At 67.4% G+C, this 97,628-nt stretch carries 88 protein-coding genes and 15 pseudogenes; 64 read left to right on the top strand and 39 right to left on the bottom strand.

Annotated features, from left to right (window positions below):
- Positions 1–407, top strand: a 407-nt coding sequence (locus ACFWBD_RS26030) for a hypothetical protein (protein WP_385671286.1), incomplete at its 5' end; no start/stop codon positions are given.
- A 236-nt stretch (positions 408–643) separates the two neighbouring features.
- Here ACFWBD_RS26030 and ACFWBD_RS26025 read toward each other — a convergent pair.
- Together ACFWBD_RS26025 and ACFWBD_RS26020 are read right to left on the bottom strand one after the other, a co-directional pair.
- The gene (locus tag ACFWBD_RS26025) at positions 644–1,258 is read right to left on the bottom strand and encodes a TetR/AcrR family transcriptional regulator (protein WP_385671283.1); all 615 of its coding nucleotides are present in this window, start codon (positions 1,256–1,258) and stop codon (positions 644–646) included.
- A 51-nt stretch (positions 1,259–1,309) separates the two neighbouring features.
- A complete protein-coding gene (locus ACFWBD_RS26020; RefSeq protein WP_385671280.1) occupies positions 1,310–2,821 on the bottom strand; it encodes an FAD-dependent monooxygenase in 1,512 nt (503 codons plus the stop codon).
- 64 nt (positions 2,822–2,885) lie between these two features.
- On the opposite strand from ACFWBD_RS26020, the gene ACFWBD_RS26015 reads away from it, so the two are divergent.
- The 3 genes and pseudogenes from ACFWBD_RS26015 to ACFWBD_RS26005 form a co-directional block, all read left to right on the top strand.
- Entirely contained in the window at positions 2,886–3,296 is a 411-nt protein-coding gene (locus ACFWBD_RS26015) for a recombinase family protein (protein WP_385671301.1), read from the top strand.
- A gap of 89 nt (positions 3,297–3,385) precedes the next feature.
- The gene (locus tag ACFWBD_RS26010; RefSeq protein WP_385671277.1) at positions 3,386–3,904 is read left to right on the top strand and encodes a hypothetical protein; all 519 of its coding nucleotides are present in this window, start codon (positions 3,386–3,388) and stop codon (positions 3,902–3,904) included.
- Between the two features lie 355 nt (positions 3,905–4,259).
- A pseudogene (locus ACFWBD_RS26005) lies at positions 4,260–4,367 on the top strand (IS3 family transposase); the annotation flags it as partial.
- Between the two features lie 136 nt (positions 4,368–4,503).
- Here ACFWBD_RS26005 and ACFWBD_RS26000 read toward each other — a convergent pair.
- Positions 4,504–5,274 carry an alpha/beta fold hydrolase gene (locus tag ACFWBD_RS26000; protein ID WP_385671274.1) on the bottom strand — a complete coding sequence of 257 codons (771 nt, stop codon included), beginning with the start codon at positions 5,272–5,274 and terminating at the stop codon, positions 4,504–4,506.
- 278 nt (positions 5,275–5,552) lie between these two features.
- Positions 5,553–8,075: a LuxR C-terminal-related transcriptional regulator gene (locus ACFWBD_RS25995; protein ID WP_385671271.1), complete on the bottom strand. Its 2,523-nt coding sequence runs from the start codon at positions 8,073–8,075 to the stop codon at positions 5,553–5,555.
- A 580-nt stretch (positions 8,076–8,655) separates the two neighbouring features.
- Here ACFWBD_RS25995 and ACFWBD_RS25990 point away from each other — a divergent pair.
- Both ACFWBD_RS25990 and ACFWBD_RS25985 read left to right on the top strand, forming a co-directional pair.
- On the top strand, positions 8,656–8,952 hold the full coding sequence (locus ACFWBD_RS25990; protein ID WP_385671269.1) for an alcohol dehydrogenase catalytic domain-containing protein: 297 nt from the start codon (positions 8,656–8,658) through the stop codon (positions 8,950–8,952).
- A 38-nt stretch (positions 8,953–8,990) separates the two neighbouring features.
- Entirely contained in the window at positions 8,991–9,572 is a 582-nt protein-coding gene (locus ACFWBD_RS25985; RefSeq protein ID WP_385671266.1) for an NADP-dependent oxidoreductase, read from the top strand.
- Between the two features lie 19 nt (positions 9,573–9,591).
- On the opposite strand, the pseudogene ACFWBD_RS25980 reads toward ACFWBD_RS25985, so the two are convergent.
- The 4 genes and pseudogenes from ACFWBD_RS25980 to ACFWBD_RS25965 form a co-directional block, all read right to left on the bottom strand.
- Positions 9,592–10,246 (bottom strand): annotated as a pseudogene (locus ACFWBD_RS25980) (Tn3 family transposase).
- Positions 10,247–10,292: 46 nt separating this feature from the next.
- On the bottom strand, positions 10,293–10,616 hold the full coding sequence (locus ACFWBD_RS25975) for an integrase core domain-containing protein (RefSeq protein ID WP_385671263.1): 324 nt from the start codon (positions 10,614–10,616) through the stop codon (positions 10,293–10,295).
- Positions 10,617–10,692: 76 nt separating this feature from the next.
- Positions 10,693–11,109: pseudogene (locus ACFWBD_RS25970) on the bottom strand (IS3 family transposase); the annotation flags it as partial.
- A gap of 92 nt (positions 11,110–11,201) precedes the next feature.
- On the bottom strand, positions 11,202–11,531 hold the full coding sequence (locus ACFWBD_RS25965; protein ID WP_385671260.1) for a transposase: 330 nt from the start codon (positions 11,529–11,531) through the stop codon (positions 11,202–11,204).
- Between the two features lie 371 nt (positions 11,532–11,902).
- Here ACFWBD_RS25965 and ACFWBD_RS25960 point away from each other — a divergent pair, with 371 nt between their 5' ends.
- A complete protein-coding gene (locus ACFWBD_RS25960; protein WP_385671257.1) occupies positions 11,903–12,715 on the top strand; it encodes a LuxR C-terminal-related transcriptional regulator in 813 nt (270 codons plus the stop codon).
- A 293-nt stretch (positions 12,716–13,008) separates the two neighbouring features.
- Here ACFWBD_RS25960 and ACFWBD_RS25955 read toward each other — a convergent pair whose 3' ends face one another.
- Positions 13,009–15,174, bottom strand: a complete 2,166-nt coding sequence (locus ACFWBD_RS25955; RefSeq protein ID WP_385671253.1) for an MMPL family transporter — start codon at positions 15,172–15,174, stop codon at positions 13,009–13,011.
- A 1,049-nt stretch (positions 15,175–16,223) separates the two neighbouring features.
- Here ACFWBD_RS25955 and ACFWBD_RS25950 point away from each other — a divergent pair.
- Positions 16,224–16,409, top strand: a complete 186-nt coding sequence (locus ACFWBD_RS25950; RefSeq protein ID WP_385671250.1) for a hypothetical protein — start codon at positions 16,224–16,226, stop codon at positions 16,407–16,409.
- Positions 16,410–16,639: 230 nt separating this feature from the next.
- Here ACFWBD_RS25950 and ACFWBD_RS25945 read toward each other — a convergent pair whose 3' ends face one another.
- Positions 16,640–17,314: a formylglycine-generating enzyme family protein gene (locus ACFWBD_RS25945; protein ID WP_385671247.1), complete on the bottom strand. Its 675-nt coding sequence runs from the start codon at positions 17,312–17,314 to the stop codon at positions 16,640–16,642.
- A 219-nt stretch (positions 17,315–17,533) separates the two neighbouring features.
- On the opposite strand from ACFWBD_RS25945, the gene ACFWBD_RS25940 reads away from it, so the two are divergent.
- From ACFWBD_RS25940 to ACFWBD_RS25925, 4 genes are all read left to right on the top strand, one after another.
- Entirely contained in the window at positions 17,534–17,953 is a 420-nt protein-coding gene (locus ACFWBD_RS25940) for a hypothetical protein (RefSeq protein WP_385671244.1), read from the top strand.
- Between the two features lie 323 nt (positions 17,954–18,276).
- Positions 18,277–19,551 (top strand): MFS transporter, encoded by a 1,275-nt coding sequence (locus tag ACFWBD_RS25935; protein ID WP_385671241.1) that lies wholly within the window; start codon positions 18,277–18,279, stop codon positions 19,549–19,551.
- A gap of 442 nt (positions 19,552–19,993) precedes the next feature.
- Positions 19,994–20,410, top strand: a complete 417-nt coding sequence (locus ACFWBD_RS25930; protein ID WP_385671298.1) for a GNAT family N-acetyltransferase — start codon at positions 19,994–19,996, stop codon at positions 20,408–20,410.
- Positions 20,411–20,948: 538 nt separating this feature from the next.
- Entirely contained in the window at positions 20,949–21,335 is a 387-nt protein-coding gene (locus tag ACFWBD_RS25925; protein WP_385671238.1) for a DUF4158 domain-containing protein, read from the top strand.
- Between the two features lie 961 nt (positions 21,336–22,296).
- Here ACFWBD_RS25925 and ACFWBD_RS25920 read toward each other — a convergent pair.
- Entirely contained in the window at positions 22,297–22,851 is a 555-nt protein-coding gene (locus ACFWBD_RS25920; protein ID WP_385671235.1) for a GNAT family N-acetyltransferase, read from the bottom strand.
- A 268-nt stretch (positions 22,852–23,119) separates the two neighbouring features.
- Positions 23,120–23,560: a hypothetical protein gene (locus ACFWBD_RS25915; protein ID WP_385671232.1), complete on the bottom strand. Its 441-nt coding sequence runs from the start codon at positions 23,558–23,560 to the stop codon at positions 23,120–23,122.
- A gap of 847 nt (positions 23,561–24,407) precedes the next feature.
- Here ACFWBD_RS25915 and ACFWBD_RS25910 point away from each other — a divergent pair.
- The 8 genes from ACFWBD_RS25910 (at position 24,408) to ACFWBD_RS25875 (ending at position 34,404) form a co-directional block, all read left to right on the top strand.
- Positions 24,408–25,544 carry a M15 family metallopeptidase gene (locus ACFWBD_RS25910; protein ID WP_385671229.1) on the top strand — a complete coding sequence of 379 codons (1,137 nt, stop codon included), beginning with the start codon at positions 24,408–24,410 and terminating at the stop codon, positions 25,542–25,544.
- 492 nt (positions 25,545–26,036) lie between these two features.
- Positions 26,037–27,968 (top strand): murein biosynthesis integral membrane protein MurJ, encoded by a 1,932-nt coding sequence (gene murJ / locus ACFWBD_RS25905; RefSeq protein ID WP_385671226.1) that lies wholly within the window; start codon positions 26,037–26,039, stop codon positions 27,966–27,968.
- Positions 27,969–28,030: 62 nt separating this feature from the next.
- Positions 28,031–29,251: an Ig-like domain-containing protein gene (locus ACFWBD_RS25900; protein WP_385671223.1), complete on the top strand. Its 1,221-nt coding sequence runs from the start codon at positions 28,031–28,033 to the stop codon at positions 29,249–29,251.
- Positions 29,252–29,319: 68 nt separating this feature from the next.
- Positions 29,320–30,087 carry a transposase family protein gene (locus tag ACFWBD_RS25895; RefSeq protein ID WP_385671221.1) on the top strand — a complete coding sequence of 256 codons (768 nt, stop codon included), beginning with the start codon at positions 29,320–29,322 and terminating at the stop codon, positions 30,085–30,087.
- Between the two features lie 522 nt (positions 30,088–30,609).
- On the top strand, positions 30,610–31,185 hold the full coding sequence (locus ACFWBD_RS25890) for a hypothetical protein (protein ID WP_385671218.1): 576 nt from the start codon (positions 30,610–30,612) through the stop codon (positions 31,183–31,185).
- Positions 31,186–31,263: 78 nt separating this feature from the next.
- The gene (locus ACFWBD_RS25885) at positions 31,264–31,806 is read left to right on the top strand and encodes a SigE family RNA polymerase sigma factor (RefSeq protein WP_385671215.1); all 543 of its coding nucleotides are present in this window, start codon (positions 31,264–31,266) and stop codon (positions 31,804–31,806) included.
- A complete protein-coding gene (locus ACFWBD_RS25880; protein ID WP_385671212.1) occupies positions 31,803–32,480 on the top strand; it encodes a hypothetical protein in 678 nt (225 codons plus the stop codon). Before ACFWBD_RS25885 ends, ACFWBD_RS25880 begins: the two co-directional genes overlap by 4 nt.
- 247 nt (positions 32,481–32,727) lie before the next feature.
- Positions 32,728–34,404 (top strand): transglycosylase domain-containing protein, encoded by a 1,677-nt coding sequence (locus tag ACFWBD_RS25875; protein WP_385671209.1) that lies wholly within the window; start codon positions 32,728–32,730, stop codon positions 34,402–34,404.
- 41 nt (positions 34,405–34,445) lie between these two features.
- Here ACFWBD_RS25875 and ACFWBD_RS25870 read toward each other — a convergent pair.
- Positions 34,446–34,598 (bottom strand): annotated as a pseudogene (locus tag ACFWBD_RS25870) (transposase); the annotation flags it as partial.
- A gap of 53 nt (positions 34,599–34,651) precedes the next feature.
- On the opposite strand from ACFWBD_RS25870, the gene ACFWBD_RS25865 reads away from it, so the two are divergent.
- The 5 genes and pseudogenes from ACFWBD_RS25865 (at position 34,652) to ACFWBD_RS25845 (ending at position 39,038) form a co-directional block, all read left to right on the top strand.
- Positions 34,652–34,774: a hypothetical protein gene (locus tag ACFWBD_RS25865; RefSeq protein ID WP_385671206.1), complete on the top strand. Its 123-nt coding sequence runs from the start codon at positions 34,652–34,654 to the stop codon at positions 34,772–34,774.
- A gap of 278 nt (positions 34,775–35,052) precedes the next feature.
- Positions 35,053–35,479, top strand: a pseudogene (locus tag ACFWBD_RS25860) (VOC family protein).
- A gap of 263 nt (positions 35,480–35,742) precedes the next feature.
- Positions 35,743–36,279 (top strand): annotated as a pseudogene (locus tag ACFWBD_RS25855) (transposase); the annotation flags it as partial.
- A gap of 237 nt (positions 36,280–36,516) precedes the next feature.
- A complete protein-coding gene (locus ACFWBD_RS25850) occupies positions 36,517–37,890 on the top strand; it encodes an IS1380 family transposase (RefSeq protein ID WP_385671203.1) in 1,374 nt (457 codons plus the stop codon).
- Between the two features lie 233 nt (positions 37,891–38,123).
- On the top strand, positions 38,124–39,038 hold the full coding sequence (locus tag ACFWBD_RS25845; protein ID WP_385671201.1) for an IS982 family transposase: 915 nt from the start codon (positions 38,124–38,126) through the stop codon (positions 39,036–39,038).
- A gap of 479 nt (positions 39,039–39,517) precedes the next feature.
- On the opposite strand, the gene ACFWBD_RS25840 is transcribed toward ACFWBD_RS25845, so the two are convergent.
- Positions 39,518–39,766: a DUF6225 family protein gene (locus tag ACFWBD_RS25840; RefSeq protein WP_385671198.1), complete on the bottom strand. Its 249-nt coding sequence runs from the start codon at positions 39,764–39,766 to the stop codon at positions 39,518–39,520.
- Positions 39,767–39,906: 140 nt separating this feature from the next.
- Positions 39,907–40,788, bottom strand: coding sequence for a hypothetical protein (locus tag ACFWBD_RS25835; protein ID WP_385671195.1), 882 nt, complete (start codon positions 40,786–40,788; stop codon positions 39,907–39,909).
- Between the two features lie 469 nt (positions 40,789–41,257).
- Between ACFWBD_RS25835 and ACFWBD_RS25830 the strand changes: the two genes are divergently transcribed.
- Positions 41,258–41,560 carry a hypothetical protein gene (locus tag ACFWBD_RS25830; RefSeq protein ID WP_385671192.1) on the top strand — a complete coding sequence of 101 codons (303 nt, stop codon included), beginning with the start codon at positions 41,258–41,260 and terminating at the stop codon, positions 41,558–41,560.
- A 76-nt stretch (positions 41,561–41,636) separates the two neighbouring features.
- On the opposite strand, the gene ACFWBD_RS25825 is transcribed toward ACFWBD_RS25830, so the two are convergent.
- From ACFWBD_RS25825 to ACFWBD_RS25815, 3 genes are all read right to left on the bottom strand, one after another.
- Positions 41,637–42,686, bottom strand: a complete 1,050-nt coding sequence (locus ACFWBD_RS25825) for a tetratricopeptide repeat protein (protein ID WP_385671189.1) — start codon at positions 42,684–42,686, stop codon at positions 41,637–41,639.
- Positions 42,683–44,035, bottom strand: coding sequence for an MFS transporter (locus ACFWBD_RS25820; protein WP_385671186.1), 1,353 nt, complete (start codon positions 44,033–44,035; stop codon positions 42,683–42,685). Before ACFWBD_RS25820 ends, ACFWBD_RS25825 begins: the two co-directional genes overlap by 4 nt.
- A 631-nt stretch (positions 44,036–44,666) precedes the next feature.
- On the bottom strand, positions 44,667–45,887 hold the full coding sequence (locus tag ACFWBD_RS25815; protein WP_385671183.1) for an RNA-guided endonuclease InsQ/TnpB family protein: 1,221 nt from the start codon (positions 45,885–45,887) through the stop codon (positions 44,667–44,669).
- Positions 45,888–45,904: 17 nt separating this feature from the next.
- On the opposite strand from ACFWBD_RS25815, the gene ACFWBD_RS25810 reads away from it, so the two are divergent.
- The 4 genes from ACFWBD_RS25810 (at position 45,905) to ACFWBD_RS25795 (ending at position 48,381) form a co-directional block, all read left to right on the top strand.
- Complete coding sequence (locus ACFWBD_RS25810) at positions 45,905–46,111, top strand: Arc family DNA-binding protein (protein WP_385671180.1); 207 nt, start codon at positions 45,905–45,907, stop codon at positions 46,109–46,111.
- Positions 46,112–46,499: 388 nt separating this feature from the next.
- Positions 46,500–46,757: a hypothetical protein gene (locus ACFWBD_RS25805; RefSeq protein WP_385671177.1), complete on the top strand. Its 258-nt coding sequence runs from the start codon at positions 46,500–46,502 to the stop codon at positions 46,755–46,757.
- 146 nt (positions 46,758–46,903) lie between these two features.
- Positions 46,904–47,356: a hypothetical protein gene (locus tag ACFWBD_RS25800; RefSeq protein WP_385671174.1), complete on the top strand. Its 453-nt coding sequence runs from the start codon at positions 46,904–46,906 to the stop codon at positions 47,354–47,356.
- Between the two features lie 122 nt (positions 47,357–47,478).
- On the top strand, positions 47,479–48,381 hold the full coding sequence (locus ACFWBD_RS25795; RefSeq protein WP_385671171.1) for a tetratricopeptide repeat protein: 903 nt from the start codon (positions 47,479–47,481) through the stop codon (positions 48,379–48,381).
- Positions 48,382–48,809: 428 nt separating this feature from the next.
- Here ACFWBD_RS25795 and ACFWBD_RS25790 read toward each other — a convergent pair whose 3' ends face one another.
- On the bottom strand, positions 48,810–49,121 hold the full coding sequence (locus ACFWBD_RS25790; RefSeq protein WP_385671168.1) for a helix-turn-helix transcriptional regulator: 312 nt from the start codon (positions 49,119–49,121) through the stop codon (positions 48,810–48,812).
- Here ACFWBD_RS25790 and ACFWBD_RS25785 point away from each other — a divergent pair.
- Positions 49,113–49,265: pseudogene (locus ACFWBD_RS25785) on the top strand (IS5/IS1182 family transposase); the annotation flags it as partial. The gene ACFWBD_RS25790 and the pseudogene ACFWBD_RS25785 overlap by 9 nt on opposite strands.
- A gap of 278 nt (positions 49,266–49,543) precedes the next feature.
- Positions 49,544–50,999 (top strand): annotated as a pseudogene (locus ACFWBD_RS25780) (alpha/beta hydrolase family protein).
- 32 nt (positions 51,000–51,031) lie between these two features.
- Here ACFWBD_RS25780 and ACFWBD_RS25775 read toward each other — a convergent pair.
- The 3 genes from ACFWBD_RS25775 to ACFWBD_RS25765 form a co-directional block, all read right to left on the bottom strand.
- A complete protein-coding gene (locus ACFWBD_RS25775; RefSeq protein WP_385671165.1) occupies positions 51,032–51,235 on the bottom strand; it encodes a hypothetical protein in 204 nt (67 codons plus the stop codon).
- Between the two features lie 151 nt (positions 51,236–51,386).
- Positions 51,387–51,638: a hypothetical protein gene (locus tag ACFWBD_RS25770; protein WP_385671162.1), complete on the bottom strand. Its 252-nt coding sequence runs from the start codon at positions 51,636–51,638 to the stop codon at positions 51,387–51,389.
- Positions 51,639–51,898: 260 nt separating this feature from the next.
- A complete protein-coding gene (locus ACFWBD_RS25765) occupies positions 51,899–52,567 on the bottom strand; it encodes a GntR family transcriptional regulator (RefSeq protein ID WP_385671159.1) in 669 nt (222 codons plus the stop codon).
- A 150-nt stretch (positions 52,568–52,717) separates the two neighbouring features.
- On the opposite strand from ACFWBD_RS25765, the gene ACFWBD_RS25760 reads away from it, so the two are divergent.
- From ACFWBD_RS25760 to ACFWBD_RS25730, 7 genes and pseudogenes are all read left to right on the top strand, one after another.
- On the top strand, positions 52,718–54,376 hold the full coding sequence (locus tag ACFWBD_RS25760; protein WP_385671156.1) for an L-lactate permease: 1,659 nt from the start codon (positions 52,718–52,720) through the stop codon (positions 54,374–54,376).
- Positions 54,376–55,758, top strand: a complete 1,383-nt coding sequence (locus ACFWBD_RS25755; RefSeq protein WP_385671153.1) for an FAD-binding oxidoreductase — start codon at positions 54,376–54,378, stop codon at positions 55,756–55,758. Before ACFWBD_RS25760 ends, ACFWBD_RS25755 begins: the two co-directional genes overlap by 1 nt.
- On the top strand, positions 55,755–56,990 hold the full coding sequence (locus ACFWBD_RS25750; RefSeq protein ID WP_385671150.1) for a (Fe-S)-binding protein: 1,236 nt from the start codon (positions 55,755–55,757) through the stop codon (positions 56,988–56,990). The genes ACFWBD_RS25755 and ACFWBD_RS25750 overlap by 4 nt, the downstream gene beginning before the upstream one ends.
- Positions 56,991–56,998: 8 nt before the next feature.
- Positions 56,999–57,175 (top strand): annotated as a pseudogene (locus tag ACFWBD_RS25745) (transposase); the annotation flags it as partial.
- A gap of 669 nt (positions 57,176–57,844) precedes the next feature.
- Positions 57,845–58,165 carry a reverse transcriptase N-terminal domain-containing protein gene (locus ACFWBD_RS25740; protein WP_385671147.1) on the top strand — a complete coding sequence of 107 codons (321 nt, stop codon included), beginning with the start codon at positions 57,845–57,847 and terminating at the stop codon, positions 58,163–58,165.
- Positions 58,155–58,631 (top strand): reverse transcriptase/maturase family protein, encoded by a 477-nt coding sequence (locus ACFWBD_RS25735; protein ID WP_385671144.1) that lies wholly within the window; start codon positions 58,155–58,157, stop codon positions 58,629–58,631. Before ACFWBD_RS25740 ends, ACFWBD_RS25735 begins: the two co-directional genes overlap by 11 nt.
- Positions 58,534–59,619, top strand: a complete 1,086-nt coding sequence (locus ACFWBD_RS25730) for a group II intron reverse transcriptase (protein ID WP_385671141.1) — start codon at positions 58,534–58,536, stop codon at positions 59,617–59,619. The genes ACFWBD_RS25735 and ACFWBD_RS25730 overlap by 98 nt, the downstream gene beginning before the upstream one ends.
- Here the strand turns inward: ACFWBD_RS25730 and ACFWBD_RS25725 are convergent.
- From ACFWBD_RS25725 to ACFWBD_RS25710, 4 genes and pseudogenes are all read right to left on the bottom strand, one after another.
- Positions 59,511–60,116, bottom strand: coding sequence for a GrpB family protein (locus tag ACFWBD_RS25725; RefSeq protein ID WP_385671138.1), 606 nt, complete (start codon positions 60,114–60,116; stop codon positions 59,511–59,513). The genes ACFWBD_RS25730 and ACFWBD_RS25725 overlap by 109 nt on opposite strands.
- A gap of 102 nt (positions 60,117–60,218) precedes the next feature.
- Entirely contained in the window at positions 60,219–60,434 is a 216-nt protein-coding gene (locus tag ACFWBD_RS25720; RefSeq protein ID WP_385671135.1) for a hypothetical protein, read from the bottom strand.
- 164 nt (positions 60,435–60,598) lie between these two features.
- Positions 60,599–60,823: pseudogene (locus ACFWBD_RS25715) on the bottom strand (RNA polymerase sigma factor); the annotation flags it as partial.
- 825 nt (positions 60,824–61,648) lie between these two features.
- Positions 61,649–62,419, bottom strand: coding sequence for a transposase (locus ACFWBD_RS25710; protein ID WP_385671132.1), 771 nt, complete (start codon positions 62,417–62,419; stop codon positions 61,649–61,651).
- A 60-nt stretch (positions 62,420–62,479) separates the two neighbouring features.
- On the opposite strand from ACFWBD_RS25710, the gene ACFWBD_RS25705 reads away from it, so the two are divergent.
- Both ACFWBD_RS25705 and ACFWBD_RS25700 read left to right on the top strand, forming a co-directional pair.
- A complete protein-coding gene (locus tag ACFWBD_RS25705; RefSeq protein ID WP_174855793.1) occupies positions 62,480–62,995 on the top strand; it encodes a hypothetical protein in 516 nt (171 codons plus the stop codon).
- A gap of 75 nt (positions 62,996–63,070) precedes the next feature.
- The gene (locus tag ACFWBD_RS25700; RefSeq protein ID WP_385671127.1) at positions 63,071–63,382 is read left to right on the top strand and encodes a hypothetical protein; all 312 of its coding nucleotides are present in this window, start codon (positions 63,071–63,073) and stop codon (positions 63,380–63,382) included.
- A 55-nt stretch (positions 63,383–63,437) separates the two neighbouring features.
- Here the strand turns inward: ACFWBD_RS25700 and ACFWBD_RS25695 are convergent, their stop codons facing one another.
- From ACFWBD_RS25695 to ACFWBD_RS25680, 4 genes and pseudogenes are all read right to left on the bottom strand, one after another.
- Positions 63,438–63,989, bottom strand: a complete 552-nt coding sequence (locus ACFWBD_RS25695) for a hypothetical protein (RefSeq protein ID WP_385671125.1) — start codon at positions 63,987–63,989, stop codon at positions 63,438–63,440.
- A 63-nt stretch (positions 63,990–64,052) separates the two neighbouring features.
- Entirely contained in the window at positions 64,053–65,990 is a 1,938-nt protein-coding gene (locus ACFWBD_RS25690; RefSeq protein WP_385671123.1) for a trypsin-like serine peptidase, read from the bottom strand.
- 726 nt (positions 65,991–66,716) lie between these two features.
- Positions 66,717–66,974: pseudogene (locus ACFWBD_RS25685) on the bottom strand (hypothetical protein); the annotation flags it as partial.
- A gap of 121 nt (positions 66,975–67,095) precedes the next feature.
- On the bottom strand, positions 67,096–67,479 hold the full coding sequence (locus ACFWBD_RS25680; RefSeq protein WP_385671121.1) for a hypothetical protein: 384 nt from the start codon (positions 67,477–67,479) through the stop codon (positions 67,096–67,098).
- Between the two features lie 72 nt (positions 67,480–67,551).
- On the opposite strand from ACFWBD_RS25680, the gene ACFWBD_RS25675 reads away from it, so the two are divergent.
- Both ACFWBD_RS25675 and ACFWBD_RS25670 read left to right on the top strand, forming a co-directional pair.
- Positions 67,552–68,322 (top strand): transposase, encoded by a 771-nt coding sequence (locus tag ACFWBD_RS25675; RefSeq protein ID WP_385671119.1) that lies wholly within the window; start codon positions 67,552–67,554, stop codon positions 68,320–68,322.
- Positions 68,323–68,433: 111 nt separating this feature from the next.
- Positions 68,434–69,365, top strand: a protein-coding gene (locus tag ACFWBD_RS25670; RefSeq protein WP_385671117.1) for an IS5 family transposase whose coding sequence is annotated in 2 segments (ribosomal slippage) — positions 68,434–68,781 and positions 68,784–69,365 — 930 coding nt in all. Because the reading frame shifts where the segments join, the coding sequence is not laid out codon by codon here.
- Here the strand turns inward: ACFWBD_RS25670 and ACFWBD_RS25665 are convergent.
- The gene (locus tag ACFWBD_RS25665) at positions 69,314–70,180 is read right to left on the bottom strand and encodes a DUF4158 domain-containing protein (RefSeq protein WP_385671114.1); all 867 of its coding nucleotides are present in this window, start codon (positions 70,178–70,180) and stop codon (positions 69,314–69,316) included. The genes ACFWBD_RS25670 and ACFWBD_RS25665 overlap by 52 nt on opposite strands.
- A gap of 141 nt (positions 70,181–70,321) precedes the next feature.
- Between ACFWBD_RS25665 and ACFWBD_RS25660 the strand changes: the two are divergent.
- Positions 70,322–70,552 (top strand): annotated as a pseudogene (locus ACFWBD_RS25660) (transposase); the annotation flags it as partial.
- 268 nt (positions 70,553–70,820) lie between these two features.
- On the opposite strand, the gene ACFWBD_RS25655 reads toward ACFWBD_RS25660, so the two are convergent.
- Both ACFWBD_RS25655 and ACFWBD_RS25650 read right to left on the bottom strand, forming a co-directional pair.
- Positions 70,821–71,825, bottom strand: a complete 1,005-nt coding sequence (locus ACFWBD_RS25655; protein WP_385671111.1) for a MerR family transcriptional regulator — start codon at positions 71,823–71,825, stop codon at positions 70,821–70,823.
- Positions 71,826–71,828: 3 nt separating this feature from the next.
- Positions 71,829–72,500, bottom strand: a complete 672-nt coding sequence (locus ACFWBD_RS25650) for a HEAT repeat domain-containing protein (protein WP_385671295.1) — start codon at positions 72,498–72,500, stop codon at positions 71,829–71,831.
- A gap of 648 nt (positions 72,501–73,148) precedes the next feature.
- Here ACFWBD_RS25650 and ACFWBD_RS25645 point away from each other — a divergent pair.
- Entirely contained in the window at positions 73,149–75,845 is a 2,697-nt protein-coding gene (locus tag ACFWBD_RS25645) for a LuxR C-terminal-related transcriptional regulator (RefSeq protein ID WP_385671108.1), read from the top strand.
- A 268-nt stretch (positions 75,846–76,113) separates the two neighbouring features.
- Here ACFWBD_RS25645 and ACFWBD_RS25640 read toward each other — a convergent pair whose 3' ends face one another.
- Positions 76,114–77,421 (bottom strand): RHS repeat-associated core domain-containing protein, encoded by a 1,308-nt coding sequence (locus tag ACFWBD_RS25640; protein ID WP_385671292.1) that lies wholly within the window; start codon positions 77,419–77,421, stop codon positions 76,114–76,116.
- Complete coding sequence (locus tag ACFWBD_RS25635) at positions 77,412–79,388, bottom strand: hypothetical protein (RefSeq protein WP_385671105.1); 1,977 nt, start codon at positions 79,386–79,388, stop codon at positions 77,412–77,414. Before ACFWBD_RS25635 ends, ACFWBD_RS25640 begins: the two co-directional genes overlap by 10 nt.
- A 243-nt stretch (positions 79,389–79,631) precedes the next feature.
- Here ACFWBD_RS25635 and ACFWBD_RS25630 point away from each other — a divergent pair.
- The 9 genes and pseudogenes from ACFWBD_RS25630 to ACFWBD_RS25590 all read left to right on the top strand — a co-directional run.
- Positions 79,632–80,812, top strand: a pseudogene (locus ACFWBD_RS25630) (IS3 family transposase); the annotation flags it as partial.
- 58 nt (positions 80,813–80,870) lie between these two features.
- A pseudogene (locus ACFWBD_RS25625) lies at positions 80,871–81,985 on the top strand (IS701 family transposase); the annotation flags it as partial.
- Positions 81,986–83,069: 1,084 nt separating this feature from the next.
- The gene (locus tag ACFWBD_RS25620) at positions 83,070–83,534 is read left to right on the top strand and encodes an ATP-binding protein (protein WP_385671102.1); all 465 of its coding nucleotides are present in this window, start codon (positions 83,070–83,072) and stop codon (positions 83,532–83,534) included.
- 291 nt (positions 83,535–83,825) lie between these two features.
- Positions 83,826–83,969: a hypothetical protein gene (locus tag ACFWBD_RS25615; RefSeq protein ID WP_385671099.1), complete on the top strand. Its 144-nt coding sequence runs from the start codon at positions 83,826–83,828 to the stop codon at positions 83,967–83,969.
- Between the two features lie 59 nt (positions 83,970–84,028).
- The gene (locus ACFWBD_RS25610) at positions 84,029–84,676 is read left to right on the top strand and encodes a LysE family translocator (protein WP_385671096.1); all 648 of its coding nucleotides are present in this window, start codon (positions 84,029–84,031) and stop codon (positions 84,674–84,676) included.
- 651 nt (positions 84,677–85,327) lie between these two features.
- Positions 85,328–85,873, top strand: a complete 546-nt coding sequence (locus ACFWBD_RS25605; RefSeq protein ID WP_385671093.1) for an RNA polymerase sigma factor — start codon at positions 85,328–85,330, stop codon at positions 85,871–85,873.
- Complete coding sequence (locus ACFWBD_RS25600; RefSeq protein ID WP_385671090.1) at positions 85,870–86,811, top strand: hypothetical protein; 942 nt, start codon at positions 85,870–85,872, stop codon at positions 86,809–86,811. The genes ACFWBD_RS25605 and ACFWBD_RS25600 overlap by 4 nt, the downstream gene beginning before the upstream one ends.
- Positions 86,812–87,444: 633 nt before the next feature.
- A complete protein-coding gene (locus tag ACFWBD_RS25595) occupies positions 87,445–87,708 on the top strand; it encodes a transposase family protein (RefSeq protein WP_385671289.1) in 264 nt (87 codons plus the stop codon).
- Between the two features lie 58 nt (positions 87,709–87,766).
- Positions 87,767–87,946: pseudogene (locus ACFWBD_RS25590) on the top strand (MarR family transcriptional regulator); the annotation flags it as partial.
- Between the two features lie 169 nt (positions 87,947–88,115).
- On the opposite strand, the gene ACFWBD_RS25585 reads toward ACFWBD_RS25590, so the two are convergent.
- A complete protein-coding gene (locus ACFWBD_RS25585) occupies positions 88,116–88,766 on the bottom strand; it encodes a hypothetical protein (RefSeq protein WP_385671087.1) in 651 nt (216 codons plus the stop codon).
- Positions 88,767–88,853: 87 nt separating this feature from the next.
- Positions 88,854–89,276, bottom strand: coding sequence for a hypothetical protein (locus ACFWBD_RS25580; RefSeq protein ID WP_385671084.1), 423 nt, complete (start codon positions 89,274–89,276; stop codon positions 88,854–88,856).
- A gap of 457 nt (positions 89,277–89,733) precedes the next feature.
- Here ACFWBD_RS25580 and ACFWBD_RS25575 point away from each other — a divergent pair, with 457 nt between their 5' ends.
- The 4 genes from ACFWBD_RS25575 to ACFWBD_RS25560 all read left to right on the top strand — a co-directional run bounded on the left by ACFWBD_RS25575 (position 89,734) and on the right by ACFWBD_RS25560 (position 91,732).
- Positions 89,734–90,744, top strand: coding sequence for an aldo/keto reductase (locus tag ACFWBD_RS25575; protein WP_385671081.1), 1,011 nt, complete (start codon positions 89,734–89,736; stop codon positions 90,742–90,744).
- A 49-nt stretch (positions 90,745–90,793) separates the two neighbouring features.
- Positions 90,794–91,213: an SRPBCC family protein gene (locus ACFWBD_RS25570; RefSeq protein WP_385671078.1), complete on the top strand. Its 420-nt coding sequence runs from the start codon at positions 90,794–90,796 to the stop codon at positions 91,211–91,213.
- A gap of 82 nt (positions 91,214–91,295) precedes the next feature.
- Positions 91,296–91,442 carry a hypothetical protein gene (locus ACFWBD_RS25565; RefSeq protein ID WP_385671075.1) on the top strand — a complete coding sequence of 49 codons (147 nt, stop codon included), beginning with the start codon at positions 91,296–91,298 and terminating at the stop codon, positions 91,440–91,442.
- An 83-nt stretch (positions 91,443–91,525) separates the two neighbouring features.
- Positions 91,526–91,732: a DUF6183 family protein gene (locus ACFWBD_RS25560; protein ID WP_385671071.1), complete on the top strand. Its 207-nt coding sequence runs from the start codon at positions 91,526–91,528 to the stop codon at positions 91,730–91,732.
- 4 nt (positions 91,733–91,736) lie between these two features.
- On the opposite strand, the gene ACFWBD_RS25555 is transcribed toward ACFWBD_RS25560, so the two are convergent.
- Positions 91,737–92,150, bottom strand: a complete 414-nt coding sequence (locus ACFWBD_RS25555; RefSeq protein WP_385671068.1) for a hypothetical protein — start codon at positions 92,148–92,150, stop codon at positions 91,737–91,739.
- Between the two features lie 216 nt (positions 92,151–92,366).
- Between ACFWBD_RS25555 and ACFWBD_RS25550 the strand changes: the two genes are divergently transcribed.
- On the top strand, positions 92,367–92,855 hold the full coding sequence (locus ACFWBD_RS25550) for a VOC family protein (protein WP_385671065.1): 489 nt from the start codon (positions 92,367–92,369) through the stop codon (positions 92,853–92,855).
- A gap of 49 nt (positions 92,856–92,904) precedes the next feature.
- On the opposite strand, the gene ACFWBD_RS25545 is transcribed toward ACFWBD_RS25550, so the two are convergent.
- Positions 92,905–93,378: a MarR family winged helix-turn-helix transcriptional regulator gene (locus ACFWBD_RS25545; protein WP_385671062.1), complete on the bottom strand. Its 474-nt coding sequence runs from the start codon at positions 93,376–93,378 to the stop codon at positions 92,905–92,907.
- A gap of 145 nt (positions 93,379–93,523) precedes the next feature.
- Here ACFWBD_RS25545 and ACFWBD_RS25540 point away from each other — a divergent pair, with 145 nt between their 5' ends.
- From ACFWBD_RS25540 to ACFWBD_RS25520, 5 genes are all read left to right on the top strand, one after another.
- A complete protein-coding gene (locus ACFWBD_RS25540) occupies positions 93,524–94,729 on the top strand; it encodes an MFS transporter (RefSeq protein WP_385671059.1) in 1,206 nt (401 codons plus the stop codon).
- A gap of 74 nt (positions 94,730–94,803) precedes the next feature.
- Positions 94,804–95,247, top strand: a complete 444-nt coding sequence (locus tag ACFWBD_RS25535) for a heme-binding protein (RefSeq protein ID WP_385671056.1) — start codon at positions 94,804–94,806, stop codon at positions 95,245–95,247.
- Positions 95,244–95,618 (top strand): nuclear transport factor 2 family protein, encoded by a 375-nt coding sequence (locus tag ACFWBD_RS25530; protein WP_385671053.1) that lies wholly within the window; start codon positions 95,244–95,246, stop codon positions 95,616–95,618. The genes ACFWBD_RS25535 and ACFWBD_RS25530 overlap by 4 nt, the downstream gene beginning before the upstream one ends.
- A 15-nt stretch (positions 95,619–95,633) precedes the next feature.
- The gene (locus tag ACFWBD_RS25525; RefSeq protein ID WP_385671050.1) at positions 95,634–96,467 is read left to right on the top strand and encodes an aldo/keto reductase; all 834 of its coding nucleotides are present in this window, start codon (positions 95,634–95,636) and stop codon (positions 96,465–96,467) included.
- Positions 96,468–96,985: 518 nt separating this feature from the next.
- A complete protein-coding gene (locus ACFWBD_RS25520; protein WP_385671047.1) occupies positions 96,986–97,537 on the top strand; it encodes a hypothetical protein in 552 nt (183 codons plus the stop codon).
- Positions 97,538–97,628 lie beyond the last annotated feature (91 nt).

The raw sequence follows: 97,628 nt of genomic DNA, 5'->3' as shown, positions 1-97,628 counted from the left end.
GCACAACCTCAACCTCGCCGGATAGTCGGCAGGCTCCGACGGCAGCCAGCCTCATCCCGAACACGTCAAAGATCATTTACGGGACAAGTCTTAGCATCTCCACCGGCCTGGGTCACAGCGCGGAACTTCTTCCCGACCGCATCTCGTACTCCACGATGAACGGCGCCGAGCGACGCCGATACGTACAGTTCGTCTACGAGAAGCGCAGCGACCCGTCGTTCTCGTGGGCCGCCGGCATACGGCTGGATCAGACAAAGATTCTCAGCAAGCTGGAGATGTACGGCCCCAATCCCTCTGCCACCGACAAGCTCTGGTCCTATGACTTCGGCTACGGAAGTGGCGCCACTGGCCGCGTGCGTCTGGAGCGTTCAGCTCCGGCGTCAACGAAGGCCGCATCACTGATCTGAAGCTCCAGAAGCGGATCATGGCCGGACGTGCGGGGGTCCCGCTGCTCCGTCACCGCATCATCCTCATGGCCCTGCTCCGACGCCGCTATGTGTGACGGAGCGTCACCGGCGCACGGTGGCACACTCCAGCTTCACGGAAATCTTGCCAGAGCCACCCAAAGAAGTACGCCGACAATGCGCACGCTGCGGACGGCAGCAGGAGCAGGGAAACGGCAATATGCGCGGGCTCCTCAGCCTCAGCCCGCCGCCCCCGCTGGTGGGTTGTGGTCGCGCAGGGCGAGGAACGCCTGGTCCACCAGAGAAGGCAGGTCTTCGGTTCCTTCGCTGTCCACCCAGATGGTGAGGGCGGTGGTCAGTGCGGCCAGCGCGGCGGCGGCGACCACCCGGGTAGCCAGTTCACTCCGGGCTGGTCGGCGGGTGCTGAGGGCCTGGGCGAGCAATTGCTCGGAGGCGTACTGGTTTACCCAGGCCCGGGCGCGCAGGGCCGGGGTTTTCAGGACGAGCCGGGTGCGCACCAGGAGGGCTTCTTTGTCCGTGGCGTAGACGGCTTTCAACCCTTGGCCCAGTGCCTGGTGCAGGGTGGTGAGCGCATCCTCTTCGGGCGGGCGCTGCGCGATGAGCTGGATGATCATCGGGTCGTAGTCGTCGGTCTCGACGACGGTCTCTTTGGTGGGAAAGTGCCGGAAGAAGGTCATGTGGGACACGCCTGCGGCAGCGGCGATTTCCTCAACCGTCGTGTTTTCGTAGCCCTGGCTGAGGAACAGCCGCAGGGCGTGCTCCTGGATGGCGCTGCGGGTCTGGGCTTTCTTGCGGGCGCGCAGACCCGTCGGCTGGGGCGGGGGTGCGGTCATGGCTGTCTTTCTTCCGGGAGTCGGTGTCCGAGCAGGGTGGTGTTGCCGGGGCTACCGGATTCCGCCGTGGTCAAGCACGCGGGTCAGCCACCGGTCCAGCTCATTTGGGGAGGTCCCGCGCCAGGCCAGATGAGCGTCGGGCCGCACCAGCATGACCTGCCCCCGATCGGCAGAGGTCAGAACGGCCGTCTTCGTGTCTCCCAGGTGCCGGAGGGCGATGGCCGCACAGCCCTCGCCCGTGGTGGTCGGCGCGACAAGGGCCCACCGGGATCCGAGCTCCGCGTGCAGCCGGGTTCGGCTGCCGTCCTCCCGGGTGCACGGTAGATCGGGGACCCGGTCACCGGCATGCAGACCAGGGCCGGGCAAGGCTGCCAGCGACCGGCCGGCCAGCGGGCCGCGGCGGTAGTTGACCTTCAGCTGAGAGGATTTCTCCCAGATCAGCCGCTGGATGAGCGGCCGGTTCATCAGCGGGACGAAGATGCGGTCGCGCACCGCCCGGCCCAGCAAGGTCTGGCCCACGATCATGCGGGTCATGCCGCTGGTGGACTCCAACACCTCCTGGGCGATCGGCCGACGCTCGGCCTGGTAGGTGTCCAGGAGCGTGTCTTGGGCGCGGTTGGTGGCGACGAGAGCAAGCTTCCAGGCCAGGTTTTCGGCGTCTCCCAGGCCGGTGTTCATGCCCTGTCCGCCGAATGGGCTGTGAATGTGCGCGGCGTCCCCGGCCAACAGGATCCGCCCGCGTCGGTAGGTGGAAGCCAGGCGGCGGTGGATGCGGAAGGTTGTGGTCCACAGCGCCTCTCGCACCGCCGCTGCGGGCAGCCCCGCTTCGTCGCACAGCACCTTGGTGAGTACGGCCAGCACGTCGTCGGCGTCGAGGTCTTCTCTGGTTCCAGCAGGGGACGGGGCCATGAGCCGCCACAGGTCTGTGCCGGGCAGGGGGAAAGCCCCGACCATCTGGTCTCCGCGCAGCCACACCGACACCGCATCATGGGGCAGCGGCAGCTCGGCCCGCACGTCCGCGAGCAGGAAGCGCTCGATAACGGCCACTCCGGGGAACTCGATGCCCGCCGCCTTGCGCACCCGGCTGTGCGCGCCGTCGCATCCCACCAGCCAGTCTGCGTGTATCTGCTCGCCGGCGAGTCGGATGGCCACGCCGTCAGGGTCCTGGTCGGCGGTGAGCAGTTCCTGTCCCCACTCCACCTCGACTCCCAGGTCCGCGAGTCGCTGCCGCAGTCGTGCCTCTACCTCGGCCTGGGACATGAGCAGGCCGGGCCGGGTCACCAGCTTGGTGCGCTGGCCGACCTTCAGCCGGGCCATGAGTTTGCCATCAACGTGGGTGAGCACCTGTCTGATGGGCACTGAACGCTGCGGCAGATCCCCCAGCGCCCCGAGACGGTCCAGGACTTCCGAGCCTCGGGGCTGCAATCCCAGGGCTCGAGAAGTCACTGAAGGCCCCGATGCCCTGTCCACTACCCGGACCGCCACCCCGTTGGCGCGAAGTCCGCACGCCAGGGCGAGCCCGGTGGGGCCTGCTCCAGCAACTACGACGACGGGAACATGCATGCCAATCTCCTAGCGTTATTGACTAACATTCGTTAGACGCTAACCCGAGTTCCAGGCAAGGTCAATACCTCTCCCATGCCAGTCCGAGTGTCGGGAAACCCTCGGCGCCGAGCTGCGCGAGCGCAGCTTCGGGCTGCACGTCATCGAGCAGGGCATCGATACGTCCACAATGGAGAGGACGGCGATGTTCGGGATGCTGTCCGTACTCGCCGAGCTCCAGCGCGAGCTGATCGTGGCGAACACCAACGATGGGCTCGCCTCCGCACGGGCCCGCGGGCGGGTCGGCGGGCGTCGGCCGCGCCTCACCGAGGACCAGGCCGCGCTCGCCCAACGTCTCTACGACGAGCGGGAGAAGACCCTCCAGCAGATCGCCGACATGTTCGGCGTCCCTCTCTCCACGGTGTACGGACACCTCGACAAGACCAAGACCGTCCCACGCCGACCGAAGAAGAGCACAGTCACGAAGCCGAGATAGCTACCGGTGGGTTACTTGCCCCCTGGTGTCCGGGCTGGGACTCCGGGGCCGAGCAGATCCGCACCTGGTTCGGCCGGCCGCCGTGGGACATGGGGCCGGCCGCCGCCGACGCGTACTTCGGGAAGGTGCTGCGGCACTCGCCGAGCGGCACCCGACTGGCCCGGTCGCAGGCTCTCACCACGTACTTCTTGTTCCTGGAGCTGCGGCACAAGGTCGAGCTCCACCGGATGACCGGCCGGGTGGTCGAGTGCCCGGTCGACGAGATGAACCGGCCGCGCGGGGCCAAGGACGCCCAGCTGCGGATTCCTCCGACCGAGCCGGAGGTCGAGATCCTGTTCACCGGCTGGGGTGGTGAGCTGGCGATCTGCCGCAAGTTCGCCCCGACCGCCCGGAACTACACCGCGGCGAAACTGGTGTCCCAGGTCGGCCGGCGGGTCAGCGAGGCATGCAAGCTCGGCCTGGCCGACATCAAGTGGAACCTGAGCCGCCTTGGCAAACTCCACGTCCTCCGTGGCATGGGCACCCGCGGCTCCGACCCGCGCGAGCGGATGGTGCCCCTGATCAACGGCGCCGACCGCACGCTGCGGTGGTTCATCGAGGACGTGTAGGGCCGGTTCGACGACGACCACACCCGCCCGGGATCCCGATTGTTCCCTTCCGAGCGCAAGAACGCCGACGGCTCCTCGCGCCGGGTCGGCGACGACAGCTGCAGGTCGACGGGCTGGCGGTTTTCGATGTCCATCAGAATCGTGCCGTAGTTGTGGCCCCTGTGCAGCCCGAAGTCGTCCACCTCGAGCACCCGCAGCGTCGAAGTCTCGGGCTCCGGAAGGCGACGGATCAGTCGCAACAGCGTGGACTTGCTCACCCCGGCCGGCGGCAACGCTGAAAGACCTCGCTGTTGGGCGGCTGTCTAACGAAGAACTTCTTCCCGGCAGGGGGTGACGACGGTGGCGACGGTTCCACCTCGCATCCCGGCACAACTACGGCGTCCCACGCGTCACCGCCGCATTGCGCCGACAGGGCCAGCTGGTCAACCGCAGGCGGGTGAAGCGGGTCATGCGGCAACACGGCCCGGGAACAGCCGGCGCACCGGACGCAACGGCCTCGCGCGCCGAGGAGGACCCGTTTGCGGGGCAGGTCGAAGTCAGCTCGGCTGAACATTTGACTCTTCAGCATCTTGATCTTGGTGTTGTGGCCTTCGGCCGCGCTAAAGCTGTGGCGGGGCGTCGGGGGCGGGCCGACCCGTAGCCCCCACCAAGGCGGACAGGTATTCGGGGTGCTCTTCAACCACGAGGTGTCCGGCTCCTGCGAGCACATGCAGTTCGGCGCCGAGTACGGACCGAACGGCTGGGCCGATCCGCCCAGGAGGGAGGAAAACGTCGTGCTCCCCGGTGACGATTAGGCGGGGGATTTGCCGCGCGGGCAAGGTGGCAGTGCCAGGCGCCCCGCTGGAGCGGGAATGTCGGGCGACCAGTGTCATCCAATTCACCAGTTCCTCGCGGGGTGGGTGGCCAGGCGCGAGCATGGTGCGCAAGAGGCGGGCGCTGTGTGTCGGTGCGGGCCGAAGGAACCAGCCGGCCGAGGCTGCCAACACTGCGGGGGTCAACCTCAGCCGGGTGAGTCCGGCAGGGGACACGAGGACGAGCCGGTCGATTCGGGGAGAGGCGCTGGACAGGGCAATGGCGGCACCGAAGGAGTGGCCTATCACCACTACAGGATCGAGCGAGATCTTCTCGACCACCTCGCCCAGCCACCCCCCGTACCAGGACAACCGGCCGCCGGAGAGACCGCGTTCGCCAGAGCTGAGACCGGGCTGGCCCGGGACGTCCACCAGCACGACCCGGTAGCCGGCGGCGACCAGGGCCGTGGCCAGCGGCAGGGACGCGGCGGCGTTGAAGTTGGTGCCCGGGACGAACACGACCGTCGTGGCGCCGGAGCCGGCAAGGACCACGTGGGTCTGTGCGTGCTTGGCCGTCACTGTCTTCCGTTCGTGCGGCACCGGCCACGCGGCGAGCTGGTCGAGGCACCAGCGTCGGATGAGCTCTCTGCCCGTCGTACTGCGGTATAGCGAGTCCACGTTGCCAGCGCGCCTCACCTCGGCATCCTCCTGGTTGGGACCGCATTCACGTGGGCGGCGGCCGGTGAGCGTCGAATCCCGAAACGCCCGGTACTCAGCGACCTGACCGCCCCCATCGCGTACCTCATGAAGATGGCATACCGGAGGGATCACAAATCGATCCTCGAGTTCCTCTGCGGTCAGCCCTTCGGCGTGGTTGCCGCTTCTGCCTTCGGTGTGATCTGGTACGCCAGTTCCCGGCGGGAAGTGATTCCGAGCTTGGTGTAGATCCGCTGCAGGTGGTTATCGATGGTTCGCGTCGAGACGTGTAGTTGTTCGGCGATCTTTCGGCTCGGGGCACCGGATGCTGCGAGGGTGGCCACTTCACGTTCTCTGTTGCTCAGAGGCTCACGCAGCTTGAGGCCGAGCAGTCCGGGCGTAACGGCTCCCTGACAGTACTTGGCAAGGTCGGCTGAAATGTTGGCCGCCGCAGTCGCGCGTCGTGTCTTTCCCTCTCGCTGATACAAGTTCGCTGACGCTGCCGCAGCTTCTGCGGCTATGAGCAGCGCCCCGATCTGTTCGAGGTCACCCGCCGCCGCCAGCAGCGCATCGCTGTCCTGCCTGGCTGTCGCCTGTGCGAAGCGAAGTTGCGGTCCGCTGTATGCGCCGTCGCAGTCGTTCGCCAGTTCAGCGAGTCTCCCTGCAGCTCTCGCGGCTGCCCCCAGACGCGCAGCTTCGGTGAGCAGCATCATCTCCGATGTGACTGCCCCGGCTGCGCGAGCTCGTCCGGCTGCCTCGAACAACACCTGGCATGCAGCGGTTGTCATGCCGCGCGAGGCGAGAAGCCACGCCTTCCCAAGGGAGTCCTCCCCGGGTAGGAAGAACACATCGGGGTACGTCTCGAGGTCGGCCAGTACATCTTCAGCTTCTTGCGTCCGGCCCAGCACGGCTGCTGACGCAGTCAGTCCCGCTGCAGCCGGCCTCAGTACGATCGGTATCCCTTCGCCCAGCCCAAGTGCGAGGGTTTCGGTGAACCAGCGGTGAGCATCTGCGATTCTGCCCTGCAGCCAGGCTGCACGCCCCATGTCGTAGGACAGCCATGCTGCTGGCTGAGTAGCGTTGTCGGCAACGGCTTCACGGTGACCACGCTCAGCTGCTCTCTGGGATCCGGCAAGGTCGCCTCTGGCTGCGCAGGCAAAGGACAGTACGGAGAGTGCAGCTGACGGATGCTGAATAGCGACGCGCTTGCTGGCGTCGAGGTGCTGCCTGCGGGTGCGTGTGGCGAGTTCAACGGCTTCCTCGGTTCGCCCGAGGGCGCTGAGACCGAGCGCTCTCATACCGGCGGCATAGAGTCGCAGCCGTTCCTCAGGTATCTCATCGACGGATTCGAGCAGGCGCGTGCCTTGACGTGTCTGTCCGGCGAAGACACGCATCGCTCCCTCGTTGATGCGCAAGGCCGCCTGCGCTGCGGGATCGGTCGTTGCCGCAAGTGCATGGGTGTTGATCTGCAATGCTTCGTCAGCGCGCGCTGCCCAGAACAGGTTCTGGGTGCGTTCGATCGTCACCCGGAGTCGCTCAGCCATGTCGGGGGCCGTCTCGTACGACTCCTTCAGGATGCGCTCGGAGTCGTCGAATCGATGGAGCAGGTAGTACGCCTCTCCCAACAGAAGCCGTGTGGCGTGCGTGGCTCTGTCCGCTGGGAGGCGCTCCAGCAAGTTGAGAACGTGGTCGTAATCGTGGCTGTAGCGGGCAAGTTCTGCCGCCTGCACTATGAGGTCAGGATCAGCCGTCCCCGTCGCTTCCAGCTGCCACGTCGCGACCCGCAGTACGTCATCAAGGCGCTGAGCGCCGTGAGAGAGAATTCGTTGTGCGCAGTCCGTCAGGATTTCGACGCGCTGGCTTGTCGCCATGCCCCCGCGCAGCACCTCACCGTACAAGGGATGTGCAAGCGTTGCTGACAGCCGGCGCTGAGAGGTATGGACGTGAATCAGGTCGGCTTTCTCCAGGGTGGTAATCACTTGTGGTGATGTGAAGCGGGTCAACTCGCGCAGGCCGAGCGGCTCGGCCACAGCCAAGGTCTCCAGGACCTTCATCGCTTCGGGCTCCATCCGGCTCAGGCGCGTGTGCACAAGCTGACGCAACCGTGGTGTCCCGCCCGCGTCTGCCACTGTCTCCACCAGTCGCCACAGTCCTCCGCTGCGCGTCAGGACACTGGCATGCACCAGTCCGAGCACCAGTTCTCGCAGAAAGAGAAGATTGCCCTTGGAGTAGCGGTGGAGTTCGTACGAGGTTCGCCGTTCCACGACTCCCCCGAGTACCGAACTCAGAACCTTTTCGACGCCGTCCTGACTGAGTTCGTTGAGCGCTACGTGCGCGATGCTTTCTGTGCGGTCGAACGCGAGAGCAGCTTCAGAGAGAGCTACGTCTGATCGCAACGTGCCGATCACAAATATTCTTCCCGAGTCAATCAGCTGACCGACGAGAGTGGCGGATGTTGAATCGAGCAGATGAATATCATCTATGAGAAGAATATATTCGCGTCCTTGGCCCTCGAATGCCTCTCCTGCGGCAAGAAAGGCGGCTGGGGGGTCCGAGAGATTGAGCCCCCGCGGCAGGAGATGAGCGATCGCACCCAGGGGGATCCTCGCGGCAGCCGACGTGGCAGTCGCCCGTCCGCCGCGGTAGCCGGTGTCGAGGGCCCGTTGCCACACGTGTGCAGCCACACGTGTCTTGCCGACGCCTGGGCGTCCTCGCAGCAGCACGCCGTGGCACGAGGGATCAGCCAGCGCGCGAGCGCACGCCGCAATTGCGGTATGCCGGCACACAAGGGGCCACAGCCGCTCGACCTTTTGCTCGCTATGTGAGAGAGACATGAACAGGGACCTCACAGCGGGACATGGCTCATCGAAGACGCTGCCGGAGGCACGCGCCCGAGATCGGGTTGAGTGCAGAGTTGTGTTGACGTAGTGCTAGGAGGGCCAGCCTGGGACGAGCTGGCCAGGCTCTCCGTGATGCTGTCCCATCCAGTTCAGGGCGCGCATGAGTAGTTGTTGCTCACTCCGCATCCGTTGAGCCCTGGCGAACCCGAGGATGGACGGCGATGCTGGATCGCGAAGAGGACGTGGTGACTTACCGGCCTGGACTCATGCTGGTCACGGCCCTGCCCACCCTGGACCCTGTGGGTGTGAAGCTGCCGCCGTCGGCGATCACGCAGAGTGAAGCGTGCCGACGGTTTGAGGGAGTGACGGCGCGTGGTTTAAGGCACAGGAGGGTCCGCTGCTGGAAATCTGATATTGATCGCATATGCGCAAAGTGATTCAGCGGGGTTTGGGCGGTCCTGAGGCCCTTGAGGTCGTCGAGGTCGATGTCCCCGAGCCTGGGATGACCGAGGTTCTCGTCGAAATCGAGGCGGCGGGGGTCAATCCCGTCGACTGGAAGGTCCGCCAGGGAGGTCTGGGGTATCTTCCCTTTTCGGTCGGTTGGGACGTGTCCGGGGTCGTGAGAGGGATCGGCCCGGGGGTGACCAGGTTCCAGGTCGGGGACGAGGTTTTCGGCATGCCCCGGTTCCCGCTCGAGGCGGGGCCTATGCAGAGTTCGTGACCGGGCCGTCACGCCAGTTCGCTCTCAAGCCTTCCGGGATGAGCCATGTGCAGGCGGCGGGTCCTTCCCTGGCAGGTCTTACCGCGTGGCAGGCCCTGGTGAGCACGGCCGGGCTGGAGGCCGGGCAGCGCGTCCTGATTCCGGCGGGGGCCGGCGGTGTCGGCCATCTGGCGGTCCAGATCGCGAAGAGCCGCGGGGCGTATGTCATCGCGACGGCGAGCACAACGAAGCATGACCTCGTCCGTGGCCTGGGAGCTGACGAGGTGATCGACTACAGGAGCGTGGACGTCGGCTCCCATGTAGCTGATGTCGATGTCCTCCTGGCCACCGTCGCTGGCCAGCTCCAGGAACTGGAGGGGACGCTGACGCCTGGCGGCTGGGTCATTGCCCTGAACGGCGCGGACGCCGAAGTGGTGAACCTGTTGTCGAACCGGGGGTTGCACGCCGTCTTCATGCTGGTTGAGCCCGACCGCGCCGACTTGGAGGCCCTCGCCGCCCTGGTCCGATCAGGCGCACTCACCGTGCACGTCGACCAAATCTTCCCGCTGGAGCATGTCGCCGAGGCACATCGGTTCGGCGAGCAGGGACAGTCCACCGGAAAGATCATCCTGACCCCGTAGAGCCAGCCGCACCCACAGGTCAGTCGTGAGGCTCGGGCAGGGCGAGTCGGGGATCGAATGGTTCGGGCGGGACGTGGAGGCCGTCGGTGGTGTACTCGCCGAAGCGTCGGATGTTCTCGCGCCGGTGCGGGCTGAGGACGGCCAGGTCGGCGGGAGTGATCTTCCAGCCCTCGGCGGCCATCGTCCGCAGTACGGCGGTCATGTCGACGACGGTGGAGAAGATCACGGAGCCGGCGACGAGGTCGAGGAATTTGATGCTCTTCTCCTGCCGCTCGGGGTCCCGGCTGCTGAGAGCCCTGGTTGCCGAAGGCCAGCCACTTGGTGAAACCGTTGTACGACTCCGCCTTGTTGGTCGCGCGGGCGATCTGCTCGCGCAGTGTGAGGTCGGAGAGGTAGCGCAGAAGCACGATGGTGCGCTGGGCCCGGCCGAGTTCGCGGTAGGCACGGTAGATGCTGTTCTTGCGCGAGTGGTTGCCCAGGCGCCGCAGGAGGGTGACGGAGGAGACCGTGCCCTCCTTGACGGAGAGCGCGACCTGCATCAGGTCGGGCCAGTGGCGTTCGATCAGGGCCCAGCGCACCGTCTGGCGCGGGTCAGCGGCGAACAGAGTGTCGATGTGGGTGTAGGTGACGCCCGGGTCGGGGCGGTAGAAGGTGAGGTCGTGCCAGTTGCGGATCCTGGGGAGCAGGTCGATGTCAATCCCCTTGCGCCGTGGAGATCTTTCAAGCGGCTAACTCCATTGTGGGGTCGGCCTGATGGTCTCGTTCGTAGTCGATCGGGCTCCGGTATCCGCACACGCTGTGTAGCCGACGGGTGTTGTAGAAGCCTGTGGTCCAGGTGGCGATCTTCAGCCGCGCATCTGTGCGGGTGGTGAAGGTGCGCCGGTGGACGTACTCGACCTTGAGCACGCTGTTGAACGCCTCGCAGACGGCATTGTCGAAACACGAGCCGACACGGCCCATGGACTGGGTCACGCCGAGCCGGCGGCAGGCCCGCCTGAAGCGCCGGGACTGGTATTCGCTGCCGCGGTCCGAGTGGAAGATCACGCCCCCTGACGTCGCCGCCGCGGGTGGCCGCGGCCATATGCAGGGAGGCGACGACCAGCTCCGCGTCGTGGCGCTCGCCCATCGCGTAGCCGAGCATGCGGCGCGAGAACAGATCGATCACGGTGGCCAGGTACAGCTTGCCCTCGCTGGTGACGATCTCCGTCATATCCCCGGCCCACACCTGGTCGGCAGCGGTGGCGCTGAAGTCGCGGCGAACGAAGTCCGGGAACGCGGGCCGCTTGCCCGGCCTGGTCAGCCCCCGGCGCCTTCGGATCTTGCGTCCGGCCAGGCCGAGTTCGGCCATGAGCTTGGCGACGGTGTTCACCGATACCCTCCAGCCCTGGCGCACGAGCGTGATCCAGACCTTCGGGGAACCATACGTGCCGCCCGACTCATCGAAGATCTGCCGGATCGCGTCGGCCAGCTTCCCGCGCCGCACCTCGCGAGCGGTGACGGGCTGGCTGCGCCACTTGTAGAACCAGGACTCGCTCACACCCAGCGCACGGCACGTCAGGGTGTGCGGAATGTCCTGCTCGGCCTTGCAGTCGCTGATCACCCCGGCCACCTGGGCCGGGTCCGCCGCAGCTACTTCACCCACAAGGCTATGCAGCGTTTGAAGACATCACGTTCCATCTCCAGCTCGCGTATCCGCTTGTTCTTCTCGCTCATCTCCCGCCGCAGCTGCTCCAGCTCGGCGCGCTCGGTTTCCCGCAGCCGGCCACCGGAGGCAGCAGGCGCGGGCCGGTCGGAGGAAGCAGAGCCGTTGCGCCGCCACCGCGACACCCAGCTGTGCAGCGTGCCGGAGTGCACGCCGAGCTCCTCGGCGACCTCCGGGATCGGCCTGCCCGTCTCGATCACAATGCGTACAGCACCCTCACGGAACTCAGGTGTGTACGTCCGTTGCTTGGACCCCATGAACCTCAACTTCCCCTGCATTCACGGACTCCACGCTACGAGGGGAGGGTCACTGCTGCACTCCCCTGAACGATCCCAGAGCCAATCCAGGGAGCACCCTAACCAGCGAAGACAACGACTCGAGCAGGCGGGTGCATCGCTACACAACGTCACCCGAGGTCTGATCACACTCCGTCTACGAGTGGCGGGTTTCGGGCGTATCTCCTCCAACCTCCCACTACTGGCGCCCCGGCACCAAAGTCACCGTCACAGCTGCGCTGAGCGGTGTCGACACGGGCAACGGCCGATACCTGTCCCGGGACATCTCCACCACGTTCCTCATAGGCAAGGCCCGCATCACGCGGATCGACCTCGCCGCACACCACCTGACGGTGACCGAGAACGGCCGCACACTGCGCACCCTGCCGATATCGGGCGGCGGCCCGGCCACCCCGCGACTCGCCCTGTGCGGTCTCGCAGCGGCCGCCGCGCAGGTGAACGACACGGTCAGTGCGCGGAAGGCCATTGATGAAGCAGCGCAGTACCCCCATGTCGGCCTGTTTGTCGGAGAAGACGACCTCGCCACAGCCTGGCTCCACGTCGCCGACGGGAAGCTCGCCGCCGCGCGCGAGGTACTGGAGGCTGCCGCGGCTTCGGCACGTGCATCCGGAGTTCTGAGTTCTGAAGCCGCGCTCCTGACCGATGTCGCCCGACTGGGCGGCGCACGGCAGGCAGTGAAAAGACTCACCGAGCTCGCAGATGTTTGCGACTCGGCATTCACCCGCGCTCGGGCAGGTTTTGCCGGAGCGCTGGCGGCAAACGATCCGCCTGCCTTGGAAGGTGCGTCTGCCTCGTTTGAGAAGATGGGAGCAGACCTGCTCGCAGCGGAGGCATCCGCAGCGTGGAAGCGCGTGGGCGAGTCCCGCAAGTCCACCGCCGGCGTCAACCGGACTGCTCAGCTTGCTGTCCGGTGTGAAGGTGCCCGCACTCCCGGCTTGACCACGGCGCTTGAGCCGGCTGCGGCGCTGTCGGCCCGTGAGCGAGAAATTGCTGTCCTGACCAGCTCAGGCGCCTCGGCGCAACCTGTGGCAGAGACTCTCTCGATTTCCCGGCGGACCGTAGAAAACCACCTCTACAGCATTTACGGCAAACTTGGCGTTTCTACTCGTGCAGAGCTCAAGAAGGCGCTGGAGGCAACGAGCTGAGGCACTCGGCTCGTGCGGTGTGCGCGGCCCGGTCGACCAACGCCCCCGCAGGGGCGCCTGACATAGTGTCGGCCGAACCGCCGGCAGCGAAGTCGACATCTTGCCCGCACTTCGAGAGCCAGAGAGTGATGGCCGTGCTGTCTGCAGCGACAGCACGGCCATCCTTTCAAGCGGCGGCCTCGTCCCCACGGGCCGCCGCTTTCCGGGGCGCGCCTCGAGCAGATGGTGCTCGGGCGTGTGCGGCGTCGCCGACCGCACCGCACAAAGCCCCGAGTCTTCGGATCGTCCCGGATTCAGACGGGGATCAGTCCGCGGTCCTCCTCCGAACCACCCGGGCTCCGGGACAGTTCCTTGTCGAGCTGCTCGCCCTCCACGTCGACGTTGGGCAGAGTCCGCTCCAGCCGGCGCGGCAGCCACCAGGCCCGCCGGCCGAGCAGAGCCAGCACGGCCGGAACGATCGCCATGCGGACCACGAAGGCGTCGAAGAACACCGCGATCGCGAGACCGAAACCGATCATCTTGATCATCTGCTCACTCGAACCGATGAAGCCCGCGAAGACCGCGATCATGATGACTGCCGCCGCGATCACCACGCGGGCACTGTGACGGAAGCCGGTGACGATGGCGTCCCCGGGCCGCTGGCCGTGGACGAACGCTTCTCGCATCCGCGTGACCAGGAAGACCTCGTAGTCCATGGCGAGACCGAAGACCACACCGATCATGAAGATCGGCATCATCGACATGACCGGACCGGTCTGCTCGACGCCGAACAGCGAGCCGAGCCAGCCCCACTGGAAGACGGCTACGACGGCGCCGAGCGCGGCGACGACCGAGAGCAGGAAACCGAGCGCCGCCTTGAGCGGCACGAGCACCGAGCGGAACACCACCATCAGCAGGAGGAAGGCGAGGCCGACGACCAGCGCGAGGTAGGGCAGCAGGGCGTCGCTCATCTTCTGCGAGAAGTCGGTGTTCAACGCGGTCGCACCGGTGACGTAGACGTCGTCGCTGCTCTTGTCCCGGATCTCGTGGACCAGGTTCTCGGTGGCGAGCGAGGACGGCCGGTCCTTCGAGATGACCGTGATCATCGCTGTGTCGCCGGCCTTGTTGAAGGCCGGTGTGGTGACGGCGGCCGCACCGTCGAGATTCCGGATAAGCTTGACCGCCCGGTCGGCCTCGGCTTTGTCGCCGTCGACGACGACCGTCAGCGGGCCGTTGAAGCCGGGTCCGAAGCCGTCGGAGAGCAGGTCGTACGCCTTGCGCTGGGTGGTGCTGACAGGCTGCGAGCCGTCGTCGGGCAGGCCCACCTCCAGCGAGGCGGCCGGCACGGCGATCGCGCCGAGGCCGACGACACCGACGAGCAGGACGGCGACCGGGTGGCGGAGCACCAGACGCGCCCAGCGGGCTCCCATGTTCGGCTTGTCGGAGACGGCCCTGCCCTTGCGGACCTTGCGTCCGAGGACCCGGTCCCCGGCGAAGCCCAGCAGGGCCGGAATCAGGGTGAGAGCGATGAGCACCGCGATGACGACTGTACCGGCCGCGGCGAAGCCCATCTTGGTGAGTATGGGGATGTTGACGACGGCCAGGCCCACGAGGGCGATGACCACGGTCAAGCCGGCGAAGACCACGGCCGAGCCCGCCGTGCCGGCGGCCCGTCCGGCGGCCTCCTCCTTCTCGCGCCCCTCGGTGAGTTCCGCGCGGTAACGGGAGACGATGAACAGCGCGTAGTCGATGCCGACCGCGAGGCCGATCATCATGGCGAGCGTCGAGGTGGTCGTGCCCAGGTCGAGGGCGGCGGCCAGCGCCGTGATCGTGGAGATGCCGATGCCCACGCCGACGAGCGCGGTGAGCAGCGGCAGACCCGCGGCGATCAGTGACCCGAAGGTGACGACCAGGACCACCCCGGCGATCACCACACCGATGATCTCCCCGGCCCCCGTCTCCGGCGCGGCCTGCAGCGCGTCGCCGCCGATCTCGACAGTGAGCCCGTCGTCCCGGGCCTGCGCACCGGTCTTCTTCAGGGCGTGGAGGGTGTCGTCGGTCAGCTCCATGGAGCCGGCCTTGTAGGTGACGGACACGTACGCCGTCGAGCCGTCCTTCGACACAGCCTGCGCCGTGTACGGGTCGGTGACGGAGGCGACCTGCCCGGAGCCGGACTTCAGCGCGGCGACCGCGCCGGCGACCTCGGCCCTGGGACCGGCGTCAGTCATCTTCTCGCCGTCGGGCGCCTTGAAGACGACGCGGGCGGTGGCGCCGTCGGCACTGCCACCGGGGAAACGTTCCTCCAGCAGGTCGAAGGCCTTCTGGGCCTCCGTGCCGGGAACGGAGAAGGACGAGGAGGTGGCAGCCGGCGCGGACGCCGCGCCGAAACCGGCGAGCGCCAACAGGGCCACCCATATGAGGGCAACGAGTCGGCGGCGCCGGAACGCCAGCCGTCCGAGCCTGTAGAGAAACGAGGCCACGAGGGCTCCCTGTTCATCGAGGGGGACGAGAGGAACAGGGTCGGCCTGCCTTCTTGACCACTCAGGTCAGAGAACTGCGCCGCACATCAGGTGCGGGTCCTCTCAGGTCCTCATCGTCCTTCCGGCTCTGAGCCCCTCACATGAGTAAACGATGCTTAGAAATCCCGGTAGGGCAGGTTCGCCGGGGGATGTGACGGCGGATCGTGATGCCCTGATTCTTCTGGCCGGTGTGGTCGGTGCAGCCGAGGGCAGGACGGTGAGTGGGCCTCCGGTGATCACCACCGGCTCCACCGGCGATCCTCAGCCGCGGCCACATTCCGGGCGATGCCGGATCGGGTACGGTCGCCACGACGCCGACGCCGACGTCGCGGCCCAGCAGTATGCCCAGAACTGCTCAGTCACCGTCACTCTCGCGCGCTGAACAGCACTCTGGCTTGTCGCCAAGGGATGGCGACAGGCCAGGAGCAGCTCCACGGTGCTGTCGGCGGCAAGGAGACCGCCGGCAAAGGCGGTCGACGTGGCTGGCTGAACAATCAGGGTCGAGAAGTGCCTTCGGCTGGGTGGTCGGGGATCGCCGTGCTGGGATCTCCCCCGGTCTGCGGCGGCTGTGTCAACTCCCCCCCGGTTGGCGCCGGTTTCGGGCTCCGGTTGCCGCGCCGCTGGGGCCTGCCTCCTGCCGTGCTGCGGGATCGGGGCCGGGCGCCGGAGGAGGTGCCGTGGCGTCTTCGGCTGAGGCGCCGCCGTGCTCCGCCTGGCCACACCTGCACTGCGCGCCTTGTGAGCCTGCCGGAAAAGCACGAACCGGTCGTGTCCCGCTTCGTGGTGTAAGCGACCTTGCTCGACGGGTTCCGGTAAGCCGCGCGTCGGCCACCCCATGGGACACAGCTCCCGGGTCGCGCAGCGGCTGACCTGCCGTCAGCGCCATGCGCGGTTCCGATCCGCGCCGATGCGGCGATGACCTGCGGATTCCGACGCCTTGATCCGCTACACCACCTGGCGGGACGCCACCGCGGCTGGACGTCCCCCTGCGGGAGAAGACGTCCTGGAAGATGCTGTACGAGTCCGTCGCCCAGGCAGATGAAGTGCTGTGCCTGAACGTCGTCGAGGACCTGTACCCGGCGGACAAGCGCGGGAAGATCACTGCCGGAGGCGGAGCGATCGAGTGGATTCGCTGCCAGTCCGGCACCGCCCAGTTGCTGCCCGCCTCATCAACCGGCGCACCCGCAGCCCGCTGATCCTCACCAGCCGCAGAGCCCCCAGCCGGGACTCCGACGCTGGACGGGTGCCCGGCGACCGGCCGTGCCCGGCTCTCCTACCGCCGAGCCGAAGAGATCTTCGAGGAGAACAGGCGACAGTGATGAGCTTCTGGACGATGCCGTCTGCAATAGGGGGCCGCAGGGGGCAGAAGTCGTCCCTCAGCCGACTGGGCGGATCGCCACCCAGGCGACACCGCACTCGATTTAGATCAACTCATGACGGAGCGGGCGACGCGAAATCCAACGTCGTCGACTTGGAAGGTCGGATGGCTGCGGCGTCGCTCGGATGCCCGGCAGCTCCAGTGTTCGTCGAACCAGCCGCCGCCCCGCAGTACCCGGTAGCTGCCGTAGACCTCTGCGTCGTACACGTCCCAGCACCAGTCCCAGACGTTGCCGAGCATGTCGTAAAAGCCCCACGGGTTGGGCACTTTGCCGCCCACGTCGTGGATTCGCTCGTCGGAGTTGCCGCGGTACCAGGCGATCTCGTCGAGCGGCCCGTAACGCGGGCCGGTCGTGCCGGCACGGCAGGCGTACTCCCACTCGGCTTCGGTCGGCAGCCGGTACCCATCGGCTGACGCGTCCCAATCGACGCCTTCGGCCTCAGCATGGAGACGGTAAGCGGGAGCGAGTCCCTCAAGCTGGGACAGGCTATTGCAGAACCTGACCGCGTCCCACCACGAAACTCCCTCGACGGGCAACGCGTCCCCTTGCACGGCACTTGGCCACTGGCCCGTGACGTCGGCGAACACCGCCTGGGTGATGGGAAAGACACCGAGCTTGTAGGGCGCGAGATCGACCCGCCAGTTGCGTTGCGTCCGCCGGTCCGACAGCGCTACTTGCCCGGCCTGGACCGCGATCAATGGGTTTCGTGCGCTCATGTCCATGGGCCTGCGACCTTACCGCGCGCCTCCACGGGCCTCGCCGTCCGCACCGCAGGCCACCACCTGAGGCCTGCTACCCCTGGTTCTCGGGCATCTGCCAGCCGGACACGGCCGCGGAACCTGCTGCTCTTGTAAGTAACGATTACTCAGTTCCAAGCAACCGTGCATCATCTACGTTGGTATTCCATCGACCGCCCCCGATCTTCCAAGGAAACAAGTAGAGTGAGTCGCATTCTGGCGCTACCGCTACTTTTTCGCATGACAGCTTTTCTCGAGCTGGGATATATGCTCCTGGGCCTCCTTCCGCCTTTCATCCTTGAAGGCATCACCGGCTGGGACCTGACCGCTGACGGCCACTGGGTGACAAAGCTCCTCGCTGTCTCGCTTGGCGCACAAGCCTGGATTGCGTGGCAGCTGAGAGACAAACCAACTCTCAGCGTAGCTCGAGGTCTGGCCTTCTATCAGGTGGCAAGTGCCACCGTGGACTGGCTCATGTGGATCGCACTGTCTGACCATGGGATATTTTCCAACCCGACCAGCAAGGTGATCGTCTCCGCGGCCATCCTTACTCACTACGCTCTGGGACTCCTCCTGATCGTAACAATCCGCCGGGCCGGCCGAGAGAATCCTGTCGCACCGTAGCTCAGCCAAGTGAAGGAGATGCCATAAGCGACACGGGCACTGTCACCCAGTAGATCTTCGCGGAACTCTGTCTCCCGCAGTCAGGGGGTCGGACCATATATTGGTCCCGGAAATCCACTGAGATATTCGGGGCTGACTCTTATGCTCCCTGGCGCATGGCACACACTTCCGGAGGGGACGCATCGAAACGCCCTCCCGATTCACGGCAGCCGTTTCGGATTTCGGGGCCAACAGCTTGGTGTGAAACTCGGGCGACTGGCAGGCATGGCCCTTCTATCATCGGGTGCTGAACATTTGACTCTCCTGCTCTGATCGGCCTCGGTGTGAAATCCCTGATTCCCGGCGTGCTGCGTGATGAGCCGCAGTTTGCCTGTCTGTTCGTCGGGCAGTCCCTGTCCGTGCTGGGCGACCGTATGTCGTTCGTGGCAGTGCCCTTCGCGGTGCTCTCGGTCGGCGGATCCGCCTCTGACGTCGGACTGGTGGCGGCTGCAGGGCTGCTGCCCATGCTGCTGTTCACTCTGGTGGGCGGGGTATGGGCAGACCGCTTCCAGCGGCGCCGCATCATGCTGGTTTCCGATGTGGTCCGGTTCGCGACTCAAGGCATGACCGCCGTGCTGCTGCTGACCGGCATGGCCGAGGTTTCGCATCTCGTCCTGCTGATGGTCGTGTTCGGCACAGCGGACGCATTTTTCATGCCTGCCTCCACCGGGCTGATGCCGCAGGTCGTCTCGCCCGAACGGCTCCGGGAGGCGAATGCCCTCCGCGGATTCGTCCAGTCGTCCGGACTGATCCTCGGACCGGCCCTGGCGGGCGGCCTGCTCGCGCTGGCCGGCCCAGGCAGCGCCCTGGCCCTGGACGCCCTGACCTTCGCAGTCAGTGCCGCGTTCCTGGCCCGGCTGCAACCGCGCGAGACACCGCCCGAGCCCGGACCGGTGACCACCCGGGGCAAGTTCTTCAGGGAACTGCACGAAGGCTGGGTGCAGGTGCGTACCCGGACGTGGATTTGGTCCGGCATGGCAGCCATGGCGGTCTACCACGTCATCGTGCTGCCGTCGGTGTTCGTGCTGGGTCCTGTGCTTGCCGAACAAGAGTGGGGCGGTGCAGCCAACTGGTCAGTCGTGGTCATGGCCTTCGGTGTCGGCTCGATCGTCGGCGATGTAGGCGCCTACCGGCTCAAGATTGCGCGCCCCATGGCCGTCGCGGCCGCTGCGCTTGCGGTGGCCTCCTGCCAGGCGGTGATCATCGGATCCGGCGGCTCGCTCCTCCTGATCGCGGTGCTCGAAGCGGTTACCGGTGTGGCCGTCTCGCTCTTCTTCGTTCTGTGGGAGACCGCGCTGCAGACACACGTGCCCGAAAGCGCGTTGTCCCGTGTGAGTTCGTACGACCACCTGCTGTCGGCGGGACTCATGCCGCTCGGCCTGGCCCTTGCCGGTCCGGTGTCCGACTCCCTGGGCATGCGGCCCACCCTGTACGCGATGACGATCATCGCGGTACCCGCCGCCCTTGCTCTGCTGTGCGTGCCTGCCGTGCGACACCTTCCAGCGCATGCATCGGGCACTGGCGGCGCCCGGACTGTCGCAGAGCCAAGCCTGCCGTAACTGACCCGCTGGGGGCTCGCTGCACCCCATGGCCAGTCACCGCGTTCCTGTGGCCTGTGAACCGCTCCGGGCCTGAGCTTGACTCTGTCGGGGATCTTGGCGTTTCGCGGTGCGGCAGCATGGTCAACGGGCATGCTCGGGTAGTTCCGATGACCGATGCAGTTGTCGAGGTGCCCGTTGTCCCTCTGAGGTTCCCGACTTGTATTGGTCGTAGCGGAGCGCGGTCGGGTTGGCCGCTCGTAGCGTTTCCGTAGGACGCTGGGTCGGATGGCTCGACTTGAGCGCTATCCGCCTCCACGCTCCAGCTGACCTGCCGATTGCCGATGCTGCAGAATGCATGGCAAGCGAAATCATGCGGCGATGGCTTCAGCTTCACGATTCTTGATCGCATCGGCAATGCCTGGTGAGCCGCCGCCATAGGAGGAGTAACCCGTTGGACTACATGATCGACGACAGCCCCGGCCGGATTAATGTGGAACTGGTACACGGATTCCTAACGACCCATGCGCCATGGGCCAGGAACATACCGCGCGAGACTTTCCTTCACTCCTTGCAGACCTCCCTGTGCTTGGGCGCCTACGCTCCTGATGGCAGCCAGGTCGGCTTCCTGCGAGTGGTCACCGACCAGGCCACCTTCGCGTGGATCTGTGACGTCTTCGTGTTGCCTGAACACAGAGCTCACGGCATTGGCGACGCGCTGGTCAAGGCTGCCCTGGAACACCCGCAGACAGCTGGCGTCCGCCGAATACTCCTGGCTACAGAAACGGCACACGGGCTCTATGCGCGCTCTGGATTCGTCGCCGTCCCCGACAACCAGTACATGGAGATCGCATACAGCCCGCAACAGCTCTGGCCATGAGGCCGATACCGCGCTGCACAGTTCCTGAGACCGTGGATCTCGTCCTGCCTCGCGCCGCAACAGAGACGTGAGCAACACCTACTGATCTCTTCGGATTGTTGTCGGGGGTGGTGACATGTGGTGATCCCTGCGGTAGGCCGGTGGTATGCGGTACGCGCAGGGCGGTGGCCTGACCGCGGAGCGGCGTCGGTCTCGCGAACGGACTCGGTACGAGGCCGGCGAGCGGTTTGCCCGTTGCGAGAGAACCGCGGCGGTCGGTGGAACGCTGGCGTCGCGCCTGGCGTGAGGGCGGGATGGCCGCGCTCGCCGGCCTCGCCTATGCGGCTTGCTGGTCGGCTGCAGGCGGTGACACCGAGTACGGCGGCAGCATATCCGGAGCTTGAGGCCGTACCTGAGGCCACTTGGTGTCCGGAGGAGATACCTGCGAAACGGGCCATTTGATCACGCTGTGTAACTCCTAGCTGCGGGGCGTGTCCGCCGCAGGATGACGATCCGTGATGATCGTAGGCACGGGACGAAGTAGTGTGCTGCCGACCATGTGATTGGCGGTGTGGTTGTGGCGTCTGTGGAGCGGACGGCGTATCCGCGGTTCAAGCGGATCATCTCCGATCGCGAGCTGGCGCATTTCTTCACCCCTGATGAGGCTGAGATTGCGTGGGCGGCGAAGCGGACCCATGACCGTCCCGAGTCGTTCCTCACGCTGCTGGTGTTGCTGAAGTCCTGTGCCAGGCTGGGCTACTTCCGGCCGATCTGGCGGTGCTCAGCCCCTACCGGCGCGAGAACGTACTCCGCTTCGGCAACTACACCACCGACCAACTCCACATACCCCCGCCCTCCACAGCATCAACGGGGAGTCGTGAGTTCCCAGATCGACCAGGGAGCCAGCCCCGGCGCGGTGTCGGTTGTCGAAGGCTGGCAGGCGTAGTACCGCCCGGAAGGTGATGGCCGGGCGGACGCGATCTGTGGCAGCAAGGGGGTCAGCGGCTCGGCGGTGGCAAGGCACCACAGGCGCACCCCATGGTTGTACTCGACCACGGCCGTGGTCCTGTCGGTGCTGATCGTGATGCTGTTGACGAGCTCATCGTCGTGGCCCGCTATGTGCAAGATTCGGAGCGAGTCCAGACTGATGTGCCCCAGGTCTGATGGAGTCGGGTTGCTTGGTTCCAGGCTCCTGGCGGGGCTCGGAGTTCGTACTCAACCGGGCCGGGTATACCCAGCGCGGAGTGCCAGCGCTATTGAGCAGTTCGACCTGGACGCGTGCCCAAAGGAACTCCATCATCGCGTTGTCCACGGAGCCCCGACGGAGCCCATCGAGGGCGGCCGGCCGGAGGCCCTCACGCGCTGGAGGGGGAACGCCCAGGACCCGAACTGCACTCCGCGATCGTCGGATGCCGCGAGCGGCTGCACGTGCGCGTGGCCCGTCCGGCAGGGCGAGGGCCCGGGCCTGGCTTCCGCGGTGAGGCCGAGACCGCGCACCGAGTGCAGGCGCGCCGCCTGTGGAGCCTTGTCGTCGAGGAGCATCTGCAGCATCGCAGTCCTCAGCCGGGGCGTGCAGCGCCCGGCCCCCGGTGCGGTCCAGGACCAGCCGGGCCGCCCTCGCGGCGTGTTCCAGCACAGAGTGCGTCGACAACTCTGCGCGGCCCGGCGCGTTCCAACCACAGGGCCGTCGGCACGGCCCGGCGCCCGCGGTGCCGACGGCCGCTCCGGGCGCACCGGCCCGGGCGTGTCCCGCCGCTCGCCGTCCGCCTCGACTCTGACCATTAGGTTCGGTCGTCGTCGACGAGCCGGACAGCACCGCCGTGACCTGGCTCTCCACCCTGCCGTGCTCATGGGCCCCGCACGGGCTGGGTCGCAGTGGACCGCAGTGAACCCGTCCTGTCTGTTGATCAGGAAGCGCGCCCGCCCACGTCCGCTTGGATCCACCGGTCGGCGAGCAGGCCGAAGAGCAGGTCGTCGGTCCATTCGCCCTTGATCCAGGTGTATGCGGGACGCCGCCCCTCGATCTGGAAGCCGACTCGTTCAAGGAGCTGCGCGCTTGGCACGTTGCGGGCGTCACACTCCGCTGACACGCGGTTCAGGCCTCGCGTGAAGAGGTCGTCCAGCACGGCTCGCACCGCTTCGGTGGCGTAGCCGTGCCCTTGGCGGTCTCGGGCAAGGGTGAAGCCAAGTTCAGCCTGCATCCGGTTTTCGTGCAGGTGTACGCCGATATCGCCGATGAGACAGCCATCGGCTTTGAGTTCGATCGCGTACTGGAACCATCCAGGCCGTCTGGGGTCGCTGTCGGCGAACTCCTGCACGAGCGAGGTGGCGGACTCAAGTGATACCGGGGCGGTCCAGCCTTGATAGCGGGCGATCATCGAGTCCGAGCGGTAAGCCGACAACGCTGGTGCATCGTCGGGCCGAAATGTGCGCAGGTGGAGTCGGGGAGTTTCTAGGAGCATTTCGTCAGCTTTTCACAATGAAGTGCATTGGCATAGCCCTTTGCCTCGCGGCGGGCCACCCTGATGCTCTTCCGGGCTGGCCGCTTGCCAGTCACCGGCGAAGCGTTATCCCCAGCCATCGGCGAAGCGTTATCCCCTGTCATCGGAGAGCGCCGGAAGGCGGGATCGGCTACCTGATCGGACCTGCCGGATATCGCGCTCCGGGAAGCCACGGAGGTGATGACGCATGTGGGCCATGGGTCAGACGAATACGCTTGGCGGTCCGCGGTCAAGCACTTTTTGCCTCGGCGATTGACGTGCGGAGTTGGTCCAGGAAGGCTCGCCCGTCAGAATTCTCGCCGAGTCCGACATATCGCGACCCTGCGTGTCCATCCGACCACACCCCGGTGGCACTCACTCCGGAGTCAATCTCTGCCGCCAGCCGGTACGATTCGATGCTGATCGCGTCGAGTCGTGCGGAACTCACATGCACCCCACGGTTCTCTCCGGCGACGGCCACAATGAGGTACCGAGGCGTGACAAGAACAACCGTCCGGTGTTCAGTGTCGGAGTCCGCCGACCCTGTAAGCCGTGACATCAGCCCGGGCTTCTTGAGGCGCACGCTGCTGGTGTCGCAACAGTGCAGCGCTGCGCTCGTGGTCACGCCGAGTTGATTCTCCTCGGCATGCGCGTCCATTTCGGCGCGGAGTGATGCGTCGATCTCTGACACGTCACAGAGTCTGCTGGTGCGCTCGTACAGACGATTCACGCTTTCCCTTCATGTGAGTCGCACTCAGATATTGATCCGGCACTCAGTCCTTGCGCACGATCAGCCGCACCCGCGTCCTTGAGCAGGTCACCGTCCAGGTGGGCCACCCGCGCGCAGTCGCGGATCCCGTCGCCCGGTTCGGCGGCCATCGTCCACGCTGGAGGCGGAAACCCCCGAACTCGGTTGGAGCCGGCGGGCCTCGACAGCGACCGAGCCACGTCCAGTCGCTGCCACCCTGCCTCACGAAGTCCGCAGGCCGGAGAGTAATCGGTACTCAGAACAGCAACTGAAGCGACTGAAGCCTCCTATATGTAACGCACACACGCACACATGAATGTCTTCATATACCCGGAGCTTGGGTCTCTTGGGCCACTGCCGGATCTCTCCCATTTCGTTGACCTGCAGCTTTGTCTTGCTTGTGGCAGCGATCGAACGGTCGCTGAGTGGCTGCGCCGTGGGTCGCCGACTCGGTGCGTCCCGCTGCGGCCCAAGCGACTGAAGCAACTGGGCGTCCGGCCGCGAGCCGGCGGCCGCTTCGCTGTATGGCCGGCTCCGGCCGCGAGTCGCTTCGGTCGCTCCTCGGCTCCGGGTGCGGCCGAGATATACCCACATGCTCTGCCGGCGTCGTGTCCCTGGCCGTGATCGAGGCCTCAAAGAATCTTCCGGCCTGTGTCATCCGGATCCGCAACGGATGGGGTTTTAGAGGGTGGAATGACGTGCCCGCCTCTCTGCGGAACTTCTCTCATTTCCCCCCTACTTGACCGTTGCGTTCCCGCGACGGCACTGTCTGCCCGGAATGCGAGGACCGATGTCACGGAAGCCCAATCAGTTCAAGGCGATACGGAACCTGCCGCTGGTATCGGTGCTGAGCACAGCCGCCCTGGGTGCGGTGGCCATCGCGGGTGGTTCCGTGCTGCAGAGCTATCTTTCCGCCGCCATGCCGCGGACGGCGACGGGTGTATCGGTGACCGTCAGCGGGCCCCGCGCGGTGACGGTCACGAGCGAGCACCCCGAGACGCTGCAGGTTGCCGTGACCGCTCCGGCCGCAAAGATTGCCGGGACTCGGGTCAACTGGCAGAGCCGCGCGGCTGGAACCTCTTCGTGGCGCAGCATCGGCACCCTGCGTCTTGACGCGACGGGCCGAGTCTCGGTGCAAGTGTCGCCGTGGAAGCCGACCGACTACCGGGCGGCATTGGCCGGCACCACGGTCAGTGCCCCGTTCCGGGTCGCGACCCGCCCCGCAGAGGAGCCCGTTGCCCACTCGCGGGGGGCCGTGGAGCCCCACTTCAGCGTTGTCGCCGACCCCGCCCAGCGGCCACGCGCCGTCGGGACGGGGGCCAACGCTGTCGTCTCACCGATTCCCGGCCAGGTGTGGGAGCGCATGGCAGGCGTCTCCTTCACCGAGGACTGCCCGGTGGGCCAGGAAGAGCTCCGCTACGTCCAGGTCAACTACTGGGGTTTCGACGGTTACCGCTACCGCGGAGAGATCGTCGTCCATGTCTCCATCGCCGAGCAGACCGCGGCGATCTTCACAGACCTCTACCGCCTGCGTTATCCGATCCGGCAAATGCGGCTGGTCGACGACTTCGGCAAGGACCCGCTCAAGGGTGCTGATGACTACGCGTCGATGAACGCCGACAACACCAGCGGCTTCAATTGCCGCTACGTCGACGGCAAGGAAGCGCAGCGCGTGCTCTCCCCGCACGCCTGGGGCATGGCGATCGACATCAACACCTGGGAGAACCCTTTCGAGGCCCGGACGGGAGTGTTCCCGCACTCCTACTACCTGGACCGCAGCCGCCCGCACCGGGCTGTGCTGGACGGCCCTGAGAGCCCGGCCGTCCAGGCCTTCGAAGGCCGGGGACTGCGATGGGGCGGGCGCTGGAGCGAAAGGGACTACCACCACTTCCAGACGGCTGTTCCGTCCCGGCCCAGGGGGAAGTGACGTCATGGCTCCGTCCCCTCCACCACCTCGTCGGCAGTCCTGGAGCCCGCTGGCGCGTCTGCGGACTCTCTTGCCTCTGGCACCGCGGACCGAGTCGGTCCCCGATTCCTCGTCGATGGCAACCAAGGCCAGCGCAGCAGTCACACGGTCACAGGTGGCCCCGTTCGAGCCGGGCAGGAGTGCCGGCTTTGAGCTGGGCGGCACATGCCTCCGCGGGGAGCCCGTCATCGAATCCAACCCATGTGGAGCCAACTGGAGTGCCACCATGCACAACACCATCAGACATCAGACCAACGGGTCGGCGTCGATGCCCGCGCGCATTGCGGCCACGAGAACGGCGGGTGCCGGCTGCCTGGGCCTGATCCGCAGCACCTTCTCCGACGTCGCCGTTCGGCTGGCGGTATGGGCCGGTGATCCGAGGAATCACGAGGATGCTCTGTCGCTGCGGAGTACGTCCTCCGCGGTGCCTCCGGTGCATCGGCCGGTGAGCAGATGATGCCCGCCCGGCCCGCCGACAACCGGCGGAGCGGTGGCTACGGCCCGGACTGGCCTGGTCCTGTGGTGCCCGGTCAGTACTCCGACGATCGCACCGCTCGAGAACGGAGTCCCGGCACCGGCGGGAGGGACGCGATGCTCGTCACAGCGCCACCAGCGGGGCGAGATGCTGCCGACTCCCCGGCGGCCGGTGCTGCCCGGGGCAGCGGTGTGATGGTGCTGGGGTCGCTGGCATCCCGGGTCACAGGGTTTGTGCGTAGTGCAGCTGTGGTCGCGGCGCTGGGCACGGGGCTGAGCGGTGACGCCTACGCAGTCGCGAACACCCTGCCGAACATCGTGTTCATGCTGCTGATCGGCGGCGCGCTGAATTCGGTGTTCGTGCCCGAGTTGGTCCGGGCCGCCCGGCAGCCGGACGGCGGGGCGGCGTTCATCGACCGGCTCGTCACTGCGTGCCTGGTCGCCTTGGTGATCCTCTCTGGTGCCGCAGTCGTGGCGGCGCCGCGCCTGGTGGACCTGTATGCGCCGGCGTTCACCGACGGCCAGCGGGACACGGCGGTCGTACTGGCCCGGTATTGCCTGCCGCAGATCCTTTTCTACGGCGTGTTTGCCGTGCTCGGCCAGGTGCTCAATGCGCGGGAGCGGTTCGGCGCGATGATGTGGGCGCCAGTGGTCAACAACCTGATGGTTGCCGGTGTCTTCGGCCTGTACCTGGGCATCGCCGGCCACGGCGGGGCGGCGGAGATGACGTCCGGGCAGGTGGCGTGGCTCGGAGCGGGCAGCACCCTGGGCATTGCGACGCAGGCGCTCGTGCTGCTGCCGTCGCTGCGCCGGTCCGGCTACCGGTGGCGTCCCCGGTTCGACTGGCGTGGTGCCGGTCTGGCCGGGCCGCTGCGAGCGGCAGGCTGGGCGCTGCTGCTCATCGCGGTGTCGCAGGGCGCATTCTGGGTGATCACGGTGCTGGCCACCGGGGTGGGCGAGCGTGCGGCCTCCGAGAGTGTGACGGTAGGGGTCGGGCTGACCGCGTACAACAGCGCCTACCAGCTGTGGGTCGTGCCGCAGGGCATCCTCACCGTCTCACTGGTTACCGCCGCCCTCCCTTCTCTGACCCGATCGGCCCAGGCATGTGATTACCGGGCGCTGGCGAGTGGGCTGGGGCGCACCGTCCGTGCTTCCGCGGGAGTGATCACGCTCGCCGCCATGGGATTCCTCGTGCTGGGCGAACCGCTGGCGGGCCTGGTGTACGGGTACGGCACCGTCACGCCCGGCGATGTGGAGGTCCTCGGTCAGATCCTGGCCGCCTTCGCACTCGGGCTGCCTGCCTTCTGCGTGCAGTACACGCTCACCCGCGGTTTCTACGCCTTGGACGATGCCCGCACCCCGGTCCTGCTCATGATCCTGACCTCCGGCACGAACGCGGCCCTGTCCGCCGCCGCGGTCCACGTGCTTCCCGTGCGCTGGGCGGTCATGGGAATGGCCGGAGCTCACACCCTGGCCTGCCTGACCGGTGCCGCAGCCACCGTCACCATGCTGCGCCGCCGCCTCCGCCGCGCGGCAGCGAACAAGACCTTCAACGACCAGTCTTCTCACGGCGGCGGCCCAAGCGAAGCTTTCGGTGGCCTCACGCAACTGGCTGTCCACGTGCGGGCCGTCGCAGCATGCCTGCCCGGTGCCGCGGCCGCGTTTCTCGTCACCGACTGGGCCCGTCTCCACCTCGGTGAGGGCGCCGCCAGCGCCCTCACCGCTGCAACCACGGGCGGCCTGGCCCTCGTACTGTCGCTGCTCCTGCTCGCCCGCCCACTGCGCATCAGCGAGGCAACCGCGCCACTGCAGCCGGTCCTGCGTCGCCTGCCCAAGGGGCGAACCCAGGCCATGGCAGGACCTCACTCAGCTCCTCGGTGCCGCGGCGCACACCGCCGCCGCCACTACTAGCCAGGCGCTCTGCCACGACGATCAGAACACACACCCGCTTCCTCGAAGGAACCCGCAACCCTGTGGACCCCATAAAGCCCCTCGTCCTGCCTGTCCTGTGTGCCGTGCTGCTGACCGGCTGCTCCGCCTCCGCCACAGCCCCCGATCAGCGTCCAGGTACCGCCAGCGGCGGCTCGAGTCCGACCGCCGCCGCGCCGGCGCCTCAGATCACCGTGTCGGTGCCGGACGGCGTGACCGGAGTGGCGCCGGACACGGCGCTGCAGGTGACCGCCACGGGCGGCACCCTGACTTCTGTACGAGTCGCTCCGGCCGATGGCGGTGACGGCAAGGCCCACGTCGCGGTCTCAGGAACGCTTGACGCCGCCCGCCAAAAGTGGATCGTGGGCCGCACGCTGAGCCCGGCGACCACCTACACCGTCCAGGTCACCGCAGCGGGCCCTGACGGGCAGCGCATCACCGCCCGCACCCACTTCACCACCATCAGCCCCGACCGCACCAACCGGGCCCTGCTGGGCCCCTTGGATCACCAGGTGGTCGGGATAGGCATGCCGGTCACGCTGCGCTTCAACCACCCCGTTACGAACAAGGCTGCAGTGGAAAGGCGCCTCACGGTCACCACCACCCCGCAGGTGGAGGGCTCCTGGGGCTGGGTCCGTGACCCGCTCACCGGGCAGGAACGCATCGACTGGCGCCCTGCCCACTACTGGCGCCCCGGCACCAAAGTCACCGTCACGGCTGCGCTGAGCGGTGTCGACACGGGCGACGGCGCTTACCTGTCCCGGGACATCTCCACCACGTTCCTCATAGGCAAGGCCCGCATCACGCGGATCGACCTCGCCGCACACCGCCTGACGGTGACCGAGAACGGCCGCACGCTGCGCACTCTGCCGATATCGGGCGGCGGCCCGGCCACCCCCACCCACAACGGCGCCATGGTCGTCATGGACAAGGTCACCGACATTCAGATGAACTCCGAGACCGTCGGCCTCGGTGACGCCTACGACATGGCGGTCAAGTGGGCCGTGCACCTCACCACCTCCGGCACCTACCTGCACGCCGCACCCTGGAACGCCGCCCGTATCGGCAACACCAACGCCAGCCATGGATGCATCGGCCTGACCACCAGCGACGCCCGCTGGCTCTACGACCAGGTACGGCCCGGAGACCCGGTGATCACGGCCGGCTCCACCGGCCGGACCGTCGACGCCGGCAACGGTCTCGGCGACTGGAACGTTCCCTACCCCCAGTGGAAGGAACGCAGCGCCGTTGATGGTGCTCTCTGAATGTGGTTCTGTCAGCGATCTCGTGAAGGTCGGGGTCAAGCCGCTGTTGAACCGGGAATCCCCTGGTCATGGGGGCTGCGCGCTTATCGCCCCCCGCCCGCCCCCGACCCGAGAGGGCGTTCCTTCTCGGGTCGACGGGGGTGCGGGTTGAGCGTGTGGAGGTGCTTGCGGAGGGGACCTCGGTCCTGGTGTCCAGCGCCGCATGCTCGTGGAGATCATGCCCGGACTGCGGCTTCCCGTCCCGTCGGGTGCACAGCCGCTACGGTCGGCAGTTGGACGACCGGCCCATTGCCGGCAGGCCGGTGCTGGTCCGGCTGATCGTGCGCCTGTTCTTCTGCGACAGCCCAACCTGCATGAGGCAGACGTTCGTTGAACAGATCGACGGCGTGACCGAACCCTGCCAGCGCGCCGGCTCCGGCCTGCGCAGCTGGCGGCGCGCCGTCGCGGCCGAGCTGGGCGGGCGGCCCGGAGCACGGCTGTGCCGGAAACTCGCCGTCCCCGCTGGGCGGATGAGGCTGCTGCGGCACCTGCATGCCCCGTCGGTCCCGGACCGGGCGCCGCGGGTGCTCGGCGTCGACGAGTTCGCCGTCCGCCGTGGCCGCCGCTACGGCACCATCGTGGTCGACGTCGAGACGCACAGGTTGTCGGCGCCCTGTCGGGCCGTGCCTCCGAGACACCGGCCGCGTGGCTGCGCGAGCGCGTCGGCGCCCAGATCGTGTGCCGGAGCCGGCGAAGTTGAGCGGCTCTTACTCAAGTCACAGGTGAAGCCTGTGACTCACGCTGGTAGATCGCCAGGCGAGCAACGGTCCGATCGATCCAGCAGGAGAACCGCGTGACAACCGCAACCAATCTCAGCACGTGGTGGCTCACACTCACCCTGATCAACGCTGGTCTCGCGCAGGCCAAGGGCCCGCAGCGGCTGGAACTGGTGGCTTCTGTCCCTGGTCCTCGGCCCGATCGCGACCTTCCTCATCGTTGTGTGGTCGCCTGTCACCCGAGCTCGCACTGCCGTGGACGAGTCCACGTCTCCTCGACAGGTCCGCAACGCCACTCGCTGATTCAGCGCAGCCCCATGACGACCCAGCGGCGTTCCTCCTCGCGCTCCGCGATCCCCGTCATCCCCACCTGCTCAGCCCCTCAACAAAGTGGCGAACCCAAGTAGCACTGGGGGAATCACAGATGCTCGTGACACGGGCGGCGGCCCGGTCACACAGCCCGGGGTCCCATGAGGCGCGAGTCGGAAACGCCGAAAGATTTCTTCGATCTTGTGTCATCCAAGACCGTCACAGACGGGGTTGTAGAGGGCGGAGAGGCGCCCTCCACCCTGTTCACTCGAATCCACGAGGAGATTTGTGTCCATGACACGAATGAAGAAGTACGTGCTGGCCGCGTCGGTTGCGGCCGCGCTGGTGGGGGCACCGACAATGGCGCACGCCATCGTGTCCGCGAAGGCTCCCGCCTCCGCCGCGGCCGACGTCCAGGTGGCTGCCGCCAAGGCGTCCTCGGTTCGGGTGGTGGCGCCGGGTGAGCGGGTTCAGGCCGCGCCGAAGGTGCAGTTGTGGCTGACCAAGGACGGCAAGCACTGGTCCTCCCCCCAGGAGGCCGACCAGTTCCGCAGCGTCACCGACGGCAACCTCGACATGAGCCGGCCCGGAGTCAGCCTGCAGAGCGAACCGATCGGCAAGGACTACTTCCTGTCCGGCGTCTACCACGGCAAGGGTGACCCAGCCACCATCAAGATCAAAACCGCCAAGGGCACCGTGACCGGCACGATCGTGCGGCTCGCCGGCAAGCCCGGCTGGGGCGCCTGGTACGCCACCACCCCCCTGCCGGACACGACCGTGCCGAAGGCCAAGCAGAAGCACCACTTCGTCCGCAGCATCACCGTCTACGACACCACCGGCCACACCATCTCCACCCTGACCCTGCCGTAACTCTCATGCGGCTGTGGTGGGGACCCCGACCAGGCTTGGCGGGTCCCCACCACTCCTCACCCACGACACTCCAATCTGATGAAGGAACCGCCTGCTGTGACGCACGAGAGCCACGGCGACTTCGCCGAGTTCGCGGCTGCGGCCTGGCCCCGCCTGGTCCGCACCGCTCACATGCTCACCGGCGACTTCCATGAGGCCGAGGATCTGGTGCAGACCACCCTGGCCAAGGTCTACGCACGGTGGCGGCGCATTCCCCGCGACGACGTCAACGTGTACGTACACAGGGCGCTGATCAACAACAACCTCAGCCGGATCCGCAAGAAGCGCGTGGCCCACCTGCTGATGCCGTTCCTGCCCGAGACCGAGCACCGCACCCACAGCGGACATGCAGAGGCCTTCGAACACCGCACGACCCTTACCCAGGCGCTCGCCACCCTGCCCGCCCGGCAGCGGACCGTGATGGTCCTGCGTTACTTCGACGACCTGAGCGACACCGACATCGCCACGGTCCTGGACTGCTCGCTCGGCACGGTCAAGACCCACGCCCGCCGGGGCCTTGCGGCCCTGCGGGCCCATCCCGCCTTCGCCACCGACCCTTCCACCTCCGGAGCCCCCCGATGACGTCCCGGTCCGACACCGGCCGGCTGCGTGAAGTGTTCACCAGCGCCGCCTACGACATCACGCCTTCCCCCTTCCCGCTGGCCGCGATCGAAGCGGCAGGCCGTGCACACCGGCGGCGTCGCACCGCGGTACTGGCCACCGCCTGCGGCCTGCTGCTGGTTCCGCTGGCCATGACCGCCGTCCCATCCGGCCCGTTCTCTTCCGACCCGGCCGTATCACCGACCGCCCTGGCCACGGTCCACACCGCCCGGGTGGTGGCGCCGGGTGAGCGGGTTCAGGCCGCGCCGAAGGTGCAGTTGTGGCTGACCAAGGACGGCAAGCACTGGTCCTCCCCCCAGGAGGCCGACCAGTTCCGCAGCGTCACCGACGGCAACCTCGACATGAGCCGGCCCGGAGTCAGCCTGCAGAGCGAACCGATCGGCAAGGACTACTTCCTGTCCGGCGTCTACCACGGCAAGGGTGACCCAGCCACCATCAAGATCAAAACCGCCAAGGGCACCGTGACCGGCACGATCGTGCGGCTCGCCGGCAAGCCCGGCTGGGGCGCCTGGTACGCCACCACCCCCCTGCCGGACACGACCGTGCCGAAGGCCAAGCAGAAGCACCACTTCGTCCGCAGCATCACCGTCTACGACACCACCGGCCACACCATCTCCACCCTGACCCTGTCCTAGCTTCAGCTGACAAGGCTTGCAACTCACCATTCCAGAGCACCAGGACAGGAACCGTAGCCCTGCGGCGGAGCTCTGCACTGAACCGCAGCACCTTTCGGCATCTCCGCATGCCCGCGCCACAAAGAGGGTGCCGACGCGACCGTGCCGTGCCTCCGATGTGTCGGCGTACAAGGCTGCCTGTCATCGCCGAAGGCCCATACACCGGAATCCCCCTCTCTTGACACATGACTCCGGCGGCCAGTCTGCAATGCCGCCTCACCCCCTGTCCTCCCGTCCCTTCCACCGCCTCGCTCTGAGGAGGCCGAGGCAGCGGCGCGGCGACCACCGGTCCCAGCGCCCTCGCCGCCCGAGGCGGTGGCTGCGCAGGCTCACCACCTCGGCCGTGGTCCTGGTTCTCGCCCTGTGCGGCGTGGCGGTAGGGGCGTACACGATGGTGGACATCCCTCCCCCGCACCCCGAAGCAGTGGTACAGAGCACCGTGTTCGTTGATGCCCGCGGCGACTACCTCGGACGCCGCGGCCCGGTAGATCGGCAAGACGTACCCCTGTCCCGGGTGCCGCGGCATGTGCAGGAGGCGGTGATCGCGGCGGAGAACCGGTCCTTCCGCACCGACTCGGGGATCGCGCCGACCGCCATCGCCCGCGCTGTGCTGGCCGCACTCACCGGGGGCAGCCGACAGGGCGGCTCCACCATCACCCAGCAGTACGTCAAGAACGCCCTGCTCTCCCCGGAACAGTCGCTGTCCCGCAAGGCCAAAGAGGCACTGATCTCGATCAAGCTGGACCGCACTCGCTCCAAGGACGAGATCCTGGCCGGCTACCTGAACACCGTGTACTTCGGCCGCGGCGCGGCCGGCATCCAGGCCGCCGCCCGCAACTACTTCGGCATCAACGCCCAAGATCTCACCATCGCCCAGGGAGCCGCGCTGGCGGCCATCATCAACCTTCCCTCCTACTACGAGAAGGCCGGATCCGACCCGAAAGTCACCGCCGTCCTGCAGCGCCGCTGGACCTGGGTACTGAACGGCATGAAAGCCGGCGGCTCCATCACCGCGCAGCAGCAAGCCCAGGCCGCCTTCCCCGCGTTCCGGTTCTTCCCGCCCGGGAAGACCGAGGGCCAGCGCCAGTACCTGATCGACGCCGCCGCTGCTGAAGCCGCCGACAAGCTCGGCATCAGCCAGGACGAGCTCGCCCACGGCGGCTACACCGTGCACACCACCTTCGACCTCGCCCTCCAGGACGCGGCCCAGGAAACCGTGCGGACACAAGCCGACGCCGCCCGCACCCGAAGGGCCGCCCCCGGAGCCCGACTGCACACCGCAATCGCCGCGGTGGTCCCCGGCGACGGCGCGATCCGACTGCTGTACGGCGGCGCCGACTACGCCCGCCAGCCCTTCAACGACGCCCTCAACGGTGCCATCGAGGCCGGCACCGCCCTGACACCCTTCACAGACATCCAACTGGCCCCACCAGTGGACCAGCTCCGGCACACCGCCGCCCCCACCACCATCCAGATGGCCGCCGCCTACGCCACCCTGGCCGCCAACGGCCGCCACGCCACCCCCTACACCATCACCAAGATCACGCGCGGCGGGCACACTGTCTACACCGCCCGCCCCGTCACCCACCCGGCCATGACCGCGGCGGCCGCCGAAGCTGTCAACCGCCTGCTACAGACCACTACCACCGGCGGCCCACCAGCCGGCCACACCGGCACAGCCGCCCACCGCACCGCCTGGTCTACGAGCTACGGCCCCCGCCTCGCCCTGACCGTCGCCCTGTTCGCCGAACACCCCGCTACCGGCAAGAAGCCCGCCAGGCCAGCTCCGCTCACTGGACTCACTGGCCCCCAGCCCGCAGCAGAATCGGCCGCACAGACCGCAGCCGACATCTGGCCCAGCGAAGCACCTTCGAACCGCCAGTGATGAACCCCACCTGCGAACTCCCGCCCCACGAAGTCGCTCACCGCGACCTGCGCGTGCGCGCGGGCCACCCTCAAGCGGGCCTTCTCCCGGTTCTTCGACCGCTTCTGCTTGCGGGACAACTCCCGCTGCGCCTTCTTCAGCTTCTACTCCGCCCGGCGCAGAAACCGCGGGCTGTCGATCTTCGTCCCGGGTGGGGCGGCAGCCGGTGAGCCGCTTCGGCAAATACCGGTACATAGATCGTAATACGGTGGAACGGGCCATCGGAAGGCTGAAACAGTTCAGAGCCGCGGCGACCCGCTACGACAAGCGCGGATACGTCTACCTCGGCACCGTCACTGCCGCCGCACTCCTCATCTGGCTCCGTTCATGACCGAAGCGACGGAGTCCGACGGTGGCTCACTTGCGGCCGGCCCTCGGAGGAGTCGCCGGGGCACAGCCGAGGAACGGCGTTGCCCCGGCCCATGATTGGCCACTAGGGTCGGTTGGGTGACTGCCGGGTCGGCCATGGGCCATTCACGAGTGAGGTTCCCGGCCTCGGCGTGAGCGCGAGGCGGGCAAGAGGCCCGCCCCCTTCTCCGCGTCTTTGCTCCGGCGCCCGCGTGCGGCGCCCCACCCCAGCGGATCCAAAGCCCCGGAGACATACCACTGATGTCATACGACCAGCAGTACCCGCACGAGTCCGAGCTGTCGCCGACCGCCGTCCAGCTGAACCACACCGCCATCTACACCAGGGACCGTCATCTGTCGGCCGAGTTCATCGCCGCGATCCTGGGCTGAAGGTCGGTGCTCCGTTCGGGCCATTCCTGCCCGTCGACCTCGGCAACGGCGTGACGCTCGACTACTACGAGAAGCGGGACGAGCCGATCCAGTCGCAGCACTACGCATTCCTCGTGCCCGACGCGCAGTTCGACGCCATGATTGCTCGTCTGGAGGCGGTTGGGGTGACTACTACGCCGACCCCAGCCACACCGAACCCGGCCAGATCAACCGTCTTTTCGGCGGTCACGGCGCGTACTTCGAGGACCCGGACGGCCACAACATGGAGATCATGACCCGGCCCTACATCCGCCCCTAGCAGACCGCCTGGCGGCGGTCCGCCGGGCCCTCCTCGCCGAGTTGCTCTCCAACTCCGCCGTCCCGGGCCAACGCCCTGGCCGGCGGAGCGAGCCGCTTGGCGAGGAGGAGTTGAACGCATGACCGGGGCGACGAGTTACCTGATCGAGGAGACACGTCCTAGTAGTGCCTGGTCAGGTCGGCTGGGGTGGTGCGTATCCTTGGGGCCCCGTGTGGCGTTGAGGGTGTGTGACTCCGGACGAGATTGCTGTGGTGCGTGGTGTGCCGGTGGCCGAGCCGTACTCCGGGATGGGACGCCCGCCGGTGGCGAAGTATCCCGACAAGCCGCAGTCGGTGAAGGAGCTGGTCATCGCGGCGGGCCGGAAGGCGGCCAGGCCGGTGCAGTGGCGGGAGGGCTCCCGGCCCGGCACCGGCCGCTCGGGCCGCAAACGGATGTACTCACGCTTCGTGGCCCTGCGCATCCGGCCCGCCGGACGCGAGGTCCGCCAGACCGCCGACGGCCCGGAACTGCCCGTGTGCTGGCTGCTGGTCGAATGGCCCGCCGGCGAGAGCGAGCCGGTGCAGTACTGGCTGTCCGACCTGCCCTCCGGCATGCCCCTGACCACACTGGTCCGCCCCGCCAAACTCCGCTGGCGCATCGAGCACGACTACCGGGAGATGAAACAGGCCCTGGGACTTGCCCACTTCGAGGGCCGGACCTGGAACGGATGGCACCACCACGTCACCCTCGTCTCCGTCGCGCACGCCTTCTGCACCCTGCAACGACTGGCACGAGACCCAAAAGACGCGGCGCAGGTCTGAGCCTCTACCAGGTCGTCCGCGAGCTCCAGACACTCCTCGCCCTCTGGACCGGCGCCTGCCCCACCTGCCACCGCGACATACCCACCCCACTACGGACCTGACCAAGCCCTACTAGCCTCGCGCTTTCACGAAGCGGGCCGTCCGGCTGGTGATCATGGAAGCAGAAAGTGCCTTTGACCAGCGAGAATGAGGATTGCTGAGGTCCTTGTTCCCGCCACCGTCGGAGGCACTTTCCAGGTGAAGAAGCGTATCGGGTCCTATCCGCGTGTCCGCGTCGAGGGCGGCGGTCGCGGAGTGGTTTCGCAGGCCGGTGCGGTGCTGTTGGTCGAGACGGTCCGCAAGTCCGGTCTGGATGCGGCGATATCAGCGGCGCTCGAGCCATGGCGGAAGGCCCGGGCGGTGCACGATCCGGGCAAGATCCTGCTGGATGTCGCGCTCGCCGTCGCGCTGGGCGGGGACTGCCTGGCCGATGTGGCCCTGCTGCGGGCCGAGCCGGCCGCGTTCGGGCCGGTGGCATCCGACCCCACGGTCTCCCGCCTGATCGGCGAACTGGCGTCGGGCGGCAAGCAGGTCTTGGCCGCGCTCCGCACCGCCCGGGCCGAAGTGCGCGAACAAGTCTGGCGGTTGGCAGGGGACGCGGCGCCGGACGCGGACGGGCAGGTGATCGTGGACATCGACGGCGTCCTCGTCCTGGCGCACTCCGAGAAGGAGCACGCCGCCGCGAGGAAGAAGACCTTCGGGCACCACCCACTGATGGGATTCGTCGACCACGGCCGCGGCGGGTCCAGCGAGCCGGTCGTGGGCATGCTGCGGCCCGGCAACGCGGGCTCCTACACCGCCGCCGACCACATCGAGGCCACACAACTGGCCCTGGCCCAGTTGCCGAAACGGCTCCGGCGGGGGCGTCAGACGCTGATCCGCACCGACTCCGGCGGCGGCACCCACGAGTTCGTCGCCTGGCTCGCGAAGCGCGGACGGTGGCTGTCGTACTCGGTCGGCATGACCATCACCGACGCCATCCACCAGGCCGTCTTGAAGGTCCCGGCCTCGGCCTGGACGCCGGCCGTCGAACCCGACGGCGAGATCCGCGACGGCGCCTGGGTCGCCGAACTCGCCGGCGACTGCCTGACGGGCTGGCCGAAGGGGCTGCGGCTGGTCGTGCGCAAGGAACGGCCGTACCCCGGCGCCCAGTTGCGTTTCACCGACGCCGACGGCATGCGGCTGACGTGCTTCGCCACCAACACCACAGGCGAGGCGATCGCCGCCCTCGAACTGCGCCACCGGCAGCGGGCCCGGGCCGAGGACCGCATCCGCGCCGCCCGCGCCACCGGCCTGCGCAATCTCCCTCTCCACAACACCGCGCAGAACCAGATCTGGCTGGAGATCGTGCAGATCGCCCTCGACCTGCTCGCCTGGATGCCCCTGCTCGCCCTGACCGGAGCCGCCCGGCTCTGGGAGCCCCGCCGCCTGCGGCTTCGGCTGTTCTCCACCGCCGCCCAGCTCGTCACCACCGGCCGCCGCCGCATCCTCCGCCTCGCCGGGCACTGGCCCTGGACTGACGTGATCACCGATGCCCTGGACCGGCTCCAGGCCCTACCGAACCCCGGCTGACCAGCACCTTCCTGCCCCTGCGAGCAGCACCAGCCCACCGGAGCCGTGGAACCCGGCGCACACCCGACGTGACAGCCGGGCACTCCACCTGCCCAGACTCCGAAAATCCCCACCAACACTCGCCACAAAGGGTCCCTCAGCAAGCTGACGGACCCTCATGCAAGATCGAGGCTAGATGAATGAGTCCAAGGGATGGCCTGCGGACATGAGACGAGGGCGTCCAACGTCAGTGTGTGAAGACAGACCTAGACACCCTCGCAACGGCACTCTATGCCCGGATCGATGACGCGTTGAAGGCTTCGCCGTGGCTGGCCCCGTACCGGCCCGCCGTTGGGATCGCACCCACGCTCAGTGACGCCGAACTGGTCCCCCTCGCGGTCACGTCGGCGCTGCTCGGTTACACCTCCGAGCGGCGCTGGCTGCGCCGTATCGGGCGGGACTTCGGCCACCTCTTCCCCTACGTGCCCCAGCCGTCCGGCTACAACAAGCGGCTGCGCGCCGCGTCCTCGCTGCTCACCAGCATGATCCGGATCCTGGCCCGGGACACCTCGCTGTGGAGCGACGATGTGTGGCTGGTCGACTCCACCCCGGTCGGCTGCGGCTGCTCCCGCGAAACGGCCAAACGCTCGGACCTGGCGGGCTGGGCCCAGTACGGCTACTGCGCGTCGCACTCACGGTACTTCTGGGGGCTGCGGCTGCACCTGGTATGCACACTCGGCGGACTTCCGGTCCTGTTCGCCCTCACCGGCGCGAAGGCCGACGAGCGCGAGACGCTGCGCGACATGCTCGACACCGCACCCGATGCCACAGCCGCCCGCCCCGGGCAGACGATCATCGGGGATAAGAACTACTACGGCCGCGAGTTCGAGCACGACCTTGCCGAGCGTCACCTTCAGTTGCTGCGGCCGGCCCGCAAGGGGGAGGCAGAGCGGGGCGGGGCACACCTGTTCAAGCCGCTGCGGCAGGTCATCGAATCGATCAACCAGACCCTCAAAGGACAGCTCGACCTGGAACGACACGGCGGCAAGAGCCCGGCAGGGGTGGCTGCCCGCGTCCTCTGTCGGATCCTCGCGCTCACAGCGGCGATCTGGCACAGCGACAAAACCGGACAGCCGATCAAGCGATCACTGACCGCCTTCGATCACTGACCGCAACAACACCCCTTGGACTCATTCATCTGGTCGTGCCCTAGTCGCCGGTGTGAACAGCGGCCTTGCCGGCTCACGAGGTACGAAAGGCGGGATGAGCTTCGTGGGCTGCCTGCACTTTGACGATGAGCGGCACCGGCAGCGGACACTCGTCAGATGCGGATGCGCGGATGAGTGTTGCTTGTGGCCGGAGAAGGAGGCCTTCAGTTGGACCGGCTCCGGGCCCCGAAGGTCGGCGATCACCGGTGCGTCGTCCAGCCCGGAAGTGCGCAGAACGGCCGGATCGGCCAGGTCGTGAGCCGCTTCATGATGTGGGCCGAGGACGCGGAGGAAGTGGGTGCCGAGGAGGCGGCCTGGGTGACGCTGTCGATCCCTGACGAGGATCTCCGGGGTGAGAACAGGCGGCGCAAAAAAGCGCCGCGTCGGCTGGAGTGGTTCGGTCCGGTCGGCTCGACCGCGCACACGCCGGCTGAGCTCCGTCAGTCTGCCGCTTCGTCGTCTCGCAAGCGGCAGAGCAGGGTGAACTCATCGCCATACGGTGCGATCTGCGGGGCGACGGCCTCGCTCAGAAGCTTTCCCTCCACGACGACGTACTCTTCGGCTTCTCCGGGCTCGTACTCGGCCAGGAGAACCAGCGGGGTCTCGTCGGGAATGCCGGTCAGTGCCCGCCGGAGCCGGCCGACGTTCCATGCCTCTCCTTCGAAGGAGAGGACTCCGCCTGAGTGCATATCTCCTCCAAGGACCCAGGTGGCTGGCCATACGGTAATTCCCGGCCAGCACATACGTAGAGTGACGAGGACCGTCTACCGGTGGAGGTTTTGGCCGGAGTCAAGCAAAGAGCCGAAAACAGTTCTGTGGACCCGTCAGCTCAATCGCACACCAAGTCGCAATCACCTAAAGGTGTTAGATCGCGGGCATCGAACAGTAGACCCCGGGATCCCGTCCCGCCTTGGCGTACGTCTACAAGGACACGCTCCCCGTCGAGATATTCTGCCCCGGCGAACCATTCGCCTGCCCTAAGGTGATCGGCACCCATTTGTCGGGCGATCGTCTCGTGGTCAGGAAATCCATGGAGGGCCAGCGTTCCGCCCTTATGGCAGCCTGCGGCCGGATTAGTGATAGTCAAATAGGAAGTTCCGGACGGGCTGATATTCATCAGCATTCCAGCGCAAGGAACAATGGCCACGTGCATTGTGTCATTGACATACCTGCCCCAGAGGGTATTACTAGGCCCGTCATGGACGGCGGTTCCCAGACCCACATGTATCCCGTCGGGATGGCTAAGTGAAACTGTGGCGTCCGGGCAGGTGCCGAGTGAGCTGGTTGCAAGGACGCGTCCGGTGGCAACCTCCATGACCCACCACTCGTCGCCGTGATCCTCCGGAGCGCCCGGAGCGCCCGGAGCGCCCGGAGCGCCCGGATTGGCATGCCGATCATGGTGGATCCAGGAATACTCACAATCAGGGTCGCCACACTCGTCCTCCTCGCTCTCACTCTCATCCTCGCCGACCTCCCACGGATAGTCAGGGCCAGGCATCGCTATCCAGACCAGACTCCCGTTAGCGGAGAACCCGAAGGACGACCCGTCCCATTGCGGGTGCTCAATGGTCCACACCACCCCACCACGTTCATCCAGGAGACTCAGCCGGTTTTCCCACGCCACCATCTCCCGACCGGAACCCACATCAACGTGCCTTCGGGACACCGGCAACGACTCCTGCTCGTGGTTGTCAGCCTGGTTGCGCGCCATCAGAACCCTCCAAAAGTGACTGAATTTATCTTGATCCGAAAGGGAATAAGGTGCTCCCCAGTAGTCAAATCGGCGGAAACGTTGCAGCGCCTGAAAAGATGCCGGTATTGTTATTGGCAATTTAACTCCATAGTGTCCGGGGTTTCAGGGCGGTGCCACCGCTTGCGGGCTCCTTTGATTACTGCCGCCCTGTTGCCTGGTTGTGCCGTGTTGAGTGGCGGAGTCGAGAATGGGATTGTAGGCAGGTGGGGGTACGTGGAGGTTGTCGGTGGTGTAGTCGCCGAACGAAGCACGTTCTCGCGCCGGTAAGGGCTGGGGACCGCCTCGCGGACCATCCCGGCCAGCACCGTGGTCATGTCGACGGTGGTGGAGAAGACCATGCGGGACGCGAGGAGGTCGAGGAACTTGACCGCCTTGTCCTGCAGCTCGGGGTCGCGGCTGGCCAGCCAGCCGGCGTTGTGTGGCCGCCGTGCTCGTCCTTCTCTACGCGCAGCCGCTCACCCGGATCGCCCGACTCGCCATCGACGATGTCCTCCGAGAAGAGGGTGAGGTCCTGGTCCGGCTCGGCGACCCACCCTCGCCCGTCCCGGCCCCTTTCGCCGGAATGCTGCTGAGCTACCTGGGCCAACGACCGAACACCATGATCGCGTCCAACCCGGACGCCCGATGGCTCTTCCCCGGCCGACGAGCCGGGCACCCCATGACCCCGGCCACGTTCGAACTCCGACTTCGCCACCTGGACTTGCCATGGGCCTGCGACCACTCGCAGTGACCGCAGGCCCTCACGCGCTGAGGAATACGCGACTCATGATTACGCGAGCTCACCAGTATCAGGCCCCGGCTGGGGTTCAGCGTCTGGTCAGGGTGGTGAGGGTGGGGTGGTCGGGCCGGACTGTGGCGGTGAGGATGGCCCGGGCATGGGCGTCGAGGGTGTGGGCGTGGTCGGGGTTGCCGAGGGTGCGATGGAGTTCGGCGAGGTTGGCCAGGATGGGGGCGAGGTCGGGATGGTCCGGGCCGAGGGCCTGTTCCAGGGCGTGTAGGGCCCGCTGGTAGAGGGTTTCGGCGGTTTGGTGGCGGCCGAGCTGGTGGGTGACGGCGGCGAGGTTGCCCAGTGCGATCGCGTAGTCGGGGTGGACGGTGCCGTGGGTGCGTTCGAAGACGGCCAGGGCGTCGTGGAGAAGGTGTCCGGCTTCCTCGAGGCGGCCGAGTCCGAGGAGGATGGGGGCGAGTGCGGCGCGATCGGCGGCGACCGCCGGATGGTTGGGTCCCAGGGCGTGTTCGCGGAGGGTGACCGCTCGGCGGGCAGGTTCCTCGGCGGCCGCGTAGTCGCCACGGGCGTGGGCGAGGCCGCCGATGTTGTGATAGATGGTCGCCAGCCCGGGGTCGCCTTCGGGCAGGATGCCCTCCAGGAGGGTCAGGGCGGTGCGGTAGCAGGCGGTGGCCTGGTCGAAGCTGCCGTTGTACTTGGAGACCATGCCGAGCTCGTTGTGGAGCATGGCGAGATCCATGGGGTCAGGCTCGGAGGCCCCAGAGGTGGCCAGGGCGTCGTGCAGGATCTGCTCGGCCTGGCGGTAGCGGCCCCGGGAGCGGTGCAGGGCCGCGAGTTCGAGTCTGGCGTGCAGGAACAGCTGGATGCCGTCGGGCTCGGTCAGGTGCCTTCCGGCCAGGTCGGCGGCTTCGGTGTACCGGCCTGCGGCCGTTTCGGTGTCACCGACGGCCTGCTCGACCATGCCGGTCAGCAGGACGGCGTTGGCCCGCGCCAGTGTCCCGAGGGTGGCTGCCAGCGTTCCCGCGCGGTCGGCCAGGTGCCGCGCGGCCTGGTGGTCGCCGTCGTCCAGCGCCTGCAGGCAGGCCGTGAGCGCCTGCCGCAGCAGTGTTGCGTCGTCGTGCGGGGTCATGCCGGTGCCTCCTGCTGGTGGGTTGCCGCCGGAGTGGCGGGCTCGGTCGCGCCGTCCGGTGCGGGCGGGTCGATGATGTCAACGCCGGGCGGGAGCCGGCGTCTGAGTGTGACGGCCAGGGCTGCCGCCGCGGTGCAGGCCAGTGTCAGGCCGAGCAGCAGCACGGTGTCGAGACCGTGCTGGAGCAGCAGGCCTGCAGCGGCCGGGCCGAGGGCGAACCCGGTGGTGTAAGCGAACGCGGAGGCACCGTTGTACCGGCCGCGCAGGGCCTGGGGTGCGATGTCGTTCACCAGGGCCGGGAGGGCAGGTGCGAACAGGGTCTCCCCGAAGCCGAAGACCACCGCGGCCGAGACGAACAGCATCGCGCCCACACCCATGCCCAGGTGGCGGCCGGCAAGGACCAGCATCCAGGAGCACGCCCACAACGCGCACAACACGACAATGGCGCTGGTGCGCCGCCGGCCCCGCGCCGCGCGCAGCACCAGTAGTTGGCAGGCTGTCACTGTGACCATGTTCGCGGCGAATGCCCAGCCCACCACCGCGGCGCTCATCTGGGCGGAGACAGCCAGGAGCGGGAACGCGGTGTTGAACTGCGCGATGCCGACCGTGACCAGCACCGCGATCAGCAGCCACAACCGGACGAACAGCCCGTCCCGGGCTACCACCCGATAGCCGTCGGCCGGGGCTGCGGCCGCGTCCTCGCCGTCCACCGCCACCGGTGCCGAGCCCGCGGGACGGTTGCGGGCGGCCCACAGGAGGGGGATCGCCAGCAGGAAGCTGGCGGCGTCCAGGGTGTACAGCAGCACGAACGACGACGGGCGCCCGACCTGCGCGATCACCGATGCCAGCAGGCTGCCCGCGGCCAGGCCCGCGTTCATCGTCGCGTGCCGCAGCGCGAACACCGACGAGCGCCGCCGCTCCGGCACCACAGCGGCTAGGAACGTGTCCAGCGCCGGCCAGGCCAGCGCCGCACCGAGCCCCGCCACCGCGGCTCCGGCGAACGCCTGCCACACATTCGACACCGTCGCCAGCATGACCGCCCCCATGCTGGCGGTCGCCCATCCCAGTGCCAGCACCGGGCGCGGGCCGAACCGGTCCGCCCACACCCCGCCCAGCGGATTGCCCACCAGGCCCGCCAGCGCCAACGTCGTACATACTGCCCCCGCGGTGCCCAGGCTCAGCCCGCGCACCGTGTGCAGGTAGACCAGCAGGAACGGAAGCGTCAGCCCGGAACCCACCGCCGACAACGCGTCGGCCCCCAGCACCGCCCACACCTGGACCGGCAACACCGGCCCCTCCGTCGTCCACCGCCGCAACATCCTGACCACCAGCCCAGACCACCCGTCCATCCCGCCCACACCACCCACGCGCGAGCGGGACTGTCATGCCCTTCACATGGCACGGGCCGGGCCGGCACTTAGCGCCGACCCGGCCCGCCAAATCCGCCGCAGCAGGAGACGCACGCGGCGCCTCCTGCTGCCGACTCATCCGATCAGCGGGCAACCACTGCCTGGTTGTGGTTCGGGTAGATCCCGCGGCGCACCACGGCCTGGTTGTTCTGGGTCATGAGCTTCCTCCTGTTGCCGATTGGCTGGTCGCCTTAGTCTCGGTGGTGGACGGCCGTCCGGGATGGGTAACCGCTACTCAAGAGGGGAGCGCGCGGAGGATGGATCGGCCAGGATGGTGTGAGCGCGGCAGTCGGCCCAGGACCGGACGCGGCTCGGCAGGCATTGAAGGGCGGGGCCGGCGCTGTTAGCGGGCTCCGAGCGTGCCGATGTCCAGGCGGGTGCCCAGGTCGAGCCGGGCCTCTCCGTATGGGCGGACACGCTGCCAGAACAGCGGGGTCCGTCCACGCCGGTCGGCCGGCCCGAGCAGATTCGATCAGTCCGGGTCGGCCAAGGCCTCCTCGGGAATTATTGACTGCTCCCCTCCCTGAAGGGAGGGGATTCCTTCCTTCAGGGCTGAGCGGGGATTCCTGGCTCAGGCTGCCTCTGGGAGCAGCGCTCCCGGTGGTCTTACGCCCTCGGCGCCAGCCGGGTTCAGACCTGCCCGGACGAGCATCACGCGGGCGGAGTTCTTGTCTCTGGGGGAGACGACTTGGCACGCGGTGCAGGTGTAGGTGCGCTCGGACAGCGGCAGTGCGTGCTTGGTTCTCGCTTCGCACGATGCGCAGTCCATGGTGGTGTGTGCAGGGTGCACGAGACGGATGTCGCGTCCGTGTTTGCGGCCCATCTCGATCAGGGCCTTCTTCGTGGCGCCGATCGCGGCGTCCGCCGCCTTGCGCGCCATCGAGGACTTGGCGAGGAACTTCGGCCTGAAGTCCTCGACGGCGATGGCGTCGTGGTCGGTCACGGCCTTCTTCGCCCACTTGCGGCCGGTGTCCTGCCGCTGCCGGGCGATCTTCGCGTAGGTTTTTGCCCGCCACTTCTTCGCCTCGCGGTAGCCCTTCGAGGCGGCCTGCCCCTTCTTCGGTTTGCGGCGGGCCATCATCCGGTCGTAACGGGTCAGCTTGGCCTGCGCCTTGCGGCCGTGCTGGGCGTGCGGCAGGTCGTGGGCGTTGGAGGTGGTGGTCGCGGTCTCCTTCACGCCCCAGTCCACACCGAGCACCCGGCCGCTCTCCGGCAGCGGCCGCACCTCAGCCGGGACCACAAACGAGCAGTACCAGTGCCCGACACTGTCCCGGTACACACGCACCGAGGAGGGTCCGGCCGGCAGGCTGCGCGACCACACCACCGTCAGCACGATCCCACCCGCCAGGTGCAGCCGATCGCCCTTCAGCCGGAACCCGCGCCGGGTGTAGTTCAGCGTCGGCAACGCCTCGCGCTTCTTCTTCCACCCCGGCATACCAGCCCGCTGCCGCTGAGGCAGGCGTTCCCGAATGTCCTTGTGCGCCTTCGCGCGGGACTTGCCGAAGTCCCGGATCAGCTGCTGCTGAGGAACCGAACTGCCCTCGCGCAGCCACGGCATACACTCCCGCGCCCCCGTCAGCATCCTGTCGAGCTGCGCCGGGCCACAAGTCCACTTCTCCCCCGTGGCCTTGCTGTGCAGGTGGACCGCCTTGGACCTGGCGCCGCACTCGTTCCAGATCCACCGGCACCGGTCCCACTCCGCCTCCAGCGCGGTACGGGCGCTCCACGACACGCGAAGCCGGTAGGTGTACCGGGCGCGCCCGGCCCCGTCGGCTCCCATTGGCGTCGTCATGATGCCACCGGAGCGTCATGATTCGTTTCTCACTCCGGATCCCGGAAGACCTGCACGAACGGGTGACCGCCCGCGCCACCACAGACCGACGGTCCCTCAACTCCGAGATCCTCCACCCCCTGGAGGCCGCCCTCGCCGCCCCCCGGGCGGACGCCGGATCGACCAGCGGCGATCCGGCTTCTCCTGCCCCGCCACACGGGAAACCGGATTCCTCCCCGGCCTGAAGGCCAGGGCATCCTCCGGGAATCCCGGTGACGGTGCCTGACACCATCGCCCGCGGCTTGGGGCCTCGCGAGCGGATGGTGCCGCTGATCAATGCTGTCGACCGCGCGCTCCGATGGTTCAAAGGACGTGTGGGGGGCAGTTCGACGACGATCACGCCCGGCCCGGCTCACGCCCAAGCGGCGGTAGCCTGACCGGCTTCGACCACCAGCAATCGATGACGGTCTGTCTCCCCTCCTCGAGCCATTGAGGTAACGATTACTCAGTCAACGACGTTGCGCGCCTACGTATGTTTCAGGCATCCGGACGACGCGTGCCGGTGCCTCGCGTGTGTCGCTCCTCACGGGTACGCACACGCGGGAACCCGCTGGACAAGGAACAGGAGAAGCCATGAAGGTCGTTGCCGAGGTCGGAATCCTCTGGGCCAGCAGAACGGGCAGCTACAACCACAACGAGATCGTCGTGCCTGTCGACCTCGACGCCGAGGTGGACGAGAGCGTCGAGTCGGACTTCGTCGTAGGTATCCTGTCGAGCAACCACAACGAGATCGCGGCGCCCGTGGACCTCACCGAGACGGGCGCCGCAGAAGCCGGCCTCTACCCTCGCTTTGGCTGGTCGAACCACAACGAGATCGTGATTGCCGGCTGATCCCTCAGCGCGCATGAGGGGCGTCTCCGGTCAGTGTTTCGCAGTGCCGGATCGGGCCGGGGCACCCCGCATGTGTTCTGACGGCGGATCGGTGGGTGAGGGCGGTATGGGTGGTGTCGTCAAGCTGGTGACGGCCGGGGCGCAGCGTGCGGTTCCTCACGGAGGAGACGTGGGCCAGGGTGGCGCCGTTGTTGCCGGCCATGGGAATCACGCGGGTGGCGGAGCTGCCCGGTCTGGACCGATGGTGCACCGCGGCCGAACGCAAACTGCCGGACCGGGTGCGCACCGCCAAAGCCGCCGCCCGGGCTCTGTTCCCTCACCACGCGCTGCTCTGGCATGACCCGTTCCTGGACGAGTTGAAGACCACCGGAGCCCACCTGATGGTGCGTGAGCGGCTGGTGAGCTGCCTGAGGTTCCACCGGACGCTGCGACGGCAGCACCCCACGCTCCAGCTGGCACAGCTGCGGACCGAGAACATCCTGGCGCACTTCGCCCAGCGGTGGGACCGCGACGACCTGGAGGACGCGGTGCTGGAACGCGGCTTCGCCACTCTCGAGGATTTCGTCGCGAGCGCCCGTTCCTTCTACCTGTACGACTAGGCCCACCCCGGCGCCGGTCCGCTGGTTCTCCAGGCCGCGGCAGCCGACGACGGCCCGTGGACCGGTAGCCGGCCACTGCAGCACCTCCTGCCGAAGGATCCTGTGCCGAAGGACTCAGCACCATGACCCCGTCCCTGGAATCCGAGCCGACCGAAGCCGCCCTGAAGGCCGCCGTAGCCCGCCACCGCAACGACCCCACCGGGCGCCTGGGCGCCCAGCTCGCGCTGGGCCACCTCTGGCGTGAGCAAGGCGACTACCGGCGGGCCGGAATCCTGCTGGCCCTGACTCTGGGGGCTGCCGAACACGCCTACGGCCCTGACTCCCCGGAAGCCGCCGCGGTGTGCAATGAATGGGGCGTATTGGGCAAGTACACCGGTCACTTCGACCGGTCCCAGGCCCTCTACCTGCGGGCTCTGGCCATCTGCGAGAACACCTATGGCAGCGATCACGACACCGTCGCCACCCTCTGCCACAACCTCGGTGGCCTGGCCCACACCCGTGGTGCCCACCACGAGGGCGAACCCTGGGCCGCCCGCTCGGTAAGGATCCGCACTCGCCTGCACGGTCCCGACCACTCGCTGGTCGCGGCCGACCGGGCCGCCTGGGCCGCTCTCCTGGACGGCTGCGGCCGCCCCGGCGATGCGGAAACTCAACTCCGCGCAGCCCTCACCGTCTTCCAGCGTGTCCACGGCGCCGAGCACTACGAGATCGCCGTCACCACACATAACCTCGCCGCCCTCCAGCACCGCCGAGGCCACCACGCCGCCGCCATCGAGGGCTACACCCGCGCCCTCGCTCTCAAAGGACGCCTCCTTGGCGACTCCCATCCCGACTTGGCGACCACCTTGGTCAACCTTGCCACCGCCCACCGCCAACGCGGCGACCTCGACCAGGCTGCCGTGCACTACGCCCGGGCCGTAGCCATCCTCACTCCGCGCGTAGCCTCCGATCACCCCACTCTGTCAGCCGCCCGGGAAGGGCTCTCTTTGTCCCGTACGGAAGGTACGCATGGACCGCTTGTATGAACGAACCACCAAGCGTTGTACGTCGTCGCAGCTCGATGCAGCGCTGCGGGCCGAGGTCGCCGCGCATACCGAGGCTCACCAACTCGGCGACGTTCTTGGCGCAGCGGTGAACTGCTACGAGACCTGGAGCGTGCGACTGCGGAAGCCGGGACTGCTGTCACGGCTCACTGGCTCGGGAGACCCGGACACCGAGCACCGCATGGTCGTTGTTGTCGCGCCCCGGTACGTCGTCGTGGCCGTGGAGGGGAAGAGACGCGGCGTCCATGTCCTCTCTGCGCGGCTGGACAGTGTAAGTCTCAGCGAGTCGTCCGAGCTTCGCCGGTTGGCCCGCGAGGCTGCCGCCTCGGCTGGGCGGTTCGGCAGGTTGCCCCCCCGACGACTTCGGGATGAGCGTCACCGCGCTGTGGTCGGGTGCACGAGAGGTGTCGTCATGCTACATCGGAGTCAGTGACGACTCGGAAGGCCGGGCATTCCTCGACGAGTTCTACGCGGCGGTCGCCCGGGCGAAAAGTACCTAACCGCCCCGGCCGGGGCCCCGGCCGGGGCGGGGGAGCGATCACGTTGGCCAGGTCCTGTCGCGAGGTGATGCCGAGCTTTGTGTATACACGTTGGAGGTGATTGTCGACGGTCCGCGTGGACAGAAGCAGTTGTCCGCCGATCTCGCGGCTGGGAACATCGGCTACGGCGAGAGCTGCCACCTCGCGTTCCCTGGCGCTCAAGGATGCTTGCGGATGATGCACGCACGCCGCCACGCGAGGGACCCGACGCGGCTTGTCCAGCACTCCGAGACACTGATCACCTGGGCCGCAAGCACCCTCATGACCAGGGGTCTGGCCCGCAAAGGTGCCGTCCGCAGCTGGACACGGAAGCCCGCTCCGGCCGCTTGAGCCGCCTCTACTGGTCAGCACCGGGGCGATCTTCGAGTGTCAACGGACGTGAATGTTCCCGACCCCTTGCACAACGAGTTGTTCCTGGGCGGCCCGCGACGCCTCGGTGACCAGCTATCTGTTCAGCGCCCGGACTGCACCGCCACAGTGGTCCGAGCAGTTCAAGGAGTACGTACACGGGCGGCCAACGGACAGGCCTGGGATGCGCCTCAGGTCGCATTCGATCGAGACTTGAGATCGATGTGGCACCGCGTACCCGCGCCGATCATGGTCGTGTGACCGAGACAATCACGGGGCTGCAAATATCCCCCCTAGAAATCCTCATGGTGCTGGGCGCCGTCGCACTGGTGCTGGCGCGGTGGTTTCCCGCCGGCGCCCGCCGAACAGTCACGATTGCCGCAGGAGTAGTTCTCGTACTTTCCGGGGCCGTGCTGAGCGTGGTTGGGATGCGCTGGCAGATGATGCCTGTGTTGGCGGGCGCGGCTATTGCATTCCCGTTCGCCATCTCATCTCTGCTGCAGCGACGTGCCGGCCGCCCTGCGCGGCGGGCCCGCTGGTGGCTGGCGTTGCCAGGATCGGTGACTTGCATCGGCTTGATCGCCGTGGGCCCGGCGGCGGCCTGGGCCCTTCCTGTACCGGTGTTCCCCGAGCCGTCAGGCCACTTCACGGTCGGCACCAACGTGATGCAGTGGACCGACCCAGACCGTTTCCGAGGCCTATACTTCTGAACCCGGCGACCGGCGCACTGTCGTGGTCCAGCTCTGGTACCCCGCGTCGAAGAGTCCCGCAGGCGCGCAGCAGGCCCGTTACGCCGGACGCACAGAGCGCGAAGCGCACACCGTCTCCGACGCCCTTGGCAGCTATATCGGCGTGCCCGGTTTCCTTCTCGATGGCATGCCTCGCGCTCACACGCATTCGGTTTTCAACGCCGCGGTGGCCGGCGGTGGCGGTCGATTTCCCGTCGTGCTGTTTTCTCCCGGGCTGGGCGGAGTGCGCACCCAGAACACTGCCTGGGCGGAGGAACTGGCCAGCCGCGGCTATGTCGTCGTAGCCCTTGACCACCCGTACGACTCTGCCGTCGTCGTCCTCGCTGACGGCCGAACCGTCCATACGAAGGTCGCCGCCGCCGGTGACCCGGACAAGGACGAGGAGCTCTCGGCCGGCTGGACGAGGGTTCGAGCTGCTGACCTCAGCTTCGTTCTCACTCAGCTGGGCCGTCTTGACCGAGGTGAGGTCGCGGACCCTCTGACCGGACGTCTGGACACCGGTCGGGTGGCGGTGACCGGTCACTCTCTCGGAGGCGGTGCCGCCTTGCAGGCAGCCCGCCAGGACCGCCGGTTCGATGCCGTCATCAACCTGGACGGCTTTCCCGGCGACCCCGCCCCACGCTCCTTCCACCAGCCGGTTCTCGCGCTCACCCAAGCCATCGGCCCGGAAACCGACCCGAAATACATTCCCCGCCTTACCCAGGTCCTCAAGCTCAGCACCGCGACGAGCTACCGGCTCACCATCCCCGGTGCGGCGCATCTCACCTTCACTGACGCTCCCCTCTACCTGCCGCCTGTGCCCTCGCTGGTCAGGTCGATGGGGCGTACCGAGGGCCCGCGTGTCACCGCCGCAGCCTGTATCGCCTTCCTGGACACCACACTGCGGCACAGGCCCGACAACCTGGCCGCCGTCCTGCCGACCTACGGCGACCTCAGCGTCTATCACCCAGACAACGACCGCTGATCAGCTAATGGCTCGACAGCCAGGCTCCGACGTCATCGGTTCGCAAACACGCTCGAAGTCCGCGTCGGGCAGTTCTGGCATTGACTCGAAATCGTTGCGGCGGGGAAGACCACCTGGCGGACCTCCTCGTCCGGCCGGGCCAGGGACGCCTCGGCGATCTGGAAGAGGGTGTTCTCCTTGCCGGTGACCTTCTTGAACGCGTTGTTGGTCGGTGACCTTCTTCTCCGCTCGCGCACCGATCCGGTGCACCATGGCGATCAACAGGTCCACCAGCGTGTCGGTCACCTCCCGCTCCCGCCTCACCAACAGCGCGCACAACAGTGTCAACCGCGCCTCCGGTGCCCGGCGGCGTAGGTGGGACGGCGACTCCACCACCGCCTGCTGCCGTCAGCGACCGAGCGCCCTCGGCGCAGTGTCCGCGAACAACCCGTTCGGCAGGCCGATCGCCCGGATCGCGTTCACCTTGCGGATCTCCCGCAACATCGACTCCAGGCTCACGTTGCCCGGAATCGACTTGACCAGCGACAGTACCGACTCGTCGTCGCTGGTCTCCTCGTCCTTCGGCGCGGCAGCCAGCTCAGACCCCTTCGGGCTCTCCCCAGCCAAGGCCAGCACCCGGCTCCGGACTGCGCTGGGCACGCGACCCTACACGGTGCGAAACCAGTTCTCCTCCGTGTTGTGCAGCACGGAATGCACCATCCGCATCGCCCGGTCCGGGGTCGAGGGCTCGATGAACTCTTCTTGCAGCCGCCACGCTCACGGCTGCGCTGAGCGGTGGCGGTGCACAACGGGAGCGTCTCGTACGCGGACGGGGAACGGGCCGGCCGCGGGCCCGGAGCCGTGTCGTACATACCGCTTCGTGTGTGCTGGGCTGTGGTCACCACCCCCGAGGCGGGCGGTCAGTCACCCTGCTCCTCGAAGAGCCGCTGGAGTGAGCGGCAGGCGCCGTCCAGGTGCTCGCGCATCCGCCGCACCGCCTCCTCCGCGTCCCCGGCTCGCAGCGCTTCCAGTACCCCACTGTGCTCTACGACGATGCGCTCCCGTCCCAGGGCGTGCCGGGTCTGCACCATGCACAAGTGCACCTCGCCCTGGATGCCGCGATAGAGCCGGCTGAGCCGCGGGCTGCCGACGGCGTCCACGAGTGATTGGTGGAAGCGCAGGTCGGACTCCACGAACGCGCTGTGCGACGCTTCGGGCCCGAGCCGGTCCAGATCCGTTATGGCCCGCTCCGCCGTGGTCACGGGCACGGTGCCGCTCTCGACCAGCACTCTGACCACCTGCGTCTCCAGCGGGATCCGCACGAGGAACAGATCGTCGACGTCGGCGCGCGTCAGGTGCGGCACATAGGCCGGCTTGTTCGCATCCCGCTGAAGCAGCCCTTCGTGGACCAGCGCGGTCACCGCGCTGCGGGCGGTGGGCCGGGAGACACCGTACTCGGCCGCGATCTCCGTCTCCGCGAACGTGGCGCCGGGCACCAGTTGGCCGTCGAGCACCCGGCTGCGCAGGGATGCGGCGAGCGCGTCGACGACGGAGACGGTGGACAGCCGGATCGCGGCGTCCTGAGCCATGAACACCTCCATAAAGGACGGTCAACATTCTCTCACGCTGCCTTACGTGATCCGTTGACAGGCATGAGCGATTGTCTGACAATCGACCAACCCGGGAGTCAGGGGTGACGGGGGTCACAGAATGGCAACGGACGAGGCAAGGACGCTTTCATGGCCGGATACCAACAGATCTTCGACCCCGTAGGGGACTCTCTCGGGTGGAGTGCCCTGTGCGCGGCGCTTCCCCTGGTCACGCTTTTCGTATTGCTCGGCGGGCTGCGCTGGAAGGCGTGGAAGGCCGCGCTCGTCTCGCTGGGCGTCGCCCTGGCGGTGGCGGTCCTGGCCTACTCGATGCCCGTCGGGCAGGCCGCGCTCGCGGCGAGCGAGGGCGCGGCGTTCGGCCTCTTCCCGATCGTCTTCATCGTGCTGAACGCACTGTGGATCTACAAGATGACCGAGATCACCGGCTGGGACGCGGTCCTGCGCCGTGCCTTCGGATCGCTCTCCGGCGACCAGCGCATCCAGGCCGTGATCATCGCCTTCTGCTTCGGCGCCCTGCTCGAGGCACTGGCCGGCTTCGGCACACCGGTCGCGGTCTCCTCGGTGATGCTGATGGCCGTGGGACTGCGCCCGATAAAGGCCGCCGCCGTCTCCCTGGTCGCCAACACCGCTCCCGTGGCCTTCGGCGCCATCGCCATCCCGATCACCACCCTGGGCAAGATCACCGGTTTGGAAGCCGCCGACCTCGGCGCGATGGTGGGGCGTCAGACCCCGCTGATCGCGCTGTTCGTGCCGCTGATCCTGGTGTTCATGGTGGACGGACGGCGGGGCGTGCGGCAGACCTGGCCGGTCGCCCTGGTGGGTGGTCTCGCCTTCGCCGGCGCCCAGTTCGTCACCGCGAACTACCTGTCGTACGAGATCGCCGACATCGTGGCGGCCTTCGCGGGCGCGCTGGCGGTGCTGGCGACGCTGCGCGTGTGGCAGCCCTCGGAGGTGCTGGCCGCCCAGCGGACGACTCCGGTCATCGCTGGCGAGTCCATCGAGACCGGCGCCTCGGAGGCGGTGTTGCGACGCCGGCAGACCGGTGAGGGCTCCGCGCTGAAGGCCTTCGCGCCGTACCTGATCGTGGTCGCCCTCTTCGCCGTGGCCACCTCGGGTCCCGTCAAGACCTGGCTGGAGGCACATTCGGGCTGGAAGTTCGCCTGGCCGGGCCTGGATGTGGTCAATGCCAAGGGCGAGCCGCTGTCCACGCTGACCTTCAACTTCAACATCTTCAACGCGGGCGGAACGATCCTTCTGCTGGCCGGCCTGCTCACCGCCGTGCTCTACGGCATCGGCGTCCGCCGCGCGGCCGGGTCCTACGCGAACACCGTGCGGCAGTTCCGCTGGACCGTCGTCACCGTCATGGCGGTGCTCGCCCTGGCCTACGTGATGAACCTGTCGGGCCAGACCGTCACCCTCGGCCTGTTCCTGGCGCAGGCGGGCGGCGCGTTCGCCCTGCTCTCCCCCGTCGTCGGCTGGCTCGGCGTGGCCGTGACCGGCTCCGACACCTCCGCCAACTCCCTGTTCGGCATGCTCCAGGTCACCGCGGCCGACAAGACCGGCATGTCCCCCTACCTGCTCAGCGCCGCCAACACCACCGGTGGTGTCCTCGGCAAGATGATCTCCCCGCAGAACCTGGCCATCGCCGCCGCGGTCGTCGGCCTGGAGGGCCGCGAGGGCGAGTTGTTCCGCAAGGTGGTCGGCTGGGGCCTGGGCCTGCTCGTCGCGGTCTGCGTCCTCGTCTACCTGCAGTCCACCCCGGTCCTCGGCTGGATGGTGGTGGGCTGATGCCGACCGCAACCGATCTGGCCAGGGACCTCGCGGCCATCGTCGGGGAGCGCCACGTCCGGGTCGACGACGGCGCGCTCGCCGCCTACGCCCGCGACGCCACCCCGCTGTTCACCGCGCGCCCGCAGGCCGTGGTGCTGCCCGGCAGCACCGAGGAGGTGGCCGCCGTGCTGCGGTACGCCACCGCCCGCGGCATCCCCGTGGTGCCGCGGGGTGCCGGCTCCAACCTGTGCGCCGGCACCGTCCCGCTGGAAGGAGGCATCGTGCTGGTGCTGACCCGGCTGGACGAGCTGCTGGAGATCAGCTCCGATGAGCTGCTGGCCCGCGCGCAGACCGGTGTCACCACCGCAACGCTCGCGGACGCCGCGGCCGCCCAGGGGCTGCTCTACGCCCCCGACCCGGGCAGCCGCACCGTCTCCACGATCGGCGGCAACGTGGCCACCTGCGCCGGCGGCCTGCGCGGCCTGAAGTACGGCGTCACCCGCAACTACGTGCTCGGTCTGGAGGCGGTGCTGCCCACCGGTGAGATCCTCCGCACCGGCGGCAGACTGTGGAAAGACGTCGCGGGTTACGACCTGACCCGTCTGCTCACCGGCTCCGAGGGCACCCTCGCGGTGATCACCGAGGTCACCGTGGCCCTGCTCCCCGCACCCGCGGACACCGGCACGGGAGTGGCGTACTTCGACTCGCTCGCCGACGCCTCCCGCGCCGTCGCGGCCGTCATCGCCGCCGGGATCGTCCCGGCCACGCTGGAGTTCCTCGACCGCAAGTGCATCGCGGCGGTCGAGGAGTTCGCCGGGCTGGGCCTGCGCGGCGACGCGGGCGCTCTGCTGATCTTCGGCGACGAGGGCTCACCGGCCACCGTGTCCGGCAACCTCGCCCGCATCCAGGACGTGTGCGCCGAGACGGGCGCCCTGGAGGTCACCCTCGCGGAGAGCGTGGCCCGCGCCGACGCGCTGCTCGCGGCGCGGCGCTGCTCGCTGCCCGCCCTGTCCCGCCTCGGCTCACTGACGATCCTCGAGGACGCCACCGTACCGCGGCACCGCATGGCCGAGATGGTGGACCACATCGACGAGATCGCCGACCGCTACGGCCTGCGGATCGCCACCTTCGGCCACGCCGGGGACGGCAACCTGCACCCGACCTGCGTGCTGGACCCGGACGACGAAGACGGCACCGAGCGCGCCCACAAGGCGTTCGCGGAGATCTTCGCGAACGCCATCGCGCTGGACGGCACCATCACCGGCGAGCACGGCGTGGGCGCCGCCAAACTGCCCTACCTCACCGATCGGCTGGGAGAAGACCAGATGGCTCTGCTGCGCCGCATCAAGCGGGCCTTCGACCCGGCAGGCATCCTCAACCCCGGAAAGCTCGGATCATGACCGAAAACCCCATCGTGAACCCGACCGGCCACGCCCCCGCACCCGCGCCTGGGCCGAGGCCGGGCCTCGGGATCTTCGACAAGGAGCTGCTGGACCGCTGCATCTCCTGCGGGTTCTGCCTGCCCGCCTGCCCCACGTACGCCCTGACCGGCGAAGAGACCTCCTCCCCGCGCGGCCGTATCACCCTGATGCGGGCGCTGGAGGCCGGCGACCTCGCCCCCGACGACCCCACGCTGGCCGAGGAGTCGTCGTTCTGCCTGGGCTGCCGGGCCTGCGAGACGGTGTGCCCGGCGGGCGTGGAGTACGGACAACTACTGGAGCAGTGGCGTGACCACCAGTGGAGCGGTCCGAACCGGCCGTGGATCGCCCGCGCCCTGATGGCGCTGGTGTCCCGGCCAAGTCTGCTGCGGCTCCAGGGGCTGGTACGACGGCACGCCCGTGGTACGGCGAAGTCAGCGCCGGCGACGGCCGGTCCCGACCCGGCGGAGGCGTCCGCGGACGACTCCTCTGCGCAGCAGGCGGTCGGACCGCAGGTGGCGCTGATGCTCGGCTGCATCGAACGCGGCCTGTACCCCGGGGTGTCCCGGGCCGCACAGCAGCTCTGCCCGGAGATCACCGTGCCCGCCCGGCAGGGCTGCTGCGGTGCGCTCCACGCGCACAACGGGGACTCCGAGACCGGCGCCGAACTGGCCCGCACGCTCGGCGAACAGCTGCCCGGCACCATCCTCACCACGGCGGGCGGCTGCGCGGCACACCTCGCGCACCACCTGGGCCGGGACCGGGTGCGGGAGTTGAGCGAGTACCTCGATGCCAAGGGGCACCAGCCCGTCGGCCAGGTGACGGTGAACGGCCGCCGGGCGCGCGCGGCGCTCCAGGACTCCTGTCATCTGCGCAACGGTATGGGAGTAACCCGCCCGCCCCGGGAGCTGATCGCCGCCGTCGCCGACTACGTGGAACTGCCCAGCGCCGGCAAGTGCTGCGGCGCGGCAGGCACGTACGCGATGCTCAGGCCGGAGGACAGCAAGAAGGTGCTCCAACCGAAGCTGGACGAGGCCGAGCAGGCCGACGTCGACTACGTGGTGACCGTCAACCCCGGCTGCCTGCGGCAGGTGCAGCAGGGCCTGCGCCGCCGCCGCTCCCGGGCGAAGGCGATCCACCTGGCCGAATTCCTCGCCCTCGCGGCGCGGTCCGCACCGGACGTGCCGCCCTCCGGCAACCCGGCGCAGCGGTGAAACAGGTACTGAAGAAGGCCCAGCGGGACCTGTCCCGTAAGCAGAAGGGATCGAAGAACCGGGAGAAGGCCCGCCTGAAGGTCGCCCGCGCGAAGGTGACCGACGCGCGCCGCGAGTTCCACCACCAGCTCTCCACGCAGCTGATCCGCGAGAACCAAGCGAGTGCGACACGAGGTCGCTCCATTCAAGTGGCCGTATTTCGAATAGGAAAGATATCGGAGATACGGCTCGGGCCAGTGTCCAGGCCCGTTCCCGCGCCCACATGCGTTGCCGGTAACGGCAGGGTGTGAAGTTGGGTGTTCACGCTCCAGAGCTGCCCGGCCATCGGGCGGCAACAAGTAAGGGAAAGACTGGACGGGCGAACGCAAGTGAACTCCCGATAATGCCTCGTGACTATCAGACTGCGCGATGGTGATGCAGACGGCAGTCATAGGACCCGACGCTGAGAGGCGGACGGTGACCCCTGCGGATCGCTTGGCAGGGGCCGGACACCACTGGTCCCGGGGTGAAGGGAGCGCCCTACTCCAGTCGCATCTTGATGGTGCGGAACGTGGAAACCCCGTCGAGGTCCAGCCGGAGACGGCTGGTAAGCCGACCGCAAGGAGGGCCCAACCCCTCAGCGGTAACAGGATGACCCAAGAAGCGAAGGCCGGTAGGTCGAAAGTCCAGGGAAAAGACGGATCACGGCAGTACTCCTGTTCTGTCGCCGCAATAACCCGCCGGATACGGGCCCTTGTGGTCCGGCTCAAAAGAGCGCTGACGTGGGTCGGGTGAGTCTTTGAAGACTCACGCGTAATGAGACCGGAACCGAAGGACAAGTTAGACACCAGGGGGAATAGGTGGGGCACCAGGCCGTGGCCGCGAACTCCGCTGCCTTGGTGAACGGACCGGAGGGCAGCGTCGTCGACTGGCACAGCATCGACTGGGCCGGGTGCGAGGACGAAGTACGGCGACTGAGACGCAGGATCTTCAAGGCATCGCAGGAAGGGGACCTGAAGAAGGTCCGCAATCTGCAAAAGCTCATGCTGCGCTCTCTCAGCAACACGCTGGTGAGCGTGAAGCGAGTGACGCAGCAGAGCTCAGGGCGCAAGACCGCAGGAATTGACGGAAAGATCGCTCTCACGCCCAAGGCGCGGGGCGAGCTGGCGGCCCAGCGGTATTCCGGTGATTCGTGACCGGGCCCTCCAGGCCCGCGTGAAGAACGCGCTGGAGCCCGAGTGGGAGGCCCGGTTCGAGACGAGGTCGTACGGCTTCCGCCCCGGCCGGGGCTGCCACGACGCGATCGAGGCCATCTTCGGCGCCACCGCCCGCAAGGACGCGAAGCGCATGTGGGTCCTCGATGCGGACCTGGCAGCGGCATTCGACCGCATCAGCCGTGACCACCTGCTGGATGCCATCGGGCAGTTCCCCGAAAAGGAACGGGAATGGCTGAAGGCCGGGGTGCTGGAGAGCGGACGGTATGCACCGACTGAGGAAGGAACCCCGCAAGGCCCCGCAAGGTGGGGTGATCAGTCCTCTGCTGCTGAACGTTGCACTGCACGGGATGGAAGAGGCCGCCGGGTGCCGTTATCAAAGCGCCGGTCGGAAGAAAGACCCGATCGCCGCCAAGGGCACCCCGATCCTTGTCAGATATGCAGATGACTTCGTCGCGCTGTGCCACGGCGAGGAACAGGCAAAACAAGTCAAGGATCTGCTTGGTAGGTGGCTGGCCCCACGAGGTCTTCGCTTCAACGAGGAGAAGACGAGGATCGTCCACCTCTCCGAGGGGTTCGATTTTCTGGGGTTCAACGTCAGACGATACAAGAGCAAGACCATCGTCAAACCGAGCAAGGAGGCCATCAAGAGGGTCCGGGCGAAACTGAAGGCCGAAATGACGGCCCTGAACGGGGCCAACGAGGAAGCCGTCATTCGCAGGCTGACCCCCATCGTCAGAGGATGGTCGGCCTACTACCGGACGGTGGTGTCCAGCAAGGCATTTGCCGCACTGGACCACTACGTTTTCAAGCTCACCTATCGGTGGGCCAAGCGTAACCACCCGAAGAAGCCGAAGAACTGGATCGTCAAGCGGTACTTCGGCAAGTTCAGCAGGTCCAGAAACGACCAGTGGGTGTTCGGTGACCGCGTCACCGGTATGCACCTGACCAAATTCGCCTGGACCAAACTATTCCGCCACGTCCTGATCAAATACCGGGCATCCCCGGATGACCCGGCGCTGATCAGGTACTGGGACACCCGCCGCCGGAAGAAGACGCCGCCGCCCATGGACAAGGTCAGCCTGTCCCTGGCGTTCCGGCAGAAAGGGCTCTGCCCGCTCTGCCACCAGGCGCTCATCCCCGGCGCGGAGTACGAGCCGGAAAGTCCCCGCGAGTGGATCGAATGGTTCGCCGCCTCCAAGAAGGCGCTGAACAAACACCACTTCGTGTACCGGCGCGACGGTGGATCGGACGAGAAGAAGAACCTTCGCCTCGTACACGCCTACTGCCACCGACAGCTACAGGCAAAGGACTGCTGTCGTGGGGATCACGCTCTGGGGCCCGTTCTGGTGTGTGGCATCCAGTTGGCCGCGGCGGCCCAGGACTCGGCGACCGCGATGACGAGGTCGACGACGGGGTCCTTCACATCGGCGTAAGTGCCTGTGTCGCTGACGGTGTCCGCGAGGACGTATTTGAAACGGGCATAGGCGGGGACTGCCTCGGGATGGACTCGAAACCAATCGCGGAACAGCAGAGCGAGTCGCTCGTTGGGAGAGCCGAGGAGGCGAACGTGCAGGTTGATGTCCCCACCTGAGTGCCCGCGTCGTGACCACAGTCTCTTCGTCCAGCGTTCCGGGTCGTCGTCGCGGCCAGCGGGGACGTGGTCGTGCTGATAGGCGGATCGCTGAAATCCTTGGTCGCCCAGTGTCTGATCGAATGCGCGCTCGACTTGCTGCAGGTCCTTGACGCTGACTTGCAGGTCAAAGACCGGCTTGGCTGCCATGCCGGGAATGGCTGTGCTGCCGATGTGGTCGACGCGCAGTGCCAGTGGCGCGAGTGCGGAGTGCAGTTCATCGGCGAGGACGATTCCTCGAGCCTGCCAGGCGGGATCGTGGTTGACGACGATGGGGGCGAGCATGGAGTCCTTGGGCATCCGAGAAAGTGTAGAGAATGAGGCCGAGGTCGACTGCAGGACCCGATTGTGCTGGTTCGGCCTGTTGAGAGATGGGTGATGCGGGTGGCTGCGGTGACTGTCTCACGGAGCCGGACAAATCTCCTCGTGCTGTGCGGCGAGCCTGGCCGGGGCCTGGGTGCGGAACTCCGAGAGCTCGTCGTTCCTCTGTTCTGACTGGTCCAGCCGTTCCTCGAGTCTGTTGTTCTCTGCCTTGAGCCGGACGATCTGCTCCTCGCGACGGTCGGGGATCTCGCCAGTGTCCTGAAGTACCTGGAGTCGGCGCTCGAACTCGACCACCCGGCGAGCAGCAGTACTTCGCGGTCGGCCTCGGACAGGAGCATCAACACCCGGAACACGTGCTCGCGGTCTCCGACACTGTCCTCGAACGCCACCGACGGAAGGCGGTCCATCGTCGCTTGTATTCGTTCCGAGAGCGCCTGCCGCCGCAGGTCCGAGCGCACCCGGTTGGCCAGCAGGCGGCGCGCCGCCGCAAGGAGCCACGGCAGCGCATCGTGCGGTACCGACCTCTGCTTGCGCCAGGCCAGCAGGAACGTCTCCGACACAACCTCCTGCGCAGTCTCACGATCTGTGCGGTGCAACAGATAACCCATCACCCGGTCGGCATGAGCCTCATACAAGGCCTCGAGCCACCCGCGCCACTCCTGCGGACCTTCCCGACCCGCCATACGCGCCCCTTCTGGAACAGCCGTCACCAGGAAATGTCCGGCACAGCGCCAACCATTACACCGGAAGCCTCGGGGGGAGGAATTGAGTATTTACGCCCGACCCTGACTGAGAGGGATGCGTGTGAGCCCGGACCAGCTGGTCCAGGCTTCAACCGTGCCCGGGTGGTCCACACACTGTCCCAAGGGCAGCGTCTGCGCGATCACTCGTGGCGTCACCTCGGCGCTATCCGAGCCGGCCGGACGGCTGCTGGTCGCTCGACAGCTCACCCGGTCTCGGCAGCGTCCCGGTCACGCAGGGGCCGCAAGCGCCCCGGCAGACCCACCCCGTGCTCGACCAGGAACTCCATCCCATCCACGCCTTGACCACCCGTGATTAGTTCTCCCACGAGCTCGGCGCCGGCGCCCCGCTGGCCGGGAGCTCACGCAACCACCGGTTCACCACCGCCGTCGGACGCGGCGCAGCCGGGCCATCCTCCAAGCACAGACCGTTGTCAATGAGCACGGGCATCCCCTCAGGGATCAACGGCCGATGCTCGACGTCCCAGGACTCCCAGCCCCAAGGCGAGAAGAAGTTCAGGATCACGAACGCCAACAGTAGAAACACCACACGTCTCAGCGCAAAGCCCAAACCCCAGGCCACGAGCTCAGTTGAAGCCAATCGCCACACGGAAGCTAAGCAGGGACAAGAAACCGGAGGAGATGCAGAGACGGACGGCAGTGCCGATCTTGGTAACCCTGACGCCCCCACACCCATACCTAAGGGCTGTCCCGCAAATGATCTACGAGTCGTCTCGGGCATGGTTGGCCGCAATGTGACCCGCTTACCTATCCGGCGAGGGCGAGGTTGTGCATCCGTGCGATGCCGAGCATGGCGTGGTGGACGCCGTCCCCCTTCAAACGGCAGTCGCGGAGGATCTTCCAGGTCTTCATACGGGCGAAGACGTGCTCAACGCGGGCCCGGACCTGCTTGTGAGACTTGTTGTGTTCCTCCTTCCAGTCCGGGAGTTCACTCTGGCCGCGCTTGCGGCGGTGCGGGATGACCAGGCCGGTGCCCGGGTAGCCGCCGTCGGCGATCGTGGTCGTTCCGCTGACGGCGGCCTTGGCGCCGGACTCCTCCCACGCTTTGCAGTCGTTGCGGTTCCCGGCGAGTGGCTGGCCGACCACGACGACGAGGCGGGTGTCGGCGTCGATGACGACCTGGTGGTTGGTGGAGTACCGGTAGTTCTTCGACCGCTCGGCGACGGTGTGATCCCGGGTGGGGACCAGGGTGCCGTCCACGATGAGCACGGTGTCCTTCGCGAACCGCTTGCGGGGCTGGAGCGCGAGCATCGGTCCAAGGTTGTCGATGATCCGATCCGCCGCCGACTTCGAGATCCCGAACAGCGGGGCGAGCTGCCGCATGGTCAGGTTGGTTCGCCAGTAGGCCGTGACCAGGAGGGTCCGGTCTTCCAGCGGAAGGCTCCACGGCCGCCCCTTGCGGGCCGTGTCCGCACCTGAACGACGCAGCACTGTCACCAGCTTCCCGAAGGCGCGCGGGCTCAGCCCGGAGAACGGGGCTATCCAGGACGGCTCCGACGCCGTGATCACACCAGCCACATCGAGATCATCTCGCCCATGCGGCCACTTCCGCTCAGGCCCGTGGTCGAGAATCCTGCCATGAGTGAAGGTGACCGCCACGAGGCATCCACACGTACATTCCTTGCATGCGCAGCCGAAGTGGCTCGCCTGCTGGAACTTGAGGCTGCGGCCGACGTGCCTGAAGACCGACGTGCGCGGCACCTGGCCGGAGCCGCACGAAGGCCACTGCTGGAACGCGCCACTCTGTCTGAGGAGTTCTTCGATCCGCTGATGGCTGCTGCTGTCTACGACCCGGACCCAAGCTTCTGCCGCTGGTTCGTCGAACCGGCGCTCTATGCATTCGGGCGCCGCAGGGTCATGACAGCATTGCTCGGCTATCTCCGCACGGGCACGACCGCAGAGATAGCCGGTGCCCGGCGGGCCTGGTACTGCGCACATCTGCCACTACGCGCTGACCGGTCACCGGCCTACGCGTCCAGCGGAAGTCGCGATCCGGCCCTGGATGAAGTGGACGACGTGGTGGACCAGTGGCGGGAGTCGTCCAGCACCCAGCAGCGTGATTGCAATGCCTCAGGGAGCCACGGCCAAGCCTGAGACCCTCGTGGCCAAAGGGCCGTGGCGCAACTCCTGGGGGTTACGGGACAACCCTTAGTCTCCGTTTTCCACGACATGGCGCAACTCACCGCCACATACAACGAGTACCGCGCGCGCAGCATCATGACCAATCACTCCGCGCTCATGGTGCTGCCAGGCAACCGAGACCCCCTGACCATGGATTTGGTGGGTCGCATCCTGGCGGAGGAGGACGGCATCCGAATGCGTCGGCGTTCGGTTCGCCGTCTGCGCCCAGGGACCGCGCTCTGTGTATACGAGCATCTCCCGGTCCAGGAGATCACCTTGCGTTCCTCCAGCCATGACCCATCGCTGCGAGCGCTGAGCCCTCCTGAGGATGCCGACGGGCTGATCGTCGAGCGGCGGTGACGTCGGGCGGCCCGTGAGCGTAACCGGACGCCCTATGACGGTGAGCTACCGTCGCTCAGCTCTCGCATCCTGTGATGTCGTCTGTGCAGTCCTGTACGTCCTCGGCTCCGATGGTGTTGAGCCGCCAGCTGATGATCCCCTCAGCTTGTCCGCCCGCGGGAGTGGTCCGAGCGGTGAAGGGGGTGCCGGCCGGGATGTTGAACTGGTCCGCTTCGCGGTCGCCGCACTCCACGTCCCACTCGTTCGCCGCGTCGCCCCGCATCAGGGTCAGCGTGAGAGTGTGCGCTGAGGGAGTCTGGCAGGAGATGTCGAAGGTATAGGGCTTCTGGCTCTGCGTCTTGAAGGTCCTGCTCAGTCCCTTGGCCAAGGTTGTCGTGCCCGAGTCCTCCCGGAAAGCGCTCTCGGATTCGACTGTGTTCAGAGCACGTGCCGCGCGCTGCATCGCCTCTTCCACATCTTCCTTGCCGTCCCATGTGAGAGGTGGAGATGTGGACTTGCTTTTTCCGTTTCCGGGCTGGTCCGGTTCCCGCCCCTGCTCCGCGCAGGCTCCTGTCAGTGCTGCAACGGAGAGGAGGAGGATGAAGATGAGGGGACGGCGTGCGCGCATGAGGCTCCAGTCGAGTAGGGCGGGGGTGGTGCCGCCCGAGGCGGCACCACCCGTAGAGGGACGCTAGCGGGTACTGCGTCGGTACAGTTCGGGACCGCAGACCCGGGCGCAGGGGTCGTCCGAGCGGGTCCTCGGGGCGGCGAAGCCAGCCGGCGGCGGGACAAGCTGGTACTCGCGGCCAAGTGCGTCGGCCTGCGTATTGCCGTACATGGACACTTCGCCGTCGGACCAGCGCACGAAGAGGTCGTCCTCCCAGTCGTTGGCACCGAACTCGCCGGCTGCGACCACGCGGGCATGGGTCCAGGTGCTGTTCGCTGCGAGTACCGTGGACCCGCTGTTCAGTCCTTGAGTGCCGACGTCCTGGTAGACCGTCAGTTTACCATCGGCCCACTTCACGAAGAGATCATAGTTCGGGTTGGCGTCACTGGTATCCCCATCGAAGTCGCCTCCGGTGATGAGATCGGCGCTGTCCGCCCACAGACTGTTCTTCGGCATGAGCTGCGTCTCTGCGTGGAATCCGCTGCCGTCGACGTTGGTGTACTTGGTTACCTCACCGTCAATCCAGCGCACGACCAGATCGTCGGACCACTTGTTGCCCCCGTACTTTCCCGTGGCGATACCCTTCGCATTCTTCCAGATTGATTTGGCTGGGGCCACCTTGATCTCATTTGCCGGATGCTGGTCCAGCGATGTGGGCAGTTTCGTCTTTTGATCGATGTCCTTATAGATGGTCACCTCCCCGTCCACCCATTTAACCATCAGATCGTAGGCATTTGATCCGGTATAGTCGCCGGCGGTGATAATATCGGCGTATTCGCTCCATAGATCATTGGGCTCAGCCAGTTGCACCTCGCAGGGCTGTCCGGCTTTGCAACCGGTGTAGAAACCCTGGTTCTGGTCACCCGGGTAGAGGGTCATCTCACCGTCGCTCCACCTGACGATCAAGTCAGAGTCACCGAACTTCTGCGACTCCGTGTGGAACGTGCCGGAGGTAGCGGCCATCGCGTGCCGCCACAGCTTCGAATCCCCCAGGCCGTCGGAACCCTTTGGCGTATCCGGCTGGTAATCGTTGACCGCCTGGTTGTAGAGGCGGACCACGTCTGAGTCGAACTGCGAGGAGTATGAGATGTCGTCCCGGGTCCCGCCTGTCTTGTAGCCGCCGATGACACCGATAATGTCGCCGCGCTTGCCGTCGAAGTTGCGCAGGAAAGGACCGCCGGAAACACCCGGGGCGAAGCTGTCGCAGGCTATCTCGAGGAATCGGCCGTCGAAGCCTTTGGTTGTGGTGGAAGGGCAGACAAGCGGAGCTTTTGAGCCCCCGGGAAATCCGATGAGGGTGACATTTCGCTGGCTGAGCTGCGCGGAATGAAGGGTGACGAGTTCGTTCCCCATACCCGTGGCGTTCTCCAGGAACTCTCCCTTGGAGTTCGGCCCCGACCTCAGAAAGGCGAAATCAAGGTCGTCGGCCTTGGCCGGCCCCTGGGACAGGTATCGGCCGTCGATCCAAATCTTTCCCTTTTTGATGGGGAATATTCCGAACGGGGCGACGCCGTGACCGGGGTGTGCCGGGTCCGGCTTCCAGCCGGGTGCGAACGCCAGGTTTTTGAAACGGTCGTTGTCGTTGAGGCAGTGAGCTGCGGTGATGATGAGGGACTTCGTCGGGGAGGCGACAGACGAGGCGGAACAGAATTGGTCCCGGTTTCCGGGATCCGATTGAGGGTCGTCGTCATCACTGATGAGGAATACGCCAGCGGTAGCCACGCCTTTCTTGTCGAAGGCGGAAGGTGCCCGCAGCGTCTTGCCAGGCGAAGCATCGCCACCCGCGACTGCGCTGCCATCTCCCGCTCCGTCCGCCGCCTTGCCTGACTCCACCGGGACGGCCTCGGCGATGCGCTCGGGCGTCCAGTAGGATTCCGCAGCCCTGGCCTCGGCGATCTCCTCAGGCGTCGCCTTCAATTCGTCGCCCGACGGTGGCAGTGGAGGATTCGTTGGCTTGGTCACCGAGGCCGGACCTGAAGGCGACGGGGTATCGCGAGTGGGCGTTGCAGGTTCCGTATCTTCGAAACCAGGCGGCAGCGGAGAAGGCAGAGGTGTGCTGGTGCCGGTCGACACAGGCGACTGAGTCACAGAGGGCGTGGGCGATGCTGCCGCCGCAGGCGCGGCTATCAGGATCGCAGCGGCTGCCAGAGCCGGTGCACCTACTCTCCACCGCGGGCGTAATGCGAACTTACTCAAGTTTCCTGCCAATCAGGTCGGGCCGTCAAGGGATGGCGCAGCGTCAAGGCACACTGCCGTCGCTACGTGGGTAGATCATCTGCACACTATGAGAAAACTGTGAATCGATCGATCACTAATCTCTACGATCCGGCATAAACGGCCAGAACCCGCCACCCCCGGAATTTACGATTCCGCCCTCGCTGCTTCCCTCGCGGGCCCGCCCACCGGCACGCAGGTCAATTCCATCACCTGGGTACCGCCCTTTAATCGCAGGAAGTGACACCCCCGGAAATCGGACTCTTCGGATATTCCCGACCCCTGCTGGCGGCGCGCGAACGCCGCTCTGGTCACGTTCTCGAGCCCAGGAACCTTCACCGAATCTTGGCGACTATTAGCCCTCAGTAAAGGGCCGTGAACTGGCTCGTCCGTGCAGCAGATGAGACGAGCGATTGGTGTCCCCACCCGACCGATGTGGACCCAAGCCGGAGGGCGGCCCAGCCGTCAGGTGTTCCCGGTGGACTGGTTGCTGACCTCGCTCACGGTCCACCGGCCTGCCTCGCGCATGAAGCTGATCTCGCCGGCACTCAGAACCATGTCTCCGCCGGCACAGGCCACGTGCTCACTTCGCCGCGGGGCCAGCCGAAGCACACCGTCCATATCGATCACGAAGGTGAACGGTTCGGTCAGTTCCGCCGCCGATTGCTCCACGATCCAGCCACCGAAGTCAGCCGCCGAGCCGATCCGACGGCCGCCGTCACCGGGCCGCACCGCAGCCTTCAGCTCAACCGGTCCGACATATCGGTAACTCCGCCCCCGCGCGTTCACGTCAGCCAACCTAAGAGTTGTACCGTAACTGCTGGTCACAGTGAGCCGTTGGCGTCGGCTGACGTCAGCCGAAGAGGAGGTCGACGTCCTTCTCGATGCAGAGGTGCAGGACGGCCACGAACTGGCGGGCGTCGTCGAGGTGCCGCTGGAGGAGCGGGTCCATGTTTCCCTCTTGAGGTTGGTCGGCGATCTCCTGCAGGCGGGGCAGGATCGCCGCGCACTGGGCCGGCGTGAGGTCCGGGCCGTCGTCGTCGGGATGATTGAGGAGTGGTGCCAGGGTGGTGGAGACGTCTTTCCAGGAGCGCTGTCCACCGAAGCCGTCCATCTCGTTCAGTTCGAACCCCTCGGCCTGCGCCAGCCACCGCCGGAACACTCCAAAGCCGGTGTAGGACCAGGACACGTCTGGGCTGCTGGTGTCGTCGTCTCCTGGGAACAGAACGAGCCCCACGTGTCCTCCTCGTTGACCGAGCCCACAGGATCGGCCTGAGGGAAGGGCGACGGCAACTGAAATGATCTCGCTGTGGCTGGTGTGATCACGGCGTCGGAGCCGTCCTGGATAGCCCCGTTTACCGGGCTGAGCCCGCGTCAGTTCGGAAAGCTGATCACCGCGCTGCGGCGCGAGGGTGCGGACCCGGTGCGCAAGGGCCGGCCGTGGAGCCTGCCGCTGGAGGACCGTGTGCTGCTGGTCGCCGCCTACTGGCGGACCAACCTGACGCTGCGCCAACTGGCCCCGCTGTTTGGGGTGTCGAAGTCGGCCGCCGACCGCATCATCGACCACCTCGGACCGGCGCTCGCCCTCCAGCAACGCAGGCGGTTCCGCAAGGACGCCGTGCTGATCGTGGACGGCACCCTGGTCCCCACCCGCGATCACCGGGTCGCCGAGCAGTCGAAGAACTACCGCTACTCGACCAACCACCAGGTCGTCATCGACGCCAACACCCGGCTCGTCGTCGCCGTCGGCCGCCCGTTGCCCGGCAACCGCAACGACTGCAAGGCGTGGGAACTGTCCGGCGCGAAGGACGCCGTCGGCAAGACAACGGTCATCGCGGACGGCGGCTACCGCGGCACCGGTCTGGTCATCCCGCACCGCCGCGAACCCGGCCAGGCCGAACTCCCCGAGTGGAAAGAGGAACACAACACCTCGCACCGCAAAGTCCGCGCCCGCGTCGAGCACGCCTTCGCCCGCATGAAGACCTGGAAGATCCTCCGCGACTGCCGCCTCAAGGGCGACGGCGTCCACCACGCCATGCTCGGCATCGCCCGCCTGCACAACCTCACCCTCGCCGGGTGACGGAGAAAAGCCAGGCCATCCAGCACGTTAGAGATCATTTACGGGACAGCGCTTAGGCGCTGTTTCTCGGATCTCCTGACGTGAGTGGGGTGTTGGGATCAGGCTGGTTGTATGGGTCGTGGGGATCTGACGAATGCGGAGTGGGATCGGCTGGAGTCGTTCTTGCCTCGTGGTGGTGCGCGTGGGGGTCGGTGGAGTGATCACCGTCGGGTGATCAACGGGGTTCTCTATCGGGTGCGGACGGGTGTGCAGTGGCGTGACCTGCCGGAGAGGTTCGGGCCGTGGGAGACGGTCTATAAACGGCATCGCCGCTGGTCGGCGGATGGCACGTGGAAGATGCTCCTGTCTCGCATCCAGGCCGCCGAGGACGCTGCCGGTGGGGTCGACCGGGACGTGTCGGTGGACTCGACAGCGGTGCGGGCCCACCATCACGCCGCCGGGGCAAGGCACGCGCCGCCCGCCGCGATCCCTCAAAGGGGGCCCGGTCGGGGGACGAACCGGGTCGATCCGGTGTTGCGGAAACTGGCCGTCCGGCTGGAGGAGGTGGTCAGATCGGCGAGTGTCTGGGACGTTCCCGAGGAGGATTCACCACCAAGATCCACCTCGTCGCCGACGGACGATGCCGGCCACTCGCCTTCGTCCTGACACCTGGACACTACGGTGACGGCCCTCAGCTCGAGCGTGTGCTGGCGCAGATTTGCGTGCCCCGGGCCGGAGTCGGACGGCCTCGCACCCGGCCCGACCATGTCCTGGCGGACAAGGCCTACACATCCCGCAGCAACCGCCGTTACCTGCGACGACGCGGCATCCGGCACACCATCCCGGAACGTCTCGACCAGCAGACACACCGACGGAATCGAGGTTCCCGAGGCGGCCGGCCCACCGGCTTCGACAGCGAGCGCTACAGGAAACGCAACACAGTCGAACGTGCCATCAACCGGCTGAAGAACTTCCGCGCGGTCGCCACCCGCTACGAGAAACGCGCCTGCATCTACCTCGGCACCGTCACCCTCGCAGCCCTCCTGATTTGGCTCCGCACATGATCCGAGAAACAGCGCCTAATCCGCTCCAGGTTCGCCGGGTACTCCTTCGACGCCCGCGCCCGCCACGCATCCACCAGCTTCTCCGACACGTCCGCGAACAGGTCCGCGGGAAGCTCCAGCCTCCGCACTCGCTGTAGCTTGTTCACCTCCGCCAGCACGCTCTCCAGGCCCGGCGCCCCCGGGTCCGCCTTCAACTCGGCGAAGTGCGACCGCCCGCCGCCCACAGCGGCGCCGCCCCCTCCTTTGTCCTTCTCCTCCTCGCCGTCGGTGACCAGGCCCTCCAGGCGTAAGCGCGTCGCGTTCGAGATCCGCTCCACCCTGCTGCGGCAAAAACGGGCCTCGAAGTCCGTGACCGCCCGGCCCACCAGCCGCTGAACCTTCGCCGGGTCCGGGGGCTCGATGTGGTCGTTGCGGCACCGGGCCACCACGGCCGCCATCAGGCGCTCGCGCGAGAGCTCGACCGGGCACAGCTCTGCGGCCGGCCAATCCGCCAGCCTGTCCTGGTCCTCCTCGGTACTCGCCCGGAACCCGAACGCCCTACGGATCTCCGTGCGGTGCCGGGTGATAGCCCGTCCCTGCCAGTCGTACGCGGCCCACTCCTCGGCCGGTACCTTCACTTGCTGGGCCACGTACGCCACCGCCGGTGCCGGGACCTCTCCCGCACTCTCGGGAAACCGCGCCTCGACCTCGAAGAACTTCAACAACATGGCGAAGCCCAGCCGGTTCGCCCCGGTCTTGTTCCGTAGCCGTACAACCTCGTCCTCAAGAAGCGTCCAGACCTCGATCAGGTCTTCTGGCTCCCACTCCCGCCGCACTGAGGTTCCCCCGAGATGCGGAGTGTGTTGACAGAGGATCAGATGGTTCTCATGAGAGGAACATCGACCATGGCCGCCCCCGGAAAGTACTCGCTGGAGTTGCGTGAGCCTGCGGTGCGGATGTAGCGGACCTTCGACCCGAAGCCCCAGATCAAGAAGCTTGCTGTCGATCTCGGCGTGCGTCCGGAGGCGCTGCGCGGCTGGATCCGCCAGGCCGAGGCCGAGGCCGACGCCGGCGAGCGGGCTGGCCGGCTCACCACCGATGAACGCGCCGAACTCGCCGCGCTGCGCAAGGAGAACGTCCAGCTCAAGCGGGCGAACGAGGTCCTGCGGACGGCTTCGGCGTTTTCGCGGCGCAGCTCGACCCGACCCGGCCCAGGTGACGGCGCTCCTTGACGAGCACCCGCATTTGGGGGTCGAGTGCGTACTCCGGGAACTCTCCATCGCCTCCCCCACCTATTACCGTTGGCGCCGTGCCGAGCGCGAGCCATGCGAACGCGTGCGCCGGGACGCCGAACTCACCGAGCAGATCAAGGCCGGGTCGCGCAGCGCGCGCCACCCATCCCCCCTCGGTGGACGGTGATAGGTCCGGGACCTTCCGCCCCGCGGGCCGCATACGCGGCACCCCAGGAGAGATCCGTCACCGTGCGTCGCGTAGCTGAAGAAGGTACGCCGCGGTCAGCGCAACGGCACGGTCCTCGTCATGCGACAGCTCCACGAGGGCACGTGACGCTGTGGTCCCCGGGATGTCCGCCAGCGCCTGGGTCAGCCGTCCGCGTGCAGGCGCTTCAGTGGTGTCGTGGGCGAGGCGGTCGACGAGTCTGGTCGCGATCTGATCGGCCGTTGCGGTGTCGCTCGCCAGCACGCTCAGTGCATCGGCTGCATCGGTGTCGTTCCTTCCCTCCACGATCATGTCGATGAGCGTCGGGACCGCATCGGCCACTCCACGTGTCCCGAGCGCCAGAGCCGCATACCCGCGGACCACGACGTCGGGGTTCGCGAGAGCGTCCCGCAGCCGCGCGGTAGCCTCACCACCGGGCATCTCGGCGAGGGACTGAACAGCACGTTCCCGCACCGCGGCCACCGGTGAGCCGAGGCCCTCCGCCAGCAGTGCCGGGCCGCCGTCGCCCGATCGCGCCAGCGCCCAGCGAAGGGCTCCGGCGACGTTCGGCTCCGTCTCGCTCAGCGCCGCCTCGACCAGGGCCTCCACCGGCACCGGAACCTCGTCGACCGAGGAAAGGGCCGCGCGCTGGCGCGCATCGGCGCTCTTCGACCCCAGTGCCTGGAGGAGCGCGACGACCTGGAGGACGTCCTCCCAGCCGGCGGGTTCCGCGGCGTCGATCCGGTGGAGCCGCGTGAGCAGCTCGGTCTCGGCCGCGATGCGTTCGCGCGTCTGACGGATGAGGTCGCCGACGAGCGCCGTGGGCGTGAAGCCGGGATCGTCGAGCGCGCGCCCGATCTCACGCAGTGACAGTCCCAGCGACCGCAGGCTCTCGATATGGAAGATCCGCTGGATGTCCTCGCTGGAGTACTCCCGATAGCCGGAGCCCGTACGACCCGAAGGCCGCACCAGGCCGAGCGACTCGTAATGCCGGAGCATGCGGGCGCTGACCCCGGACCGTCGCGCCACCTCACCGATCAACACTTCCTATCGTCCCTCTTGGCCGGAGCCGCCGAGGGCCACGACGCGCTTGGCCTCCTCGATCGCGAACTCGAATCCGGCGTCCGGCTCGCGCAGCAGTTGTTGTGTGGCGAGCGCGTGCGCGCGCACGCGCGGGTCAGGGGCAGTCGTCGCTGGACGCAGGGCCGGCAGAATGACGTCACCCAGCGCGACCAGCGCCCGGCTGAGACTCTGCTGCGTCTCCCGCTCACCGCGCCCGAGCTGCGTCGCCAGCACCGCGGCCAGGGCGGGCTCCTCGCCTTGCGGCACGAGCACGACCGCGGCCCGCCAGGCGCTCCGCGCCACCTCTTCGTCGGTGTCGGACAACAGCGCCCGTGTGATCGCCGGCCACGCCTGCCGGTTCCCGATCTTGGACAGTGTGTGCAGTGCCTGGCTCCGTGCCTGCGCACGCTCCGAGCGGACTTCGCGCAACAGCGCGGGGAGCGTCATGGACATCGGGTGGCGGGTGAGTGCCCAGGTCAGCATGTCGCGGACGAGGAACTCTGGCTCGATCGCGCATCGCTCGATGAGCTGGTCGACCAAGCGGGGGTCAGGCGTCGTGCCGACCGCCAGAGCCGCCCGCAGTCGCACGGACGAATGGTCGTCCTCCAGCCCCTGGAGCGCTCGCATCGCATCCGTGTCCTGTCTCATGGTCGTCATCGAGACCACCTCCTTGGCAAGCAGTGAAGGCCTTATCACCGTGTCAAGGTCAAACAAACAGGGCCGCTTCGCGATCACCAGCCACCTGCTGCGTCCCGAGCGTGCCCTTTGAGCGCTGTGCATCGTGAAGCTGCTGATCATGGGACTGGAGGGCGCGGGGGTGGGGGTACTCGTGCCGGCCGCGGGTAGATGAGTTCGGTGAGGATCATCGGTCACTGGGCGACTTCGCGGTTCGTCAAGACCACCAGGGCCCTGATCAGGGCGGTCGGCCGCTTCCGGCCAGTGCGGGCCTTGCCGAGAAGCCGCCGGTTCTCCGGGTAGACGAACGCGTGCTCGACCGGAGCCCGGACGGCCGCCAACACCCCGGAAACCCCGGGTCAGCGACGCCTTCTCCGCCCTGCAGGTCGACCATGATGCTCCGCCGGGCCAACTGCAGCGCTAAAAGGCCAACCGAGACGCAAAGTCTCAGCCGGGCCCCGGCTGCACGCCCTGGCTGAGGACTGTACTGCTGGAGATACTCTTCGACGACAAGGCTCCGCAGGCGGCGCGCGTGCACTCGGCGCGCGGTCTCGGTGGAGTTCTTTTGGGCACGTGTCCAGACCGAACTGCTACCCCCAGGCGCTCGAGCCCTGTGACCACACAGGTAGCATGAGTGATCTGTCAGGCTTTGAGGGGTATGGCATGCAAGGCTGGGAAGGCAGATGGCCACTGGTTGGGCGGCAACCGCACCTGGACTCCTTCCGGCAGGATCTTTCCGCCGGCCACATTCACGGCTGGCTGGTCAGCGGGCCGGCTGGGGTGGGGAAGACCCGCCTGGCGGAAGAGTTCCTGGACCTGGCCACTGCCGGCAAACGACGTACCGCCAGAGCGGTGGCCAGCCGAGCCGCCGCCCAAGTACCCCTCGGAGCTATCGCCCACATCCTCCCTCCAGGCGTCGACATGACCGACCCCGGTGGTGGCTTTCGCGCCGTCGCCCAGACCTTGGCGGGACACCATAAGCCCACCGTCATACTCGTCGACGACCTGCACCTGCTCGACAACTCGTCCGCTGTCCTGCTCGGCCAACTCCTCGACTCCGGAGCCATCGCCCTGATCGGCACCGCCCGAACCGGTGAACAGACCAGTGACGCCATCCATGCGCTGCTGCAGCGTGGCGATCGCATCCGTCACACCGACCTTGGCCACATGGCTCGCAACCAGGTCGAAGAACTCCTCCAACGCGTCCTCAAGGGCCCCGTCAGCCGACGGACTCTCCATGCGCTGCTCAGCGCCAGCGAGGGAAACCCCCTGTTCCTGAGGGAGCTCGTTCTCGGAGCCATGGATCAGGGGGCCCTCAGCCTCAACGGCGGAAGCTGGGAGATCTCAGAGAAACGCCTCCCGGTCACGCCGCACCTCAGGGATCTGATCGCCACCAGGATCGCTCTCTCACCGCCGACGGCGCGGCCTCTGCTCGAGTCTCTCGCCTTCTGCGGTGCCCTCTCCCTCTCCGACGCCGAAACTTTCGCCGACCACACCGTCCTGGACCACCTCGAGCGATCGGGCATCATCCGATTCTCCGCACGCCAACGCAGGACGACCGTCACCCTCGCCCATCCCCTGTACGGGGAAGTCATCGCCGTCGGCACCTCCGCCCTCCAGCGTTACGACCTCGCACTGCGCCAGGCCGAACGACTTGAATCCCACGGCCTCAGACGCCGCGACGACGCCCTCCGCGTCGCCTCCTGGCGTCTGGCTGCCACCGGCACCGCCGACCCCGCCCTTCTCCAGCGGGCCGCCACAGTCGCGATGAACTCCAACGACAACGAACAAGTCATCGAACTGCTCACCGCGATCAAACCCGACCAGCACACAACGGAAAGCCGTGTCCTGCTCGGCCGAGCCTTTATGCACACCGGCCAACTCGAACGCGCCGAAGCCATCCTCACCGAAGCCGACGCCCACGCCCGCAATGATCACGAGAAGATCATTGTGGCCACGACCCGCTGTACCAACCTCTACTGGTCCACGCCCGACCCAGGACCTGCACTCGCTGTCCTCGCCGCAGCGCGCTCCGCACTCTCCGACCCAACCGCCGCCCAGCAGTTCCGCCTCATGGAGGGGGGCATGCTCTCCGTGGGAGGCGCGCCGGTCTCGGGGCTCCGGATTCTCGACGATCTGCCCGACGCTCCGCCTCAGGAGGGTCTGGACGTTTGGTTGATCACGCTCAGTGCAAAAGCCTTTGGCCTGGCCTTCGTCGGCAGCGTCGGACAGGCCCGGTCTCTGGCCGAGCACGCCAAGTCCGTCCATGAAACGATCGGGGAAGGCAAGCTGCTTCCCCATCCGGCTATGCAACTCGCGGCGCTCGCGTTGTCGCTCATGGAGATGGGGATGATCGACCAGGCTCGCGACCTCTCCCTCAGAGCCTCGGACGTCCTGCAGGCCGCGCACTCTCCTGTAGCCCGCCAATTCATCGCTTACTACAACGCGCGTGCGGAGTGGCTGGCAGGTCGCCCCGTCAGCGCCCGCCGCTGGTACGCCGAGGCCGCCGCCACAGCCCGCACACATCGGCTGGACAGAGTAGCCCGGATGCATCTGTCGGGCTTGTTGGCCTGCGCCGCGCTCGTCGGTGACGTGGACACAGCCACCTCACTCATCCCGGACTTCGAAGCCAGCGGGCCGAGCGGCGCCCTGGTCGGCGAAGAGGCGGTCGGCATGGCCTGGCTGCACGTCGCTCGCGGCGAACTCGGCCGCGCCCGTGACCTGCTGGACACTGCCGCCGACGAAGCCCGGCGCACCGGCCACCTCATCTCCGAAGTGCTTCTGCTCACCGAGATCGCACGCCTCGGCGACCCAAAAAAAGTCCAGGACCGCCTGTCCGAACTCGCCTCCCACAGCGACGGCGCGCTCACACACGCACGCGCACGCCTCGTGACCGCCCTGGCGGACGACGATCCGCAGCGTCTCATGGCATGTTCCGAAGAACTCGAGCACATGGGGACACCTGTCCTGGCCGCCGAGTCGGCAGCCGCGGCCGCCAGTGCCTGGAAACGCAGAGGAGACTCCCGCAAAGCGACGGCCGCCACCACTCGCGCCGCGCGCCTCGCCGACCAATGCGAAGGTGCCCGCACCCCCCTCCTGGCCACCATCGCCAGCACTTCCGAACCCCTCACCAAACGCGAACAGGAGATCGCTCTGCTGGCCGCCGCCGGGAAAACCAGCAAAGCCATATCGCAGCACCTGACGCTCTCCGTCCGCACAGTCGACAACCACCTGCAGCGCATCTACCTCAAAATCGGGGTCCATAGCCGCGCCGAGCTCCTCCAAGCCCTGACATACGAAACCACACCCAAGCACCCGCACAACTAAGGTTCTCTTCCACGAAGATGCTGAGTGGCCCGCCGATGGTTCGACGGGCCACTCGGTGTTCAGTCTCTATCGTTTTGAAGCGGCGGATTAACCCGGGAGTTTGCCCTTGAAGCAGGAGCTGAAGCACCAGCCGTGCATTTGGCTGCCGGCAGGCCGCGTGTTCCACGCGTTCTGATCCATCTCCCACATGTTGACCTTTGTGCCGCCCCAGTTCCAATCCTGGTTGACGCAGAATGGACTTCCCAGGGTACCCAGCGTGGTGCCGTGGTTACCCGAGTAGACCGTGTCGGGTCCAACAGTGCCCGACGAACGCGTTGGCGTTGGCGTTTGTTGTGCCGTCGAAGGCGATGATCCCGGCGTCGGTGGTGCGCACGGCCGCGGTTCCGGGACCACCGTTGTATTCGATACCCGCGCCGTTGTAAAAGATTCTGCTGCCGCCCGCTTTCTCTATTTCACCGGCAAGGGCTGCACCATCGTAGGCGGGCTTACCCCAGTGCTTCGAGCTGAGTGTCCCATTGCCATTGTAAGTGACGTCGGACGTGCTTTGAGGAGTCCCCTGCCGCACGTATGGGCCAGCCTCGACTGCAGCCACGGCGGCTGCTGCCGTGACGGGTCCGCTGGTCAGTAGTTCGAATGCATACACGCCGAGTTTACCGATTCTGGCGTTTGATCGCGCCTCATTCCAGAGGGGGGTGTCCGGGTATTCTTCACCTTCGAGCAATCCGTAGACCGGCATTTCTTCGCGCCGACGGCTCAGGTCAATTTCGAGACCGCCTTGCCGGATTTCTCCGTAGACTTCTTCCATCGGCTGCATTTCATCCGCGTCAACTGTGGCGGCTGCTTGTTCGTAGAGGGCGCCAGTGGAGATCGCGGCGTCACCGTAGAGGGTGACGGTCGTGCTGCCGGTGATGTCGGCGAAGCCGTGGTCGGCGTTGTAGGTGGGGGCCATGGGGACGGTGTAGGAGGTGGAGATGCCGTCGACGCCGCCGCCGTTTGCACTGATGTCGTAGCCGGTGGGGTCGGTGGCGTTGACGGGGTTGTTGTTGACGTAGCTGTAGGGGTTCCAGTTCTGGGGGTTGTTGGGGTTGGTGATGTGGGGGTCGGGGGCGAGGAAGCGCTTGGTCTTGGGGTCGTAGAGGCGGCCCTTCATGTTGATGAGGCCGAAGTCGTCGTCCATTTCGTGGCCGGTGTAGCCCTGGGTGATGCCGGTGGGGCCGTTGTTGACTGGCAGGCCGTTGGCATCGGTGCGCTTGCCGAAGGGGTCGAAGTACTGGCGCTGGGGGCTGGTGCCGCTGCTGTTGGTGACGGTGGCGGTGCTGCCCTGGGGGTCGGTGAGGGTGTATTCGGTGGTGGCGGCGCTGGTGCCGCTGTAGGTGACCTGGGCGATGCTTCCGGGCGGGCCGGCGACGTGGAAGACGTGCGTGGTGCCGGAGGATGTCTGTCGCTTCTCGTAGAGGTCGCCGATGTAGGTGGTGACGGTGTTGCCGGCGGCCTTCTTGAACCGCTGGCCGTCGGCGGTGTAGGTGAGGTTCCAGGTGGTGGAGCCCTGCGCGACGGTCTTCGGAGTCAGGGCCATGCTGTCGTAGGTGAGGGTCCGCCCGGCCCCGGTCCGCTGCCGGCCCATGCTGTCGTAGCCGTAGGTGTCGGTGGTGCCGTCGGCGGTGCGGGCGGATACGGCGTTGGGGTGTGCGGTGTCCTTGTACTGGTTGGTCTCGGTGACCAAGCCGTTGAACTTGACCTGGTTGAGGTTGCCGCCGGCGCTGTAGCTGTAGGTGGTGGGCCGGACAGGGTGGAGGGGGTGGTGAGACTCCAGCCGTCGAGGCGGTTGAGCTTGTCGTAGGTGTAGGTCTCGTCCCGGTGGTTGACCACGGTGTCGTTGCGGCGCTTGACCGTTCCGTTGTCGTAATACTCGTAGCCGGTCTCGGTGAGCTTGGTGCTCGCGCTGTTGGTATCGGTGGTCTTCTTCAGCCTGCCGGTGTCGGGGTAGTAGTCCCGGACGGTGGTGATGGCATTGTTGCCGTAGGAGCCCTGAGTGAGACTGCCGTCGGCCTCGAGGCCGTTGGTCTTCCACAGCTTGCGGTAGGCCCGGCCCGGACTGTTGTCACCGACCTCGGACAGCTGCCCGAAGCTGGTGTACTGGTACTTGACGGTGAACCGGTCGGTGCGCCCGGCAACCTGCGGGTAGGCGACCGTGTCCGGACGGTCCACAGTGGTGTATGTCAGGTCGGTGCTGTAGACGGTGCTGCCGTCGGTGTAGTCCGTTCCGGCGGGGCGGCCGTTGACGTCGTAGCGGTAGGCGGTCTTGATGCCGTCGCGGCTGGTGGTGTAGTCGACCTTCCCGATGCCGTGCGCGCTGGTGTCCCACACCGTTGTGCTCTGGCCCGTCATGGCCAGCCCGGTGTACTCCTCGACGGTGGTGGTGCGGCCCAGGTCGTCGAAGGAGAGGACCTGCCGGTTGCTGGTCTCCGAGTGCCCGTTCTCACGGATGTCACCGAAGCCGTTGTACTTGTGCGTGGTCGTCCCCGCGTTGGCGTCCACCGACTTGGTGAGGCGGCCCAGCGTGTCGTACGTCGACGTGGTCGTGTTCTTCGTATCCGTCGTCTCCAGGACACCACTGGGGCCCTGCTTGAACGTGACCTTCACATCCCCGCTGTCCGACACCGTGCCGGACGTCACGGTGCGCCCATTGAGGTCCGCGACCGTGAAGGACTCGTTGTTGTTCTCGTCGAAGTGCCGGGTCTCGAACGGCGAAGGGTAGGTCACCCTGGTGAACGTGTTGTCGGCGTTGGTGGTGCGGGTGGGGCGGTCCAGGGTGTCGAAGTCGGTGGTGGTCCAGGCGCTCGCGTGCGCGGATCCGCTCGCGAAGTACGGGCGGCTCACCGCGACAGCGTGGCCCAGCACGTCGTACCGGCTGTCCGTCGCCGACCATGTGCCGTCCAGGCCCCGCGACGTCGACCTGATGGTGCGGCCCATCCGGTCGCTGAAGGTCTGGCTCTCCTCCTGGTTCGTGCCCGTGAGGCCGCAGCTGGTGGTCACCACCATGCCGTTCACGCCGCCGTAGGTGTCCGTGCGGTTCGCGTAGGACGTAGTGATCGCGGACTCGCCCGGCGGGGTTGTCTCCACCACCCGGCCCAGGTCGTCGTACTTCGTCGTGGTGATGACGCCGTTGATGTCCTCGGTCGCCACCGCGAGCCCGTATCCGGGATGCGTCAGCGTCCACACACTCGGCCGCTTCGTCGTGTCACTGTGCGGGGACCACACCTGCGTCGGGTAGATCTTCTCGTTCGGCCAGCCCGACACCAGCGGCGTGTACTCGTAGCGCGTCTCCCGCGAAGCGGTACCCGGCGCCTCCTTCAGAACCGACGTCACCTCACCGCTCGACCCGTACTCCGTCGTCACGGTCTGCTTCAGATCGCCGCTCGTGGACGCCTTCTCCGTCCACTCCTTGTGCGGCCGCCCCTTGTCGTCGTACTCGAAGTCGACCGTCCGCACACTCGTGCGCTCATCCGCCGGAGCCGTGTCGTCCTCCGACTTCGTCGTCACCGTCCTCTTCGGAACCGACAGCTACCACGCCGCGATACGCGCCGACGACTGGTCGTACGACGTCACCACCCGCGAGACGCCGCCGTCCTCACTCGCGTCCTTGCCCTCCACCAGCGTGTCGGCCTGTACTACAGCCGTGACTCGTGTCCGTGTCTGGTAGTTGTGTGACGCGTTGTCGGGCCTTGACCCCTGATTTTGGACACACGAGACACTGGATCCTGAGGATCTGAGAACGGACATCTCGTGGTCATGAAGAACTATCCGCCGGAGTTCAAGGCGGACGCGGTCGCGCTGTACCGGTCGCGGCCCGTGGCGACGATCCGGCAGGTTGCCGCAGATCTGGGGATCAATCCCGAGACCCTGCGCAACTGGGTCCGGGCAGCTGGCGCGAGCCGGCCGCGGGGCCGCCGGGCAGAGGCACCCACCGAGCCGCCCACGCCGCTGGAGGCGGAGAACGCCGCTCTGTGCAAGAAGGTCCGTGAGCTGGAGGAAGAACGCGAGATCCTGCGCAAGGCAGCCAAGTATTTCGCCGGGGAGACACGCTGGTGAACCGCTTCCAGTTCGTCGCCGACCACCAGCGCCGCCACGGCGTGAAGCGGCTGTGCAGCATCCTGGGCATCGCCCGCTCCAGCTTCTACTACTGGCGCCGGACCGCCGAAGATCGGACTGCCCGCCGGGCGGCCGACGGCCGCCTCGCCACCCGGATACGGGCCGTGCACCACGAATCGGGCGGCACCTACGGCGTCCCGAGGATCACCGCGGAACTCCGCGAGACGGGCGAGCGCATCAATCACAAGCGGATCGCCCGGGTGATGCGGAGCATCGGCCTGGCCGGGGTGCGGCTGGGGCGCAGGCACCGCACCACGATCGCGGACCCGGCCGCGGCGAAGGCTCCGGACCTGATCGGCCGCGACTTCACCGCGAGTGAGCCGAACACGAAGTACGTCGGCGACATCACTTATCTCCCGCTGGAGGGCGGGAAGTTCCTCTACCTGGCCACCGTCATCGACCTCGCCTCGCGCCGTCTGGCCGGCTGGGCGATCGAGGACCACATGCGCACCGACCTTGTCACCGACGCCCTGGCCGCCGCCGAACGCACCCGCGGCAGCCTCGCCGGAGCGGTCATGCACACCGACCACGGAGCCCAGTACACCAGCCGGGCCTTCGCCGAAGCCTGCCGCCAGGCCGGCGTCCGCCAGTCGATGAGCGTGATCGGCTCCAGCGCGGACAACGCACTCGCCGAGTCCTTCAACGCGACGTTCAAACGCGAGACGCTCCAGGGCCGCAAGCACTGGTCCAGCGAGCGCGAGGCCCGCCTCGATGCGTTCGGCTGGCTGCACCGCTACAACACCCGACGCCGTCACTCCCACCTCGGACACCGCAGCCCGATCGCCTACGAAGCAGCGTCCCGAACAACACCAACTACGCTGACCCCAGCCGCAAAACCCGTGTCCAGGATCCGGGGTCAAGGCCCGTCTCTCTGTGAGTACGGAGCGGGCGGTACGGGTCTGGGCGGGCTGGTTCGATGACTTCTTCGCGTCTCTGGCGGGGGTCTTCGGTCGGGTCGAGCCGCGCCGGATGGCGATGGCGTATGTGAAGGCGTTGATCGCGCCGGTCGAACGGAAGAACGGCTGGCAGATTGCCGAGCATGTCGGACACGAGAGCCCGGATCGGGTGCAGTGGTTCCTGGGCCGCTCGACTTGGTGCGCCGATCAACTCCGCGACGTTCTGCGGTCGTTCGTCGTGGTGTTCCTGGCCCGCCCGGACGGGGTGCTGGTGCTGGACGAGACCGCGTTCCTCAAGAAGGGCCGGATGTCGGCCGGGGTGGCCCCGCAGTACGCCGGGATCACCGGCCAGATCGAGAACTGCCAGGTCGCGGTGTTCTGCGCCTACGCCACCGACACCGGGCGGGCGCTGATCGACCGGGAGTTGTATCTGCCCGCCGCGTGGTGCGACGGCGCGGATCGCTGCCGCGCCCAGCACATCCCGCGCCGGCGGGCGAAGGCGGTGACCACCAAGCCGGAGCTGGGCCGGCGCATGATCGAACGGTGCCGGCGGGCGAAGGTCCCCTTCGGCTGGGTGGCCGCCGACAGCGCCTATGGCCAGGACCGTAAACTCCGCGCCGCCCTGGAGCGCCGCCGCATCCCGTATGTCATGGCCGTCCCCGTGGACGAGACGGTGCACACGCACGGCACCGGAAACCTGCGGGTGGACGCGTTCGCCGCCGCCGTCCCGCTCCTCTTCGAGCGCCGCTCGTGCGGGGCGCGGCCAAGGGCCTGCGTTCCTACGACTGGGCACTGGCCGAGGTGACCTGGCCCGGCGGCGCCGAGGGCGGTCCCCGCCGCGGCTACCTTCATCTGCTGCTGGTGCGGCGCTCGATCGCCGATCCGACCCAGATCGCTTACTTCGCCGTCCACGCCAAGGCCGGCACCCCGATCGGCGAGATCGTCCGGGTGATGGGTCTGCGCTGGTCCATTGAAGATTGTTTTGAGACCGCGAAGTCCGACTGCGGACTGGACCACTACGAGGTCCGTACATGGGACGCCTGGCACCGCCACATCACCCTGTCCACGGCCGCCCTGGCCTTCCTGACCATCACCGACACCCGCAGCCGCGACCTCCAACGCCCCGAAGAACCAGACCAGTTGCCCACCCCGACAGCTCCGTTGGGCGAGGCCGAAAAGGGGGATCGTCAGGCCGTGTTGAAAAGCTGATCCGCTACACCGCAGAGGAGATCCGCCGCCTGCTCAACCGGCTCGTCTGGGCCACCGCACCCCTGCCACCGACGATCGTGCTCGCCCAGTCGCGCTGGCGGCGCACCCACCAGACCCGCACCAAACGCTGCCACTACGCCACCCGCGACAGACGAGATCGCGAGTCACGGCTGTAGTACAGGTAGTGAGATGCTCGAACTGAAGCATTTTGCGGAAGGCTGTCATCTGGGGCACTTCCAGTGAGCCGTTTCCGACTTTAGTTTGATGCCTTTGAAGTGAAAAGTTAGGAATGCCTGGATTTGTTTTCGCGCTGGACAGGCCGGTAGCGCGCTTGCCGTGGCGGAGGTGATGCCCGCCTGTATGTCCTGGCGCGCGCACCGTTGCTGGAGTCCTCCCGGCGCCGGCCGGGTCGCACTCGTACGTGCGCGCCGCGAGGGCGCCCGCTGCGGCGGTGCGGATGTCCCAAAGGTGATGCTCGTGATCGAGCAGCACCTGGAGATCTCTCGTTTGGGCGTCGAGCACTGCGATCACTCCAGCGGCCGGGGTGCCGCAGCAACGGGGCGCGCTCCAGGAACCGGTAAAGAATGCGTCGCCCGGGCAGCCACGCCAACTTCACATGTACGTCGCCGTCACGGCCGACCAGGGCAAACACCCCGACGGGGGAACTCCCCCAGCCCTCGGCTGTAGTCGGCGAGGGCGGACGCCACCGGCTCGAGGAGGCCCTCGTACTCGGCGGCTCTGCGACGTAAAACCACTGACCGGGCGCTGCAGCACTAGCTACAGGGCATGCCGACTGTGCAGGTCAGTGCTGGTCAGTGCGGTATCCAGGGCATGGGTCGAGGATTGCGTCTCGGTGTCGCGCACATGTCCATCCAGGTGCGGATCGCCAGAGTGAGTACGATTTGCTCAATCGCTGCGGTGGTGTGTGGCCGTGTCCTGGGGTGGTCGGAAACTTCCTCCCTAGGCAGTGATCACCGTGAACCTCACTACCCAGCAGGCCGTAGCCCACCCTCCGGCCGGTGTCCCGGCCCCCGCTGCAGAATCCGGGCTGCCGGGAGAGGAGACGTGGCGGCTGCCTCTGGAACGTGATCCGCTCTCCCCCTCGGCCGCACGCCGTGAGGCCCGCACGGTGCTGGACCAGTGGGGAATCGACGGCGAGACCTTTGACGACGCCTTGCTGGTCGTCTCAGAGCTGGTCACCAACGCGGTGCTGTACGCCCAGCTGCCCATCACGCTGTGTCTGTGCATCTCTACGGAGGCGCTGCTGATCGAGGTCACCGATGGCGGTCCTGCCACTGCCGATGCCTCTGCACCTGCAAGCCGCCCCCCGGACGAACACGGCCGCGGGACCACCATCATCGAGGCCCTGACGACCGACACCGGTGCCATCGACTGGAACGACGGGCTCATCGACCACTGGGCGACCTTGTAGTCCTCAAACGCATCGCTCCCGACGGCCACCAGCTGCGAAATCGACGTGACGTAAACGGGCACCATCTCACAGGCCGTCCGCGACTTCGGCCTGCGCCGCTACCGAGGGATGGCCGAGACCGCCGTCCAGCACCGTTCTCACCGTGACCGCGATCAACCTCACCCGCCTTGACTCCTGGGCTACCGGCACCCCGTTCGGATACCCACGCGTCTCGCGCATCGCCGCCCTCGCACCCCCGGTCACTCTCTGTAGGCAAATTCGTCAGCAGAGTCCGAGGAGGCGCCTCTCAAGGTGCTCCACCTCGTGATCTGGGACCGGCAGTCCAACCGGCACAACCCCACCGGCCGGACCCACAACTGCCGGACCCACAACTGGAAGGAGGCCATCAACACCCTCGCCGGCTACTACGGCGACTGCGTCACCGACAACCAATAGCACCACCGCACGACACAGAAGAAACGTCAGCACCAGGGCTTACACAAAGAAAGGGCCCCATGATGTCCACAGACCGGTTCCTGGCGTTCGCGGCGATGTCGCTGCTGGTGATCGTGATTCCCGGGCCGAGTGTGCTGTTCGTGATCGGGCGGGCGCTCGCGCACGGCCGGCGCACGGCGGTGATGACGGTTCTGGGCAATGTCGTCGGCTCGTATCTGCTGGTGGCCGCAGTCGCCTTCGGGATCGGCTCGCTGGTGGAGCGCTCGCTGACCGTCTTCCTGGTGGTGAAGCTGGCGGGTGCCGCGTATCTGGTCCTGCTGGGGGTGCGGGCGTTCCGGCACCGCAAGGAGATGAGGGCCTCGGCGTTGCGGCAGGAGCCCGCGGCCGCGGCGCGCGGCGATCTGCGGACCGTCCTGAACGGCGCCCTCGTCGGCCTCACCAACCCCAAGGGGCTGGTCTTCTTCGCGGCGGTGCTGCCGCAGTTCGTGGACCACTCGGCGGGGCGGGTGCCGGTGCAGATGCTGGTGCTCGGTCTGATCCCGATCTCCATCGGGCTGGTCACCGACACCCTGTGGGGGCTGACGGCGTCGGCGGCCCGCTCCTGGTTCGCCGGCTCGGACCGTCGGCTGTCGCTGATCGGGGGCGCGGGCGGCTGCACCCTGATCGGGCTCGGGGTGACGGTGGCGGTGACGGGCCGCGCGGACTGAGTACCCCGGACGGACGTACGGGCGCTGTGCGGCTCGAGTGACGTACGTGGCTTACGTGGCCACGGTCCCGAACGGATGTCGTATGACGCCGACGCGCCGGACAGCGCCCGAAGCAGTCCCTCGGCCTCCTCCAGCACCTCGTTCCGCTGGGCCGTCGTGAGCCGGCCGAAGGGCTCGATGGTGAGGACGTCCCCCTTCTGTCGCCAAAGACACTCCAAGTCGCCCTGAAGAACCGGAGCTTCGATGTGTCGTCAGTCTGCCCATCTGTCCGGCCAAGTACCTCTTCCGAAACTCTGTCGCAGCGGTCAATCGCTCTCGGGAGGGAGTGTCTGATCAACGGCGGATCTGCTGATCAAGGAGAGACGCCAAGTGGGAGCGATCGAGCACACGTCCGTCGAGGAGCCGGCCGCAGCTGCGATGCCGTCGACGATGACGCATGCCTTCGTCCCGATGCCCTCCCTCGCCTCGGTCAGGGACGGGGCGAGGGCGGACAGCACCTCGACGACCTCGCGTATGCAGCGGAACACGATCGCGAATCCGATGCCGGACCTCACGCCGAGCTCGGCGTACGCATCACCTTTCCGCGTGTCTGTAAGAAACGGCTGTGTCGCGGCATAGACGGGGGTGTAGGCCGAAGACGAGGGAGTGTTCGTGGGAAGACCAGGCTCGGACGAGTTCCGGGCGATATACGCGAAGCATTACAACGCGGTGTTGCGCTACGCATGGCGTCGGGTGGGTGCGGATGCTGCACCTGACGTGGCGGCTGAGGTGTTCACGGTGGTGTGGCGGCGTCTGGACCAGGTGCCAACAAACATGGTGCTGCCGTGGCTGTACGGCGTGGCCCGCAAGGTTGTCTCCAGCCATGTGCGGGGCACGGAGCGCACAGAGCACCTGGCAGGACAGTGGGATGGCCAGGCCGCTGTGTCGAGAGATGTCGCCGACCAGGTGACGGTTCGTCACGAGGTGCGTCGCGCCTGGCTGAGCTTGGGCGAGAGCGACCGGGAAGTGCTGGCACTGATCGGCTGGGAAGGCCTGAACGTCCGTGAGGCCGCCCGGGTTGCGGGGTGTACGGCCGCCACGTTCTCGGTGCGGCTGCACCGAGCCCGAAGCCGCCTCCGTCACGCGCTGTCCCGCGCCGAAGCCACGACCACGCCCAGCCTGAAGACCGTGAACCTGGAGGACACACAATGCGCATGACCGAAGAAGTGCGGACGCTCATGCAGGACGCCGATCCCGCTCGTGACATCCTCGGGGATGCCCAGCGGGCGCGGAACGATCTGGAGCGGATCATGCGCGTTGCCGCTGTGACCGCGCACCTGCCCGCCGCCAGACGGGGGCGCAAGCCACAGGTCCGGCTTGGTCTTGCCTTGGGCGCTGCATGTGCGGCCGCCACGGTGGCCCTCGCGGTGCTGCCGCAGGGATCGGGCGGATCCGCGTATGCGGCCACACCGTCGCCGCTGCACTACACCACGGTCAGTACCACACTGTCGCCCAGCGCCATGCTCAAGCGGATCGCCGAGCAGGCCGCCACTCTGCGGGAGCCCACCGGCCCGGGAAGCCGCTTGCACTACAACGACTGGTCGTTGAACACCCGGGTCTACGCCGATGACTCCGTCACGTCGGAGATCGTCGCCGAGGATCACCAAACAGTGACGAGGGCAGACGGGTCGGGGACCGAGCGACGGACGGGCGAGGGCAAGCACACCGAGACGTACACGACCAAGTGGGCCCCTGCCCCGGCAGATCCCGCAGCCCTCAAGGCCTGGCTCAATAGGGGGAACGTGCCCTTCACCGACGCGATGGGCGCGGCCGAGACCACCGGAGAACTGCTGCGCAACCAGGCCCTCTCCCCTGTCCAGCGGACCACGCTGCTGAATGCCATCGCGGAGCTTCCCGGCCTGCGATTCGATGGAAAGGTCACTGACCGTGCCGGCCGGGTGGGACAGGCGTTCTCTGCGGAGTCATCCCGCAGCGGTTTGCCCACCCGCTACACGTTCATCGTGAATCCGTTTTCAGGATCGATCCTGGGTCAGGAAGAAATGCTGACGAAGACGGCAGGGAAACTCAACGTGCCTGTCCCGTCGGTCATCGGTTACACCGTGTATCTGAAGGCACAGCACACCGCCGGTCAGTAGGCGGGCAGCCGACGCTCCGACAGCGGCCTCTCCCATGGCAGACGAAGAAGGCCGCTGCCGGAGCCGCTCCTTTGTAGCGGCAGCCGGGACATTGCGTCCAGGCGTTCACCGTGTCAGCGACGACCAGGTCGTGGTCGCTCGCGTTGACGGCCGCCAACGCGAGCGGCGACGGCGCCGCGGCGCTCGCAGCCATCAAGGAGATGAGCGAGGCGCAGGCCGCCAAGCTGCTTGACGACGCGCTGGACCACTGGGCGAGTGACCCCATCACGTGGGCAGACGGCGGGGGGAGCGGAGCCCAGCCAGAGCCCCATCAGCACGGCCGGCCTGCCGGGTGACTCCGACGTCGTCTCCGGCTACAGGCTCCTCGACAAGTCCGCAACCTCACCCAATGATTCAGCGCATCCCCACAACGGCCCAGCGGCGTTCCTCTACGCGCTCCGCGATCCCGATCTTCCCTACTTGCTCAACCCCTCAACAAAGTGGGGAACCCACGGAGCGCTGGGGAAGATCACGGATCTGTCCGCAGTTCCGTGAATCCCCAGGTCAGGGGCAGGAACGGGAGATCCACTCGGCAGTGTGTGTCCTACCGTGGCGAACAAGACGGTTGAGGACGTGCTGTTTCCTGGGATCGGTATGCGAATGGAGCGTGTCAGCGACTCCTCCGTTGCCCTGGTGGTGGAGGCAGTGTCCACCGGTCGGCCGGGCCAGTGCCCGGACTGCCGGAAGCAGGCAAGACGCGTGCACAGCTTGTACCAACGCAGCGTGGACGAGCGGCCGTTGGGCTCGCGGCGGGTTGTGATCCGCCTCCGGGTGCGCCGGTATCCGAGGACCAGTCCAGGTCCTGACGGCCGCGCCGGCTTCGGCCTCCTGCGCAAGCGGGTCCTGTTCTGCTCCTGAGAGCTCCGTCTTGAGGTGATCGCGATGCAGAGCGCATACTGGCCGGCCCGCGCGGCCCGACGACCAGCGTGGCCGGATCGTCGCCCTCACCACACCTGGACGCGAACTGATCGACCGGGCGTTCACCGACCACATGCGCAGCGAACGCCACTTGCTGAATCTGCTGACGCCCACCGAGGCCGAGACACTGGAAACGCTGCTCACGACCTGGCTCGCCCGCATGGAGCGTCCGCGCCCTCCCGGCAGCGGTCGTCGCCGCTGGCGGCTGTGCGGGCGGCCTGTCTCTTTCCGCCGTCCATACCCTGACTGCCGACCTGGGGCAGGCGGGGTTTATACCTATTTCCCCTTTGGGGAGGGTTCCATTGAAGGGTGTTGGTATGCCCTCGTTGTTCCAGTAGTCCCATGCCTCAAGAGCCTTGGCCTTCTCGAAGCAGTGGTAGAGCTGCTGATAGCGGGGCATGTAGCGGATCCCGCGGAAGATCATCTGGCCGACCAGTCCAGGCGCTGCTTGCCGGAGGGTGCTGAGACAGGCCGAAGTCGTTCAGCAGGCGCACCTCCTCGACCAGTACCGGAAGCGGTTCGCGGGTGCCGGGGCGGGCCCGGTGCAGCAGCATCCACGCCAGGTCCTTGTAACCCAGGCGCCGAAGCAGTCCGGCGGCCAGCACATGCGCGTCCACGCGCAGGCGCACCGCCTCTTCCCGGCCGGGCCCCGCAGCGGCAGCCAGCGCGCGGTCGGCCGCCTCGATCAATTCCGGCAGCGCGAGCGCGAGATGGTGCTCGTCGCCCGCGGAGTCGGCCCGTGCGGCGGCCCGGGTCCGCTCCGCCAGCTCCTCCAGCAGCACGCCGGGGGCCGTATCCGGTTGTCGGCGGACCAGGCTGCGCCGCAGGTGGAAGGCGACCGCCCGCACCGCCGCGTGCTCCTGTCCGAGCGGCGGGTAGGGCTGCCCGGTCAGGTCCGCGACATCCAGCCGCAAGGCGGCGGCCAGCGCCGCCAGCCGGCCGCGGCGGTCCACCCACTCCCGGCCCGTCTCCAGCCCGGTTCCATCGATGTCGTCCACTCCCGACCGGTGGACTCCACTCGGTGGAGTGGATGCCGGGCATCGTCGGCGCGCACCACGGCATCGGGTGCGCGGCATCGGGTCCACTCAGTGGCCGGCCTCCCGGCCGCGGTGCGGTCCGGGCTCCTGCGGGCGGTGCGCCCGCTGGTCGTCCTGGCGCACCGGGTGCGCGTCGGCATCGCCCTGTTCGGCGTAGCGGTCCGCGCGGGCGCGGGAGTCGTCGGCGGCCTTGGCGAACGCGTCCTGGAGGTGGCGCAGCCGCTCGGCAGTGAGATCGAGGGCTTCCATGTCCGTGCGGGACTCCCTCAAGGCCCGCAGCGCCGTCAGGCCGATCGCCTCCCGGCGTCCGGCCTCCGGCTCCTGGTCGTCGTGCTCGGGGTCGGCGGCCGCGGGCGCGAGCAGCTTCTCGGGCATCGCCGCCTGTTGGTGCGCGACGACGTCGTACGCCGGGCCCCGCACAGCGGTGGCGGTGGCGGTGGTGGTGGTGGTGCGCAGCTTCTCCCGCACCACCGCGCCGGCGAGGACAGCTCGCTCGTACTGCGGCGGGATGCGGGGTATCTCCCACTCCCCTGCGCCGCAGAACCACTACATGGTCACCACGCCCGACGGCACCGTTCCGCCTACCAGCAGTTCCACCGGCCCGTACACGACCGTCAACCTCGCCGAACACGTGGGCCAGGTCGTCAGGCTACGGCCTCGCCGTAGGCTCCACGACGTCCGGTCACCCTTTGCGTACGACGCGCGTGTGCGGCGCCCCGTCTTGCATTAACCCGCGCATGCAATTATTGTTGCAACTCGTAAGGCGCTCCTGCAATCACTTGTCCCGTGCATCGGCCCTGGCAAGCCGGCTCGCGTGCCCCCTGCCACGACGCGCCTGTTAGAGCCACCCAACCGAAGAGGCCCCGCGCCTCACCCCTGTGCCGGGACTCTTCCCAGCCCCTGCACCACTCACCGAAAAGGCACATTCATGTCACTCAAGGAAATCCTTCCCGGCAAGCTCGGCTTCGGTACCGCCCCGCTGGGCAACATGTTCCGCGCGATCCCTGGCGAGGAGGCCCGCGCGACCGTCGAGGCCGCCTGGGACCAGGGTGTCCGCTACTTCGACACTGCCCCGTTCTACGGCGCGGGGCTCGCCGAGGAGCGTCTGGGAGAGGTCCTGTCCACCAAGCCCCGTGACTCGTACGTCCTGTCCACGAAGGTCGGCCGCGTCATCCTCGACGAGCACGAGACCGAGGTCGCCGACCTCGGCGAGAAGGGCGGGATCTTCGAGCACGGCAATCCGAACAAGATTCTGCACGAGTGGACTGCCGAGGCCACCGAGCGCTCCATCGAGGGCTCGCTCAAGCGACTGGGCACCGACCGGCTCGACATCGTCTGGGTCCACGACATCGCCCAGGACTTCCACGGCGACCAGTGGCTCCAGAAGTTCGAGGAAGCCCGTACGGGTGCGTTTCGGGTGCTGTCCCGGCTGTGCGACGAGGGCGTCATCAAGGCGTGGGGGCTCGGCGTCAACAAGACCGAGCCCATCGAGCTGACCCTCGCCCTCGACGAGCCGAAGCCCGACGGCTTTCTCCTCGCCGGCCGCTACACGCTCCTCGACCACACGCACGCCCTCACGCGCCTGCTGCCCATGGCCCAGGAGCAGGGCGTCGACATGGTCGTCGGCGGCCCGTACAGCTCCGGCATCCTCGCGGGCGGCACCCACTTCGAGTACCAGCAGGCCCCGACGGAGATCATCGAGCGCGTCGGGAAGCTGAAGGCGCTGGCAGAGAAGCACGGCGTGAGCATCAAGGCCGCCGCCTTGCAGTTCTCCCTCGCCCACCCCGTGTCCGCCGCCGTCATCCCCGGCGCCACCCGGCCCAGCCGCATCGCCGAGGACACCGCAGCCCTGAATGAGACCCTCCCGGCCGCGTTCTGGGCCGACCTCCGCGCCGCCGACCTGGTCAGCCCGGCCGCACCGCTCCCTCACAGCGCCTGATCACCCCTTACACCCCCACCGCCCACACACACTGCAACAGGAGAAGACCATGGCTTCCACGTCCGTCTCCCGCGTCGTGCTCGCACCGCCCCAAAAGGTCTGGGACCTCATCGGCGGCTTCGACGCCCTCCCGGACTGGCTCCCCTACATCCCTGAGAGCACCGCTCTCGAAGGCGGCCGGGTCCGGCGCCTGACCAACAGCGACGGTGACGTGATCATCGAGCGTCTCGTCGGATTCGACGAGGCCGAGCGGCACTACAGCTACGCGATCCTCGAAGCACCCTTCCCCGTCAACGGCTACGTATCCACCCTCCGCGTCCACGCGGTTCCCGGCAAGGACGACGTCGCCGAGGTCCAGTGGTCCGGCCGCTTCAACCCCGACGGCGTCAGCGAACAGGAAGCGGAAGACCTCTTCGCCGAGATCTACCGCGACGGGCTCGAAGCCCTGCACAAGACCCTGTCCGCCTGACGACACGGATGTACGAGGCCCGACCGCCGCACCACGCAAGCCCGGACACGCCCCCAGCGTGCCCGGGCTGCGGCATGCCTGGATGCCTTCGCGTTGCGGGGCGGGTGGCGAGGCCGGATCGTGGCCGCTGGCCTCCGTACCGATCCTGCCCCTCATCCTCGTCACGTTCGTCACCGCACTGAAGCGGGCGCACCAGCGGGTGCTCATGACGATGGCTGCCGGTACCTGAGCAACCTACCGGGGTCGGAGCCGTGAGCGGACGGGTACGGGAGACCCTCGACGGCTCCCCGAAGCACGGGACGTGAGCCCGGCGTGTGCCACCGCGGACGAGACGCACGTCCATGGCGACGTGGCGCCCGTCGCCGAATCGCGCTCCAGGTGGAGAGTCGTTGGGAGGTTGAGGGGCGATCCTGGCCGTACCGTAGCGTCTTCGACCACGTACTGCGGCGGCTCGCCACCACTCCCGGACGCGGCAGCGCCGTCCAGGCACTCATTGCGGTGAGCGCCTCGGCCGTCTGACGGGTCACACCGTCTCCTCGTTGTCCAGCAGCAGACCGGACGACGCTTCCGCAGTTGCGGGATAGCAGCGTCCGGCGCGAGGTCCTGCCCGGCACGAGCGCGTCGGGTCCACGAAGGAGACGAGGATCCAGTGCGACAAGTCCGCCACGCCCTGCGTCGCGCTCTCTGTGTGTACGAGCGGCAGGGAGGGGGCCGCGCCCGGAAGTGTGACATCCTCCTTGTGGGGACTCCACGCCTCGCGCCGACGCGGGCCGATCACGAGGGCGCAGAACTCGCCAAGCGCCCCGGCCGGGCCGCGCGGCAGGTACGGAGGCGGCGTCACGCCTGATCGAGCCCGGGCCACTGCCCGCGCATCCGCACTGACGGCGAGGATCTCGTGGCAGCCGTCCGCGAGCGCGGGTCGGCGGGCCGACGGCATCGCGGCCCTCCTGTTACATCCAGCAGCGACTGGTCGGCCGCCCGGCGTTCGTTCGCGCTGTCGCCCAGGCCGTTCTCCGGCCGGTGCGGCCGCAGGGGTTGGGCGTGGACAGCTCGGTTTACCGGCCAGGTCCGCCCGCGCAACAGATTGCGAAATTCGCCACTTTTGGAACACTTGCGGGAAATGTGCTTAAAACCTGAATCCGGGAGGACTCCCATGAGTGTCGCCGACACGCCGATGCACCTCACCCGGGGTGCCCACGTAGGGATCTCGGTGTCCGATCTGGACGCCTCCATCGCGTTCTACTCGGCCCTGACCGGGCGCGATCCAGTCGCGCAGGGAACCATGAACAGCGAGCCGTTCGGCCGTACGCAAGGGCTGCCGAACGCGAAGTTGCGGTACGCGACGATCAACATCGACGGGCTCGGCATCGACCTGATCCAGTTCCAGGACCCGGTGGGCGAGCGCACCAACGGCAAGGCCAACCGGCCCGGCTCCATGCACCTGTGCTTCAAGGTCGACGACTTCGACGCGGTGCACCAGCGGATGAAGGACGCGGGCTACGACTTCCTGGGGGACGACTACACGTTCATCGCGGGCGAGGTCACCCCGGAAGCCGCGCTCGGCACGAAGGTCGCGTACTTCAACGACCCCGACGGCACCAACCTGGAGATCATCGAACCCAAGGGCGGGTTCGCCAGCTAGCGCTGCCGCGGCCGGCTCCGGCAGGGGGCGGAGGCGGCCGGACTGCGCTTCAGTCCACGGGGCCCGCCATCGGCACGCCCGTGTCCTCGATCGTGCGGACAAGGGGCGCGAGCTGCGGGTCCTCGGTGGCCTCGGTGAGGGCTTCGCGAAGGGCGGCCTCGTTGGTGGGGCGGGCCTCCTCCAGTAGGCGCAGACCCTCCTCGGAGACGTTGGTGTAGATCCCACGGCGGTCCGTGGGGCAGAGGTAGCGCAGGAGCAGGCCGCGGTCCTCGAGGCGGGTGACCAGGCGGGTGGTGGCGCTCTGGCTGAGGACGACGGCGTCGGCCACCTGCTTCATCTGCAGGTGGCCGCCCTCTCCGTCATGCTGACGGCTGAGCACGTCGAGCAGGGAGTACTCACGCACGCTCAGTCCGTGTCCGGCCTGGAGAGCGCGCTCCAGATGGGACTCGATCCTCCCGTGCAGCAGGGAGAGCGCGCACCAGCCGTGGGCCAGGGCGGTGAGCGAGGGGGCGGTGGCGGTCATCGGGCTCCTTTGTCAGTCCATCCCCTCAATAGTTGCATACGACGACTAATACATGCCAGGTTTGCCCACGCTTGCACTTAGCCCGCGCTTGCAATTATTGTTGTGCAACGTAACCGCCGCACGCAATCACCTGGAAGGTACTCCCATGCCACTCGCGCTCCTGGCCCTCGCCATCGGGGCCTTCGGGATCGGCACCACCGAATTCGTGATCATGGGTGTGCTGCCCCAGGTCGCAGGAGACTTCGGCGTCACCATCCCGACGGCCGGCTGGCTTGTCTCCGGTTACGCGCTCGGCGTCGTCGTCGGCGCCCCACTCCTGACCGCGCTCGGCACCCGAGTCTCCCGCAAGAAGATGCTCATGTTCCTCATGGGCCTGTTCATCGCCGGCAACGCCCTCTCGGCCCTCGCCCCCAGCTTCGGCCTCATGCTGACCGGCCGGATCGTCGCCTCCCTCGCACACGGCGCGTTCTTCGGCATCGGCTCCGTCGTCGCCGCCGACCTGGTCGCCCCGCAGAAGAAGGCCTCCGCGATCTCCCTGATGTTCATGGGCCTGACCGTGGCCAACATCGTTGGCGTCCCCGGCGGTACGTACGTCGGCCAGGTCGCCGGCTGGCGCGTCACCTTTGCGATCGTCGCCGCGCTCGGCGTCGTCGGCTTCCTCGGCGTGGCCAAGCTCATCCCCGAGACCGGCCGCCCGGAGTCGGTGAGTGTCCGTGGCGAGTTCGCCGCCTTCCGCAACGTCCAGGTCTGGCTCGCCATGGCGATGACCGTCCTCGGGTACGGCGGGGTGTTCGCCGCGATCACCTACATCACGCCGATGATGACCGAGGTCGCCGGCTACACCGAGGGCGCCGTGACCTGGCTGCTTGTCCTGTTCGGCGTCGGTATGTTCCTCGGCAACCTGCTCGGCGGAAAGTTCGCCGACCGCGCCCTGATGCCGATGCTCTTCACCGCCCTGGCCGCCCTCACCGCCGCCCTGCTCCTGTTCACGGCGACCGCGCACAACAAGGTCCTCGCCGCGATCACCCTCTCGCTGATCGGCGCCCTGGGCTTCGCGACCGTGCCGCCGCTGCAGAAGTGGGTGCTCGACCAGGCTTCGGCCGCCCCGACCCTGGCCTCCGCCGCCAACATCGGTGCCTTCAACCTCGGCAACGCCCTCGCCGCCTGGCTCGGCGGTGTCGTCATCGCCGCGGGCCTCGGCTTCACCGCACCGAACTGGGTCGGCGCGATCCTCTCCGGTACGGCGCTGCTGCTCGCGTTCCTTGCGGCCCACCTAGACCGGCGCACCCGCAGGGCGAGCCGCGCCGCCGCCGGGGCCGCGGACGCCGAACCCGCCCCGGCCGCGGTCTGACCCGCCCCTCCCTCCACGGCCCGGGCCCTCTCCCTCCGGCCCTCCGAGACACTCCTCCTGAGAAAGAAGCCCTCATGAGCACCAACACCGCACAGACCCCCATCACGCCCCTGACCACGCAGGACGCCGATACCCTGATCACCGCCGCCCGTCGCGCAGCGGAGGCCGCCGGGGTCACGGTCAGCGTCACCGTCCTCGACGCGGGCGGCCATCTGCTTGCCTTCCGCCGCGACGACCAGGCTGTCCTGATCTCCGGCGAGACCAGCACCCGCAAGGCGTACACCGCGCTGCAGCTCAACGCGCCCACCGCCGACCTGGTCGACCTGGTCAAGCCCGACGGGCCGTTCCACTCGCTGCCCACCGCCCTCGACAAGCCGCTCCTCTTCATCGCCGGCGGCATCCCCGTCCACCGCGACGGCCGACTGATCGGCGCGATCGGTGTCGGCGGCGGCGCCCCCGAGCAGGACCACGGCTTCGCCGCCGCGGCCGTCGACGCGCTCACGGAACTCGACCGATGAGCCGCACCCCGCAGGAGGTCTTCGCCGACCACGGCAACCGGCTCGGCACCGGCAACCTCGACCTGATCAGCCAGAACTACACCGAGGACGCCGTCTTCCTCACCCCCGAGGGCATTCTCACGGGACGCGAGGGAGTACGACGGGGCATCGGCGCCCTGCTCGCCGATCTTCCGGACGCCGATTGGGAGTTGACCCCGCAGTTCGCCGGTGACGTGCTGTTCCTGCAGTGGAGCGCCACCACCGACACCCACGAGGTCACCGACGGCGTCGACACGTTCGTCTTCCGCGACGGACTCATCAGCGCCCAGACCGTCCACTACACCCTGACCACCCGTACGAGCGGCGCCAACCTGCCGACCCGCACCGCCTGAAAGGTCACCCGCACCATGGCATCGAACACCATCATCCCCACCGTCACGCTCAACAACGGCGTCGAGATCCCGCAGCTCGGCTTCGGCGTCTTCCAGGTCCCGGACGAAGAGACCACCGCCGCCGTCTCCTCCGCCCTGGAGGCGGGCTACCGCTCCATCGACACCGCCGCGATCTACGGCAACGAGGCCGGCGTCGGCAAGGCCCTCGCGGCCTCCGGGATCGCCCGCGAAGACCTGTTCGTCACCACCAAGCTGTGGAACGCCGACCAGGGATACGACGCCGCGCTCCGCGCCTTCGACGACAGCCTGGCCAAGCTGGGCCTCGACTACGTCGATATGTATCTGATCCACTGGCCCACCCCGGCCCGTGACCTGTACAAGGAGACCTGGGAGGCCATCGAGAAGCTCGTCGGCGACGGCCGGGTCCGCACCGCGGGCGTCTCCAACTTCCAGCCCGACCACCTGAAGCGGCTGATCGACGGCGCCGATCTCGTCCCGGCCGTCAACCAGGTCGAGCTGCACCCCGGCCTGCAGCAGAGCGAACTGCGTGCCGTGCACGCCGAACTGGGCATCGCCACCGAGGCGTGGAGCCCGCTCGCCCAGGGCGCCGTCCTCAAGGACGAGGCCGTCACGGCCATCGCCGGCCGGCACGGCAAGTCCCCGGCCCAGGTCGTCCTGCGCTGGCACCTGCAGCTCGGCAACATCGTCATCCCCAAGTCGGTGACGCCCGCGCGCATCCGCCAAAACCTCGACGTCTTCGACTTCGTCCTCACCGACGACGAGATGGCCACGATCGCCGGCCTCGACCGCAACCTGCGCACCGGCCCGCACCCGGACCAGCTCAACTGACCTGGCTTGAAGGACTCCCCAGACGGGTTGCTCCGGCTCGCGCGGGCGGGATGAAAGATCCCGCCCGCGCGAACCCCTTTCTGCAATTCCGCTCTGTGATACCCGGGCTCGCGCGCCGACAACCCGCTCGCCGCGCACCACAAGCGGCGTCGCTCCCGGATGGACCGTCCGGTGCACGGACCTCCACCCGACGAGCCATGGGTCCTGGAGGAGTGGAACGACTTCACCTACCAGGTGGTCGGCACCGCTCTGAACCTCACCGCCGCCCGGAACTGAGTTGCGGAGCTGCCGCTCGACGACGACCCCTGGCCCGGGGACCGGGGCGCGGCCGGCTCGCCGGGATCGGCCGGGGGTTGCCGGTCCGGGCCGGGTGCGGGGGTGGGTGGGCGGCGGCGGTCGGTGAGGTCGGACAGGTCCCACCGGGCGGTGTAGACACCTCAGGCGCCTAACTCGTCAAGCGGCGGTCCTCAGCCCGCTGTGTAGCCTGTCGATCTGTTCGAACGGAATGAGGGTGGGGCATGGAGACGCTGGTGGAGGGGGCCGTCACGGAGGCACTTCGTGACGGGGGTGACGAGGTGATCCGCCTGTATGCCGCCGCCTGCGCCGAACGTATGGCGCCACTGTTCGTGGGCCTGCGGGCGGGCGCGCCGGGGCGGGAAGCCGACCTGGACTTCTATGCGGAGTCCGTACGCGATCTCTGGTATGCCGACCGGCCGCTCGCCAACGCCGCCGAGGGCGTGCGCCAGCTGGAGCGGTTCCCAGAGCTTCAGCCGAACGAGGAGGGGATCACCGATGTCGCCGACACCTACGCCTTCTTCGCTGCCCTCTGCCTGCGGTATGCCCTCCTGGCCCACGGCTCGGGAAACGCTGACGACGCGGTGTCCTGTGGCCACGCGGCGCTCACCGCAATGGGAATGCTCGACCAGAACGTGGCAGGTGCTGGCTTCCTCGCCGAGGAACAACGGCTCCAGTCTCTTTCGCTGCGCGGTGACGCCTCAGGCCTGTGGGACGCGAGCGTCACGGCAGGGCGGGAGAGGTTTCGTGCTGTGTTGGACCGCCTGCCCCGCTAGGCACTGTCTGACAAAGGATCTTGGGTGGGTTCGCGGAGCCAGAGGATGAGTGCGGCCAGGTGGACTCCGGCCTTGTAGCGGGTGGCGAGTT

Source organism: Streptomyces sp. NPDC060002, from assembly GCF_042737245.1.
Taxonomy (GTDB): Bacteria; Actinomycetota; Actinomycetes; order Streptomycetales; family Streptomycetaceae; genus Streptomyces.
The sequence above is the reverse complement of the archived record's forward strand: the minus strand, read 5'-3'. Positions and strand labels throughout refer to the sequence as shown.

What these genes read in the sequence shown, in the direction of transcription:
- ACFWBD_RS25595 (WP_385671289.1), top strand. Translation starts at nt 87,445, where the DNA reads ATGCGAATGGAGCGTGTCAGCGACTCCTCCGTTGCCCTGGTGGTGGAG.
- ACFWBD_RS25555 (WP_385671068.1), bottom strand. Translation starts at nt 92,150, where the DNA reads ATGCCGTCGGCCCGCCGACCCGCGCTCGCGGACGGCTGCCACGAGATC.
- ACFWBD_RS25910 (WP_385671229.1), top strand. Translation starts at nt 24,408, where the DNA reads ATGTCACGGAAGCCCAATCAGTTCAAGGCGATACGGAACCTGCCGCTG.
- ACFWBD_RS25540 (WP_385671059.1), top strand. Translation starts at nt 93,524, where the DNA reads ATGCCACTCGCGCTCCTGGCCCTCGCCATCGGGGCCTTCGGGATCGGC.
- ACFWBD_RS25765 (WP_385671159.1), bottom strand. Translation starts at nt 52,567, where the DNA reads ATGGCTCAGGACGCCGCGATCCGGCTGTCCACCGTCTCCGTCGTCGAC.
- ACFWBD_RS25760 (WP_385671156.1), top strand. Translation starts at nt 52,718, where the DNA reads ATGGCCGGATACCAACAGATCTTCGACCCCGTAGGGGACTCTCTCGGG.
- ACFWBD_RS25810 (WP_385671180.1), top strand. Translation starts at nt 45,905, where the DNA reads ATGATTCGTTTCTCACTCCGGATCCCGGAAGACCTGCACGAACGGGTG.
- ACFWBD_RS25610 (WP_385671096.1), top strand. Translation starts at nt 84,029, where the DNA reads ATGATGTCCACAGACCGGTTCCTGGCGTTCGCGGCGATGTCGCTGCTG.
- ACFWBD_RS25965 (WP_385671260.1), bottom strand. Translation starts at nt 11,531, where the DNA reads ATGGGGTCCAAGCAACGGACGTACACACCTGAGTTCCGTGAGGGTGCT.
- ACFWBD_RS25875 (WP_385671209.1), top strand. Translation starts at nt 32,728, where the DNA reads ATGCCGCCTCACCCCCTGTCCTCCCGTCCCTTCCACCGCCTCGCTCTG.
- ACFWBD_RS25565 (WP_385671075.1), top strand. Translation starts at nt 91,296, where the DNA reads ATGCCTTCGCGTTGCGGGGCGGGTGGCGAGGCCGGATCGTGGCCGCTG.
- murJ (WP_385671226.1), top strand. Translation starts at nt 26,037, where the DNA reads ATGATGCCCGCCCGGCCCGCCGACAACCGGCGGAGCGGTGGCTACGGC.
- ACFWBD_RS25520 (WP_385671047.1), top strand. Translation starts at nt 96,986, where the DNA reads ATGGAGACGCTGGTGGAGGGGGCCGTCACGGAGGCACTTCGTGACGGG.
- ACFWBD_RS25750 (WP_385671150.1), top strand. Translation starts at nt 55,755, where the DNA reads ATGACCGAAAACCCCATCGTGAACCCGACCGGCCACGCCCCCGCACCC.
- ACFWBD_RS25545 (WP_385671062.1), bottom strand. Translation starts at nt 93,378, where the DNA reads ATGACCGCCACCGCCCCCTCGCTCACCGCCCTGGCCCACGGCTGGTGC.
- ACFWBD_RS25730 (WP_385671141.1), top strand. Translation starts at nt 58,534, where the DNA reads ATGGAAGAGGCCGCCGGGTGCCGTTATCAAAGCGCCGGTCGGAAGAAA.
- ACFWBD_RS25705 (WP_174855793.1), top strand. Translation starts at nt 62,480, where the DNA reads ATGAGTGAAGGTGACCGCCACGAGGCATCCACACGTACATTCCTTGCA.
- ACFWBD_RS25985 (WP_385671266.1), top strand. Translation starts at nt 8,991, where the DNA reads ATGAGCCATGTGCAGGCGGCGGGTCCTTCCCTGGCAGGTCTTACCGCG.
- ACFWBD_RS25795 (WP_385671171.1), top strand. Translation starts at nt 47,479, where the DNA reads ATGACCCCGTCCCTGGAATCCGAGCCGACCGAAGCCGCCCTGAAGGCC.
- ACFWBD_RS25650 (WP_385671295.1), bottom strand. Translation starts at nt 72,500, where the DNA reads ATGACGACCATGAGACAGGACACGGATGCGATGCGAGCGCTCCAGGGG.
- ACFWBD_RS25640 (WP_385671292.1), bottom strand. Translation starts at nt 77,421, where the DNA reads ATGGCCCTGACTCCGAAGACCGTCGCGCAGGGCTCCACCACCTGGAAC.
- ACFWBD_RS25895 (WP_385671221.1), top strand. Translation starts at nt 29,320, where the DNA reads ATGGGGGCTGCGCGCTTATCGCCCCCCGCCCGCCCCCGACCCGAGAGG.
- ACFWBD_RS25535 (WP_385671056.1), top strand. Translation starts at nt 94,804, where the DNA reads ATGAGCACCAACACCGCACAGACCCCCATCACGCCCCTGACCACGCAG.
- ACFWBD_RS25885 (WP_385671215.1), top strand. Translation starts at nt 31,264, where the DNA reads ATGAAGGAACCGCCTGCTGTGACGCACGAGAGCCACGGCGACTTCGCC.
- ACFWBD_RS25695 (WP_385671125.1), bottom strand. Translation starts at nt 63,989, where the DNA reads ATGCGCGCACGCCGTCCCCTCATCTTCATCCTCCTCCTCTCCGTTGCA.
- ACFWBD_RS25950 (WP_385671250.1), top strand. Translation starts at nt 16,224, where the DNA reads ATGCTGTACGAGTCCGTCGCCCAGGCAGATGAAGTGCTGTGCCTGAAC.
- ACFWBD_RS25700 (WP_385671127.1), top strand. Translation starts at nt 63,071, where the DNA reads ATGGCGCAACTCACCGCCACATACAACGAGTACCGCGCGCGCAGCATC.
- ACFWBD_RS25840 (WP_385671198.1), bottom strand. Translation starts at nt 39,766, where the DNA reads ATGCACTCAGGCGGAGTCCTCTCCTTCGAAGGAGAGGCATGGAACGTC.
- ACFWBD_RS25525 (WP_385671050.1), top strand. Translation starts at nt 95,634, where the DNA reads ATGGCATCGAACACCATCATCCCCACCGTCACGCTCAACAACGGCGTC.
- ACFWBD_RS25600 (WP_385671090.1), top strand. Translation starts at nt 85,870, where the DNA reads ATGACCGAAGAAGTGCGGACGCTCATGCAGGACGCCGATCCCGCTCGT.
- ACFWBD_RS25575 (WP_385671081.1), top strand. Translation starts at nt 89,734, where the DNA reads ATGTCACTCAAGGAAATCCTTCCCGGCAAGCTCGGCTTCGGTACCGCC.
- ACFWBD_RS25990 (WP_385671269.1), top strand. Translation starts at nt 8,656, where the DNA reads ATGCGCAAAGTGATTCAGCGGGGTTTGGGCGGTCCTGAGGCCCTTGAG.
- ACFWBD_RS25835 (WP_385671195.1), bottom strand. Translation starts at nt 40,788, where the DNA reads ATGGCGCGCAACCAGGCTGACAACCACGAGCAGGAGTCGTTGCCGGTG.
- ACFWBD_RS25645 (WP_385671108.1), top strand. Translation starts at nt 73,149, where the DNA reads ATGAGTGATCTGTCAGGCTTTGAGGGGTATGGCATGCAAGGCTGGGAA.
- ACFWBD_RS25930 (WP_385671298.1), top strand. Translation starts at nt 19,994, where the DNA reads ATGATCGACGACAGCCCCGGCCGGATTAATGTGGAACTGGTACACGGA.
- ACFWBD_RS25570 (WP_385671078.1), top strand. Translation starts at nt 90,794, where the DNA reads ATGGCTTCCACGTCCGTCTCCCGCGTCGTGCTCGCACCGCCCCAAAAG.
- ACFWBD_RS25920 (WP_385671235.1), bottom strand. Translation starts at nt 22,851, where the DNA reads ATGCTCCTAGAAACTCCCCGACTCCACCTGCGCACATTTCGGCCCGAC.
- ACFWBD_RS25755 (WP_385671153.1), top strand. Translation starts at nt 54,376, where the DNA reads ATGCCGACCGCAACCGATCTGGCCAGGGACCTCGCGGCCATCGTCGGG.
- ACFWBD_RS25815 (WP_385671183.1), bottom strand. Translation starts at nt 45,887, where the DNA reads ATGACGACGCCAATGGGAGCCGACGGGGCCGGGCGCGCCCGGTACACC.
- ACFWBD_RS25880 (WP_385671212.1), top strand. Translation starts at nt 31,803, where the DNA reads ATGACGTCCCGGTCCGACACCGGCCGGCTGCGTGAAGTGTTCACCAGC.
- ACFWBD_RS25945 (WP_385671247.1), bottom strand. Translation starts at nt 17,314, where the DNA reads ATGGACATGAGCGCACGAAACCCATTGATCGCGGTCCAGGCCGGGCAA.
- ACFWBD_RS25550 (WP_385671065.1), top strand. Translation starts at nt 92,367, where the DNA reads ATGAGTGTCGCCGACACGCCGATGCACCTCACCCGGGGTGCCCACGTA.
- ACFWBD_RS25820 (WP_385671186.1), bottom strand. Translation starts at nt 44,035, where the DNA reads ATGGACGGGTGGTCTGGGCTGGTGGTCAGGATGTTGCGGCGGTGGACG.
- ACFWBD_RS25805 (WP_385671177.1), top strand. Translation starts at nt 46,500, where the DNA reads ATGAAGGTCGTTGCCGAGGTCGGAATCCTCTGGGCCAGCAGAACGGGC.
- ACFWBD_RS25530 (WP_385671053.1), top strand. Translation starts at nt 95,244, where the DNA reads ATGAGCCGCACCCCGCAGGAGGTCTTCGCCGACCACGGCAACCGGCTC.
- ACFWBD_RS26010 (WP_385671277.1), top strand. Translation starts at nt 3,386, where the DNA reads ATGGGGCCGGCCGCCGCCGACGCGTACTTCGGGAAGGTGCTGCGGCAC.
- ACFWBD_RS26025 (WP_385671283.1), bottom strand. Translation starts at nt 1,258, where the DNA reads ATGACCGCACCCCCGCCCCAGCCGACGGGTCTGCGCGCCCGCAAGAAA.
- ACFWBD_RS25890 (WP_385671218.1), top strand. Translation starts at nt 30,610, where the DNA reads ATGACACGAATGAAGAAGTACGTGCTGGCCGCGTCGGTTGCGGCCGCG.
- ACFWBD_RS26020 (WP_385671280.1), bottom strand. Translation starts at nt 2,821, where the DNA reads ATGCATGTTCCCGTCGTCGTAGTTGCTGGAGCAGGCCCCACCGGGCTC.
- ACFWBD_RS25825 (WP_385671189.1), bottom strand. Translation starts at nt 42,686, where the DNA reads ATGACCCCGCACGACGACGCAACACTGCTGCGGCAGGCGCTCACGGCC.
- ACFWBD_RS25725 (WP_385671138.1), bottom strand. Translation starts at nt 60,116, where the DNA reads ATGCCCAAGGACTCCATGCTCGCCCCCATCGTCGTCAACCACGATCCC.